This is a genomic window from Pseudoxanthomonas sp. F11 (assembly GCF_037046485.1).
In the GTDB taxonomy this organism is placed as follows: Bacteria; Pseudomonadota; Gammaproteobacteria; order Xanthomonadales; family Xanthomonadaceae; genus Pseudoxanthomonas_A.
Genome location: NZ_JBANLZ010000002.1, coordinates 1 through 113,980, shown reverse-complemented (window position 1 = coordinate 113,980; position 113,980 = coordinate 1). Strand labels below are relative to the sequence as shown.

At 68.8% G+C, this 113,980-nt stretch carries 102 protein-coding genes and 1 tRNA gene (1 of these 103 cut by a window edge); 62 read left to right on the top strand and 41 right to left on the bottom strand.

Annotated features, from left to right (window positions below; genetic code table 11):
• On the top strand, positions 1-106 hold the final stretch of the coding sequence (locus tag V8246_RS06275) for a hypothetical protein (RefSeq protein WP_336188431.1). 143 nt of this gene lie to the left of the window's left edge; the window shows 106 of its 249 coding nt (coding positions 144-249); the start codon falls outside the window, past its left edge; its stop codon occupies positions 104-106.
• Between the two features lie 97 nt (positions 107-203).
• Positions 204-1,193: a porphobilinogen synthase gene (gene hemB / locus V8246_RS06270; RefSeq protein WP_336188430.1), complete on the top strand. Its 990-nt coding sequence runs from the start codon at positions 204-206 to the stop codon at positions 1,191-1,193.
• A gap of 67 nt (positions 1,194-1,260) precedes the next feature.
• On the opposite strand, the gene V8246_RS06265 is transcribed toward hemB, so the two are convergent.
• Positions 1,261-1,992, bottom strand: a complete 732-nt coding sequence (locus V8246_RS06265) for an outer membrane beta-barrel protein (RefSeq protein ID WP_336188429.1) — start codon at positions 1,990-1,992, stop codon at positions 1,261-1,263.
• Positions 1,993-2,349: 357 nt separating this feature from the next.
• On the opposite strand from V8246_RS06265, the gene aroE reads away from it, so the two are divergent.
• From aroE to V8246_RS06245, 4 genes are all read left to right on the top strand, one after another.
• Positions 2,350-3,198 (top strand): shikimate dehydrogenase, encoded by an 849-nt coding sequence (aroE, locus tag V8246_RS06260; RefSeq protein ID WP_336188428.1) that lies wholly within the window; start codon positions 2,350-2,352, stop codon positions 3,196-3,198.
• A complete protein-coding gene (locus tag V8246_RS06255; protein ID WP_336188427.1) occupies positions 3,195-4,082 on the top strand; it encodes a hypothetical protein in 888 nt (295 codons plus the stop codon). The genes aroE and V8246_RS06255 overlap by 4 nt, the downstream gene beginning before the upstream one ends.
• A gap of 46 nt (positions 4,083-4,128) precedes the next feature.
• Positions 4,129-4,482 carry a hypothetical protein gene (locus tag V8246_RS06250; protein ID WP_336188426.1) on the top strand — a complete coding sequence of 118 codons (354 nt, stop codon included), beginning with the start codon at positions 4,129-4,131 and terminating at the stop codon, positions 4,480-4,482.
• A 79-nt stretch (positions 4,483-4,561) separates the two neighbouring features.
• Positions 4,562-5,338, top strand: a complete 777-nt coding sequence (locus V8246_RS06245; protein ID WP_336188425.1) for a ThuA domain-containing protein — start codon at positions 4,562-4,564, stop codon at positions 5,336-5,338.
• A 4-nt stretch (positions 5,339-5,342) separates the two neighbouring features.
• On the opposite strand, the gene V8246_RS06240 is transcribed toward V8246_RS06245, so the two are convergent.
• Genes V8246_RS06240 through V8246_RS06210 form a run of 7 tightly spaced genes read right to left on the bottom strand, consistent with a single transcriptional unit; the run spans position 5,343 to position 13,096 of the window.
• The gene (locus V8246_RS06240; RefSeq protein ID WP_336188424.1) at positions 5,343-6,371 is read right to left on the bottom strand and encodes a DUF4380 domain-containing protein; all 1,029 of its coding nucleotides are present in this window, start codon (positions 6,369-6,371) and stop codon (positions 5,343-5,345) included.
• An 8-nt stretch (positions 6,372-6,379) separates the two neighbouring features.
• Complete coding sequence (locus V8246_RS06235) at positions 6,380-7,678, bottom strand: DUF58 domain-containing protein (RefSeq protein ID WP_336188423.1); 1,299 nt, start codon at positions 7,676-7,678, stop codon at positions 6,380-6,382.
• Positions 7,675-8,676: a MoxR family ATPase gene (locus V8246_RS06230; RefSeq protein WP_271251299.1), complete on the bottom strand. Its 1,002-nt coding sequence runs from the start codon at positions 8,674-8,676 to the stop codon at positions 7,675-7,677. The genes V8246_RS06235 and V8246_RS06230 overlap by 4 nt, the downstream gene beginning before the upstream one ends.
• Positions 8,673-9,872 carry a DUF4350 domain-containing protein gene (locus V8246_RS06225; RefSeq protein WP_336188422.1) on the bottom strand — a complete coding sequence of 400 codons (1,200 nt, stop codon included), beginning with the start codon at positions 9,870-9,872 and terminating at the stop codon, positions 8,673-8,675. The genes V8246_RS06230 and V8246_RS06225 overlap by 4 nt, the downstream gene beginning before the upstream one ends.
• Positions 9,869-11,431, bottom strand: coding sequence for a DUF4129 domain-containing protein (locus tag V8246_RS06220; protein ID WP_336188421.1), 1,563 nt, complete (start codon positions 11,429-11,431; stop codon positions 9,869-9,871). The genes V8246_RS06225 and V8246_RS06220 overlap by 4 nt, the downstream gene beginning before the upstream one ends.
• A complete protein-coding gene (locus V8246_RS06215) occupies positions 11,421-12,419 on the bottom strand; it encodes a stage II sporulation protein M (RefSeq protein ID WP_336188420.1) in 999 nt (332 codons plus the stop codon). The genes V8246_RS06220 and V8246_RS06215 overlap by 11 nt, the downstream gene beginning before the upstream one ends.
• Positions 12,416-13,096, bottom strand: coding sequence for an RDD family protein (locus V8246_RS06210; protein WP_162110928.1), 681 nt, complete (start codon positions 13,094-13,096; stop codon positions 12,416-12,418). The genes V8246_RS06215 and V8246_RS06210 overlap by 4 nt, the downstream gene beginning before the upstream one ends.
• Positions 13,097-13,258: 162 nt before the next feature.
• Between V8246_RS06210 and V8246_RS06205 the strand changes: the two genes are divergently transcribed.
• Positions 13,259-13,525 carry a YkgJ family cysteine cluster protein gene (locus V8246_RS06205; protein WP_187573726.1) on the top strand — a complete coding sequence of 89 codons (267 nt, stop codon included), beginning with the start codon at positions 13,259-13,261 and terminating at the stop codon, positions 13,523-13,525.
• A 13-nt stretch (positions 13,526-13,538) separates the two neighbouring features.
• Here V8246_RS06205 and V8246_RS06200 read toward each other — a convergent pair whose 3' ends face one another.
• Positions 13,539-13,916, bottom strand: a complete 378-nt coding sequence (locus V8246_RS06200) for a VOC family protein (protein WP_336188419.1) — start codon at positions 13,914-13,916, stop codon at positions 13,539-13,541.
• Positions 13,917-13,953: 37 nt separating this feature from the next.
• Entirely contained in the window at positions 13,954-14,502 is a 549-nt protein-coding gene (locus V8246_RS06195; protein WP_162110941.1) for a gamma carbonic anhydrase family protein, read from the bottom strand.
• 61 nt (positions 14,503-14,563) lie between these two features.
• Here V8246_RS06195 and V8246_RS06190 point away from each other — a divergent pair, with 61 nt between their 5' ends.
• The 3 genes from V8246_RS06190 to xth all read left to right on the top strand — a co-directional run bounded on the left by V8246_RS06190 (position 14,564) and on the right by xth (position 18,636).
• Positions 14,564-16,099: a coniferyl aldehyde dehydrogenase gene (locus V8246_RS06190; protein WP_336188418.1), complete on the top strand. Its 1,536-nt coding sequence runs from the start codon at positions 14,564-14,566 to the stop codon at positions 16,097-16,099.
• Positions 16,100-16,286: 187 nt separating this feature from the next.
• Positions 16,287-17,837 (top strand): MFS transporter, encoded by a 1,551-nt coding sequence (locus V8246_RS06185; protein ID WP_336188417.1) that lies wholly within the window; start codon positions 16,287-16,289, stop codon positions 17,835-17,837.
• Between the two features lie 28 nt (positions 17,838-17,865).
• Positions 17,866-18,636, top strand: coding sequence for an exodeoxyribonuclease III (gene xth / locus V8246_RS06180; RefSeq protein ID WP_336188416.1), 771 nt, complete (start codon positions 17,866-17,868; stop codon positions 18,634-18,636).
• 113 nt (positions 18,637-18,749) lie between these two features.
• Here the strand turns inward: xth and V8246_RS06175 are convergent, their stop codons facing one another.
• On the bottom strand, positions 18,750-19,007 hold the full coding sequence (locus V8246_RS06175) for a GlsB/YeaQ/YmgE family stress response membrane protein (RefSeq protein ID WP_185894497.1): 258 nt from the start codon (positions 19,005-19,007) through the stop codon (positions 18,750-18,752).
• A 177-nt stretch (positions 19,008-19,184) separates the two neighbouring features.
• On the opposite strand from V8246_RS06175, the gene V8246_RS06170 reads away from it, so the two are divergent.
• The 13 genes from V8246_RS06170 (at position 19,185) to V8246_RS06110 (ending at position 33,280) form a co-directional block, all read left to right on the top strand.
• A complete protein-coding gene (locus V8246_RS06170) occupies positions 19,185-19,802 on the top strand; it encodes a 4'-phosphopantetheinyl transferase superfamily protein (RefSeq protein ID WP_336188415.1) in 618 nt (205 codons plus the stop codon).
• 7 nt (positions 19,803-19,809) lie between these two features.
• Entirely contained in the window at positions 19,810-20,466 is a 657-nt protein-coding gene (gene rsmG / locus V8246_RS06165; RefSeq protein WP_336188414.1) for a 16S rRNA (guanine(527)-N(7))-methyltransferase RsmG, read from the top strand.
• Between the two features lie 185 nt (positions 20,467-20,651).
• Positions 20,652-21,449, top strand: coding sequence for an AAA family ATPase (locus V8246_RS06160; RefSeq protein ID WP_185894500.1), 798 nt, complete (start codon positions 20,652-20,654; stop codon positions 21,447-21,449).
• Entirely contained in the window at positions 21,449-22,345 is an 897-nt protein-coding gene (locus tag V8246_RS06155) for a ParB/RepB/Spo0J family partition protein (RefSeq protein WP_336188413.1), read from the top strand. The genes V8246_RS06160 and V8246_RS06155 overlap by 1 nt, the downstream gene beginning before the upstream one ends.
• Positions 22,346-22,563: 218 nt before the next feature.
• The gene (locus V8246_RS06150) at positions 22,564-24,336 is read left to right on the top strand and encodes a DUF885 family protein (RefSeq protein WP_336188412.1); all 1,773 of its coding nucleotides are present in this window, start codon (positions 22,564-22,566) and stop codon (positions 24,334-24,336) included.
• Positions 24,337-24,669: 333 nt separating this feature from the next.
• Positions 24,670-24,906, top strand: coding sequence for a 50S ribosomal protein L28 (rpmB, locus tag V8246_RS06145; RefSeq protein ID WP_055939185.1), 237 nt, complete (start codon positions 24,670-24,672; stop codon positions 24,904-24,906).
• A 13-nt stretch (positions 24,907-24,919) separates the two neighbouring features.
• Positions 24,920-25,084: a 50S ribosomal protein L33 gene (gene rpmG / locus V8246_RS06140; protein ID WP_027070918.1), complete on the top strand. Its 165-nt coding sequence runs from the start codon at positions 24,920-24,922 to the stop codon at positions 25,082-25,084.
• Between the two features lie 306 nt (positions 25,085-25,390).
• Positions 25,391-26,800 carry a cardiolipin synthase gene (cls, locus tag V8246_RS06135; RefSeq protein WP_336188411.1) on the top strand — a complete coding sequence of 470 codons (1,410 nt, stop codon included), beginning with the start codon at positions 25,391-25,393 and terminating at the stop codon, positions 26,798-26,800.
• Positions 26,801-26,842: 42 nt separating this feature from the next.
• A complete protein-coding gene (locus V8246_RS06130) occupies positions 26,843-28,243 on the top strand; it encodes an FAD/NAD(P)-binding protein (RefSeq protein ID WP_336188410.1) in 1,401 nt (466 codons plus the stop codon).
• A 63-nt stretch (positions 28,244-28,306) separates the two neighbouring features.
• A complete protein-coding gene (locus V8246_RS06125; RefSeq protein WP_336188409.1) occupies positions 28,307-31,777 on the top strand; it encodes a PAS domain-containing hybrid sensor histidine kinase/response regulator in 3,471 nt (1,156 codons plus the stop codon).
• Between the two features lie 195 nt (positions 31,778-31,972).
• Positions 31,973-32,194: a hypothetical protein gene (locus tag V8246_RS06120; protein WP_336188408.1), complete on the top strand. Its 222-nt coding sequence runs from the start codon at positions 31,973-31,975 to the stop codon at positions 32,192-32,194.
• A gap of 105 nt (positions 32,195-32,299) precedes the next feature.
• Positions 32,300-32,563, top strand: coding sequence for a hypothetical protein (locus V8246_RS06115; protein ID WP_336188407.1), 264 nt, complete (start codon positions 32,300-32,302; stop codon positions 32,561-32,563).
• 432 nt (positions 32,564-32,995) lie between these two features.
• Positions 32,996-33,280 carry a hypothetical protein gene (locus tag V8246_RS06110; protein WP_336188406.1) on the top strand — a complete coding sequence of 95 codons (285 nt, stop codon included), beginning with the start codon at positions 32,996-32,998 and terminating at the stop codon, positions 33,278-33,280.
• Between the two features lie 796 nt (positions 33,281-34,076).
• On the opposite strand, the gene V8246_RS06105 is transcribed toward V8246_RS06110, so the two are convergent.
• Together V8246_RS06105 and acs are read right to left on the bottom strand one after the other, a co-directional pair.
• Positions 34,077-34,745 (bottom strand): response regulator transcription factor, encoded by a 669-nt coding sequence (locus V8246_RS06105; RefSeq protein ID WP_336188405.1) that lies wholly within the window; start codon positions 34,743-34,745, stop codon positions 34,077-34,079.
• A gap of 114 nt (positions 34,746-34,859) precedes the next feature.
• A complete protein-coding gene (gene acs / locus V8246_RS06100) occupies positions 34,860-36,803 on the bottom strand; it encodes an acetate--CoA ligase (protein ID WP_336188404.1) in 1,944 nt (647 codons plus the stop codon).
• Between the two features lie 319 nt (positions 36,804-37,122).
• Between acs and V8246_RS06095 the strand changes: the two genes are divergently transcribed.
• The 3 genes from V8246_RS06095 to V8246_RS06085 all read left to right on the top strand — a co-directional run bounded on the left by V8246_RS06095 (position 37,123) and on the right by V8246_RS06085 (position 40,652).
• Positions 37,123-38,505: a DcaP family trimeric outer membrane transporter gene (locus tag V8246_RS06095; RefSeq protein ID WP_336188403.1), complete on the top strand. Its 1,383-nt coding sequence runs from the start codon at positions 37,123-37,125 to the stop codon at positions 38,503-38,505.
• Between the two features lie 108 nt (positions 38,506-38,613).
• The gene (locus tag V8246_RS06090) at positions 38,614-38,931 is read left to right on the top strand and encodes a DUF485 domain-containing protein (protein WP_271251247.1); all 318 of its coding nucleotides are present in this window, start codon (positions 38,614-38,616) and stop codon (positions 38,929-38,931) included.
• A complete protein-coding gene (locus tag V8246_RS06085; RefSeq protein WP_336188402.1) occupies positions 38,928-40,652 on the top strand; it encodes a cation acetate symporter in 1,725 nt (574 codons plus the stop codon). Before V8246_RS06090 ends, V8246_RS06085 begins: the two co-directional genes overlap by 4 nt.
• A gap of 70 nt (positions 40,653-40,722) precedes the next feature.
• Here the strand turns inward: V8246_RS06085 and V8246_RS06080 are convergent, their stop codons facing one another.
• The 4 genes from V8246_RS06080 to V8246_RS06065 all read right to left on the bottom strand — a co-directional run bounded on the left by V8246_RS06080 (position 40,723) and on the right by V8246_RS06065 (position 44,035).
• On the bottom strand, positions 40,723-41,337 hold the full coding sequence (locus tag V8246_RS06080; RefSeq protein WP_336188401.1) for an exonuclease domain-containing protein: 615 nt from the start codon (positions 41,335-41,337) through the stop codon (positions 40,723-40,725).
• A 2-nt stretch (positions 41,338-41,339) separates the two neighbouring features.
• A complete protein-coding gene (locus V8246_RS06075) occupies positions 41,340-43,148 on the bottom strand; it encodes a putative nucleotidyltransferase substrate binding domain-containing protein (protein WP_336188400.1) in 1,809 nt (602 codons plus the stop codon).
• A 125-nt stretch (positions 43,149-43,273) separates the two neighbouring features.
• Complete coding sequence (locus V8246_RS06070) at positions 43,274-43,696, bottom strand: hypothetical protein (RefSeq protein WP_336188399.1); 423 nt, start codon at positions 43,694-43,696, stop codon at positions 43,274-43,276.
• Between the two features lie 6 nt (positions 43,697-43,702).
• Positions 43,703-44,035: a calcium-dependent protein kinase 21 gene (locus V8246_RS06065; RefSeq protein ID WP_336188398.1), complete on the bottom strand. Its 333-nt coding sequence runs from the start codon at positions 44,033-44,035 to the stop codon at positions 43,703-43,705.
• 84 nt (positions 44,036-44,119) lie between these two features.
• Between V8246_RS06065 and V8246_RS06060 the strand changes: the two genes are divergently transcribed.
• From V8246_RS06060 to V8246_RS06045, 4 genes are all read left to right on the top strand, one after another.
• Positions 44,120-44,953 carry an ATP-binding cassette domain-containing protein gene (locus tag V8246_RS06060; RefSeq protein WP_336188397.1) on the top strand — a complete coding sequence of 278 codons (834 nt, stop codon included), beginning with the start codon at positions 44,120-44,122 and terminating at the stop codon, positions 44,951-44,953.
• A complete protein-coding gene (gene mutM, locus V8246_RS06055; RefSeq protein WP_336188396.1) occupies positions 44,946-45,773 on the top strand; it encodes a bifunctional DNA-formamidopyrimidine glycosylase/DNA-(apurinic or apyrimidinic site) lyase in 828 nt (275 codons plus the stop codon). Before V8246_RS06060 ends, mutM begins: the two co-directional genes overlap by 8 nt.
• An 84-nt stretch (positions 45,774-45,857) precedes the next feature.
• A complete protein-coding gene (locus V8246_RS06050; RefSeq protein WP_185894519.1) occupies positions 45,858-46,424 on the top strand; it encodes an ECF-type sigma factor in 567 nt (188 codons plus the stop codon).
• A gap of 22 nt (positions 46,425-46,446) precedes the next feature.
• On the top strand, positions 46,447-49,251 hold the full coding sequence (locus V8246_RS06045) for a protein kinase (protein WP_336188395.1): 2,805 nt from the start codon (positions 46,447-46,449) through the stop codon (positions 49,249-49,251).
• Positions 49,252-49,257: 6 nt separating this feature from the next.
• Here the strand turns inward: V8246_RS06045 and V8246_RS06040 are convergent, their stop codons facing one another.
• The 4 genes from V8246_RS06040 to V8246_RS06025 form a co-directional block, all read right to left on the bottom strand.
• Positions 49,258-49,881 carry a thymidine kinase gene (locus V8246_RS06040; protein WP_336188394.1) on the bottom strand — a complete coding sequence of 208 codons (624 nt, stop codon included), beginning with the start codon at positions 49,879-49,881 and terminating at the stop codon, positions 49,258-49,260.
• Positions 49,882-49,910: 29 nt separating this feature from the next.
• Positions 49,911-50,084, bottom strand: coding sequence for a hypothetical protein (locus V8246_RS06035; RefSeq protein WP_336188393.1), 174 nt, complete (start codon positions 50,082-50,084; stop codon positions 49,911-49,913).
• Between the two features lie 129 nt (positions 50,085-50,213).
• A complete protein-coding gene (locus V8246_RS06030) occupies positions 50,214-50,645 on the bottom strand; it encodes a hypothetical protein (RefSeq protein WP_336188392.1) in 432 nt (143 codons plus the stop codon).
• 35 nt (positions 50,646-50,680) lie between these two features.
• Positions 50,681-51,430 carry a sel1 repeat family protein gene (locus V8246_RS06025; protein WP_336188391.1) on the bottom strand — a complete coding sequence of 250 codons (750 nt, stop codon included), beginning with the start codon at positions 51,428-51,430 and terminating at the stop codon, positions 50,681-50,683.
• Positions 51,431-51,489: 59 nt separating this feature from the next.
• Here V8246_RS06025 and V8246_RS06020 point away from each other — a divergent pair, with 59 nt between their 5' ends.
• The 4 genes from V8246_RS06020 to V8246_RS06005 are packed head-to-tail and all read left to right on the top strand — an operon-like array spanning position 51,490 to position 54,862.
• Entirely contained in the window at positions 51,490-53,466 is a 1,977-nt protein-coding gene (locus V8246_RS06020; protein ID WP_336188390.1) for a UvrD-helicase domain-containing protein, read from the top strand.
• 58 nt (positions 53,467-53,524) lie between these two features.
• Positions 53,525-53,911 (top strand): hypothetical protein, encoded by a 387-nt coding sequence (locus V8246_RS06015; protein WP_336188389.1) that lies wholly within the window; start codon positions 53,525-53,527, stop codon positions 53,909-53,911.
• A gap of 20 nt (positions 53,912-53,931) precedes the next feature.
• On the top strand, positions 53,932-54,306 hold the full coding sequence (locus tag V8246_RS06010; protein ID WP_336188388.1) for a VOC family protein: 375 nt from the start codon (positions 53,932-53,934) through the stop codon (positions 54,304-54,306).
• A 19-nt stretch (positions 54,307-54,325) separates the two neighbouring features.
• Positions 54,326-54,862, top strand: a complete 537-nt coding sequence (locus V8246_RS06005; protein ID WP_336188387.1) for a DinB family protein — start codon at positions 54,326-54,328, stop codon at positions 54,860-54,862.
• Positions 54,863-54,865: 3 nt separating this feature from the next.
• Here V8246_RS06005 and V8246_RS06000 read toward each other — a convergent pair whose 3' ends face one another.
• The gene (locus tag V8246_RS06000) at positions 54,866-55,519 is read right to left on the bottom strand and encodes a DUF480 domain-containing protein (RefSeq protein WP_336189047.1); all 654 of its coding nucleotides are present in this window, start codon (positions 55,517-55,519) and stop codon (positions 54,866-54,868) included.
• Positions 55,520-55,631: 112 nt separating this feature from the next.
• Between V8246_RS06000 and V8246_RS05995 the strand changes: the two genes are divergently transcribed.
• The 6 genes from V8246_RS05995 (at position 55,632) to plsB (ending at position 61,721) form a co-directional block, all read left to right on the top strand.
• Positions 55,632-56,546, top strand: coding sequence for a 5'-nucleotidase, lipoprotein e(P4) family (locus V8246_RS05995; RefSeq protein ID WP_336188386.1), 915 nt, complete (start codon positions 55,632-55,634; stop codon positions 56,544-56,546).
• Positions 56,546-57,268 carry an orotidine-5'-phosphate decarboxylase gene (pyrF, locus tag V8246_RS05990; protein ID WP_336188385.1) on the top strand — a complete coding sequence of 241 codons (723 nt, stop codon included), beginning with the start codon at positions 56,546-56,548 and terminating at the stop codon, positions 57,266-57,268. The genes V8246_RS05995 and pyrF overlap by 1 nt, the downstream gene beginning before the upstream one ends.
• Positions 57,269-57,606: 338 nt before the next feature.
• Positions 57,607-58,542 (top strand): hypothetical protein, encoded by a 936-nt coding sequence (locus V8246_RS05985; protein ID WP_336188384.1) that lies wholly within the window; start codon positions 57,607-57,609, stop codon positions 58,540-58,542.
• A complete protein-coding gene (locus tag V8246_RS05980; protein ID WP_336188383.1) occupies positions 58,539-58,913 on the top strand; it encodes an excalibur calcium-binding domain-containing protein in 375 nt (124 codons plus the stop codon). Before V8246_RS05985 ends, V8246_RS05980 begins: the two co-directional genes overlap by 4 nt.
• 8 nt (positions 58,914-58,921) lie before the next feature.
• Positions 58,922-59,050, top strand: a complete 129-nt coding sequence (locus V8246_RS05975; protein ID WP_336188382.1) for a hypothetical protein — start codon at positions 58,922-58,924, stop codon at positions 59,048-59,050.
• Positions 59,034-61,721, top strand: coding sequence for a glycerol-3-phosphate 1-O-acyltransferase PlsB (plsB, locus tag V8246_RS05970; protein ID WP_336188381.1), 2,688 nt, complete (start codon positions 59,034-59,036; stop codon positions 61,719-61,721). Before V8246_RS05975 ends, plsB begins: the two co-directional genes overlap by 17 nt.
• Positions 61,722-61,724: 3 nt before the next feature.
• Here plsB and V8246_RS05965 read toward each other — a convergent pair whose 3' ends face one another.
• A complete protein-coding gene (locus V8246_RS05965) occupies positions 61,725-62,414 on the bottom strand; it encodes a GNAT family N-acyltransferase (protein WP_185894530.1) in 690 nt (229 codons plus the stop codon).
• 323 nt (positions 62,415-62,737) lie between these two features.
• Positions 62,738-62,956, bottom strand: a complete 219-nt coding sequence (locus V8246_RS05960) for a YdcH family protein (protein ID WP_336189046.1) — start codon at positions 62,954-62,956, stop codon at positions 62,738-62,740.
• 35 nt (positions 62,957-62,991) lie between these two features.
• On the opposite strand from V8246_RS05960, the gene ttcA reads away from it, so the two are divergent.
• From ttcA to V8246_RS05940, 4 genes are all read left to right on the top strand, one after another.
• Positions 62,992-63,915, top strand: a complete 924-nt coding sequence (gene ttcA / locus V8246_RS05955; RefSeq protein ID WP_336188380.1) for a tRNA 2-thiocytidine(32) synthetase TtcA — start codon at positions 62,992-62,994, stop codon at positions 63,913-63,915.
• Between the two features lie 82 nt (positions 63,916-63,997).
• Entirely contained in the window at positions 63,998-64,900 is a 903-nt protein-coding gene (locus V8246_RS05950; protein WP_336188379.1) for a recombination-associated protein RdgC, read from the top strand.
• 34 nt (positions 64,901-64,934) lie between these two features.
• Entirely contained in the window at positions 64,935-65,723 is a 789-nt protein-coding gene (locus V8246_RS05945) for a SprT family zinc-dependent metalloprotease (protein WP_336188378.1), read from the top strand.
• A 256-nt stretch (positions 65,724-65,979) separates the two neighbouring features.
• Positions 65,980-66,447, top strand: coding sequence for a hypothetical protein (locus tag V8246_RS05940; RefSeq protein ID WP_336188377.1), 468 nt, complete (start codon positions 65,980-65,982; stop codon positions 66,445-66,447).
• Here the strand turns inward: V8246_RS05940 and V8246_RS05935 are convergent, their stop codons facing one another.
• Positions 66,448-67,293, bottom strand: coding sequence for an alpha/beta hydrolase (locus V8246_RS05935; protein ID WP_336188376.1), 846 nt, complete (start codon positions 67,291-67,293; stop codon positions 66,448-66,450). It abuts the gene before it with no gap.
• Positions 67,290-68,255: a ferrochelatase gene (hemH, locus tag V8246_RS05930; RefSeq protein WP_336188375.1), complete on the bottom strand. Its 966-nt coding sequence runs from the start codon at positions 68,253-68,255 to the stop codon at positions 67,290-67,292. Before hemH ends, V8246_RS05935 begins: the two co-directional genes overlap by 4 nt.
• A 147-nt stretch (positions 68,256-68,402) precedes the next feature.
• On the opposite strand from hemH, the gene V8246_RS05925 reads away from it, so the two are divergent.
• The 4 genes from V8246_RS05925 to tatC all read left to right on the top strand — a co-directional run bounded on the left by V8246_RS05925 (position 68,403) and on the right by tatC (position 70,849).
• A complete protein-coding gene (locus V8246_RS05925; RefSeq protein ID WP_336188374.1) occupies positions 68,403-69,260 on the top strand; it encodes a lipid-binding SYLF domain-containing protein in 858 nt (285 codons plus the stop codon).
• Positions 69,261-69,341: 81 nt separating this feature from the next.
• Positions 69,342-69,560: a Sec-independent protein translocase subunit TatA gene (tatA, locus tag V8246_RS05920; RefSeq protein ID WP_162109394.1), complete on the top strand. Its 219-nt coding sequence runs from the start codon at positions 69,342-69,344 to the stop codon at positions 69,558-69,560.
• A gap of 24 nt (positions 69,561-69,584) precedes the next feature.
• Positions 69,585-70,094 (top strand): Sec-independent protein translocase protein TatB, encoded by a 510-nt coding sequence (gene tatB / locus V8246_RS05915; RefSeq protein WP_336188373.1) that lies wholly within the window; start codon positions 69,585-69,587, stop codon positions 70,092-70,094.
• The gene (gene tatC / locus V8246_RS05910) at positions 70,091-70,849 is read left to right on the top strand and encodes a twin-arginine translocase subunit TatC (RefSeq protein ID WP_162109396.1); all 759 of its coding nucleotides are present in this window, start codon (positions 70,091-70,093) and stop codon (positions 70,847-70,849) included. The genes tatB and tatC overlap by 4 nt, the downstream gene beginning before the upstream one ends.
• A 112-nt stretch (positions 70,850-70,961) precedes the next feature.
• Here the strand turns inward: tatC and V8246_RS05905 are convergent, their stop codons facing one another.
• Together V8246_RS05905 and V8246_RS05900 are read right to left on the bottom strand one after the other, a co-directional pair.
• Entirely contained in the window at positions 70,962-71,840 is an 879-nt protein-coding gene (locus V8246_RS05905; RefSeq protein WP_336188372.1) for a BPSS1780 family membrane protein, read from the bottom strand.
• 31 nt (positions 71,841-71,871) lie between these two features.
• Positions 71,872-72,597 (bottom strand): glutamine amidotransferase, encoded by a 726-nt coding sequence (locus tag V8246_RS05900; RefSeq protein WP_284448539.1) that lies wholly within the window; start codon positions 72,595-72,597, stop codon positions 71,872-71,874.
• Between the two features lie 83 nt (positions 72,598-72,680).
• Between V8246_RS05900 and glyQ the strand changes: the two genes are divergently transcribed.
• The 7 genes from glyQ (at position 72,681) to V8246_RS05865 (ending at position 84,857) form a co-directional block, all read left to right on the top strand.
• Complete coding sequence (gene glyQ, locus V8246_RS05895; protein WP_336188371.1) at positions 72,681-73,595, top strand: glycine--tRNA ligase subunit alpha; 915 nt, start codon at positions 72,681-72,683, stop codon at positions 73,593-73,595.
• A gap of 168 nt (positions 73,596-73,763) precedes the next feature.
• Positions 73,764-75,860 carry a glycine--tRNA ligase subunit beta gene (glyS, locus tag V8246_RS05890; RefSeq protein ID WP_336188370.1) on the top strand — a complete coding sequence of 699 codons (2,097 nt, stop codon included), beginning with the start codon at positions 73,764-73,766 and terminating at the stop codon, positions 75,858-75,860.
• Positions 75,861-76,105: 245 nt separating this feature from the next.
• Entirely contained in the window at positions 76,106-77,890 is a 1,785-nt protein-coding gene (locus tag V8246_RS05885) for an autotransporter assembly complex family protein (protein WP_336188369.1), read from the top strand.
• Complete coding sequence (locus V8246_RS05880) at positions 77,887-81,717, top strand: translocation/assembly module TamB domain-containing protein (protein WP_336188368.1); 3,831 nt, start codon at positions 77,887-77,889, stop codon at positions 81,715-81,717. The genes V8246_RS05885 and V8246_RS05880 overlap by 4 nt, the downstream gene beginning before the upstream one ends.
• 34 nt (positions 81,718-81,751) lie before the next feature.
• Positions 81,752-82,465, top strand: a complete 714-nt coding sequence (locus V8246_RS05875; protein WP_336188367.1) for an SIMPL domain-containing protein — start codon at positions 81,752-81,754, stop codon at positions 82,463-82,465.
• An 83-nt stretch (positions 82,466-82,548) separates the two neighbouring features.
• Complete coding sequence (locus tag V8246_RS05870) at positions 82,549-84,690, top strand: S46 family peptidase (RefSeq protein ID WP_336188366.1); 2,142 nt, start codon at positions 82,549-82,551, stop codon at positions 84,688-84,690.
• Positions 84,687-84,857, top strand: coding sequence for an oxidoreductase-like domain-containing protein (locus V8246_RS05865; RefSeq protein WP_336188365.1), 171 nt, complete (start codon positions 84,687-84,689; stop codon positions 84,855-84,857). Before V8246_RS05870 ends, V8246_RS05865 begins: the two co-directional genes overlap by 4 nt.
• A 125-nt stretch (positions 84,858-84,982) precedes the next feature.
• Here the strand turns inward: V8246_RS05865 and mnmG are convergent, their stop codons facing one another.
• Positions 84,983-86,872, bottom strand: a complete 1,890-nt coding sequence (mnmG, locus tag V8246_RS05860; protein ID WP_336188364.1) for a tRNA uridine-5-carboxymethylaminomethyl(34) synthesis enzyme MnmG — start codon at positions 86,870-86,872, stop codon at positions 84,983-84,985.
• 448 nt (positions 86,873-87,320) lie between these two features.
• A complete protein-coding gene (locus V8246_RS05855) occupies positions 87,321-87,923 on the bottom strand; it encodes a hypothetical protein (protein WP_336188363.1) in 603 nt (200 codons plus the stop codon).
• A 148-nt stretch (positions 87,924-88,071) separates the two neighbouring features.
• Here V8246_RS05855 and V8246_RS05850 point away from each other — a divergent pair, with 148 nt between their 5' ends.
• From V8246_RS05850 to V8246_RS05840, 3 genes are read left to right on the top strand one after another with little or no spacing between them, the layout of a single operon-like run.
• Positions 88,072-89,034 (top strand): pyridoxal-phosphate dependent enzyme, encoded by a 963-nt coding sequence (locus tag V8246_RS05850; protein ID WP_336188362.1) that lies wholly within the window; start codon positions 88,072-88,074, stop codon positions 89,032-89,034.
• Complete coding sequence (locus V8246_RS05845; RefSeq protein ID WP_336188361.1) at positions 89,031-89,639, top strand: YdcF family protein; 609 nt, start codon at positions 89,031-89,033, stop codon at positions 89,637-89,639. The genes V8246_RS05850 and V8246_RS05845 overlap by 4 nt, the downstream gene beginning before the upstream one ends.
• A gap of 45 nt (positions 89,640-89,684) precedes the next feature.
• Positions 89,685-90,122, top strand: a complete 438-nt coding sequence (locus tag V8246_RS05840; protein WP_336188360.1) for a ketosteroid isomerase-related protein — start codon at positions 89,685-89,687, stop codon at positions 90,120-90,122.
• Between the two features lie 58 nt (positions 90,123-90,180).
• Here the strand turns inward: V8246_RS05840 and bioC are convergent, their stop codons facing one another.
• The 4 genes from bioC to bioB all read right to left on the bottom strand — a co-directional run bounded on the left by bioC (position 90,181) and on the right by bioB (position 94,303).
• Positions 90,181-91,080, bottom strand: coding sequence for a malonyl-ACP O-methyltransferase BioC (bioC, locus tag V8246_RS05835; RefSeq protein ID WP_336188359.1), 900 nt, complete (start codon positions 91,078-91,080; stop codon positions 90,181-90,183).
• Entirely contained in the window at positions 91,077-91,850 is a 774-nt protein-coding gene (gene bioH / locus V8246_RS05830; protein WP_336188358.1) for a pimeloyl-ACP methyl ester esterase BioH, read from the bottom strand. Before bioH ends, bioC begins: the two co-directional genes overlap by 4 nt.
• Before the next feature lie 53 nt (positions 91,851-91,903).
• Positions 91,904-93,103 (bottom strand): 8-amino-7-oxononanoate synthase, encoded by a 1,200-nt coding sequence (bioF, locus tag V8246_RS05825; RefSeq protein WP_336188357.1) that lies wholly within the window; start codon positions 93,101-93,103, stop codon positions 91,904-91,906.
• A gap of 123 nt (positions 93,104-93,226) precedes the next feature.
• Positions 93,227-94,303 carry a biotin synthase BioB gene (gene bioB / locus V8246_RS05820; protein WP_336188356.1) on the bottom strand — a complete coding sequence of 359 codons (1,077 nt, stop codon included), beginning with the start codon at positions 94,301-94,303 and terminating at the stop codon, positions 93,227-93,229.
• Between the two features lie 61 nt (positions 94,304-94,364).
• On the opposite strand from bioB, the gene V8246_RS05815 reads away from it, so the two are divergent.
• Complete coding sequence (locus V8246_RS05815; RefSeq protein WP_336188355.1) at positions 94,365-95,069, top strand: ComF family protein; 705 nt, start codon at positions 94,365-94,367, stop codon at positions 95,067-95,069.
• Between the two features lie 43 nt (positions 95,070-95,112).
• Here V8246_RS05815 and ubiA read toward each other — a convergent pair whose 3' ends face one another.
• Positions 95,113-96,027: a 4-hydroxybenzoate octaprenyltransferase gene (gene ubiA, locus V8246_RS05810; RefSeq protein ID WP_336188354.1), complete on the bottom strand. Its 915-nt coding sequence runs from the start codon at positions 96,025-96,027 to the stop codon at positions 95,113-95,115.
• A gap of 232 nt (positions 96,028-96,259) precedes the next feature.
• On the opposite strand from ubiA, the gene V8246_RS05805 reads away from it, so the two are divergent.
• Positions 96,260-96,336 (top strand) — tRNA-Arg (locus V8246_RS05805).
• A 79-nt stretch (positions 96,337-96,415) separates the two neighbouring features.
• Positions 96,416-97,036, top strand: a complete 621-nt coding sequence (locus V8246_RS05800) for a plasmid pRiA4b ORF-3 family protein (RefSeq protein WP_336188353.1) — start codon at positions 96,416-96,418, stop codon at positions 97,034-97,036.
• Here V8246_RS05800 and V8246_RS05795 read toward each other — a convergent pair.
• From V8246_RS05795 to V8246_RS05780, 4 genes are all read right to left on the bottom strand, one after another.
• On the bottom strand, positions 97,033-97,794 hold the full coding sequence (locus tag V8246_RS05795) for a hypothetical protein (RefSeq protein WP_336188352.1): 762 nt from the start codon (positions 97,792-97,794) through the stop codon (positions 97,033-97,035). The two genes, V8246_RS05800 and V8246_RS05795, sit on opposite strands and share 4 nt — an antisense overlap.
• Entirely contained in the window at positions 97,788-98,780 is a 993-nt protein-coding gene (locus V8246_RS05790; protein WP_336188351.1) for a winged helix-turn-helix domain-containing protein, read from the bottom strand. Before V8246_RS05790 ends, V8246_RS05795 begins: the two co-directional genes overlap by 7 nt.
• A gap of 741 nt (positions 98,781-99,521) precedes the next feature.
• A complete protein-coding gene (locus tag V8246_RS05785) occupies positions 99,522-101,579 on the bottom strand; it encodes a hypothetical protein (protein WP_336188350.1) in 2,058 nt (685 codons plus the stop codon).
• A 186-nt stretch (positions 101,580-101,765) separates the two neighbouring features.
• Positions 101,766-103,646 (bottom strand): DUF11 domain-containing protein, encoded by a 1,881-nt coding sequence (locus V8246_RS05780; RefSeq protein ID WP_336189045.1) that lies wholly within the window; start codon positions 103,644-103,646, stop codon positions 101,766-101,768.
• Positions 103,647-104,279: 633 nt separating this feature from the next.
• Here V8246_RS05780 and V8246_RS05775 point away from each other — a divergent pair.
• Positions 104,280-106,961: a serine/threonine-protein kinase gene (locus tag V8246_RS05775; RefSeq protein ID WP_336188349.1), complete on the top strand. Its 2,682-nt coding sequence runs from the start codon at positions 104,280-104,282 to the stop codon at positions 106,959-106,961.
• Positions 106,962-106,994: 33 nt separating this feature from the next.
• On the opposite strand, the gene V8246_RS05770 is transcribed toward V8246_RS05775, so the two are convergent.
• Positions 106,995-110,705: a hypothetical protein gene (locus tag V8246_RS05770; RefSeq protein ID WP_336188348.1), complete on the bottom strand. Its 3,711-nt coding sequence runs from the start codon at positions 110,703-110,705 to the stop codon at positions 106,995-106,997.
• A gap of 14 nt (positions 110,706-110,719) precedes the next feature.
• On the bottom strand, positions 110,720-113,980 hold a 3,261-nt coding region (locus V8246_RS05765), incomplete at its 5' end, for an isopeptide-forming domain-containing fimbrial protein (protein ID WP_336188347.1).

The window sequence follows — 113,980 nt, the reverse complement described above, 5'->3', positions numbered from 1 at the left end:
CACCCGCACCGAGCACCGCGGCCGCGCCAAGGCCGGGCTGGTGCTCAACGGCATCGTCATCGTGGTGGGGATCGTCCGCCTGTCGCTGGGGGGCGGAATCGTCTGACACGCCTCCGAACGCAGCGTTCTGCGCTGCGACCGCCTGTCGCAGGCCGGGTCGGGCCGCGCGGGCGTATCATGCGGCGCTCTGCCAGGAGCCCGTGATGGCCTACCCGTATACCCGCCCGCGCCGCATGCGCCGCGACGAATTCTCCCGCCGGCTGATGCGTGAGAACGTCCTGACCACCAACGACCTGATCTATCCCGTGTTCGTGCACGAGGAGAAGGGCCGCGTGCCGGTGGCCTCGATGCCGGGCGTCGAGCGGCTGTCCATCGATGAGCTGCTGCGCGTGGGCGAGGAAGCGCTGGAACTGGGCGTGCCGGTGCTCGACCTGTTCGGCGTGCCCGATCCGGCGACGAAGACCGCCGACGGCCGCATCGCCTGGGACGAGGACGGCATCATCCCGCGTGCGATCCGCGCCCTGAAGGCGCGCTTCCCCGAACTGGGCGTGATGAGCGACCAGGCGCTGGATCCGTACACCACGCACGGCCAGGACGGACTGATCGACGACACCGGCTACATCCTCAACGACGAGACGATCGAGGCGCTGGTGAAACAGTCCCTCGCGCATGCCGCCGCCGGCGTGGACATCCTCTCACCCAGCGACATGATGGATGGCCGCATCGGCGCGATCCGCGAGGCGCTGGAGAAGGCCGGCTTCATCAACACCCGCATCATGTCGTACGCGGCCAAGTACGCCAGCGCGTTCTACGGCCCGTTCCGCAGCGCGGTGGGCAGCGCGGGCAACCTGGGCAAGGGCAACAAGTTCACCTACCAGATGGACCCAGCCAACTCGAACGAAGCCCTGCACGAGATCGCGCTGGACCTGGACGAAGGTGCGGACATGGTGATGGTCAAGCCGGGTCTGCCGTACCTGGACGTGATCCGCCGGGTGAAGGACGAGTTCGGCGTGCCGACGTTCGCGTATCAGGTGAGCGGCGAATACGCGATGATCAAGGCCGCCGCCGCGAACGGCTGGCTGGACGAGAAAGCCTGCGCGCTGGAAGCGCTGACCGCGTTCAAGCGCGCTGGCGCCGACGGCGTGCTGACCTACTTCGCGCTGGATGCGGCGCGCTGGCTGCGCAACGGCTGACGTCGACCGCACGCGAAGCAAATGAAACGGGAGCCTTGCGGCTCCCGTTTTCGTTCCTGTTCCCGCATCAGAACCGCGCTTCGACGCCCAGCGTCACCGTGTCGGCACGGCTGAAGTCGCAGTCGTAGCGGTAGTCGTCATCGCAGTCGCTGTCGTAGTACTCGTCCGCGTAGACGAATCCGGTATACCCCAGCGTGATGTTGAAATGGCGGTTGATGTCCACGCCGACCGCCAGGCCGGCATAGCCGCCGTCGGTGGAGAAGTCGCCACCGTCGGGGATGTCCTGTTCCGCGTCGAAGTAACCGCCGCGCACCATCATGAACCAGGGGCTCTCGCCGAAGTTCATGCGGGCATTGGCGCCCAGCGCTTTGTACGTCGCCTTCGGATAGGGCCAGCCACCATCGGTCGTTTCGTCCAGCCGGCCGCCGGACAGCTCCACGCCCACCTGCGTCCACGGACCGGCCTGCCAGCGGTAGCCCGCGCTGACGGCCACGGCGTCCTGCTCGACGTCTTCGTAGATCCAGCCCTGGCCGGCCTGCACGCCGACGAAGAAGCCGCCGTCGTCCTGCTCGCGTGCAGCGGTGTCGAAGGTGGCGGCATAGGGGGCCGGCGCAGGCGCCGCGACGGGCGCGGGTGCCGGCGGCGCGGCATCGGTCTGCACCGGCGTCGCGGGTTGCGCAGGCGCGGGGGCCGGCGTTTCCTTCTTGCGGAAGGCGTCGTAGGCCGGCGAGAGGGACTGGGCCTGGGCGTGGAAGGCGAAGGCCACCAGGGCCAGCGGCAGGCAACGGAACAGCGTCATCGGATTTCCCCTTTCGGTCATGGTGATGTCCCCGCGTCCTTGCGGTACCGGCGGGGTGGCGTGGGTGCTCGGCTTGCGCCGCAAAGGCCTGCACATGCGGGGGCGTCGCGTGGCCGGTTCGCGGCCCGTGGATGCCCGCCCGGTTCCGGATGCGATGGAGGGTGGCCGGACTCCCCTTCCGGCCCGCCTGTCGCCCTGATCCCTGGCGCCTTTGCAGCGGCGGCACAGTGCCGCCGCACCCACGGCCTGTCAAGCCGCGGGCCGCGCGCGGTAGACTCGGTCGGAGCGGCAGCGACGCCCCCGTTCGCGGCGCGTCCCTGCGGCATCCCATTCCTCCTGTCCGACGGGGTCCGCACCATGTCCAGCCATCGCTATGCCGTCTTCGGCCACCCCGTCGCTCATTCGCTGTCGCCGCGCATCCACGCCGCGTTCGCGCAGCAGGCCGGCATCGCGCTGGAGTACACCGCCATCGATGCGGCCCCGCACGATTTCGTCGCCGCGCTCGACCGCTTCGCCGACGACGGCGGCGCGGGCGCCAACGTCACCCTGCCGCTGAAGGAAGCGGCCTTCGCGATCTGCGCACAGACCACCGACCGCGCGCGCCGCGCCGGTGCCGTCAACACGCTGACCCGCAACGAGGGCCAGTGGCATGGCGACAACACCGACGGCGCCGGGCTGGTGCGCGACCTGACCGGTCGCCACGGCCTGGACCTGCGCGCACGGCGCGCGCTGCTGCTCGGCGCCGGCGGCGCGGCGCGCGGCGTGGCGCCTGCGTTGCTGGACGCGGGCATCAGCGAACTGATCATCGTCAACCGCACGGCCGAACGCGCGGACGCGCTGGCCGATGCACTCGGCGAACCCGACCGCGCGCACTCGCGTTACTGGAAGGACCTGGGCGATCTGGGCGACTTCTCGCTGATCGTCAACGCCACCTCGGCCTCGCGACAGGACCAGGGCGCATTCACCCTGCCCTTCCACCTGGCCACGCCGCGCACGCTGGCCGTGGACCTGAACTACGGCGAAGCCGCCATCCCGTTCCTGGCTTGGGCGCGCGCCGCCGGCTGCCACGATGCGGTGGACGGACTGGGCATGCTGGTGGAACAGGCTGCGGAGGCGTTCGAGCATTGGCACGGCGTGCGCCCGGATACCGACCCGGTCTACGCCGCGCTGCGCGACCGGGACAAGGTGCTGGTGACGGCGGATTGAGCGACGTGATGCGTGCTTGGCTTGCTTTCATGTTTTTGCTCGCTGCACCCTGCCTGGCATCAGGGAAAGAAGAAGCGGGAGCCATTGCCGCGGTGGACGAGTGGCTGGAGATTCCGATACCCGATCAAACACAGCGCGAAGAGCGCCTGGTTTGGGAATATGCGGCCAACTACTCCCCTTTGTCGTGGTATGTATTCCGTCGCGGCCATACCTTGGCTGCATCACCTGAAGCGTCACGCCCCCGATCTCCGCGGCCGCCCTTCCTTCCCGCCGAGGGGAAGCGTGCCGATGGCATCGTCGCGCAACGTATCGACGACGGCTGGCTGGTAGCGTTCAATCACGGGGAGTTCGGTGCCGAACTCTCGTGGTTTAGTGAAGATGGGAAAGAGAATCGGAAAATATCCATCCACCACGTGGTGGAGTTCGTTCGTTGGCAAGGCAAGTGGCATGCCATTGAGGGCCTTGCACACCTGGGCTCGTCTCGTGGCTCACTCATCGAGCTCGATCGTTCACAGGGCGCGTGGCAAACACGGACGGTAACCCAGCTTCCTGCTGCTCCATCCGCGGTGTCAGCTAAAGCGAACGGCAACCTCCTGATCACGCTGAGCGACTCCTTGGTCGAACTCGAACCGGACGGTCGACTCCGTATTTTGCTCGCGGATGCCCCCTGGATGGGCTTGTACGCGACATCCTCGATCTGGGATGAGGAGACGGGAACTTTGTACATCGGCATGCGCCAGTACGTAGCGCGCTACGAGATAGCAACTTCGACGTTGGCGATGCTTATTCCCTCTCGAGCCTTTTTGCATCGTCTCGCGCCTGATCAGGAGCGGGGCGTTCGCCGTCAAGCGACCCTCATGGGGACGCATTTATGGTCCGACTGACGCTGCCTCGACTGCGATAACCCAACCCCCCCGAAAGGAATGATGCATGGACGGCTTCCTCACCCAACTACTGACGATGCTGGGCTACCAGCTGCCCGAACTGCTGGCCTGCGTGGCCGGCATGGCGATGCTGCTGATGTGGGCGCCCGCCGCGCCGGGACGGCCGCTCGCGCTGGCGGGCACGGGACTGATGCTGGCGGCCGCGGTGTTGCGTGGCGCGATGAGCGCCTGGCAGGCGTGGCTGGTCCACAGTGCGGCCGATGGATACGCCTCGATCAGCGGAATGATGTCGCTGTTCGGCGCCGCCGGCATGCTGCTCGGCGTAGTGTCCGCGGCAGGCCTGGTGATGCTGGCCTGGGGCGCCAGCAAGGCGATGCAGGCGGCACGCGCACCCGCCTAGGCGATAACCGCATACCCGCGGCGCGAATCGGAATAGGTCCGCGCGCACGTCGTGCGATGCCGGCCGGTAGCATCGTGGCATGACCCGACGCCTGCTGACCCTGCTCCTGTGCCTGGCAGCCCTGCTGCCCTGCATCGCCCTGGCACAAGACCAGTTCAAGGTGCTGGTGGTGGCCATCCCCAACCGCTACCACCACGACTACACCGTGGTCGCCAAGCCGCAGTTCGAACGCATGGCACAGCGGCATGGCGTCGACCTGACCTGGTCGTGGAACAGCGCCCCTTTCGACGGCGACCTGTCGCCGTATGCCGCCATCGTGCTGCTCAACACGCCGGGCGATGAGTTGAAGGCCGCGCAGCGCACGAACTTCGAGACGTACGTGCGCAAGGGTGGCGGCGTGGTCGCGGTGCATCGCGCCCTGATCTTCAACCCGCCCGGCGAGTGGCCGTGGTTCGAGCGCCTGATCGGCCGCACGTTCCGCATCCACCCGCTGGTGCAGACGGCGACCGTGCGCGTGCAGGATGCGTCGTTCCCCGCCACCTTCGGTCTGCCGGCACGCTGGATCTGGACGGACGAGTGGTACGAATTCAACGCACCGGTCACGCGCGGCCTGCGCACGGTACTGAGCGTGGACGAAACGACCTACGACCCCACCCGCATCTGGCCCGGCCAGACCGCCAAGGGCATGGGCGCACACCATCCCGTGGCGTGGTACCACCGTTACGACGGCGGGCGCGTGTTCGTGACCGCGCTGGGCCACACGCCGGCGCTGTACGACGATCCGCTGTACATGGAACACCTGTACGGCGGGATCTGGTGGGCTGCGACCGGCAAAGGCATCGACGCGGCGCGCTGAGGCTTCAGTCCGCCGTGGAAGCGATGCACAGCTGCAGGCGGCGGCACAGGAAGGCGAGGTGCGCCTGTGGCGTATCCGCGCCGTCATACGGCAACACGGTCCAGCGCTCGCGTGCCTGCATGGCCTCGCCCGGCACCAGCGTGCGGTACGGCGCATGCACCTCCATCTCCAGCAGACCAGCCGCGATGTCCTCGCCATGATCGAGATAGAGCTCGACCTGTCCCTGCTGCGGATGGATGGCGCTGCGCGGCTGATGGTCGAACCGGATGACGAACGCCTGGCCGTGCGCGAAACCGGCCATCCATCCCGCCGCGGGCTGCATCAACACCTTCCCGCGACGGCTGACGCCCGCCGCCGATGGCGGCAGGAAGGAGAACACGCCGGCGTCGATGCGCCACGCGGGCGCCATCGCTTCCGCGGCTTCGATGCGGACCTCGGCGGCAGCGGCGACCGGCACGTACACGCGGGTGGCGGCCGAGGTGCGTGTGTTGAACCACAGATCGCGCGAAACGGGGCGGTCGCGGATGTTGCGCGCCAGCGCGGTGACCTCCAGCGTGGCCGGATCGGCGGGATCGAACGCGAACGATTTCAGCAGGCGTACGCCGGTGACCGGGCTGTCGATGCCTTCCAGCACCAGCCGATCGGGTGCGCGCGCCACCACACGCGTCTGCGCGAAGGCCAGGTAAGGATCCGGCGGCCACACGGCGCGGGCGTCGCGGCGCGCCGCGTTCACCTGCTGATCGGACCACCATCCGCTCTGTGGACCGAGCCATACATCGTGGCCGAGATAGCCGATGTCGTCCGCAGTCGCCGATACCGCCGGGTTCGGCTGCGAGGCCACCGGATCGCCGATCTTGATCAGGCTGGGATGCCCGGCCAGGCCGAAGGCGAGCACGCGCCCGCCCAAGGCGGGCGTGACCTCCAGGACGGCGTCGCGCGACTGCAGGCGGATGCGTTCGACGTCCGCGGCATCGGCTGCGAACACGTGCATCCAGATCGCCGTCGCGAGCAGGAGGACCGCCTTCGTGCGCATGCGAGCCACTACAGCACGCCGTCCCGCTTCACCGCCAGGTAGCGCTCCACCAGCGCCGCCGGCAGTTCGTCGGCGGTGACATCCAGCACCATCACCCGGTGGCTGCGCAGGGCCTCGTGTGCGGCGGTGCGCTGCTCCAGGTAGCGTGCGACGGCACCGGCATGGAGGGCGCCCTGCAGGTCGCGCACCTCTTCGCCGAGCGCCGCGTCCAGCGATTTCTCGCGCAGGCTGGCCACGCAGACCAGGTGGCGCCGCTGCAGCAGCCGCACCGACGCCAGCAGGTCGTCGATGTCCTCGTCGCGCACGTTGGTGACCAGCATCACCAGCGCGCGCCGGCGTTGCCGCAGGCTCAGCTCGGTGGCGGCGGCCAGGTAGTCGGTGGCCACCGGGCGCGGTTGCAGGTCGTAGCTGGCGCGCAGCAGCGTATCGATCGCCGCCATGCCGCGTTGCGGCGCCACCCAGCGACTGTCGCCGCCAGCGGCGAGAAGTCCCACGCCATCGCCCTGCCGCAGCGCCAGGTAGGAGACCACCAACGAGGCATTGAGTACGTGGTCGAAATGGCCCAGCGCGTCCTCGCGCGCCATCATCCGTCGGCCGGTGTCGATCAGCATCACCAGCTGCTGGTTCTTCTCGTCCTGGTACTCGCGCGAGATCAGCTTGCGTGAGCGCGCGGTGGCCTTCCAGTCGACCTGGCGCAGGCTGTCGCCGACGCGGTACTCGCGCATCTGGTGGAAGTCGGTACCCTCGCCGCGCCGGCGCTTCAGGTGCGCGCCCACCAGGCGCGAGGCCTGTTCGGCACTGAACAGCGCGAAACGCGCCAGCGGCGCGAAGTTGGGGTACACGCGCACCCGCTGCCGCACGCCGGCCACGCGCGACTGCCGCCACAGCGCCAGCGTCGAGCGCAACCGCAGCTGCACGCCGTCGAAGCGGGCATCGCCGCGCGCGGTGGGACGCAGGCGGTAGGTGAAACGCGTCGCCGACACCGGCGCCAGCGACAGCCGGCGCGGCAGGCCCGACGATGTCCATCCGCCCGGATGCAGGTCGAACACCTCCAGCCGCTGCCGGACGTGCGTCTCGAAGCACAGCGCCACGTCGCGCTCGATGCCCAGCGGCAGCGCTTCCGGCACTTCGCGCACCACGTCCGGCGTGGGCCGGCTGCGCAGACGCCACGCATCCAGCGCCGCGATCATCAGCATCGCCCCGCCCGCCAACTGCCATTGCCACAGCGGCCAGCCGAGGAACGGCACGGCCAGGCCGGCCAGACCCCAGCCTGCGATCAGGGCGATGAGCAGCGGTGCCGGCCTCATTTCCGGGGCGCGTCCACCTTGGCCAGCAACGCACGCAACGCATCGTCCGGCGACTGGCCTTCGATCTGCAGTTCGGGCGCCAGGGTGATGCGGTGGCGCAGCGCAGGCCGGGCGATGTCGCGCACGTCGTCAGGAGTGACGAAGTCGCGCCCCTGCAGCACCGCCTGCGCACGCGCCGCGCGCACCAGCGCCAGGCTGCCGCGCGGCCCCGCGCCCAGCGCGATGCCGGGCCAGGTGCGCGTGGCGGCGACGATGCGCACGGCATAGTCGATGACTTCCGGATCCACCCGCACGGCCGCGGTGTCGCGCTGCATGGCGACGATGTCGCCCGCGCCCAGCACGCGCCCGACCTGCGACAGGTCGAAGTCGGCGGCGGTGCGTCCGGTGGTGATGGCATCCACCATGCGCTTCTCGTCCTCGATCGCCGGGTAGTCGATCAGCACCTTCAGCAGGAACCGGTCCAGCTGCGCCTCCGGCAGCGGATAGGTGCCTTCCTGCTCCACCGGGTTCTGGGTGGCCAGGGTGATGAAGGGCGGCGCCAGTTCGAACGATTTGCCTTCGATGGTCACCTGGCCTTCCTGCATCACCTCCAGCAGCGCCGACTGGGTTTTGGCCGGTGCGCGGTTGATCTCGTCGGCCAGCAGGATGTGGGTGAACACCGGGCCGCGACGGATCTTGAAGCTCTCGGTCTTCGGGTCGTAGACGGCGTGGCCACTGACGTCGCCGGGCATCAGGTCCGGGGTGAACTGCACGCGTGCGTAGGTCAGTTCCAGCGCCTGCGCCAGCGCGCGCACCAGCAGGGTCTTGCCCAGCCCGGGCACGCCCTCGATCAGCACGTGACCCCCGGCGAGCAGGGCGATGAGGATCTGGTCCAGCACGTCCGGCTGGCCGATGAAGGCCTTGGACACCTCCTCGCGCACGGCATCGACGCGCGCGGACAGCGCGGTGCCGGGCGTTGGGGGAAGCGCGGGCGGGGCGGCGGCGGTCTGGTCGTTCATAGGCGGTTTCTCAGGTGGATCAGCAGGGCGATGCGGTCGCGGAAAGCCTGCCGGTCGTGCGAGGCAGGCGCATGGAGGGCGGTACGGATGCGGTCGGCGGGCAGGCCGGTACGCTCGGCGATGGCGGCGACCTGCGGCTCGCCCGACAGCGCGGCGGCCACCGCATCGCGGCGGCGCAGGCGCGCCAGGAACGCCTGGCGGACCGCGGCGTACAGCATGACGCCGCGACCGTAGCGGTAGAGGTGCTCGCCGCTGGCGCGCACGTGTTCCAGCAGCGAGCGGCGTTCCGCCGCCGGCGCCGGCACGGGCGGGCCGAAGCGCTGCATGCGCATCCACAGCCAGGCCGCCAGCGCGAGCAGCAGCGGCGCCCACACCATCCAGCCGCGCAGGAACACCGTTCGCCACAGCGAGGGCATCTGCGCGGCATAGACCAGGTGCACGGTACCCAGGCCGTAGTTGGGCGCCAGCACCTGACGCGCCAGCGCACGGTGCGGTCCGTCGCGCAGACCGCCTTCGGGCGGCACGTCCATGGCCTGCCGCGCCAGCGGACCCGAGGCCGTGTTGGTCATGAAATCGAAGTCGGCCAGCAGGTCCACGTGTCCGCGCCCGCGCGCCAGCCGCGCGTAGACATACCCGGCCTGCAGGTCGCCCCAGGCGAGTTCGGGCACCACGCCCTCGAAGGCGAATCGGCGGCCGGTGCAGAACTCGACGTGGTGCTCCTCGCCCTCCACCTGGAAATCCACGCAGTTCGGGCTCTCCTCCACCAGCCAGACCGACAGGCGGTCGAGCAGCGGGACCTGCGGCGCGTCCGGGCCCGCCACGTCTTCGCCCGGCGAGTACAGCGGCGTGCGCACCAGCAGGTGGCCGCCCCCTTCCACCCAGTCCAGCAGGCGTTCTGCATCGGGGGGCGAGAGCGTGCGCGGATCGTTGAACAGCAGCAGCGTGTCAGTGGGCGCGAGCGCGTTGTCGTCCAGCAGCAGGCGCTGGCGCGCGTTGACCTTCACGCCATCGGCTTCCAGCGTCTTCGCCAGCGCGTACAGCGGGTTGTAGGCGGCTTCGCCGGTGGGCGGCAGGTAGAGCGTCTTCTCGACCCGGTGGAACGTGTGCCGGAACCACGCCACCAGCAGCACCAGCACCAGGGCGACCACCAGCACGGCCACGCCCACCAGTCGGCCGTTGCGACGCGCCGCGGTCACGACGCCCACCCGTAGCGCTGCTGCAGTTCACCCAGCAGCGCCTCGAATTCGTGGTCGCCCGGCAGCCGCTCCGCGTAGGCCGCGTACTGCCAGATCCTGACCACGTGCGCGAAGGCCTGGCGGTCCGCCGCCTGCGGCATGCGACGCGAGGCGCGCAGGCACTCGGCCTCGGTCGCGCCCGGCGGCAGCACGATGTCGGCACGCTGCACCATGCTGTCCACGCTGGCGCGATAGAGCAGCGCCAGCGCATGCCGCGGACGCCCCTCGCGCCATGCGCGCCGTGCCGCGGTGGCGATGTCGTCCGGCAGGGTCTCCGGCAAGGTGAGCGCTTCGGTCACGGCCGGCTCCTGCGCCACCGCGGGCGGTCGCGCCAGGCCCCGCATCCACGGCCACCAGTGGCGCACCGTCACCAGCAGGGCCAGCACCAGCACGCCCGCGACCAGCCACAGGCCCCATTCGCCGATGAAGGCCACCACGTTGCCGATGCCGCCCAGCAAGGCCTGGTCGCGGACCGCCACCTCCGGTTCCTGTTCCGGCGCGCGCTGGCGTCGTTGCCACGAGGTCTGGGTATGCCGGCGGTCGAGCAGCGGATCGCGGTACGCCTGGTCGGCCGCCTTGCGGAAGGCGCGGTCATCGACGCGCTGGTCGCCGAACACGATCGGCAGGGTCGGCGGCGTGGGCGCATCGCGCGACGGCGCCGGTGCGGTGGATTGTGCCGTGGGACGCTCGCCATGCCGCTCCTGCGCCAGCGCGCCCTCCGTGCCGGTCCACAGCATCACGGCCAGCAACAGCGGCGCAGCAGCCGACAGGCGTGCACGCAGGGTGCGGAACACGATCTCCAGGTCCCAGGCCTCGATCTGCGTGCGCCGGTTGAGGTACAGGCCGAAGCCCGCGCCCACGTAGAACGGCTCCACCACGCTGATCGCCGCCCATGCCAGTGCGTTCCACCCCAGCTTCAGCCATGCCGGCCATTCCGTCGCCAGCATCCCGAACGCCGCCTGCATGCTGTCCGGCAGCAGGTCCTGCGGCAGGTACATCACCACCGCCGCCACGCCGCCCAGCAGCAGCGCGGTTTCGAAGTGCAGGCACACCAGCGTCAGCAGGATGGCCGTGCCGTAGGCCTGCCCGGCCAGTATCCGGCGACGCTGGCGCAGGCGTTCGCCCTGCACGCCCTCCAGCAGGTCGATCGGCAGGTACAGCGAGCGCACCGGCGACAGCCGCCGCCACGTCAGCAGGTGCGGCAGCGTGCGCACGCCCCACGACGCCTGCGCGCGCAGCGTCTCGCGCGTGCCCGGCACGCTGCCGAACACCGCGCGCGAGATGACGTACAGCGGGATGCGGTCGAAGGCCGGCTTCAGCCACCACATGAGCGCGGCCGCCAGCCAGAACTGGTCGATCCACCACGCACCGAGATTCAGCAGCGCGAACACCGGCAGCGTCAGCCACCACCAGGGCTTCCAGATGGCGCCTGCATGCCGGCGCACCAGCGCCATGCCCAGCTCCACGGCCTCCCAGTCCGAACGCGCGCGCAGCCGGACGGTCAGCTGCTCAATCCGCATCGGCCACCCCGCGTCCGCCGAAACCCAGCCACACCGCCACCAGCGTCCACAGCACCCCGGACACGCTGTACTTCACCGCCGCGGGAATGGACTGCGTCGACGACCAGAACGCCTCGATGAAGGCCGCCACCAGCAGCATGAAGGCCACGCCCAGGCACAGCCGTGCGCCTTTGGCGCCGGCATGGGCCAGCGCATCCACGCGCCGCCGTCGCCCGGGCGCGATCAGCCCCAGCCCCAGTCGCAGGCCGGCGCCACCGGCCAGCACGATGGCGGTCAGTTCGAACGGCGCATGCCCGCACACGAACCGCCACAGCGGATCGCCATAGCCGATCTGCTGCAGGTGACCGAACACCGTGCCGATGCCCACGCCGTTGACCACCAGCACGAACAGCGCGCCCACGCCCGCCAGCAGGCCGCCGGCGAAGGTGCGCAGGCCGATGCTGATGTTGTTCCAGATGTACACGCCGAACATCTGCCAGTCGCTGCCGCTCTCGCGCCCCAGCGCATGGCGCGCGTCGCTGGGGTCGTACATGCGCTCGTACATGGCCACCTGCTCGGGCGAGGCCAGGCTGTACACCAGCTCCGGCCGGACCTGCAGCAGCACGAACATCAGCACCAGCGGCACCACGAACACCACCGCGGCCACCGTCATGCAGCCGGCCTCGCTGCGCACCAGCCGCGGGAAATCCGCCAGCAGAAAGCGCACCGCATGCTGCCAGCGCGGCGGCGGCGTGCGGTACAGCACGCCATGGCCCTGCTGCATCAGGGCCTGCAACCGGTCCACCACCACCGGGCTGTAGCCGCGGCGGCGCGCCAGCGCCAGGTGCTGGCAGATGCGCCGGTAGCGTGCGGGCATGTCCTCGTCGGTCAACACACCGTTGTTGCGCTCATGGCGCGCGCGGCGTGCGCTGCCACCGCGCGCCTGCAGCCAGGATTCGAAGGCCACCCATTCGGCCTGGTGGCGGGCGACGAACTGCTCCTGCCTCATCGCCGTCCCAACAGCCAGTTGGCCATGCCGTACAGGCGCTGCACGCCCACCTGTCCGCGCGCGCCGGTGACCGGCTCGGCCAGGTTGGCCAGCTCCTCCTGCCGGGCAGGCGTCAGCCGCGGCGCGCGTTCGCCGAAGGCGACGATGGCGCCCTGTTCTTCCGGCGACAGCCGTGCCGGCGGCACGAACACGGTATTGACCGGCGCCGGCGCGTGTTCGCGCTCGCCGCCGGCATGCACCACCAACGTGCCCGCCACCATGTCGCCCAGCCGGCGCGCGTGCGGATCGGCCAGGCAGGCGACCAGGCCGGCGGCATAGCCGAACGGCAGCATGTCCACCGTGCGCAGCAGGTTGCGCGTGATCGCGGCCAGCCAGCCCACCGGAGCGCCATCGGCCGACACCACCCGCAGGCCGAGCGCCTTCTTGCCCGGCGTCTGCCCGCGCCAGACCGACTCCAGCACGATGGGGTAGGCCCAGAACACCAGGAACAGGCCGATCAGGTACAGGCCTTCGCCCACCTTGCCCAGCATCGCCAGGACCATGCCCATCAGCATCAGCACACCGATCCGGATGGCCAGGTCGATGCCCCACGCCAGCGCGCGCGGCACCGGCCCGGCGGCGGGCAGGTGCAAACCCACGCCTTCGGGCGTGACGACTTCGCGGTAGGTGTCCAGCATCAGGCGCGCACCCGGCGACGTCCCGCCTGCATGGGCAGGGTGGCCGCGCTGCATCCGATGTGGTTGAAGTGGTGTGTTCCGCTGTCCATGCGCCGTCCCCGTGCCCGGCGACTTTAGCCGGCCGCGCCAGACTTGCCCAGCCGCACTAGACTGCGCGTCATCGTGGACACCGTCTTTCACTGCCGCACCGGCTGCGGGGCCTGCTGCACCGCCCCCTCGATCACCTCGCCCATCCCCGGCATGCCGCACGGCAAGCCGGCAGGCGTGCCGTGCGTGCAACTGGATGAGGCGCTGCGCTGCCGGTTGTTCGGACGGCCGGAACGACCGGCGTTCTGCGCCACGCTGAAGCCCGGCCCCGACATGTGCGGGGCCAGCCGGCAGGACGCGATGGCGCTGCTGGCCGCGCTTGAACGCGCGACCGCACCCTGACCTCGCGATTCCGTCATTCCACCTGCGTGGAGATCCACCACGTGGTGCCGCCGGCATCGCGGAAACCGCCGCGGCGGTCGCCGTCGCCCTTTTCCTGCGGCGCCTGCACCGGCGTGGCGCCGGCCGCCAGCGCGCGCGACCACGTGGCGTCGACATCCGGCACGTACAGGTGCACATGGCTGGCGACGGGCGGCCAGCCGTCCATGCCGTCGGCCAGCATCAGCACCGTGTCGTCGATGCGGACTTCGGCATGGCCCAGCCGCTCGCCCATCGGATGGATGCGCAGCGGCTTGGCATCGAATACGAGGGTGAGGAAATCGATCGTGCGCTGCGCGCCGTCGACCACCAGGTACGGGGCCACCGAGGTGTAGCCGTCCGGTTTCCAGGCCATGCGGGTCTCCCAGGCGGCGCGGAGCGCGCCACGCCCATCATGCCGCGGGCGATGTTGGCTGCAGGTAACGGTCCTTCAGCTTGACGTAGTGGCCGGCCGAATAATGCAGGCTCTCGATTTCCTTCTCGGTCAGGGCGCGCGCGAAGCGGGCGGGATTGCCCAGCCACAGCTCGGCCTCGCCGACGACCTTGCCCGGGCCCAGCACCGCACCCGCGCCGAGGAAACCGTACTTCTTCACCGTCGCGCCGTCGAGGATGCAGGCGCCCATGCCGATCAGGCACAGGTCCTCGATGGTGCAGGCATGGATGATGGTGCCGTGGCCGATGGTGACGTCCGCGCCGATCAGCGTGGGATAGCCGGCCTTGTTGTACGGGCTGTGATGGCTGACGTGGACGATGGTGCCGTCCTGCACGTTGGTGCGCGCACCCACGCGGATGACGTTGACGTCGCCGCGCAGGATGGTGCCCGGCCAGATCGAGACGTCCTCGGCCAGCTCGACATCGCCGATCACGGTGGCCGCCGGGTCCACGTAGACCCGCGGGCCCAGGACGGGAAAGCGGCCAAGATAGGGGCGCAGGGCGGTCAGAGTGTCGGTCATGCCCGGATTGTAGTGCGCCCGCTCGCAAGGGAAGGCATACACTCGGGCCATGACGACCTTCCCGCACGCCACCACGACCGCCGCGAACGCCGCCATCACCGCCGCCAGCGCGGCGATCTCGGCCGCCTCCACGACAGCGCCGACCGACGCCGCTTCCCCCGCCTCCGCAGCCGGTGGTCCGCTGCGCGACACGCCCGTGTCCGATCTCGCGCCCACCCTGGACCGGCTGCGCCAGGCCTGGCAGGCACGCAAGCCGGACTACGACCAGCGCCGCGACGACCTGCACCGCCTGCGCGATGCATTGAAGCGGCGACTGCCGGAGATGGCCGACACGGTCGCGGCCGACTTCGGCCACCGCTCGCGGCACGAGTCGCTGATCGCCGACGGCATGACGGTGCTCAACGAGATCGACCACCTGGCCTCGCACCTGCGCCGCTGGATGAAGCCGCGCCGCGTGGGCGTGGGCTGGCGCTTCTGGCCGGCGCGCGCGGAAGTGCGGCAGGCGCCGGTCGGCGTGGTCGGCGTGATCTCGCCATGGAACTATCCGGTCAACCTGGCGCTGATCCCGCTGGCCACCGCCATCGCCGCCGGCAACCACGTCTACCTGAAGCCCTCGGAGCACACGCCGCGTACGACTGCGTTCCTGCGCTCGCTGTTGGCCGAAGTGTTTCCGCTGGAACGGGTCGCCGTGGCCGCCGGTGGCGCCGAGGTGGCGGGCGCCTTCGCCGCGTTGTCCTTCGACCATCTGGTGTTCACCGGCTCGACCGCGGTGGGCCGCAAGGTGATGGCCGCGGCCGCGCCGAACCTGACACCGCTGACCCTGGAGCTGGGCGGCAAGTCGCCGGCCATCGTCTGCGACGACTATCCGGTGGAACAGGCCGCCGCGCGGCTGGCCACGGGCAAGTGGTTCAACGGCGGACAGACCTGCATCGCCCCCGACTATGTGCTGCTGGTGGGCCGCAGCCGGCGCGACGCGCTGGTGCAGGCCCTTCGCGAGCAGGTGGCCGCGCGCTACGGCGACCTGTCCGATGCCGGCGACTACACCCGCATCATCAACGACGGCCAGTTCGCGCGGCTGGAAGGCTACCTGGACGACGCCCGCCAGCGCGGACACGAGGTGGTCCCGCTCGCCGCCCACCACGACCGTGCGCAGCGCCTGTTCGCACCGGCGCTGGTGCTGGAGCCGGGCGACGAAGCGAAGGTGATGCAGGACGAGATCTTCGGCCCCATCCTGCCGATCCGCACCGTCGCATCGCTGGACGAGGCCATCGCCTACATCAATGCACACGACCGTCCGCTGGCGCTGTATCCCTTCAGCCACGACCGCAAGCGGGTGGAGAGGATCCTGCACAGCACGCTGGCCGGCGGCATCACCGTCAACGACACGGTGCTGCACTTCGGCATCAATGCCCTGCCATTCGGCGGCATCGGGCCCAGCGGCATGGGCGCCTACCACGGACGGGCCGGCTTCGACGCGATGAGCAAGGCGCTGCCGGTGCTGTGGCAGCCGCGGCGCGCGGGCAGCGACCTGCTGAAGCCGCCGTACTCGAAGGTCGCGCGGTTCATCGACTTCATCATTCGATAAGGCGCGGCGGCATCCCTGAAGGCGGGTCCGCACGACCCTCACACCCCCTCTCTGCGGGAGGGCATGAGGGCGGACCCGTACCGCCATCCCGCGATCCAAGGACAACATCCGTCCGCAACCTCGTCGAGAATCGCTCTTCCCGTTCGTCGGACGGGAAGCAGCCTCCTGACGGACCACCATGTCGAACGTGAACCCGCCCGCCAAAGCCACCCGCCGCGAATGGATCGGGCTGGCCATCATCGCCCTGCCCTGCATGGTCTATGCGATGGACCTGACCGTGCTGAACCTGGCGCTGCCGGCGATCAGCGCCGAACTGGACCCCAGCGCCAGTCAGCTGCTGTGGATCGTCGACGTCTACGGCTTTCTGGTAGCCGGCTTCCTGATCACCATGGGTACGCTGGGCGACCGGATCGGCCGGCGCAAGCTGCTGCTGATCGGCGCGGCGGCATTCGCGGCCGCCTCGGTGATCGCCGCCTTCGCGCGGAGCGCGGAAATGCTGATCGCGATGCGCGCGTTGCTGGGCGTGGCCGGCGCTACGCTGGCACCGTCGACGATGTCGCTGATCCGCAACATGTTCCATGACGAGCACGAGCGCCAGTTCGCGATCGGCGTGTGGATCGCGGCGTTCTCGGTCGGCGGCGCGATCGGCCCGCTCGTCGGCGGCCTGCTGCTGCAATGGTGGTGGTGGGGCGCGGCCTTCCTCGCGGCGGTGCCGGTGATGGTGCTGCTGCTGGTGCTGGGGCCGAAGCTGCTGCCGGAGTACCGCGATCCGGACGCCGGCGCGCTCGATCCGCTCAGCATGGTGCAGTCGCTGTTCTCGGTGCTGGCGGTGGTCTACGGGCTGAAACGCATCGCGGAGTACGGCACCGATGCGCGCGGCGTCGCGGTGCTGCTGGTCGGCCTCGCGCTGGGCGTGCTGTTCGTGCGCCGGCAGAAGCACTTGGCGTATCCGTTCCTGGACGTGACCCTGTTCCGGCGGCCGGCGTTCTCCGCCGCCATCGTCGCCTACGCGCTGGCGGGCCTGTCGATGATGGGCGTGTACATCTTCATGACCCAGTACCTGCAGCTGGTGCTGGGCCTGACGCCGCTGCAGGCCGGCATCGCGACCGTGCCGTGGTCGCTGTGCTTCACCGTCGGATCGCTGCTGGCACCGCGCTTGGCGCGGCACTGGGGCGCGCGCCGGGTGATGGTGCGCGGCCTGCTGCTCGCGGCGGTCGGCTTCGGCATCACGGCGCTGGTGGTGCCGCCGTACGGGTTGTGGATTCTGATCGCCGGCATGCTGGCGATGAGCCTGGGCATGGCGCCGGTGTTCACGGTGGGCAACGAGCTGATCATCACCACCGCACCACCGGAGCGCGCGGGCGCGGCGTCCGCGTTGGCGGAAACCAGCGCCGAACTGAGCGGCGCGCTCGGCATCGCGGTGCTGGGCAGCCTGGGCATGCTGGCCTACCGCTTGTGGCTGGATCCCGCGCTACCGGCGACGCTGGGCGATGCCGACGCGACGCGCGCGCTGTCGACGCTGGGCGGCGCGGTGACCGTGGCCGGCGAGCTCGGCGGCGCGACCGGCGCGCGCGTCGTCGATACCGCGCGCACCGCGTTCACCGATGCCATGCGCGCCATCGCCGTGTTCGGCATGGCGATGATGCTGCTGGCCGCCTGGATGGCGGCGCGGCTGATGCGCGACGGCGAAGGCGCCGCCCACGGCATGGCCGTGGCCGACGACACCCCGGGCGCGTGAGCGGGTGTCCTCGCTTAGAATCGGCGCCATGAAGATCGCCAGCTGGAACGTCAATTCGCTCAACGTGCGCCTGCCGCACCTCACCCAGTGGCTGGGCGCGTTCGCGCCGGACATCGTGGGCCTGCAGGAAACCAAGCTGGAGGACCACCGCTTCCCCGACACCGCGCTGGCGGAGCTGGGCTACCGCAGCGTGTTCGCCGGGCAGAAGACCTACAACGGCGTGGCGCTGCTGGCGCGCGGGCCCATCGGCGACGTGCAGGTGGGCATTCCCGGCTTCGAGGACGAGCAGAAGCGGGTGATCGCCGCGACCGTGGGCGAGGTGCGCATCGTCAACCTGTACGTGGTCAACGGCCAGGACGTGGGCACCGACAAGTACGCCTACAAGTTGCGCTGGCTGGAGGCGGTGCACGACTGGCTGGCCGCCGAACTGCAGGCGCATCCGAAGCTGGTGGTGATGGGCGACTTCAACATCGCGCCGGACGACCGCGACGTGTTCGATCCCAAGGTGTGGAACGACGACCATATCCTCACCTCCACCGCCGAGCGCGCGGCGCTGCAGCGGCTGTGCGCGCTGGGCCTGCACGACGCGTTCCGCCTGCACAGCGACGAAGCCGGCGTCTACAGCTGGTGGGATTACCGGATGGGCGGCCTGCGCCGCAACCTGGGCCTGCGCATCGACCTGACGCTGGTGTCGGACGCATTGCGCGGGCATGCGGTGGCGTCGGGCATCGACCGCGAACCGCGCACCTGGGAGCGCCCCAGCGACCATGCGCCCGCATGGGTACGACTGGGTGGTTGAACCACGCCTGCTGCGCTGGCGCCGAACGAGCAAAGGCCCGGCTTTCGCCGGGCCTTTGCATTGCCACGGGCCTTGGGTGCGTCTCGAACGCGCACGCGGCCGCAGCGGAACCGTTACCTCGCGCGCCCGCGGGTGAACAGGTTGACGATCAGCAGCAGGACCACCGCGCCGATGAAGGCGGTGATCAGGAAGCCGACCCATCCGCCGCCCAGACCCAGGCCCAGTGTCGGCAGCAGCCAGCCACCGAGGAAGCCGCCGATGATGCCGACCACCACATTCAGGATGATGCCCTGCGACCCATCACGCTTCATCACCAGGCTGGCCAGCCAACCGGCGATACCACCCACGATCAGATAGATGAGAAAATTCATTTCGCTGCTTCCTCCCTTGAATGGACAGAACCCCATGCCGCGGGGCGCGCTTGAATCTTCAACGCACGGCGTGAAACCGCCGTTAACTCACGTGGGGGAAGCGTCCTTGCCCGTGCTACATAACGCCATCGCCGCCGCCTTGCACGCCGTGCCGCACCACGCCGGACGCCTGCGCACGTGAACTGGCGCGACGCCCCCGCAGACTGGCGTCATGACGGCATTGCGATGTGGTTGCTGCCGCATGCCCCGCGGCAGCGGGGCGAACCGCAGGCACGCGAATCACTGGCGCATACGCTGGGCCTGGCACCTGAAACGCTGCCCATCACCCGCGACGCGCAGGGGCGGCCGCACTTCATCGCACCGCTGCACCATCTGGAAACGGGCTGGAGCCACAGTGGCGAGGCACTGCTGCTGGCGCTGGGCGAAGACATCGAGCTGGGCGTCGATATCGAGCGCCTGCGTCCGCGTCCACGTGCGATGGATCTGGCGGAGCGCTTCTACCATCCCGAGGAGAACGCCTGGCTGCGCGGCTTCGACGACGACTGTGCACGCCTGCTCGCCTTCGTCCGCCTGTGGTGCATCAAGGAAGCGGTGCTGAAGGCCCACGGCCAGGGCATCTCGTTCGGCCTGCATCGTTTCCACGTCGTCCTGGACGACGGAACCCCGCGCCTGGCCACGTGCGATCCCGGCCTGGGACGCCCCGACGACTGGCGACTGCACGAATGGGCGCCACGACCGGGCTATCGCGCCGCGCTGGCCTGGCACCCGCGGGGGCGGCGCGAAGGCCTGCGATAATGCGGCGATGAACGACACCGCATTTCCCGCCGACCTGCGCGAGACCCTGCATCGCGGACTGCTTGCGCTCGGCCTGGACGCCGACGCGCTGGCGCCGCGCCTGCTGGCCTACCTGGCCCTGCTCGACCGCTGGAACAAGACCTACAACCTCACCGCGATCCGCGACCCGCGCGAGATGGTCACCCGCCACCTGCTGGACTCGCTGGCGATGCATCCGTTCGTCGACGACCTCGCCGCGCGCGGCGGCGCCCTGGCCGACCTCGGTACCGGTCCGGGCCTGCCCGGCATTCCGCTGGCCATCGCCAAGCCTAGCCTGCGCGTCACCCTGGTCGAGAGCAACGGCAAGAAAGCGCGCTTCCTGCGCGAAGCGGTGCGCACGCTCACGCTGGACAACGCCCGCGTGGCCGAGTCGCGTGCCGAGGCGCTGGACGAACCGCAGGCCTACGACGCGCTGACCGCGCGCGCGCTGGACGTGCTGGCCGGGATCATCGAGGTCGGCGGCCACCTGCTGAAACCCGGCGGCACGCTGCTGGCGATGAAGGGCGTGCGACCTGATGAGGAGATCGCCGCCCTGCCCGCCGGCTGGTCGGTAGCCACCATCCAACCGCTGACCGTGCCCGGCCTGGTCGGCGAGCGCCACATGGTCGTCGTCCGCCGCGACTGAACCGCGCACCCCGTCGGGCGCGCGGTGTAACTCCTTGATATGACTGACCGCGACAGCACTCCGCCGCCCATGCGCGTGCGCGGATGACCGGATATGCCCCTGTTGTCCGTCGGGACGATTTCGCACGCCCGCTCCAGAGCCCGCATAATCCCCCATCCACCCCGTAACCGATAAGGCGCCCTCGCATGGCCCGCATCATTGCCATTGCCAACCAGAAAGGCGGAGTCGGCAAGACCACCACCGCGGTGAACCTGGCGGCTGCGCTGGCGCGGGCGCCGCAGCGGGTGCTGCTGGTCGACCTGGATGCGCAGGGCAACGCGACGATGGGCAGCGGCGTGGACAAGCGCGAGGTCGAGGCCTCGACCTGCGACGTGCTGCTGGGCGAAGTGGAGGCCAGGGCCGCGGTGGTGACCACCGCCGAGGGCTTCGACCTGATGCCGGGCAACATCGACCTGACCGCGGCGGAGATCCAGCTGATGGAATCCGACGGCCGCGAGCAGCGCCTGAAGACCGCGCTGGAAAGCCTGCGCGGCGACTACGACTTCATCATCATCGACTGCCCGCCGGCGCTGTCGCTGCTGACGCTCAATGCGCTGACCGCCGCCGATTCGGTGCTGGTGCCGATGCAGTGCGAGTACTACGCCCTGGAAGGCCTGTCCGCGCTGATGGAAACCATCGAGGCGCTGCGCGCGCGCCTGAATCCCGGCCTGGAGATCGAAGGCGTGCTGCGCACCATGTTCGACATCCGCAACAACCTGGCCAACGCCGTGTCCGGCGAACTGACCACGCATTTCGGCGACAAGGTGTTCCGCACCATCGTGCCGCGCAACGTGCGCGTGGCCGAAGCGCCCAGCCATGGCCAGAGCATCGTCGGCTACGACCGCGCCTCGCGCGGCGGCGTGGCCTACCTGGGCCTGGCCGGCGAGATCCTGCGCCGCGCCGCCGACCGCAAGAAGCAACAGCAGCACATGGAGCACGCGTGATGAGCGCCCCGAAGAAGCGCGGCCTGGGTCGCGGACTGGAAGCCCTGCTCGGCCCGAAGGCCGCCGAGACGCCGCCGCCGGAAGCCCAGCCGGGCGAGGCGCTGCGCACCCTGCCCGTGCAGCAGCTGCAGCCGGGCAAGTACCAGCCGCGCATGCAGATGGATGCCTCCAAGCTCACCGAGTTGGCGGAATCGATCAAGGCGCAGGGCGTGATCCAGCCGATCGTCGTGCGCGAGCTGTCGCCCGGCAAGTTCGAGATCGTCGCCGGCGAGCGTCGCTGGCGCGCCTCGCAGGAAGCCGGCCTGGCCGAAGTGCCGGTGGTCGTGCGCGACCTGGACGACCGCACCGTCATCGCGATGGCGCTGATCGAGAACATCCAGCGCGAGGACCTCAACCCGCTGGAAGAGGCGCAGTCGCTGCAGCGCCTGATCAACGAATTCTCGCTGACCCACGCCGAAGCGGCCGAAGCAGTGGGCCGTTCGCGTGCCGCCGTCTCCAACCTGCTGCGCCTGCTGGAACTGCCGCCGGCGATCCGCGCGCTGCTGGAAGCGCGCCGCCTGGAAATGGGCCACGCCCGCGCCTTGCTGACGCTGTCGCCGGACCTGGCCAGCAAGCTGGCCTCCGACGCCGCCGAGCAGGGCTGGTCGGTGCGCGAGGTCGAACACCGCGCGCAGCAGTTCGCCGCCGGCAAGGTGCCGGTCAACGGCAAGAAGGCCAAGCCCGCCAAGGCCGCGCCGCAGCCGGACATCGCCTCGCTGGAAACCGAGCTGTCCGAAAGCCTGGGCACGCGCGTGACCATCGCCCACGGCCGTGGCGGCAAAGGCAAGCTGATCATCCAGTACACCGACCTGGACACGCTGGATGGGGTGCTGGAGCGGCTGCGCCCGAAGGGCTGAGGCCGGATCCCTGTAGGAGCGACGTCAGTCGCGACCGCACGTCTTCCGTTCCCGCATGCCCGAACGGACCTTGCGGCAAGAGCGCGGCATGTCCTCCTGCATCGCCGCGATCGATCAGGCCATCCCGGACGCCAGGCCCCACGGTCGCGACTGACGTCGCTCCTACAGAAAGCGCGGGCCGCATCCCTGCATTACCATCCGGTTTCCGCTTCCACCGGATGCCTGCCTTGAACCTCCGCATCGCCGCCCTCCTGTTGGCCTGCGCCCCGCTGCACGCGCTCGCCGCCGCGCCGTCCGACGCCGACAAGCGCTTCCAGGCGATCTACGAGAAGGAATGGACCTGGCGGCAGGAGCAGACCGGCCAGGCCGACGAGGACACCGACACCAGCGGCGACAACACCCGCCTGCCCGACGTGGGCGCCCCGGCGCAGCAGGCGCGCCTGAAGGTCTGGGAGCAGGTGCTGAGGGACCTGGGCACGATCGACCCGGCCCAGCTTTCGGCTGAAAACCGCATCAACCTGGCCATCTACCGCCCGCAGGTGGAGAACCTGGCGGCGGAAGTGCGCCTGCGCGCGTACGAGATGCCGTTCAATTCCGATTCCTCGTTCTGGTCGAACCTGTCGTTCATGGCGCGCCGGCAGATGAAGACGGCCGACGACTACCGCGCCTATGCCGCCCGCCTGCGCGACGTACCGCGCCACTTCGACCAGCACATCGCCAACATGCGTGCCGGCCTGGCGCGCGGCTTCAGCGTGCCGCGCGCGGTGCTGGACGGCCGCGACGTGTCGATCGCCGCGGTGGCGGAGCTGAAGGATCCGGAGCAGTCCGCCTTCTATGCGCCTTACAGGAAGATGCCCGCCAGCATTCCCGCGGCGGAGCAGGAAGCGCTGCGGAAGGAGGCGCGCGCGGCGATCAGGGAGCACGTCGTACCCGCGTTCGGCACGCTGCTGACGTTCTTCCGCACCGAATACGTGCCGAAGGCCCGCACCACGCTCGCGGCCGAAGCGATGCCGGGCGGCAAGGACTTCTACGCCCAGCAGATCCGCGAATACACCACGCTGGACCTCAGCGCCGAGCAGATCCACCAGATCGGCCTGGAAGAAGTCGCGCGCATCCGGGCCGAGATGCAGGAGGTGATCAAGCAGACCGGCTTCAAGGGAACGTTCGCCGAGTTCCTGACCTTCCTTCGCACCGATCCGCAGTTCTACGCCAAGACGCCGCAGCAACTGCTCGACCGCGCGGCGTGGATTTCCAAGCGCGTGGACGGCGAGGTCGGCAAGTTCATCGGTACGCTGCCGCGCGGGCGCTTCACCATCGTCGAGGTGCCAGCCGATATCGCGCCGTTCTGGACGGCCGGCCGCGGCGGACTGGGCACGTACTGGCTGAACACCTACGACCTGCCCTCGCGCCCGCTGTACAACCTGCCGGCGCTGACGCTGCACGAATCCTCGCCCGGCCACTCGCTGCAGGCCGCGCTGGCGCAGGAACAGGGCGAACAGCCGGCCTTCCGCCGCGACAACTACATCTCCGCCTATGGCGAAGGCTGGGCGCTGTACACCGAGAAGCTGGGCAAGGAGATGGGCATCTACGAGACGCCCTACGAGGATTTCGGCCGCCTGACCTACGAGATGTGGCGCGCCGCGCGCCTGGTCATCGACACCGGCGTGCACCACAAGGGCTGGAGCCGCGACCAGGCCCTGGCCTACCTGCGCGACCACACCGCACTGTCCGAGCACGAGGTGACCACCGAAGTGGACCGCTACATCTCCTGGCCGGGGCAGGCGCTGAGCTACAAGCTGGGCGAGATCGCCATCGTCCGCCTGCGGGCCGAGGCCGAGCGCGAACTGGGTCCGACGTTCGACATCAAGGCTTTCCACGACGCCGTGCTGAAGCAGGGCTCGGTGACGCTGCCGGTGCTGGAAAGCCAGATCCGCGCCTTCATCGCCGCCAGCAAGGCCGGCCCGGCCAAGGCGGCCGCGGCCGCGCCGTGATCCCATAGGGTGGGCCCCGGCCCGCCGCGCCCGTCCGGCCTTCCAGCCCCCGAGACGCCGGCATGTCGGGCCGAGGCCCGACCTACGCTGGGCAGGCGGGCTTCGGCCCACCGTGCCACCCGCCCTAAGTGCTTGCGGCACAAGGGAAACGCCGGCATAATGCGCGGCTCGCTGTGTCCGGCCTGGCCGGATCTGCGGCCGGAAGCGCGATTCCGGCTTGGGTCAGCAGCGGTTTTCCTGCCGTATCGCGTGGTGTCCGACCTGCCCTGCAGGCCGTCCATCGGGCCGCCGTCCCCCAGGCTATGGGCGACACAATTACTTATCGAGGTGCGTATGTCCCGCGTATGCCAAGTGACCGGCAAGCGTGTGATGACGGGTAACAACGTCAGCCACGCCAACAACAAGACCCGTCGTCGTTTCCTGCCCAACCTGCACGAGCGCCGCTTCTGGGTCGCCAGCGAGAACCGCTGGGTCAAGCTGAAAGTGTCCGCGCACGCGCTGCGCACCATCGACAAGAACGGCATCGACTCCGTTCTGGCCGAGCTGCGTGCGCGCGGCGAGAAGATCTGAGGAGTAATCGAACATGGCATCCAAGCGCGACAAGATCCGTCTGATCTCCTCGGCCAACACCGGCCACTTCTACACGACGGACAAGAACAAGAAGAACACCCCGGGCAAGATGGAAATCAAGAAGTACGACCCGGTCGTGCGCAAGCACGTGATCTACAAGGAAGGCAAGATCAAGTGACGCAACGGCGCATTCGCGTACGCGCGAATGCCTGTGCCGTTGCGTCATCCCGGCGGCTTTCAACAGCCGAAAGGCTGGTCAAGCCGGGATCCAGCGCCTCCCAGGAAACCCCGCTCCGGCGGGGTTTCCTGTTTTCCGGAACTGGTTAACTCAGAAGCTGCCCCTCCTCCGCCCCCGTATCGAGTGCGGGGCAGGCTCTTCGGGCACCTTCTCCCCGCAAGCAGGGAGGAGGATTCGGTGGCGGGTTTTCATTTGCCCGCCCGCCTGCGCAGAATCAGGGCACCCCTCCCCGGACACCCGCACCGCATGGACTGGTCCCTCGGCACCGCGCTGCTGATCGTCGACTGGCTGATCCGGCTGGCGGCGCTGTGGTGGATCCCCAGCCGCACCACCCCGGCCGCGGCGCGCAGCTGGCTGCTGCTGGTGGGCTTCGTGCCGCTGCTCGGCTTGCCGCTGTACCTGTTGCTGGGGCATCCCTGGCTTTCGCGTGAGCGTGTCGCGCGGCAGGCGCGCGCTTCCGATGTGATCCGCGAGGAACAGCGCCCGCTCAGCGCCCTGCGCTGGACGCCGCGCGACGGCGCCGCGGCCGAGATGGCGCCGCTGATCGAACGCCAGGGCGCCTTCATGCCCACGCATGGCAATGCGGTGACGCTGCTGGATGACTACGACACGTCGCTGCGTGCGCTGCTGGACGACATCGGCGCGGCCACCCGGCAGGTGCACCTGCTGTACTACCTGATGTTCGACGACCCGGTGGGCGACGCCGTCACGTCCGCGCTGTGCGCGGCCGCCGCGCGCGGCGTCACCTGCCGCGTGCTGCTGGATGCCGTGGGCGCCAAGCGCGGGCTGCGCGCATACCGCGCCCGCCTGCGCGCAGCCGGCGTGGAGGTGCACGACATGCTGCCGGGCGGCCTGCGCTGGCGGCGCAGTGGCCGGATGGACCTGCGCAACCACCGCAAGGTCGCGGTGATCGACAACCGCATTGGCTACGTGGGGTCGCAGAACCTGGCGGAAGCCACGTTCGTGGCGGGCCATCCGAATCGCGAGCTCGTCGCGCGCGTACAGGGGCCGGTGGTCTCGCACCTGGAAGGCGTGTTCGCCAGCGACTGGTACATCGAGACCGGGGAACGGCTGGACGTGCGTCCCGACCTGTCCGTGCAGCCGCAGGACGTGGCCACGCAGCTGCTGCCCAGCGGACCCGCCTACCCCTTCGAGAACGCGCGCGACACCGTCAACGCGCTGATCCATCTGGCGCGCCACAAGGTGGTGCTGACCACGCCCTACTTCGTGCCCGACGACGCCACGCTCAGCGCACTGCGCATCGCGGCGCTGTCGGGCGTGGACGTGCAGCTGGTGCTGTCGGCCACCAACAACCAGACGCTCACCGCGTGGGCGCAGCAGTCGTACTACGCCGAGCTACTGGCCTGCGGGGTGAAGATCGCGCTGTACCGGCCGCACTTCCTGCATGCCAAGCACCTGACGGTGGACGACGGCATCGCTCTGGTCGGCTCGATCAACCTGGACATCCGCTCGTTCGCGCTGAATGCCGAGATCGGACTGGTCTGCTACGACGCCGGCGTGGTGGCGCGCATCCGCGCGATCGAAGCCGACTATCTGGCGCATGCGGATGTCGTGCAGGCCGACGCCTGGCAGCGACGGCCCGGGTGGCAACGCAGCCGCGAGGGCATCGCACGGCTCGCCGATTCGCTGATGTAGCCCGGCCCCGGGTCGATCCAGCGCATTCGCTACAATGCGCGCATGAGCCAAGACACCCCGACCGCCCCGCTGCCGCCCTGCGACTTGGCGATCATCGGCGGCGGCGCCGGGGGCGTGCTGGTGGCGCTGCAGGCGTTGCGCCAGGCCACGGCGCCGCTGCGCATCGTGATGATCGAGCCACGCAGCGTGCTGGCGCAGGGCGTGGCCTATGCGACGACGCATGGCGAACACCTGCTCAACGTGCCGGCGGCCCGCATGAGCGCGTTCGACGACCGTCCCGAGGACTTCCTGGACTACGTGGTCGCCACCACGCCGCCGGGCGGTCCGGAGCGCGCGTCGCTGGCGCACACCTTCATCGAACGCCGTCGCTATGGCGAGTACCTGCGCACACGCCTGGCCGAGGCCATCGCCGCGAGTCCGGCGCACCTGCAGGTCGTCCACGACCGCGTCGCCGAACTCGAGCCGCGGTCCGACGGCGCGACGCTGCGCCTTGCCCGGCATGGCGACCTGCAGGCCGCCGGCGTGGTGCTCGCGGTAGGCAACACGCCCAAGCCGCTGCCCGCGCGCGGCGCGCCGCAGCTGCCGGAAGGACGCTCGCTGGCGGCGTGGGACTTCGACGCCGTCAAGGCGATCCCGCGGGATGCCGAGCTGTGCATCGTCGGCTCGGGCCTGAGCATGGTCGATACGGTGCTCAGCCTGGCCGAAAACCGCCATGTGGGTACGATCCATGTACTGTCACGGCACGCGCTGCTGCCGCTGCCGCATTGCCATGGCCCGGCCGCCACCTTCGATCCCGTCCCGCTGCAGGCGATGGACCTGCGCGCCCGCATGCGCTTCCTGCGTACCGCGGCGAAAGAGGCCATGGCCGACGGCCTGCCGTGGCAGTCGGTGATGGAGCGCATCCGCCCCCACGTGCAGGCACTGTGGCAGTCGCTGCCGCTGCCCGAGCAGCGGCGGTTCCTGCGCCACGTGGTGCGCCAGTGGGATGTGCACCGCCATCGCATCGCGCCCGAGGTCCACGCCCGCCTGCAGTCGCTCGTCGAACGCGGCCAGCTGCGCCTGCATCGCGGCCGCCTGGACACGGTGATGGCCGAGGGGTCTCGCCTGCGCGTCAGCACGCATGCACGCGACGGGCGCATCGACGAGTTCGATGTCGATTACGTGGTCAACGCCACCGGCGTGGAAATGCGTGCGCAGACCATGCGCAATCCGCTGCTGCACGACCTGCTGGGCAAGGGCCATGCGCAGGCTGGGCCGCATGGGATCGGCCTGAAGGCGGCGCGCGACGGCCGCATGGTCGATGCGCAGGGACGGTCGCAGCCCCGCGTGTTCATCCTGGGCAGCCTGCGCATCGGCTGTGTGTGGGAGAGCATCGCCATCCCGGAACTGCGCAGCCAGGCCGACACCGCCGTGCGCGGCCTGCTGGCCCCGCCCGCCGCCTGACCGCACGCCGCCGGACCGCCCGCACAGTACACTCGGCGACGGGTTGAGCGCCGGGAGAGGGCGTTGGTTTCCAGCTGGATCCTGCTGTTGGTGTCCATCGGCTATGCGGCGCTGCTGTTCGGCGTGGCGTGGTGGGGCGACCGCCGCCCGATGTACCCCGACCGCCCGTGGCTGCGCCCGGTGGTCTACAGCCTGGCGCTGGCGGTGTACTGCTCATCGTGGACGTTCTATGGCGCGGTCGGCAGCGCGGTACGCAACGGTCTGGGCTACCTGCCGATCTACCTGGGGCCGCTGCTGTTGCTGCTGTTCGGCTGGCGCATCATCGAACGGCTGGCGCTGATCGCGCGCAGCGAGAACACCGTTTCCATCGCCGACTTCATCTCCTCGCGCTACGGCCGCTCGCGCCGGCTGGCCGCCCTGGTCACGGTGATCGCCCTGATCGGCGTGGTGCCCTACCTGGCGCTGCAGTACAAGGCGGTGGCGATGAGCCTGAGCGTGCTCAGCGGCGACGGCGGCGACAGTGCGCACGGCTTCTTCAGCGACCCGGCGCTGTACGTTGCGCTGCTGATGGCGCTGTTCGCCGCACTGTTCGGCACCCGCCAGGTGGACGCCACCGAGCACCACCACGGCATGATGCTGGCGATCTCGCTGGAATCGGTGGTCAAGCTGGTGGCGATGATCGCGGTGGGCGTGTTCGCCTACCTGTGGCTGGGCGACAATGCCTTCCGCGTCACCAACTCCGCGCGCACGCTGTTCGAGAATGCGCCACCGGTGGGCTTCATCGCGCAGACGTTGCTGGGCTTCCTGGCCCTGGTATGCCTGCCGCGCCAGTTCCATGTGGCGGTCGTGGAGTGCAGCGACGTGGGCGACATCCGCAAGGCGCGCTGGCTGTTCGGTGGCTACCTGGTGCTGTTCTCGCTGATGGTGGTGCCCATCGCGGCGGCGGGCGCGTCGCTGTTCGGCGGCACCAGCGTAGCGGACGACAGCTACGTGCTGGCGCTGCCGTTGGCCGAAGGGCGCACCGCACTGGCGATCGTCGCCTACGTGGGCGGCTTTTCGGCGGCGACCGGCATGGTGATCGTGGCCAGCATCGCGCTGGCGACGATGGTCAGCAACGACCTGATCATGCCGGTGCTGCTGCGACGCGGCTGGGCCGAGCACCACGCCGAGGCTGACGTCGCCTCGCGCGTGCTGTGGATCCGCCGCGTAGCGATCCTGTTGCTGGCCCTGACCGCCTATTCCTACTACCGCAGCAGCAGCAACGACAGCACGCTGGCCTCGTACGGGTTGATCGCGTTCGCGGCGGTGGCGCAGTTCGCGCCGGGCCTGATCGGCGGCCTGTACTGGCGCGGCGCCAGCCGGCGCGGCGTGGAGGCCGGCATGGTGCTGGGCTTCGCGACGTGGATCTACACCCTGCTGCTGCCGACGATGACGCAGGCCGGCTGGTTCGGCATGGCGTGGCTGCACGACGGCCCCTTCGGCATCCACTGGCTGCGCCCGCAACAGCTGTTCGGCCTGAGCGGCTGGGACACGCTGACCCACGGCACGTTCTGGTCGCTGCTGGTCAACACCGGCACGATGATGATCGTCTCCGCACGCTCGCGCCCCGGCGTGGACGAGCGGCTGCGCGCCGCGCCCTTTCTCGACCCGTATGCGCAGCGCCCCGCGCTGGTGGCCGGCGAATGGCCCGGCAGCGTGCGCGTGGGCGACCTGCGCACCCTGGCCGAACGCGTGGTCGGCGAACGGCATGCGCGCCGCGCCTTCGCCGAGCAGGCGCAATTGCTGGAACGCGAGCTGCAGCCCAACGCGCCCGCCGACCGCGCCTGGGTGCAGTTCACCGAGCGCCTGCTGGCCGCCGCCATCGGCGCCGCCTCCGCCCGCATCGTGCTGACCAGCGTGCTGCGCGGCTCGGGCATGGAACTGGGCGAAGTGGTGGCCGTGCTGGACCAGGCGGGGCAGGAACTGCGCTTCAACCGCGAGATCCTGTCCACCACGCTGGAGAACATCAGCGCCGGCGTCAGCGTGGTGGACCCGGACATGCGGCTGGTGGCCTGGAACCGGCGTTACCAGCAGATGTTCGGATATCCGGACGGCATGCTGTACGTGGGACGCCCGGTTGCGGACCTGATCCGCTACAACGCCGAGCGCGGCGAACTGGGCGAAGGCGACGTGGATGCGCAGATCGACAAGCGCATCCGCTACATGCGCGCGGGCTCCCCGCACATCTTCGAACGCGTGCGCGCGGACGGACAGGTGATCGAGATGCGCGGCCAGCCGCTGCCCGGCGGCGGCTACGTGACCAGCTACAACGACATCACCGACTTCAAGCGCGCCGAAGCGCTGCTGCTGGAAACCAACGAGACGCTGGAACAGCGCGTGGCCGAACGCAGCGAGGCGGCCGAACACGCGCAGCAGTCGCGCACGCGCTTTCTCGCCGCGATCAGCCATGACGTGCTGCAGCCGCTGAATGCGGCGCGCCTGTTCGTCAGCGCACTGCGGGACAGTGAACAGGGCGACGATGCGCAGGCGCAGGAACGCAAGCACCTGAGCGAACGCGTCGATGCGTCGCTGCGGGCGGCCGAGGAACTGCTCGACGGCCTGCTGGACGTGTCGCGCCTGGATGCCGGCGGCCTGCATGCGCAGATCAGCGACTTCGACGTGGGCGAACTGCTGCGCGAACTGGCCGCGCAGTACGCGCCCGTCGCCGCCGGCCGCGGCCTGCAGCTTCGCGTGCACGCACGCGCCGTGCCGGTGCGCAGCGACCGCCGCCTGCTGCGCCGGGTACTGCAGAACTTCCTGGCCAACGCGCTGCGCTACACGCGGGAGGGCCGCATCGTGATCGGCATGCGGGTCCGCGGCGAGCATATCGCGCTGCAGGTCTGGGACACCGGACCCGGCATCCCCGAAAACCACATGCGGCAGATCTACGACGAGTTCCACCGCTACCAGCAGCCCTTCGACTGGGGCGAGCGTGGACTGGGGCTGGGGCTGTCGATCTGCCAGCGCATCTCCCGCCTGCTTCAGCACGAGCTGGATGCCCGCAGTCGGGTGGATCACGGCAGCATGTTCTCCATCGTGGTGCCGCGCGGAAGCCCGCTGGGCGAACGACGCGCGTCGACGCGACGCGGCACCCTGGCCAGCGATTCCCTGGCCGGCCTGCGCGTGCTGTGCGTGGACAACGACCGCGAAATCATCGACGGCATGCAGGCGCTGCTCGGCCGCTGGCAGGTGGACGTGATCACCGCCACCACCGTGGACGAGGCCTTGCGGAAGATCGCCGAGGGGCCCTCCGTGATGCTGGTGGACTACCACCTGCACGACCGACTGGATGGCTTGGCCACGCTGGACGCGCTGCGCGCCGCCAGCCCCGGCCCCATCGCCGGCGCGCTGCTCACCGCCGACGGTCGCGACGAACTGAAGCGCGAAGCCCGCGAACGCGGCTACCGCCTGCTCACCAAGCCCGTGAAGCCGGCCTCGCTACGCGCCTTCCTCGCCGCCCACCACGTCCCCCTCCAACTCCCCGCCCTCGACTGAAGCCTGATATCACCCCCACATGGGGTGATAAACCAATAACAGGTCGCTTTACTCTGATAGATCGGCTCCCGAACTCTCACCACGCAGGAGACGCCGACTCAGTTCATTGATTTACAAAGGAAACGGCATTGACGCACCTCCGCCAACGGCTGAATACTCGGCGCTAGGCTTTACACCAACCCAAAGGGGGACCTCGTGGCAACAAAGAAAACTGCAGCAAAGCGTGTCAACTCGTTCGCACCCAAGAAGTTCGAGGAGCACACCATCGTGGACGCCGACGGAAAGATCGTCGGGCACGTCCGCGTAAAGCCAAGCACCATCCTGTGGTCCCCCAAGAATGGAAAGGACTGGTACGGAGTGTCTTTGAAAGATTTTGGGGACTACGCCGTCAAAAACGGCAAGAAGCAGTCCAAGTAAAGCCTAACAATTCATTCAAGCCGAACCCGCTTCGCGGGTCGGCTTAATTCAGGCGTTGGGCGGCACAAGGGAAGTATTTCGCAGTCCACCACATGGGAGAACAGCATGACCAAGCTTTCCACACGTAAGAGCCAGATCGAAGCCTTCGAGGGATTCGCCATCCAGATCTTCGATGGTCATGGCAATGTCGCAAATCTAGACACACAAGGTCTTCCTGGCTACGGCTACAAGAAAAAGGCGCCGGGAACAATGACGGTCATCGGCTGGAAGAACCGGTTCCACCAAAGCTATCCGGGATATACCTGTGACGTACTTCATAAAGATGGCTCGGTCGCGCATGGCAACACGCAACTCAACAAGGTTCGCTAGCGCCGCCTAACAGTTCATTCATGCCGCACCCGCTTCGCGGGCCGGCTTAGTTCAGGTGTTAACGCTAAGGAGAGCTCACATGGGGACGAGCGCAGTCAGTTCAAGCAAGCTGCGGCACCTACTTCTGCCCTTGGGTCTGGCAGTCTTCGCGTGCATGAGTGTCGGAAAGTTCCCAGGCGCTTCTGGTTGGATAGGTGGCGTCGGCTGGCTGTTGCTTGCAGCGACGCTGCTCGCAAGAAACTCTATTGCCGCCACTGGTCCTGGACTTTCCAAGCCGAAGGCCGGCCTGACAGTTCTTTCGTTGGCGCTTTCGTTGGCTCTTATTGTCAGTAGCGTAGTCATCTGGGCAGGTGCGCGATAACAGATCATTCAAGCCGAACCCGCTTCGCAGGTCGGCTCACCTCAGGCGTTATGGCTCACACGGAAGCGAACATGGGACTGAAAGAATCAGATCAGCGCGGCAGGGTTTTGCCCCTGTTGTTCACCATTTTAGGCGTGTTCAACGTCTTCGGCTTCTTCTACAAGTCCACCCACCAACCGGACGATCTCTTGCAAGGCGTGGGCTTTCTCTTGGTTGTTCCGCTAGCCTATTTCGCTCCCACTACGTTCTTATTTGGCACGCGAGCGAGAAGGCCACATGTACCAACCTGGCTCAACGGCATGGCAATCGCTGGCCTTGCACTTGTGGCCACAGGGTTCGCATTAGGCTGGGGCTAGCTGTGAGCCCTGACAGTTCATTCGATCCGAACGCACTTCGCGGGTCGGCTTAGTTTAGGCGCCAGGTTCCGCATGGAGTTCATCTGCCGCTTCCACCACGTTGAGGAGCTCTCGCGGGTCCGTGCACTGCTAAGATCCAAAGGCATTCCGACGTTCTCACCTGCTGTTGAGAGCCATCGCATGGGCGCACAGTGGGCCCTGTTCGTGTGCATCAACGAGCAAGCTGATGATGCGCGTCGGATAATTCGCGATCCCAGCCATGAGCCTTCCCTTGCGGTGAATGCAGAGGAGTTTGAGGCAGCTCTAGAAACTGCTGATCACAGGCTGATCGCCAGATGGGCCACTGTAACTCTCTTAGCTGTGGCGGCACTGTTTGCTGGTTTCATATACGTTTTCTTTCGGTTGGGTCATTCGGGTGGACCCTAACTATTCAAGTCGGACCCGCTTCGCGGATCGACTTAACTCGGGTGGTAGAGCCCATGTCCAGCCTAACGGGATACATTGAAGAACCATACGGAGCACTCATGCTCGACGAGTTCGAAGAGTATGAGGAGCTCATCGACGCTCTTACTACTTACATCGAGAGCGGCCAATCCGCCGGCGTCGCTGTGCACAGCCGTGCACTTGCCTACTGGGAGATTGGCGATCCGGGGAAAGCTCTGATCGACTTTGATCGGGCCGCTAGCCTTCTTCCCGATAGCCATATGCCCTTTCACCTCAAAGGCATGCTGCTCCATCGCCCGCGGTCGCCGGGCCAGCGTGTTGGCCAGCGCGCAGGCGGCCTTGTGGTGGCGCCCTACTCCGCCTCTTCAGGAGGAAGGACGATGCCATCCGGATCCACCGCCAGGCGACCGGCAGCGAGCACCGCCTGGGTGCGGTTGGTGACGTGCAGCTTGCGCAGGATGGCGGTGACGTGGGCCTTGATGGTGGCTTCTGACACGCCCAGGTCGTAGGCGATCTGCTTGTTGAGGCGGCCGGCGCCCAGCATCTGCAGCACCTTGAACTGCTGCGGGGTGAGATCGCGCAGGCGCTGCGCGGTTTCCTGTTCGTCGCGGCTGGTGGCGGGTGCGTTGTGCGCCTCCTCCGGCACCCAGCGCTCGCCATCGAGCACGGCGCCGATGGCCTGGCCGATGGTGTCCGAATCGGCTGACTTGGGTATGAAACCCAGGGCACCGTGGTCGAGGGCGCGACGCATCACCGCCGGCTCCTCGCGCGCCGAGACGATGACCACCGGCAGCTGCGGATGCAGGGCGCGCAGGTGCACCAGCGCGTTGAAGCCGTGCGCACCCGGCATGTTGAGGTCCATCAGCAGCAGGTCGGCATCGGGGTGGGCATCGACCAGGGTGTACAGCGCATCCACGCTGTCGGCTTCATGCAGCTTCACCCCCGGCATCACGCGCTGCACGGCGCCGCGCAGGGCTTCGCGGAACAGCGGGTGGTCGTCGGCGATCAGCAGGGTAGGCATGGTAGCGAGGAGTGAGTGGGGAGGAGTGAGGAGTGAGAGGTGCGGCTTCAGGATAGTCGAACGAAAGTGCTTCTGCTTTTACTCGCTTCTCACTCCTCTTGTCTCACTCCTGCTTCACCGCACTTTGCGTTCGGCGACCAGCGACTCGACCACCGACGGATCGGCCAGCGTGGAAGTATCGCCCAGCTGCTCCGGCGCGTTCTCGGCGATCTTGCGCAGGATGCGGCGCATGATCTTGCCCGAGCGCGTCTTCGGCAGGCCGGGCGCCCACTGCAGGTGGTCGGGCGTGGCGATGGGGCCGATCTCCTTGCGCACCCAGGCCACCAGTTCCTTCAGCAGCTCGTCGCTCTGCGCCTCGCCCGCCTTCAGGGTGACGTAGGCGTAGATGCCCTGGCCCTTGATGTCGTGCGGGAAGCCCACCACCGCGGCCTCGGCCACCTTCGGATGCGCCACCAGCGCGCTTTCCACTTCGGCCGTGCCGATGCGATGACCGGACACGTTGATCACGTCGTCCACGCGGCCGGTGATCCAGTAGTAGCCATCGGCGTCGCGGCGGCAGCCGTCGCCGGTGAAGTAGGTGCCCGGATAGGTGCGGAAGTAGGTGTCGATGAAGCGCTGATGGTCGCCGTACACCGTGCGCATCTGGCCCGGCCAGGAATCCAGCAGCACCAGGTTGCCTTCGGTGGCGCCTTCCAGCTGCTCGCCGTTGGCATCCACCAGCGCGGGACGCACGCCGAAGAACGGCAGCGTGGCCGATCCGGGCTTGAGGTCGATGGCGCCGGCCAGCGGCGTGATGAGGATGCCGCCGGTCTCGGTCTGCCACCACGTATCGACGATGGGGCAGCGGCCGTCGCCGACCACGTCGTAGTACCAGCGCCAGGCTTCGGGGTTGATCGGCTCGCCCACGCTGCCCAGCAGGCGCAGCGAAGCGCGCGAAGTCTTCTTCACCGGCGCTTCGCCCTCTCGCATCAGCGCGCGGATGGCGGTGGGCGCGGTGTAGAAGATGGTGACCTGGTGCTTGTCGATGACGTCCCAGAAGCGCGACACGCTGGGGTAGTTGGGCACGCCTTCGAACATCACCGAGGTGGCGCCGTTGGCCAGCGGGCCGTAGACGATGTAGCTGTGGCCGGTGACCCAGCCCACGTCGGCCGTGCACCAGTAGATGTCGTCCTCGCGCAGGTCGAACACGGCTTCGTGCGTGTACGCCGCATACAGCAGGTAGCCGCCGGTGGTGTGCAGCACGCCCTTGGGCTTGCCGGTGGAGCCGGAGGTGTAGAGGATGAAGAGCGGGTCCTCGGCGTTCATGCGCTCAGGCTCGCACTCCGCCGGTTGTGCATCGACCACTGCGTCGAACCAGCGGTCGCGCGGCATCTGCATGTCCACCGCACCGCCGGTGTGGCGCACGACCAGGACGGTCTCGACGGAGTTGGTGCCCGGCAGCTTCAGCGCGGCGTCGACGTTCGCCTTCAGCGGCACCTTCCTGCCGCCACGCAGGCCTTCGTCGGCCGTGATGATCAGCTTGCTGCCGCAGTCGGCCACGCGGTCGGCGATGGAGTTGGGCGCGAAGCCGCCGAAGACCACCGAGTGGATGGCGCCGATGCGCGCGCAGGCCAGCATGGCCACGGCGGCATCCGGGATCATCGGCAGGTAGATCGTCACACGGTCGCCCTTCTGCACGCCCAGCGCGCGCAGCGCGTTGGCCAGCCTGCAGGTGCGTTCGTACAGTTCGCGGTAGGTCACGCCGTAGGACGGCGTATCGGGGCCGTCGGGCTCGAACAGCAGCGCCACCTTGTCGCCGCGCTCTGCCAGCTGGCGGTCCAGGCAGTTCACGCTGGCGTTGAGTTCGCCGTCGGCGAACCAGCGGATGCGGAAATCGTCCAGGGCGTAATTGACGTCCTTGATGCGCGTCGGCTTCTTGAACCAGTCGAGCCGTTCGGCGACCCGGCCCCAGAATGCCTCGGGATCGTTGATCGAAGCCTGGTAGTCGCGCGCGTACTGCTCGCGCGTGATGCGGGCCTTGGCCGCGAATTCCGGCTTGACGGGATACAGATCAGTCATGAGGTCCTCCCGGGACGTTCCGTGATGCGTCGATTCTGAAGCATGGATGGTGGCCGGGCGAGGCGCGGCATGGCATCACGCCACGCGGCCGGCGCACCGAGTTTGACGCATCCGATCGTGCGGCATCGCAGCATCCAGCTTAGACAATGGTCGTAAAGCCGCCCTGCGCGGGCTGCGACGGATCGTCGCGACCCTTCTGCGGCAAGGGGTTGTGTCGGGTTCCCGCAGGTTACGACTAATGGCGAATAGGCGGTGCCGAGGCGCAGGCGCAAGTCTCCATCAGCCGCGCTGCGCGGCCATCGACCTTTTGGGAGGGGTTATGACCCGACGTTCCGCACTCATGGCGCGACGGCCACTGGCCGCTGCGCTCTTCGTCGCCCTGATCGCGCCGGGAATGGCGTTCGCGCAGACCGCCAAGGAAAAAGCGCTGGAGGCCCGCGTGGCCGAACTGGAGCGGCAGGTGCAGCTGCTGCTTTCGTCGCAGCAGCAACAGCAGGCCCAGATCGCCACCACCCAGGAGCAGGTCACGCAGGTGCAGGCCGCGCAAGTCGCCAAAGCGGCCGTGCCCGCGGGCAAGCAGCCGATCCAGGGCACCACCATCATGACCGCCGCCAACCCGGGCACGACGTTCTCGTACGGCGGCTTCATCAAGATGGACGCGATGGCCACCGACACCAGCGACGGCCGCATCGCCGACGGTTCTTCCGGCCGCCTGTTCTACGTGCCCAGCACCATTCCGGTGGCCGGCGCGGGCGCCGACGGCGGCGATCCGTATGCCGACTTCCATGCGCAGTTCTCGCGCTTCTGGCTGAGCGCGGACCACGTGACCGACAGCGGCGACAAGTTCAAGGGCTTCGTGGAGATGGACTTCTTCGGCGGCGGCAGCAATGCGCTGGCCGGCAACGAGACCGCCACCAACACCTATGCCGTCACCCTGCGTCATGCCTACGTCAGCTGGAACAACTGGCTGGCCGGCCAGACCTGGTCCAACTTCATGGATGTGGCCGCGCTGCCGGATGCGGTGGACTTCGTCGGCCCGACCGATGGCACGATCTTCGTGCGCCAGGCCCAGCTGCGCTACACCCAGGGCCCGTGGTCGTTCTCGGTGGAGAATCCGCAGACCACCGTCACGCCGTACCGCACCGGCACCCGCTTCAACAGCGGCGACAACGCCCTGCCCGACGTCACCGCGCGCTGGCTCACCAAGGGCGACTGGGGCCACTTCACCGTGGCCGGCATGGTGCGCCAGTTCAAGCTGCTGGACGAAACCGACACCGGCGCCTCGGTCAGCGTGTCGGGCAAGTTCAACCTGGGCAAGAGCGACGACATCCGTTATGCGGTGAACGCCGGCCAGGGCATCGGCCGCTACCTCGCCTTCGGCGTGGGCAGCGACGTGGTGACCGAAGCCGACGGGGACATCAGCGCGTTGGACGGCTACGGCGGCTTCGTCGCCTGGCGCCACGTGTTCAGCCCGAAGGTCCGCACCAACCTGATGTACTCGGCCTCGCACTTCGACAACGACGCCGCCATCACCGGCTTCGGCGTCACCGAGCGCACGCAGTCCATGCACGCCAACGTGATCTATTCGCCGTTCCCGAAACTGGACCTGGGCGCCGAACTGATCTACGGCCAGCGTTCGCTCGAGGATGACCGCGAAGGCGACCTGAAGCGGCTGCACACGAGCGTCAAGTACACCTTCTGACCCTGCTCCTTGCTGCCCGCGCGGGTTTTCGCTCATCCCCTCCGTCCATTGCCATCCTCGCCTTGCCGACCGCGGGCGTCCTACCCCTGAAACACCGGAGAATTCCACATGTCCGACCTCAACGACCCCGTGGTGGCCCGGATCGAGGCCAGCCCGAAATACCAGACACTCAAGCGCCGGCGCAATGCGTTGGGATGGTGGCTGACCCTGCTGATGCTGCTGGTGTACTACGGCTACATCGGCCTGATCGCCTTCGACAAGGAACTGCTGGCCCGCCCCCTGGGCAGCGGCGTGACCACGCTGGGCATCCCGATCGGGATCGGGGTGATCGTGTTCACGGTCTTGATCACCGGGTTCTACGTGCGGCGCGCCAACAGCGAGTACGACCGCCTGACCGCCGAAATCCTGAAGGATGCCAATCCATGAGCCGTTTCTTCCCCTTGTTTGCCGCACTGGCGGCACTGTTGTGCACCGGCGCCGCGTGGGCGGCCGGTGGCGATCTGGGCCAGGCCGACAAGCAGGCCACCAACTGGACCGCCATCAGCATGTTCGCCGTCTTCGTGGCGGCCACGCTGTGGATCACCAAGCGGGCCGCGGCGAAGACGCGCTCGGCGGCGGACTTCTACACGGCCGGCGGCGGCATCACCGGCTTCCAGAATGGCCTGGCGATCGCCGGCGACTACATGTCGGCGGCCTCGTTCCTGGGCATTTCGGCGGCGGTGATGGCCAATGGCTATGACGGCCTGATCTACTCGATCGGGTTCCTGGTCGGCTGGCCGATTATCACCTTCCTGATGGCGGAGAAACTGCGCAACCTGGGCAAGTTCACGTTCGCCGACGTGGCCGCCTACCGTTTCAGGCAGACACCGATCCGCGCCTTTGCGGCCAGCGGAACCCTGGTGGTGGTGGCGTTCTACCTGATCGCGCAGATGGTCGGCGCCGGCCAGTTGATCAAGCTGCTGTTCGGCCTGGACTACGGGTACGCGGTAGTGATCGTGGGCGTACTGATGATGGTGTACGTGCTGTTCGGCGGCATGACGGCCACCACCTGGGTACAGATCATCAAGGCCTGCCTGCTGCTGGCCGGCGCCAGCTTCATGGCGTTCATGGTGCTGTGGCAGTTCGGCTTCAGCCCGGAAGCGCTGTTCGCCAAGGCGGTGGAGATCAAGGTGCAGGCCGCCACGGCCGCGGCGACCACGCCGGAGGAAGTGGCCGGGGCGGCGCAGAAGGGCTTGTCGATCATGGGGCCGGGCACCTTCGTCAAGGATCCGATTTCCGCGATCAGCTTCGGCATGGCGCTGATGTTCGGTACTGCCGGCCTGCCGCACATCCTGATGCGCTTCTTCACCGTGCCCAATGCCAAGGAAGCCCGCAAGTCGGTGTTCTGGGCCACCACGTGGATCGGCTACTTCTACATCCTGACCTTCATCATCGGCTTCGGCGCGATCGTGCTGGTCAGCGCCAACCCGGAGTTCAAGGATGCGGCCGGCGGCCTGCTCGGCGGCAACAACATGGCCGCGGTGCACCTGGCCAAGGCGGTCGGCGGCAACGTGTTCCTCGGCTTCATCTCGGCCGTGGCGTTCGCGACCATCCTGGCGGTGGTGGCCGGCCTGACCCTGTCCGGCGCCTCTGCGGTCTCGCACGACCTGTACGCGATGGTGGTCAAGAAGGGCAAGGCCGACAGCGCCTCGGAGTTGAAGGTCTCGCGCATCACGACGCTGGCGCTGGGCGTGGTCGCGGTGCTGCTGGGTATCGCCTTCGAGAAGCAGAACATCGCCTTCATGGTGTCGCTGGCGTTCGCCATCGCCGCGTCGGCCAACTTCCCGGTGCTGATCCTGTCGCTGTTGTGGAAGGACTGCACCACGCGCGGCGCGGTGATCGGCGGCTTCCTGGGCCTGGTGTCCTCGGTCGTGCTGACGGTGCTGTCGCCCTCGGTGTGGGAGGCCACGCTGGGCAACCCGGAGGGTTCGGCGCTGTTCCCGTACACCTCGCCCGCGCTGTTCTCGATGTCCATCGCCTTCGTCGGCATCTGGCTGTTCTCGATCCTGGACCGCAGCCCGCAGGCGGCCAAGGAACGCGAGGCCTACAAGGCACAGCAGGTGCGTGCGGAGACCGGTCTGGGCGCGGCCAAGCCTTCGGGCCACTGAGCCCCTCGCGCAACCACATGATGTAGCCCGACGCCGGCCGGAAGGCCGGCGTCTTCGTTTCAACGGCCGATCAACCGGTGGGCCAGCCTTTCCGCTGCAGCGCCAGCCAGCACAGGCCCACCGTGGCCGCATCGCCCAGTGCGCTGTGCCGCCCCATCGCCGGTATGCCCAGGGTGGCCGCGATGTGGTCGAAATCGAGCTTGACGGGACTGTCGGGGCGTCGGCGGCGCTGGCGGGCCGCCACTTCGTCGCCCAGATCGACCACCGGATTGGGCAGGTCGAATCCGGTCAGGGCACGTACGTGCGGCGCCAGCATGTCCAGATCGAAGCCAAGGTAATAGCCCAGCAGGCGGCGCCCGCCCAGCCAGTGCAGGAAGTCGCGCACGACATCGGTGATCGGTTCGCCGGTGCTGGCTTCGTCCGGCGTGATGCAGTGATAGCGGATGGACTCGATGCCGAAGCGACGGCCGGTATGCACGCGTCGCTCGAAGCGCTCGGACAGCCAGACTTTGCCATCGTGCACGGGCACGGCCGCCAGGCTGAGGATGTGGTCCCGCGCCGGGTCCATGCCGGTGGTTTCCAGGTCAAGACTGACCCAGGTATCGGCCGGTGCGGCCTGCAGCAACGCAGCCCACTCTCCCGCGCCGTGGCGACGGCGCAACCACCACCGGTTCAAAGGGTGCATGGTCAGTCACTCAGGTGGAACACGCTGCGCACATGCTGGCGGAACGTCTTGACCACGCGCAGCGCGTCGCGCAGCAGTTCGCGGTCCAGCCGGCGCAGCGTGTCCGGGTGCAGCAGGTTGTCGGGCACGCCGCCGGCATCCAGCGCGGCCAACTGCGCATCCAGCCGCAGGCGCTGCAGCACCGCCAGCGCCTGCGCCAGGTCGCGGGCCAGCGGCGCATCCAGGCCGCCGCAGTCCGCCAGTGCCTCGCAGCGCGCGAAACTGCTGCGCTGGGCAATGCCATGCTTGAGCGCCAGGCAGCGCAATCCGTGTACCACGGGAAATATGCCGCCGCGCTTGATGTCCAGCCCGCGCTCATCCTGTCGCAGCTGGCCGAAGAACGACAGGGGGCTCTCGAACTGCAGCACCGCGGACGCCATCGAATGCAGCAGGCGTTCGTCGCCTCCAAGGGCCAGCATCTGTGCTTCCAGCGGCGCGAACAGGGCCGCATTGCCCGCCACCGGCCTGGCATCCAGGGTGATCGACAGGTCCATGGCGGCCTGCGGATCGTACTGGGACCGCCATTCGTCCAGACGCGCGCGCCACTGGGTCGCACTCAGCCGCCAATGCGGACGCGACACCATCACGCCTCCCGCGCACGGCGGGTAGCCGACCTCGGCCAGGGCGGCAGTGAAACGCGCCATGGCATCCTCCAGCCCGGGCCAGTCCAGTCCATCCTCCACCACCAGGGCGTTGTCCTGGTCGGTCTTCAGCAACTGCTCGCGCCGCCCCTCGCTCCCCAGCACCAGCAGGCACAGGCGCGACTGCACCCCCGCGGGCACGAGCAGTTCGAACAGGCGCGCCATGACCCGGCTGTTCAGCGCGCTGACCAGCTCCATGAGGGCCGGCATGCGGGCACCCTGCGCATGCAGGGTGCGCACCAGCCGGTCCATGCCGCGGGCGGCGTCGATCACGTCCTCCAGGCTGCGCGCACGCGCCAGCCTCAGGGTGATCAAGTGCGAATGACTGGCGTAGTGGGATAGCACTTCGGCCATGCCCAGGGTGCCGACGACAGTGTTGCCCTCGCACACCGCCACGCGCTCGATGTGCCGCTCGGCCATCGTCACCAGCGCCTGGAACAGCACGTCGGTGGTCTGCTGGGTCACCAGCGGGCGACTGGCCAAGGGCCCCACCGGTGCCTGCGCCGGTAGGCCGCCGACGGTCAGCGCATCCAGCAGGTCGGTGCGGGTCACCACACCCGGCTGCGGATGGGCGGGATCGTCCACCAGCAGGCAGTCCACCCGTTCCTCACGCAAGCGCGCCGTGGCCTCGACGATGCTGGTCGTGTCGGCCACCCGGATAGCGGGCGCCAACTGCGCGGCACCGACCTGGGCCACCATCAGTTCGGCCAGCTCGATGCCGCGGGCGCGATCGGCCAGCTGGCCCTTCACCGACAACCCTTCCTGGAACCAGGCGGCGAAAGCCGGGTATTGGGCCAGCAGGCTGCGGAAGAGCGCCGCCGGTATCAGGAAGCTCACTACATCGCTGTCGGCGCGATAACTGTGGCGCGCCCGCCCCGCCATCACCGCCCACGCACCCAAGATGTCCCCGGCACCGTAATCGGCGAAGCGCTGCTCGTGCCCGGCCGCATCCAGGTCGAACGCGTGCACCTGGCCCTTGAGGATCACCATCACGTGTGCGGAGGGCTGGCCACGGCCCATGATGACCTCGCCCCGAGCGTGGAACCCCATGTCCACTTCCGCGGCAATGCGCGCATGCGCAGCGGCGTCCAACAGGTCGAAGGGAGGCTGATTCAAATCCAGTCCCGGCATGACCTCCATGCGCGCACTCCGTGCAGGGAATCCTCGCGATTCTGGCAGTCGCAGACGGGGAGAGCCATCCCTCCTTCGTCGCAGCCCGTGACGGCCCTTTCTACCCGGCCCCTGGCCCGGACGGTCTACTCACGCGCCCGAATGGAACGCATGCGCACAGGCGTCCCCTGCATGCGAAGCGCACCGAGCAAACGCGCCTCGTATTCGCCTCCTGCCGGCCGCGTAATGAGGTGACGGCCCAGGTTCACCACGATGACGGGGTCGCCCACCGCCAACTGCGCGCCACCGCATCCCGTCGGAACGACAAGCCGGCGCGGCATGATGCCTTTCAGCGTCGTGGACGCCGTGACGACCCAGACCGCTTGCCCGCGCACGGCCGTGGTGGGGAAATCATGACGGGCGTCGACGCGTCCCAAACTGATGCCGGTGGCCACCGTCGCATCCTCTTCCGGGTTCGCCGGAATGGGAATGCATGCCTTCGCTTTCGCGCTGGCAACCAGCACCATGACGCCGACAATGCGAATCCATCGAGCCAGGGGTGGCGTCATGGCGATTTACCGCGGCGGCGCCGCCAGTTCCCTTGCGTCGAGAAACCCGTCGCGGTCCACGTCCTGGCGGCGGAAGCGCTCGGCCAGCTGGGCCAGGTGCGCCTCGCGGGTGACCGGCTTGCCGCGCCCGCCCGGCAGCTCATCCGCCGACAGCGTGCCGTCGCGGTTGCGGTCCATGCCCTCGAAGGCGTAGCTCATCCAGGCCTGGTATTCGGCCAGGCTGACGCGCCCGTCGCGGTCATTGTCCATCCGCGCCAGGTACTCCCCCGTAGCGGTGACCTGGGCTTGCGCGGCGCACGGCAGGCAGGCGATGGCGAGGACGAGCAGGCGGACGTGCATGGCCGCATTGTAGGGCGATGGCGCGCACGGCGGACGTGCCGCGGATTCGGGTACGCTGCTCCGGCTCGCCCCCGCCCCACTCCGATGAACCTGTCCGCCTCTCCCGCCGCGACGCCGCCACTCGCGCCCCTGTTCGAACTGGACCGCGCCACCGTGGTGCGCGGCGCCACCCGTGTATTGCACGACCTGTCGCTGCGCATCCCGCTGGGCCAGCACACCGCGATCCTCGGCCCCAACGGCTGCGGCAAGTCCACCTTCATCAAGCTGATCAGCCGCGAGCTGTATCCGCTCGCACGCGAAGGCGATGCGCCGGTGAAGGTGTTCGGCCTGCGCCGCTGGAACGTGAACGAGCTTCGCAACCGCCTGGGGCTGGTGACCAGCGACCTGACCCGCGACCTGCAGCAGATGCCTTACCTGCGGGTGGAAGATGCGGTGATCACCGGCTTCTTCTCCAGCTTCGTCGTGCCGCCGTACCGGCAGGTCGACGCCGACATGCGCGCGAAGGCGCGGCGCGCGCTGGAACAGGTGCGCGCAACGCCGTTGGCGGACCGCCAGGTGGCCGAACTGTCCACCGGCGAGATGCGGCGCGTGCTGATCGCGCGCGCACTGGTGCACGAACCGCAGGCCCTGCTGCTGGACGAACCCACCGCCGGCCTGGACCTGGTGGCGCGCCGGCATTTCCTGGGCCTGATGCGCAGCCTGGCGCAGCGCGGGATTACCCTGGTGCTGGTGACCCACCACATCGAGGAGATCATTCCTGAGATCGACCGCGTGCTGTTGCTGCGCGATGGCGCGGTCTGCGCGGACGGCGACCGCGCCGGCACGCTGACCGAAGCCCAGCTGAGCCATGCCTTCGGCGGTCCGGTGCAGGTGCGCCGGGACGGCGAGTACTACGGCGCGGTGCCCGGTCATGCCTGAGCTGCCCGAGGTCGAAACCACCCGCCGAGGACTGGCGCCCCACGTGGAAGGTAGGCGCATCCAGGCGGTGACGCTGCGTCGGCCCGACCTGCGCTGGCCGATCCCGCCGGAAGTGGCGCGCGACCTGCCCGGCCAGCGCATCCAGGCCGTGCGGCGCCGCGCGAAGTACCTGCTGATGGACACCGAGGCCGGCAGCGCGCTGCTGCACCTGGGCATGTCCGGCAGCCTGCGCGTGCTGCCGGCGACCACGCCGGTGACGGCGCATGATCACGTCGACATCGCCCTGGCCGGCGAGCGGGGACATGCAGGGCGCGTCCTGCGCTTCAACGATCCGCGCCGTTTCGGCTGCCTGCTGTGGCAGGCGCCGGGCCAGATCCACCCGCTGCTGCAGGGACTGGGACCAGAGCCGTTGTCGGACGGCTTCGACGGCGACTATCTGTTCGCGATGAGCCGCGGACGCAAGGCGCCGGTGAAGACCTTCCTGATGGACCAGGCGGTGGTGGTGGGCGTAGGCAACATCTATGCCGCGGAGAGCCTGTTCCGTGCGGGCATCTCGCCACTGCGGGCCGCCGGCAAGGTGTCCCGCGAGCGCTACGCGGCGCTGGCCGACGCGGTGAAGGCGATCCTGGCGTACGCCATCACCCGCGGCGGCACCACGTTGCGCGATTTCCTCAGCCCGGATGGGGCGCCTGGCTACTTCGAACAGGAACTCTCGGCCTATGGCCGGGGCGGCGAATCCTGCCCGCGCTGTGGCCGGCCGATGAAGCAGGCCTTGATCGGCCAGCGGACCACCGTATGGTGCGGCCACTGCCAGCGTTGACCCGCCCGCCCGTGTCATGGGGTGGATGTCCGGCAACTGTGAAATAACGTTATATTCGCGCCCTTGGCTCCGCAGGGGAGAGGGATGGCCGACGCACCCGACATCACGCTGTGGCTGGACTCGGCCCGGGGCGGCGACCGCGCCGCGCTGGACCGCGTGCTGGCCACGCTGTACCAGGAACTGCACACCATGGCCCGCCGGCAGCTGTCCGGCCAGCATGGCTACACGCTGGACGCCACCGCGCTGGTGCACGAGTCCTACCTGAAGCTGCTCGGCTCCACCGGCACGGCCAAGTTCGAGGACCGTGCGCATTTCTTCGCCTATGCCGCGTCCTCGATGCGCAGCGTGGTGGTCGACTACGCGCGCAGCCGGCTGGCGCGCAAGCGCGGTGGCGACCTCAAGCGCGTGGCCGACATCCCGGAAGAAGTGGAAGGCAACCTGCGCCTGGACGAGGACATGCTGGCGCTGAACGATGCGCTGGAGAAACTCGCCGCCGCCGACGAGCGCCTGGCCCAGGTGGTGGAGATGCGCTACTTCGCCGGCCTGTCGGAGCTGGAGATCGCCGAACTGCTGCAGCGCTCCGAGCGCAGCATCCGCCGCGACTGGCAGAAGGCGCGCATGTTCCTGCTGTCGGCCATGCAGGACAGCTGAGGCCGGCGCGCAGCGCACCGCGATGGACGCCGAACGCTGGCAACGCCTGTCGCCGCTGCTGGACGTCCTGCTCGAGCTCGATCCGGAGGCGCGCGCGCAACAGCTGGAGATCCTGCGCGCGGACGATCCGGAGACCGCGCGCGAACTGGAAAAACTGCTCGCGCTGGAAGAGGAAGGCGACGACTTCATCGACCAGCCCCTGGTGGACAAGCCCGGCCAGCTGAAGCCCGGCATCCGCATCGGCCCCTACCAGCTGGAATCCATGCTGGGCGAGGGCGGCATGGGCATGGTGTGGCTGGCCTCGCGGGCGGACGGCCTGTACCAGCGCCGCGTCGCCCTGAAACTGCTGCGCCCCGGCCTGGCCGATCCCAACCTGCGCCTGCGCTTCACCCGCGAACGCGAGATCCTGGCGCGACTGGAGCACCCCAACATCGCGCGCCTGCTGGATGCCGGCATCGGCAGCGAAGGCCAGCCGTACCTGGCGCTGGAGTACGTCGAGGGCGTCTCGATCACCGACTACTGCCAGGCCCACAACATCGGCCTGGAGGAACGGCTGCGGCTGTTCCTGCAGATCTGCGAGGCGGTCAGTCACGCGCACGCCAACCTGATCGTCCATCGCGATCTGAAGCCGTCCAACATCCTGGTGACGCCCTCGGGCGAGGTGCGCCTGCTGGACTTCGGCATCGCCAAGCTGCTGGACGATCCGGAGCCGGTACCCGTGCATCCGCGCACCGAGGTGCGTGCCTTCACGCTGCACTACGCCGCACCGGAACAGGTGCGGGGCGAACTGGTCACCACCATGACCGACGTCTACTCGCTGGGCGTAGTGCTGTACGAACTGATCGCCGACACCAAACCCTACCGCCTGCGCCGGCAGACCGATGCGGAGTGGGAACAGGCCATCCTCGCGGTGGAGCCGCTCAAGCCCTCGGTGGCCACGCTGCGTACCACGGACGGCAGCCGCAGCCGCTGTCCGGATGCGCGACGCAACGCCCGCCGCCTGGCCGGCGACCTGGACAACATCGCCCTGAAGGCCCTGCGCAAGGCGCCCGAGCAGCGTTATCCCTCGGTGGAGGCGCTGTCGCGCGACCTGCAGCGCCATCTGGAGGGCCGGCCCGTGCTGGCGCGTCCGCAGAGCCTCGGCTACCGATTGCAGAAGTACCTGCTGCGGCAGCGCTGGACGCTGGCCATCGGCGGTCTGGCGACCGCGTTGCTGGTGGCAGCGCTGGCGGCCAGCCTGTGGCAGGGCCGGCAGGCCATGCGCGAAGCCGCGCGTGCACAGGCGATGCAGGACTTCGTGATCGGCCTGTTCGACAACGCCAGTGCCTCCCAGCAGGGCAACACCTTCGACGCCCGCGAACTGCTGGCCGCAGGCGAGCGTCGTGGCATGCGCGAGCTCGCCAGCCAGCCGCTGGCGCAGGCCGAACTGCTGGGCGTGATCGCGCGCCTGCGGCTGGGCCTGGGCGACTACCGCGAATCCCTGGCGCTGCTGGAGAAGCAGGCGCGCGTGCTGGACACCACGCCCGATGCCCCGGACAGTCTGCGCCTGCAGGCCGCCGCCCAGCACGGGCGCGTGCTGCGCCTGCTGGGCCGGTCCCGCCAGTGCGTGCAGGCGATGGAGCAGATGGAGGCGCGGTTGCCGGGCCTGTCGTCGCGCCTGCCCTTGCCGGTGGCCGAATTCCAGTCGCAGAACGGCCGCTGCCGGGCCGATGCGGGCGAGAAGCAGGTGGCGCGGCAGATGTTCGAGCGCTCGCTGGATACCCGCCGTTCGTTGAAGGACGAGGCCGGGGTCGCGGAGAACCTGCGCGACCTCGCCCAACTGGACGTGGAACTGGGCAATGCGGAGGCGGGCGTGCGCGGCTACCGCGCTGCCTTGGCCCACCTGCAGGCGCATGGCCATGCGCGGCATCCGCTGGTCATCGAGATCCAGCGCAGCCTGGCCCTGCTGTACCGCAACCGCGGCGACACCGACGCGGCGCTGGCCTCGTTCCAGCGCGCACGCGAACTGTCCGAGGAGATACATGGACCGCGCCACCCGCTCACCCAGGCCTTGCGGCGGCACATCGCGGCCGTGCATGTCGACCAGGGCCGGCTGCGCCAGGCGGACGAGGAACTGCGACTGCTGCATGCGATGACGCTGGAGACCTTGGGGCCGCGCCATCGTGACGCCGCCTCGAGCTGGAACTCGATGGGCATCATTGCGTGGGAACGCGGCGATGACGCCACCGCGGTGCGCGACGTCGCCCGGGCCATCGCCATCTGGCGCGAGAACGAGAGCCTGCAGATCCTGCCGGGCGGCCTGTTCAACTACGGCATGGTCCTGCACAGCGCCGGTCGCTACGACGAGGCGCTGGCCGCTCTGGAGGAGTCCCGGCGCATGCGCGTGAGCACGATCGGCGCGAGCCATGCGCTGATCGGGGAAACCGACCGCATGATCGGCGAGGTGCTGGCCGCCAAAGGCGACCTGGACGGCGCCAGCGAGCGCTTCGACCGCGCCGTACGGCTCACCCGGGTAGGCTTCGGACCGGAACACCCGCGTACCTGGTTCGCGGAACTGTCGCTGGCACGGCACCAGACGCGGCTGGGACGTCCGCAGCAGGCCCTCGCGTCCCTGCAGGCGCTCGCCCGCCATGAAGGGGGCGGCAGCGAGGCGCCCAAGCTGCGCTGGCTGGCGCGCGGCTACCTGGCCGAAGCGCGGTGCCGGATGGGCGAACGCGAACGCGCGCAACGCGACCTCGACGCCCTGGCCGCCGAACTCCGCAGTGCGCAGCCCGACGGCGGCGTCATCCCGCGCGAGATCGCCGCGCTGCGCGCGGCCTGCCGCTGAGGCGGCTCACTCGAGGGGCAGCCCGGGCTGCAGGGGGTCGATGCGTCCCTCGCCGCGGGCGATCTTCTTGAACTCGGCGCGGCTGACCGACACATAGCGCTCGTTGCCGCCGATCTCCACCTGCGGCCCATCCTGTACCGCCAGGCCCTGCTCGTTGACCCGCACGGTCATGGTGGCCTTCTTGCCGGTGTGGCAGATGGTCTTGATCTCGCTCATCTCGTCGGCCCAGGCCAGCAGGTACTGACTGCCCTCGAAGAGCTCACCGCGGAAATCGGTACGCAGGCCATAGCAGAGTACCGGGATGCGCAAGGCATCCACCACCTCGCTGAGCTGCCAGACCTGCGCACGGGTCAGGAACTGCGCCTCGTCCACCAGCACGCAGTCGAGCTTGCCGTGGGTGGCGATGTCGTCGCGTATCCAGCGCTCCAGGTCGTCGTCCCGTTCGAAGGCGACCGCCTCCGAACGCAGGCCGATCCGTGACGCCACCACCCCGGCGCCGGCGCGGTCGTCCAGCCGCGGCGTGAGGATCGCCACCCGCATCCCGCGCTCGCGGTAGTTGTGCGCGGACTGCAGCAACGTGGTGGTCTTCCCGGCGTTCATCGCCGAGTAGTAGAAGTAGAGCTTGGCCATGGCGCCATTGTAAGGGGCCGACCCATCCGCTACTCGGCTTCGGGCGGCCTGACCTGCTCGACCTCGCCCACCTCCACGCTGCCTTCCGGGGGCGCTCGCCATTGAGCATCCTGCCAGGCCTGGTATTGGGCCGGCTCCCAGAAAGTGGGCGAGAAGAAGCGGCTTCCATCGATCCGCGTGGGAACGCCGTGATGGTCGTACACGGTTACTGTTCTTGGAGGCGCCACCGTTCTCGACGACCATTGGATGTCGCGCAGGTGCCGACGCAGATGCTGCTCCAACCGGCCACGGGCGACACCATCGCCATACTCGGCCAGGCGCGCCGGACCGTTCTACGCCACGCGGGCCTTTTCGGCACTATCCAGCGCGCGCCAGTAGCGTTCACGCACCCCGACGAACACGGCATAGCCGCGCTCGGCCGCGATATCCGCCCACGTGTATGCAGACGCGCGATCTACGGCCGCGCCCTCGCCCTTCCAGTCCATCTCCGCCAGCATCGCTTGCGACGGCTTGTCGCCGTACCAGGCGGCCTTCAGGAATTGGGCGCGCGCCAGCGCGAAATCCCCCTCGGCATAGGCATCCCATCCCTGCTTGCGGTGCTTCATGTCCGGGTGCGCGTTCAGGAACACCGCACTGCTCAAGGTGGCCTGCTGCTTCCGCGAGATCGGCTTGGTCACCTCCTGTGCCGCCAACGCCTGCACGGCCGCCAGACAGGCCAAGACAATGGCCCAAACCAACCCACGCCCATTGCTGTTCACGCCCATGCATGCCCTCTGTGGTACGCCGGCACCTGCGGATCCTAGGGCTTACCGGACGCCGCCTTGGACTCCACCGACTCCAGTTCGCCCACGCGCACGCGCCCTTTCAGCGGCGCCTTCCACAACGCATCCTGCAATTGCCAGTACTTCTCGGGTTGCCAGTAATGCGGAGCATAGTATTCATCGCCGCGCAATGTCATGCCCGTCCCCGCCAGCGGGCCCGTGTTGGGAATGATGGTGAGGTTGCCCACGAATCCTACCCGGCTTCCCGTAACACGCCGCATCTCGCGCTTGAGGATCTTCTCCAACCGCGGCTTGGCGACATCATCCCCATACTCGGACAGCACGGCCTGTCCGCGCTCCAGCGCATCACGACGCTGCGCTTCGTCCAGCGCCCGCCAGTATCCTTCCCGGCGCACGAGGAAGTCGTGATAGAGGCGCTCGGCAGCGACGTCCATCCATGCGTACGCGAGCGCGCGGTCCGCCGGCACCCCGATGCCGCCCCAGTACATCTCGGCGATGATCGCCTGTGCGGGCTTGTCGCCATAGTAGGCGGCACGCTTAAGCTCGGTCAGCGCGGACGCGTAATCCTTGCGCTCATAGGAGCGCACGCCCTCGGCACGCCAGCGCAGATCCGGATGGGCTGCCAGGAAGCCCTCCGTCAGTACTGCCGGATCGATCCTCGCCTCCTGGGCGACAGCGGGCGCCGAAAAAAGCACCCAGGCAAGAACAAGCAGACAGCATCCGGAAATGCGCATACAGGTGACCTCCATGTGAGCCAGCCCGGCCATCCTATAGGGACTCTGGCGGGGTTGTCTGTAAACTGACGACCTACGCAGAAGTACGCCCCATGCACGGTCTCAATCCCCCCCAACGCGCCGCCGTCCTTCACAGCAAGGGCCCCCTGCTGGTGCTTGCGGGCGCCGGCAGCGGCAAGACGCGGGTGATCGTGGAGAAGATCGCGCACCTGATCGCCGGCAACCATTTCCCCGCGCGCCGGATCGCGGCGATCACCTTCACCAACAAGTCCGCCAAGGAAATGCGCGAACGCGTATCCAAGCGCATCAAGGGCGACGCGGCCGAAGGCCTGACGATCTGCACCTTCCACGCGCTCGGGCTGAAGTTCCTGCAGATCGAACACGCCGCCGTGGGCCTGAAACGCGGCTTCTCCATCTTCGACGCCGACGACGCCAGCGCACAGGTCAAGGACCTGATGTACGGCGCCAAGCCCGACGAGGTGGAGATGGCGAAGAATCTGATCTCGCGCGCGAAGAACGCCGGCCTCTCGCCGGAGGAAGCGCTGGCCGCCGCACGCACCAACCGCGAGAAGGAGGCCGCGCTGCTCTACCAGCGCTACCAGGACCGGCTGACCACGTTCAACGCCGTCGACTTCGACGACCTGATCCGGCTGCCGGTGCAGGTGCTGGAAAGCAATCCGGAGATCACCGCCGCCTGGCGCGAGCGCATCGGCTACCTGCTGGTCGACGAATGCCAGGACACCAACGACGCGCAGTACCGCCTACTGAAGGCGATCGCCGGCGAGCGCGGCGACTTCACCTGCGTGGGCGACGACGACCAGAGCATCTACGCGTGGCGCGGCGCGAACCCCGACAACCTGATGCAGATGGCGAAGGATTATCCGGCCCTGCAGATCATCAAGCTGGAGCAGAACTATCGCTGCAGCAACCGCGTGCTGCGCGCCGCCAATGCGCTGATCGCCAACAACCCCCACGAACACCCGAAGAAGCTGTGGAGCGACCAGGCCGACGGCGAGCGCATCCGCGTGTGGGAATGCCGCGACAGTGAACACGAGGCCGAGAAGGTCGCGGCCGAGATCTCCTTCGTGCATGCGTCCAAGAGCGCAGCCTGGAGCGATTTCTGCATCCTGTTCCGCGGCAACCACCAGTCGCGCGCGCTGGAAAAGGCGCTGCAGCTGCTGCGCATTCCCTATCACCTGACCGGCGGCACCGCCTTTCTGGAGCGCCAGGAAGTGAAGGACGCGCTGTCCTGGCTGCGCCTGCTGGTGAATCCCGACGACGACGCCGCCTTCCTGCGCGCGGTGCAGTCGCCCAAGCGCGAAGTCGGCGCGACATCGCTCGCGAAACTCGCCGAGTTGGCGCAGCACGCGCACCTGCCGCTGTCGCGCGCCGCCGAATCGATGGGCGCGCTGAAGGCGCTGCCGCCGCGCGCGGCCAACGGCCTGAGCGCGTTCGTCGACATCCTGCGCGACCTGCGCCGGCATGCCGAGGAACTTCCGCCGGCCGACCTGGTGCGGCGCCTCAGCGAACGGTCCGGCCTGCTGGCCGACCTGCGGTCGCAATGCAAGGACGAAGCCTCGTTCCAGCGCCGCCGCGCCAACCTGGACGAACTGGCGGACTGGTTCGAGGGCGGCCCGCGCGGCAGTTCGGCCGGCGATCTGGCCGCCCAGCTCTCGCTGCTGTCGCGCAACGACAAGGACGACGGTGGCAACCAGGTGCGCCTGATGAGCCTGCACGCCGCCAAGGGACTGGAGTTTCCGTACGTGTTCATCGTCGGCTGCGAGGACGGCACGCTGCCGCACGAGACCAGCGTGGAGGAAGGCAATCTGCAGGAAGAACGGCGCCTGATGTACGTGGGCATCACCCGCGCCAAGGTCCAGCTGTGGCTCAGCCACAGTCGCGAGACGCGCCGCTTCGGTGAACGCCTGCGCCTGCAGCCCAGCCGCTTCATCGACGAGTTGCCCGCGGACGAACTGCAGCGCGACGGCGCGGACCCGGTGGCGGATGCGGAGCGCAAGAAGGAACGCGCCAGCGCCGGCCTGGCCGCGATCCAGGCGATGTTCGACTGACGCGCAGCGACGACGGTTGCGCTACGCTGCGCGGCATCGCACACGTACGGAGCGGGGCATGACGCGCGACAGCAGGGCTTGGCGGTGGATCGGCTTCGTGATCGCCCTGGTCGGCGTGGGCTTTCCTTACTGGCAGCTGGCGCCGGAGCAGGCCGGCCTGCCGCGCGCCCTGTATGGTCCCGGGCTGGTGGCCGTGGGCGTGATCGCCATGCTGCTACGTGCGTTCGGCACGGGCCGCTTCCTGACACTGTGGCTGCTGATCGCGGCGGCCGTGCCGGTCGCTGTGCTGGTGCGGATTGCGATGAATGCAGCGCGCGGCGTCGCCGGCACCGGCCCGGCGGTGGCGGACGTGGTGGTCGGCTTCGGCCTGGGCCTGGGCGCGTCTCTGGTCGGCATGCTGGTGGGAAGCCTGTTCCTGCTGCGCAGCAGCCGGCGGCCGACGTGATGCCGGAAGCAGGCACCGCGATGGAACCCCGCCTTTCCGGTATCCGCCAGATCGCCATCACCGTGAGCGACGTCGATGCGGCGCTGGCGTTCTACCGCGATGTGCTCGGCCTGGCGTTCCTGTTCCAGCCCGCGCCCACGCTCGCATTCCTGGACGCCGACGGCATCCGCCTGATGCTGACCACGCCGCAGGGCGCCGGCACGGTGGGCGCCAACTCGATTCTCTACTTCAAGGTGCAGGACATCGTCCCCACCCAGGCGGCGTTGGTGGCGCGCGGTGCGACGGAGGAACGGCCACCGCAGTTGGCCGCACGCATGCCGGACCACGAATTGTGGACCGGCTTCCTGCGCGATCCGGACGGCAACCTGGTCGGATTGGTGGAAGAGAAGCGCTGACGGGAAACGGGAGCCGGACGTGACCGCTGATGTACGCATGACGCTGCTGGCGTCCTACAACCAATGGATGAACCGGCGCCTCTACGATGCGGCCGCGACCTTGCCGGATGAAGCGCTGGCCGAGGATCGTGGCGCGTTCTTCGGTTCGGTGATCGGCACGCTGAATCATCTGGTCGTGGCCGACACGATCTGGCTCAAGCGATTCGCATCGGCCGCCGATGCCTCATCCGTGCTTGCCGCGCTGGACGACACGCCGATGCCGACCGCACTGGACGCGGTGCCGTACCCGACGCTTCCCGCACTGCGTGCGCGGCGCGAATGGCTGGATGCGTTGATCCTGCGCTGGGTGGACACGCTCACGCCGGCGCAGGTGGCATCCCGGCTGACGTACACCAGCACGAAGGGCATCACGTTCACGCGCCGTGTCGAGGGCCTGCTCACACACCTGTTCAATCACCAGACCCATCATCGCGGGCAGGTCACCACCCTGCTGTCGCAGGTGGGCGTGGACGTGGGCGTGACCGACCTGCTGGCGCTGCTGCCGGACGAAGCCTGAGGCTCAGTCGTCGCCCTTGGCGAGCAGCCGGGATACCTGTTCGCGCAATGCGGCCACTTCGCCTTCCAGCGCCGCGATGCGCGCTTCCAGTTCCGCATGCGCCGGCTCGGCGGCGGGCGGGCCGGACGGCAGGCGTGCCGCGATCGCGGCCACATCCACCGGGCCACCCAGCAGGTGCATGTAGCGGTCTTCCCGCTGCCCGGGCCCGCGCGGGATCTGCACGACCAGGGCAGGTTCGCGCTGCATCAGGCGGTCGAGATGGTGGCGCACGTCCTCGGCGTCGGCGAACTTGAACAGGCGTTCGCTGCGCGCGAGCAGTTCGTGCGCTGTCTGCGCGCCGCGCAGCATCAGCAGCCCCAGCAGCACGGCCTGCTGCTGCGGAATGCCGAAGAACGCCGCGGTGCGGTGCTCGTAGCGCTCGGCGCGCGAAGAGAACACCTGCTTCGCCAGGCCCTTCTGCTCCAGCTGTCGCAGCGCATGGTTCACCGCACCGGGATCCAGCGCCATCACCGGCTCGCGCGCCGTCTTCTGGTTGGCCGCGGCCTGCGCGGCGTTCACCGTCAGCGGGTAGGTTTCCGGCGTGGTGGCTTCCTTCTCGATCAGGCAGCCCAGCAGGCGGGCCTCGGCGGCATTCAGGACGGGCGCGGTGTCTTCCATGGGCGGTGCGGTCGGGACGAGGGGCGGCAGCATAACCCGCACATCGCGGCGGCGAACGACGGGTGTCATACCGGTCGGCTAGAATTTCCGTACTCTGAAGACCGGATCCCACATGCGCGTTTCCCTGCTCGCCGCCGGCCTGGCGGCTTCGTTGCTGACCCTGTCCGCGTGCAAGCGCACCGAACCCGCGGCCGCGCCGGCGCAACCCGCCGCACCCACTGCCACTGCCGCCGCGACCCAGGCCAAACCCACCGGCACGCACGACAATCTCAATGCCGTGGCCTGGGTGCAGACCTCGGTGGAATACCGCGCGATCACCACCCAGACCTTCCGTGCCGCCGCCGACCACCTGGATGCCGCGCTGAAGGAAGAGCACTGGGATGCGCTGGTCCCCGACGAGCGCGGCAACGCCGCCACCGGTCTGAAGCCTGCCGTGGTGATGGACGTGGACGAGACGGTACTGGACAACTCGCCGTACCAGGCCCGCCTGATCCGCGATGGCAAGGAGTACGACGAAATCAGCTGGGACCAGTGGGTGGCCGAGAAGAAGGCCAAGCCGCTACCCGGCGTGGTGGATTTCGCCAAGGCCGCGGCCGAGAAGGGCGTGACCATCCTGTACATCTCCAACCGCGCCGTGCACCTGAAGGAAGCCACGCTGGCCAACCTGCGCGAAGCGGGCCTGCCGGTGGCCGACGACAGCGTGTTCCTCGGCCTGGGCACGGTGCTGGAAGGCTGCGAGCAGAACGGCAGCGAGAAGAACTGCCGCCGCCGTCTGGCCGGGCAGAAGTACCGCGTGCTGATGCAGTTCGGCGACCAGATCGGCGACTTCGTCCAGGTGGAAGCCAACACCCGCGAGGGCCGCCAGGCCCTGTTCGACGAATACGACGACTGGTTAGGCGAGCGCTGGTGGATGCTGCCCAACCCGACCTACGGCTCGTGGGAACCCGCCCTGTTCAACAATGCCTGGGACCAGCCGGCCGCTGCCCGCACCCAGGCCAAGCGCGACGCGCTGGACTACGCCCCGTGATGGCGCGCGGCCCCGTCGCGCTGACTCCGCGCGAGCGCCTGATCTTCGCGCTGGACGCCCCCTCCGGCGCAGATGCGCTGGCGTGGGTCGACCGGCTGGGCGATGCGGTGCAGTTCTACAAGATCGGCATGGAGCTGTTGGCCAGCGGCGACTACTTCAGCGTGCTGGACGAACTCGCCCGGCGCGACAAGCGCGTGTTCGTCGACCTGAAGTTCTTCGACATCCCCGCCACCGTCGCCGGCGTGATCCGCGGCCTGTCCCGCTGGCCGGTGACCTACACCACCCTCCACGGCTGGCATGCCGGGATGATGGAAGCGGCCGCGGCGGCCCGCAGCGGCGACCTGCGGCTGCTGGCGGTGACCGTGCTGACCTCGATGGACGGCAGCGATCTGCGGGCAATGGGCATCAACAGCGGCGAACCGGCTGACATCGTCGTTCAGCGCGCGCTGGCTGCGCAGACGTCCGGCATCGACGGCGTGATCTGCTCGGGGCAGGAAGCCGGCATGATCCGCGCCGCCACCGGCCGGGGCTTTTCCATCGTCTGTCCCGGCATCCGCCCGGGCGGTCCGGCGGGCGACGACCAGAAGCGCACGGTGGGCGTGGCCGAGGCCTTCGCCCTGGGCGCCGATGCCATCGTGGTGGGCCGGCCGATCAGCAAGGCAACCGATCCGAAGGCCGCTGCCGAGGCCATCCAGGCAGAGATCGCGGCAGCGATCAAATAAAATCAATGACTTATATAGAGTTATTTCAGGTGTTGCCTTAGCATTTGGGCGCAGGTAGTCTGTGCGCGTCCGGCCTTTGGGCTGGAGATGTGCCACAACACTTCGTCCTCCGGCTTCGGCCGGATTTCAGGGGACCCGCGGCGTCGCAAGACACCGGGTCCCCTTTTTTATTCCGGCGGGGAACGGGGCGCGATCTTTCCCCGGCGTGGCAGCGTCCAGGGGCTTCCGCCATGTTTCATCCCCACCCCCCTTCCCGCCGTCGCTTCCCAACTGCGACGTCCATGCTTGCCGCTCCCCGCGCGGACCGCGAATATGCGGGGCGACTGGGGAGTCACTGGATGAAGCCGAAGCCCTCCGCGTCCGTCGTGCGTGCGCTGGCCGCCCTCATGCTGCCGCTCGCACTGCTGGGCGCCTGCAAGAAGCGCGTGCCCGAGGAACTCGCTGGCGCCGCCAGCGAGCCGGCGGCGGCCGTGCGCCAGCTGGCCGCCCACCTGCAGCGCAACGACCTGGAAGGCTTCGCCCGCGACGCCGTACCGCCCGCCACGCATGCGCGGCTGGACGCGGCCTGGCGCGCCGGACAGAGCCGCTGGCCGCTGACCGAGCTGCCGCTGGACGACAAGCTGGTGCCGATGCTCGCCGCGCTGGCCGCCCCGAATGCGGAAAAGACCCTGCAACGCAGCTTCGACCGCCAGTTCGCGCGGCAGGACCGCGACCTGAAGGAAGCCGCGCGCACGCTGGGCCTGTTCGGCGTGCAGTACGTGAAGAACGAAGGCGACTACACCCGCGAAGAACGCGACCACTATGCACAGGTGATCGCGGCACTGGGCGAGTGGGCGCAGCAGGCGCCGCTTGGCGACCCCGCCCTGGCACGCACCACGCTGTCGCGGCTGGCGCCCGCCGCGCGCCGCAGCGGGCTGACCACCGAGCAGGCACTGAGCGAGGCCGGCATGGCGGGCAGCCTGCGCCGGCTGACGCCGTTCTTCATCGAGGCGAAAGCGACGTTCGCGCGCTATGGCCTGCCCCTGGACACCACGTTCGCCGACCTGCGCACGGGCCTGGTGGACCAGAAGGGTGACGCCGCCACCGTGCGCATCCACTATCCGCTGGGCGAGCGCGAGATCGACACCGTGGTCAGCCTGACCCGGCGCGAGGGCCGGTGGTACCTCAGCGACTATCTCCGGCACGCCGATGAGGTGCTGGCCGCCGCGGCAGCCGTCCCCGAGCCCCCGCTGTCACCGCCGCCCCCCGGACCCGACACCCCACCCCCGCCATGAGGAGCCCGGCGCAGGCGGCGATGGCGTCCCTCGCGCTCGCGGGACTGCTCGCCGGCGCGGCGACTGCGAACGCGCACCCGGGTGGCTTGGACAGGCACGGCTGCCACACCAACCGGAAAACGGGCCAGTACCACTGCCATCGGAGCGCGACCCCGGCCAGCGCCGCCCCTGTCGCGCCCCTGCCCCCGTCTGGAGGCACCCCCGCCACGCCGGCGCACCTGCATGAGACGGCGCCCGCCCGGGCCTTCCGCAACTGCAGCGAAGCCCGCGCCTTGGGTGCGGCCCCGGTAAGACGCGGCGATCCGGGCTACGGACCGCACCTGGACCGCGACGGCGACGGCGTGGGCTGCGAACCCTACCGGCGGCGCTGAATCCCTGCATGTCTGTCACGCGCAATGCCCGCGCCCCGGCGCTGGAGACGTGGGGAGCGGACAGGCGGCTGACGCTGCGCGCGGTCGCCGCTTTCCAGCCGGTCGCAGGCGTGCGCCATAATGCGGCCGATGCCTGAACAGAATTCCCTGCCGTTCCCGGACGCCCCGAAACCCCCGACGCCGGCGCAGAAGCCCGCGACGACGGATGCGCCCGCGCCCGACGCGGCGGCGCCCCCGGCGGCCGACCACGACCCTGCCGCGCCGACTGCCGGCGTCCCGATGGCCCCGCCATCGCCCATCCGCCAGGCCAAGCGGCCGCTGTGGGCGCGCCTGCTCGGCCGCGTCGCCGATCCGTGGCTGGCGCTGAACATCGAACCCGAGGCGCCGGGCGGACTGCTGGATGGCCGTCCGGTCTGCTACGTGCTGGAAGACTACGGCCTGTCCAACGCCCTGATCCTCGACCGCGCCTGCCGCGATGTCGGACTGCCCTCACCGCTGGTGCCCCTGCCGGTGGGCGGCAATCCGCTGGGCCGCAAGCGCGCCTACGTGGCGCTGTCGCGCCGCAACGCCAGCACGCTGATTCCCGACCAGGTCAGCGCCAAGACCCATTCCGGTTCCCTGGCCCGGCTGCTGCAGGCGCACCGCGGCAATCCGGCGCTGGACGTGCAGCTGGTACCGGTATCGATCTTCGTCGGTCGCGCGCCGGACAAGCAGAGCGGCTGGTTCTCGGTGCTGTTCTCGGAGAACTGGGCCATCGTCGGCCGGTTCCGCCGCCTGCTGGCCATCCTGCTCAACGGCCGCGGCACCATCGTGCGCTTCGCGCCGCCGGTCTCGCTGCGCGACACGGTCGATGAAGGGCTGGAACCCGAACGCACCGTCCGCAAGCTGTCGCGCGTGCTGCGCACGCACTTCCACCGCATCCGCGAGGCCGTCATCGGCCCCGACCTGTCCACGCGCCGCCTGCTGGTGGACCAGGTGCTGGCCGCCGAGCCGGTGAAGGAAGCCATCGCCGAGCAGGCCCGGCGCGACAAGTCCAAGCCCGAGGACGCCTGGAAGAAGGCCCACGCCTACGCCTGGGAGATCGCCGCCGACTACTCCAACCCCGTGGTGCGTTCGGCCAGCTTCCTGCTGAGCCACGTGTGGAACCAGATCTACGACGGCGTGCTGGTCCACCACCTGGACAAGTTCAAGGACGCCGCGCCCGGCCACGAAGTGGTCTACGTGCCCTGCCACCGCAGCCACATGGACTACCTGCTGCTGTCGTACCTGCTGTACGAACGCGGCATCGTGCCGCCGCACATCGCCGCCGGCATCAACCTCAACCTGCCGGTGGTGGGCACGCTGCTGCGCAAGGGCGGTGCGTTCTTCATGCGTCGCAGCTTCCGCGGCAACCCGCTGTATTCGGCGGTGTTCACCGAATACGTGGCGCAGCTGGTGTCCGGCGGCTACTCGCTGGAGTACTTCATCGAGGGCGGACGCTCGCGCACCGGCCGGCTGCTGCCGCCCAAGGGCGGCATGATCTCGATGACCGTGCGCGCCTTCCTGCGCCAGCCGCGCAAGCCCGTGCTGTTCCAGCCCGTCTACATCGGCTACGAAAAGCTGCTGGAAGGCACCAGTTACCTGGACGAACTCAGCGGCCGCCCGAAGGAGAAGGAATCCATCTGGGCCGTGCTGTGGGGCATCCCCAAGGTGCTGCGGCAGAACTACGGCCAGGTGGTGGTGAACTTCGGCGAGCCGATCCCGCTGAACGACGCGCTGGCCAAACACGCGCCGGAATGGGATGGCGCGCCGGTCGGCGAAGAGGAGAAGCCCGCATGGCTCTCCGATATCGTCGATGCGCTGGCCCAGCAGATCCAGGTCAACATCAACCGCGCCGCCGACGTGAACCCGATCAACCTGCTGGCGCTGGCGCTGCTGTCCACGCCCAAGCACGCGATGGGCGAAGCCGACCTGGTCGCGCAGATCGAGCTGTCCAAGACGCTGCTGGCGGAACTGCCGTACTCCGACCGCGTGACCGTCACCCCGCACTCGCCCGACCGCATCATCTCCCACGCCGAGGAGATCAACATGCTGCAGCGGATCAAGCATCCGCTGGGCGATGTGCTGAGCGTGGACGACGACACCGCGGTCCTGCTGAGCTACTACCGCAACAACGTGCTGCACCTGTTCACGGCGTCGTCGTGGATCGCCTGCTGCTTCCAGAACAACCGCCGCATGAGCCGTGCCGGCGTGCTGCGGCTGGGGCGCACGCTGTATCCCTTCCTGCAGGCCGAGCTGTTCCTGCCGTGGAGCGAGGACGAATTCGCCGAGCGCATGGAGCGCACCATCGAGGTGTTCGTCCGCGAAGGCCTGTTGCAGCAGGTCAACGAGGACGACGGCGGCATCCTGGCGCGCAGCGCGGGGCAGACCGACGAAGTGTTCCGCCTGCGCGCGATCGGCCATTCGCTGCAGCAGGCCTTCGAGCGCTATTACATCGCCATCTCGGTACTGGTGAAGAACGGCCCGGGTACGCTGGGCGCGGCCGAACTGGAGAGCCTGTGCCAGCAGGCCGCACAGCGCCTCAGCCTGCTGTACGCGCCGGCCGCGCCGGAATTCTTCGACAAGACGCTGTTCCGCGGCTTCATCCAGAAGCTGCGCGAACTGAAGCTGGTCTGGCCGGACGAGAACAGCAAGCTGGTGTTCGACGAACGCCTGGACGCCTGGGCGCGCGACGCCAAGGCCATCCTGGGGCGCGAACTGCGCCACACCATCGAGAAAGTCAGCCCGGAGGCCGCGCGCCCGGCGGAACTGCCGCCCGCGCAGGACTGAGCCTCAGCCGGCCACGTTGAAGCTGCGTGTCAGCCACGCCTTGGCGGGCATCGCGCGCACCGGGTCGCGGACCAGGTGCAGCAGTGGCGAACCGCACTCGGACAGGTGCGGCTCGTCGTCCAGCACCAGCACCATGCGAAGCAGGTCCACGCCGCCCGGCAGGATCGCAGGCGGCAGGTACTCGCGGAAGCCGTAGTGCTCGAACACGCCGTGCAGGAACGGCTCGCAGGCCAGCAGACAGAACTGGATCCGCGACTCCTGCGCCCAGCGATAGGCTTCTTCCATCAGCCGATCGACGACCGGTTTGCTGCGCTGGTCGGCCTGCACCGCGAACCGCGTGCCCACCGCCACCTGGGCCAACGGCCAGGTCCGCGCGAAGGCGTCGATCTGGAACAGGCTGCCGTACTCCACCTGCACCGCCAGCGGCGAAAAGTCGTGCAGGCGCAGCGTGGCGACCGCCTGCGCGCCCTTCTCCACCGCCAGCGTGGTGCCGCAGGCATCCAGGCCGTCGGTGACACGCTTGCTGCGGTCACCGAACTGGCCCTGCTCGTGGAAGTACACCTCACGGCGCAGGCGCGGCACGTCGCCCAGCGGGTCGCCGGGCGCGATGCGCCGCATGCGCAGCCCCATGCCCGCCGTCGCTTGGTCTGCAGAGCCCGCAGCCGCCAGCGCATCGCGCAGGCGCGGTTCCATGCGGGGATTGAAGGGTGTGTCCTGCTGCATGCCGCTCCCTCGCCACGGCGCACAGCGCGCATGGCTCGTCGTTGGGGACCGCGGCGCCGGCAGGACGGCATGCGGTCGGGTCGTCGGGGAAACCCCCACACCCGGGACTGAAGCAAGCATCGGGCCAACTCGGCGAAACCAGGGCAGGGCGCAAGCAGGCGCCGCTCGCCCCGCATGTTTCAGGGAGTTGGCTCCCTCGTCGTCGGGAAGGGGCCGGGGCTGCGCCGACTGAGGTGACGCCCCGCGTCAGATTCGGCCGACCGTGGCGCGGCACCGTGATCCCGGGGAACCGGTCAGGCGGGCTCGTCCGGGATCAGCGCGCTTTCCAGCCGCGCGATGCAGTCCTTCAGCCACAGCTTGCGCTTCTTCAGGCGCTTGACCGCCAGTTCGTCGGCCTCGGTGTCGCCGGCCAGGCGCGCGATGGTCGCATCCAGATCGCGGTGCTCCAGCCGCAGCGCGGCGATCTTCTCGGCGATGTCGGCAGGGTCGGCGTCCACCCGGCGAGCGTACACCGCCCGCGGCAAGGCCGTCACCGCACCCCGGTACAATGACGGCCATGAGTACCGTCCTGCCCCTGCCCGACCCCGTCCTGCGCCGTCCGGCCGCCGATCCGCGCCGCAGCGCGCACGAGCAGGGCAAGCTGGCCAAGCGCCTGCGCCGGCAAGTGGGCCAGGCGATCGCCGACTTCGGCATGATCGAGGAAGGCGACAAGGTGATGGTGTGCCTGTCCGGCGGCAAGGACAGCTACACGATGCTGGACATCCTGCTGCAGCTGCAGAAGAAGGCGCCGGTCCGCTTCGATCTGGTGGCGGTGAACCTGGATCAGAAGCAGCCGGATTTCCCCGAACACGTGCTGCCGGAATACCTGGCCCGCGTCGGCGTGCCGTTCCACATCATCGAGCAGGACACCTATTCGGTGGTCAGCCGGGTCATTCCGGAAGGCAAGACCATGTGCTCGCTGTGCTCGCGCCTGCGCCGCGGTGCGTTGTACAGCTACGCCGAGGAGAACGGCTTCACCAAGATCGCGTTGGGCCACCACCGCGACGACCTCGTGGCCACGTTCTTCCTGAACATGTTCTTCCACGCCAAGCTCTCCGGCATGCCGCCCAAGCTGCTGTCCGACAACGGCAAGCATGTGGTGATCCGCCCGCTGGCCTATGTGCGCGAGGACGACATCGCGCAGTACGCGGAAGCGAAGGCGTTCCCGATCATTCCCTGCAACCTGTGCGGCAGCCAGGAGAACCTGCAGCGCAAGCAGGTCAAGAAGATGATGGACGCCTGGGAGCGCGAGTCTCCCGGCCGCATCGAGACCATCGCGCGCGCGCTGGGCGACATCCGCCCCTCGCAGCTGTCCGACCCGAAGCTGTTCGATTTCCTCTCGCTCGGCCATCGCGAGGGCGCGGCGCTTCCCGACGCGCATGCGTGGCTGGCAGGTGGGGAATCGGGACTGGAGAACGGGGAATCGTCGTAGCCGACGCGCTTCGTTCCCTCGCCACGCCTTTGCTCCTGCCGCTTCGATTCCCCACTCTCCATTCCCCACTTCCGGCTCTTCAATGTTCTTTCGCAATCTCACGCTGTTCCGCTTCCCCACCTCCCTCGATTTTTCCCAGCTCGATGAACTCCTCCCCGAGGCCGCGCTCAAGCCCGTCGGCCCGCTGGAGCTGTCTTCGCGCGGCTTCATTTCGCCGTTCGGCCGTGGCGAACAGGCGCTGTCCCATCGCATCAACGATGCGATCTGGTTGAGCGTGGGCGGCGAGGACAAGATCCTGCCCGGCGCCGTGGTCAACGACCTGCTGCAGAAGAAGCTGCAGGAGATCGAGGAGAAGGAAGGCCGCAAGCCCGGCGGCAAGACCCGCAAGCGGCTGAAGGACGACCTGCTGCACGAGCTGCTGCCGCGCGCGTTCGTGAAGCCCTCGCGTACCGATGCACTGATCGACCTGGAGCACGGCTTCATCGCCGTCGATGCGTCCTCGCGCAAGACCGGCGAGAACGTGGTCTCGGAAGTGCGCCGCGCGCTGGGCAGCTTCCCTGCGCTGCCGCTCAATGCCGAAGTCGCGCCGCGCAGCGTGCTGACCGGCTGGATCGCCGGCGAACCGCTGCCCGAAGGCCTGTCGCTGGGCGAGGAATGCGAGCTGAAGGACGCGATGGAAGGCGGTGCGGTGGTCAAATGCCAGAACCAGGAACTGCAGAGCGACGAGATCGCCAAGCACCTGGAGGCCGGCAAGCAGGTCACCAAGCTCGCGCTGGTGCTGGACGACCACGTGTCGTTCGTCCTCGGCGAGGACCTGATCGTGCGCAAGCTGAAGTTCCTCGACGGCGCGGTCGACCAGCTGGAGAACACCGAGCACGACGACCTGCGCGCCGAACTCGACGCCCGCTTCGCCCTGATGGCCGGCGAACTGAAGCGACTGTTCCTGGTGCTGGAGCACGCGCTGAAGCTCAGCAAGGCCGATTGAGTCACCCGCCGGGTGCCGCGGCTATGATGCGCGCATGCCGTCCGTGTTCCATCGCCTGATCGCCCGCGCGCCCCGCAGCGTCGAACGGGACACCGTGGCGCTGGAACTGGACGATGGCCGCCGGCTGGAGGTGCAGCGCGTCCGCGACCCGCGCGCCAAGCGGCTGAAGCTGAGCGTCGACGAGCGCGGCGCGCGACTCACGCTGCCCTGGCGCGCCAGCCTGGTCGCTGGGGATCGTTTCCTGCACCAGCACCGCGACTGGCTGACCCAACAGCTCGCGCGTCATGCGCCGGACGAGGACATCGTGGCGCTCGTTCCGGGCGTGGCCACGCACCTGCCGCTGCGTGGCGAGCACCTCCCGCTGCACTGGCACGAAGGCCGCTTCGCCCGCATCGCGCGGCAGGACGACGGCATCCACATCGACCTGCCCGCACGCGCGAGCGCTGCATCGCTGCGACGGACACTGCGCGCGTTCTACGAAGCCGAGGCACGTACCGACATCGGCCGTTGGCTGCCCGGCTATCTCGCGGGGCTGCCCCGCGCGCCACGCCAGATCCGGCTGAAAGTGATGTCCTCCCAATGGGGCTCGCTGGCGCCGGATGGCACGCTGACCCTGGACCTCGCGCTGGTCCTGGGCCGGTCTTCGGCGTTCGAGTACGTGCTGGTCCACGAGCTGTGCCATCTGCTGCAGGCCAACCACTCGCCGGCGTTCTGGCATGAAGTCGAGGCCCGCTTCCCGGCCTGGCGCGACGAGCGCGCCTGGTTCCACGCCGAAGGACGCCGGCTGAAAGCCCGCCTGCGCGGCCTGCTGGCCGAGGACTGACCGGGCCTCTCCCCGCATCGTCCGGCCCTGTCCGGAATGAGACGAACATCACGATTTCTCCTGGCAAGCCCCAGGGCGCGCCAGTAGGGATCGCAGGCGCGGCCTGGGGTCTCTTTCACCGATCGACGCCGCCATGCCCCCTTCCCTGCGCGCCCGCGCTCCGTCAGCCCCTTTGCCCGCCGCTTCGGCCCCGTCCGTCGTCCGCTCGCTGAAAGCGTTCTCCCTGTATGCGTCGCCCCACGAGGAAACGGCGGCCATGGTCGCCGCGCGTCGCGCGCTGATGAGCCGCAAGGGCCTGTCCGTGGAGGAGGCCAATGAGCGGGCGCGGGAGCGCCGACGGGCGGCCAGCCAGATCCAGCGGTTCGACCGGCCCGCACGGTGGCTGGCATTGGCCCTGTTCGCCGCCGGCGCCCTGGCGTGGTCCGGCAGCACGCAGGGCTCCATTGCCATCCTCGCCGCCGGATACGCTCTGCTGGCCGTGACCATGGTGGCCCTGCTGGCACGGGTCACCCGCACGCCCGTGGCCGCGCGGATGCCGCTGGATCACTACCATCTACCCGACGAACAGCTCGCCAGCGCTGAGGACATCGCCCTGCTGCGGCGCCTGGCGCAGCAGGACAGCGAGCTGGATGCCGCCACCACGGCCTGGTGGCGCAGTACCGCCCCCATCCGCAAGGGCGACATTCGCCTGGCGCTGGATTTCCACCACGCCCGGCAGGACTGATCAGGCCCGCAGGAACGGGCCTATCAACATCGCGACGCGGGCCGGGTCCTCCATGTGGAGGTGGTGGGTGCCGGCGACGACGTGCAGCCGACCGTCCGGCAGCAGACTCGCCCGCCGGCTGCGCAGCGGCTCCGGAAAATACGGCTGCGGCGGATCGGCGTAGACCACGGTCGTCGGGCAGCCGATGCCGGCCACCAGGGCCGCCAGCTGCGCCTCGTCCAGGCGCTGCGGCGTGGGCAGGGTCAGGCGCGGGTCGCTGCTCCACACGAAGCCGCCCTCGACCGGCCGCACGCCCCGCTCGACCAGCAGCCGTGCAGCTGCTTCGCTCAACTGGTTGGCCTGCATGCGCGCCCGCACCGGCGCGGCCAGATCGGCGAACACCCGCAACCGTTTGCCCGGCAGCGCGCGCGCCGCGGCGATGGCTTCGCGCCACCGGTCCGCCGTGCGTTCGACCGTTTCGGCCAGCCCGCCCAGCGCCTCGATCACGACCAGCCGCTGCACGCGGTGCGGCACGGCGGCCGCCATCAGGCTGGCGATGCCGGCCCCCATCGAATGACCGAGCAGGGAGAAGGTCTCCCAGCCCAGCGCATCGGCGATGTCCAGCACCGCGTTCACCGCTACGCCGCTGGTGTATTCGGCGCCCGGCGCCAGATGCGCGCTGCGGCCATGACCCGGCAGGTCTGGGGCGACCAGCTGGATACCCGCAAGATGGTCGGCCAACGGTACGAAGCTGGCCGCATTGTCCAACCAGCCGTGCAGCGCCAGCACGCGCGGACCGTCGTGGCCCGCGCGCAGGCCGGTGATGCGCCCGAGCGGGATATCGACCTCGAATTCGCGCAACGTCATGCCGCTTCGTCTGCGACCCGGCGCGCCAGCGCAGCCAGCGCGTCGGCATGCGCGGGCGCGTCGTTGAGGCATGGGATGTAGCGCAGCGCCTCACCGCCGGCGGCATGGAACAGCTCGGCGTTCTGCATCGCGATCTCTTCCAGCGTCTCCAGGCAATCGACCGCGAAGCCGGGGCAGACCACGTCGACCCGCCGCACGCCGCGCGCGGCCATGGCCTGCAGCGTGGCGTCCGTGGCGGGTTCCAGCCAGCGTTCCTTGCCGAAGCGCGACTGGTAGGTCAGCGTCCACTCGCCATCGCGCAGACCCAACGCCTGCACGATGGCCCGCGTGCTGGCTTCGCAGCGCTGCGGGTAGGGGTCGCCGTTGCGCGCCAGCCGCTGCGGCAGCCCGTGGTAGGAGAACAACAGGTGCTCACCCGCTCCGTGTTCCGCACGCCAGGAGCGAATCGATTCGACCACCGCCGCGACCCAGCCGGGATCGACCGGATAGTCCTCGATGAACCGCACGTCCAGGCCGCGGGCCTCGCGCGTCACCACATCGCGCACCGACTCGGTGGTCGTGGTCGAGTACTGCGGATAGAGCGGCAGCACCACCACCTTACGCACGCCTTCGGCCCGCCAGGCCTGCAGGCGCGCGCCGATGGAAGGCTGGCCGTAGCGCATGGCGTCCTGCACGCGCCATCCGGGCAGGCGGGCCTGCACCGCCCCGGCCAGCCGCCGCGTGTAGACCGCCAGCGGCGAACCTTCCGGCATCCAGATGCTGGCGTACTTGGCGGCGGCCTTCGGGCCACGCAGCGGCAGGATGATGAAGTGCAGCAGCGGGCACCACAGCCAGCGCGTCAGCTGCACTACGCGGTGGTCGTGCAGGAATTCGGCCAGATAACGCCTGACCGCGCGTGGCGTCGGCGCTTCGGGCGTTCCCAGATTGACGATCAGCAGGGCGGTGGAGGATGTGTCGGTCATCCGCGTATTGTGGCAGAGCGGACCGACCGCACGACCTGAAGACCTCCCTCGTCGCGACACCCGCTGGCGTCAGCACTGATTCATCCGTGCCCGCCTACTTTCAATCGCTTGCAGCGTGTTGCTGCCATATCGCTTACGGAGCCCGCCATGAACCGCACCTCCCGCCGCCTGCTGACGCCCACTGCGCTCGCGCTGGCCGCCGCCCTGTTCGCCGGCCAGGCCATCGCGGGGCCGAAGGAGGACGCGCGCGCCACCAACGCGGTACGCGTGCTCAACGAGATCCAGCGCATCCCCGAGAACGGCATCCCCGACAAACTGCTGGACGAAGGCAAGGCGATCATCGTCATCCCCGACACCCTGAAGGCCGGGCTGGTGATCGGCGGTCGCCGCGGCCACGGCCTGATGTCGGTGAAGAACCCCGACGGCAGCTGGTCGCAGCCGGTCTTCGTCAAACTCACCGGTGGCAGCATCGGCTTCCAGGCCGGCGTGCAGTCCTCGGACGTGGTGCTGGTGTTCCGCAACGACCGGTCGCTGGATTCCATCGTCAACGGCAAGGTCACCCTGGGTGCCGACGCCGGCGTGGCCGCGGGGCCGGTGGGCCGCAACGCCAGCGCGGCCACCGACGGCCAGCTGAAGGCCGAGATCTGGTCGTGGTCGCGTGCGCGCGGCCTGTTCGCGGGCGTGGCCCTGGACGGCGCTGTGCTGCAGATCGATGACGAGGCCAACACGGCCGTCTACGGCAGCGCGGCCACCCCGCGCGCCATCTTCGAGAGCCGCGCCGGCCAACCGTCCGATGCCGTGGTCGGCTTCCGGGACCAGCTGGAGGAAGTCACCGAGCTGGCCCGCGGCAACCGCGGCACCGGCGGCGGCGCACCGTCCGCCACCACGCAGGCACCGGCACCCGCGGTGGCGCCGGTGGTGGTGGAGGCGCCCGCGCAGACGCAGGGCTTCGAGCCGGTGCAGGACGGCGAAGTACGCACCGAGCCGCTGGACGGCACGCCATAACGGAAGTCATGGGGCGCGGGCGTCATCCTCACCCCCCGCCTGCGCTATCCTGAGCGCCCTAACTTTTCCTGCGAGCACACCATGGGCGGTTTGAGCATCTGGCATTGGATCATCGTGCTGGTGGTCGTGCTGCTGGTCTTCGGCACCAAGCGCCTGCGCAGCGCCGGCAAGGATCTCGGCGAGGCCGTGAAGGGCTTCAAGGAAGGCATGCGCGACGACAAGCCGGCCGGCCAGCTGGACGACCAGTCCCGCAGCGACGAAACCAGCGCCTCCAAAGAGCGCGACCGCGACGCCCGCTGATCCGGCGGGGCTCCCGCCGCGACCATGTTCGACATCGGTTTCAGTGAACTGCTGGTCATCGCGGTCGTCGCGTTGATCGTGCTGGGCCCCGAACGCCTGCCCAAGGCGGCGCGGTTCGCCGGGCTGTGGGTGCGACGCGCGCGCGCGCAGTGGTACTCGGTCAAGGACGAACTGGAACGCGAGCTCGCTTCCGAAGAACTCAAGCGCAACCTCAAGGACGCCCAGGACGCCCTGCGCGACACCGAGCAGCGCATCCGCGACAGTGCGCGCGAGACCGAACGCCAGTTCGAGGACGTGCGCCAGGCGGTGCGCGACGATGCCAAGGCCCTGCGCGAGGACGTCGAGTCCGCGATCACGCCGCCCGCGCTCGCCAGGCCGCCGGTCGCCTCGCCCGATCCGGCGCCGGCGATCGAAGAGGAAGGCCGCCCGGCGTCGACGACCACCGACGCGCACGATGAGGCAACGACGGATGACGCGCACGCGTCCGATGTCGGCACGACCGCGGACCTGTTCCCGCCGAAGGAGCCGCGATGAACCGCGAGGCGCCGGGGCAGGATGCCGAAAGCAGCCTGATGGAGCACCTGCTGGAGCTGCGCACGCGGCTGGTCCGCGGACTGGCGGGCACCGGGCTGATCCTGCTGGCGCTGTTGCCGTTCGTGCGCCAGTTATACGACCACCTCGCCCGACCGCTGATCTCCCAGCTGCCTGCGGGCCAGGCCACCCAGATGATCGCCAGCGACCCGACCTCGGGCTTCTTCGCGCCGATCAAGCTGGCGTTCTTCCTCGCCCTTTTCCTGTCGTCGCCCTGGCTGCTGTTCCAGGCCTGGAGCTTCGTCGCGCCCGGCCTGTACAGGCACGAGAAGCGGCTGGCCATGCCGCTGCTGGTCTCGGCGATCGTGCTGTTCTACGCCGGCTGCGCGTTCGCCTACTTCCTGGTGCTGCCCAGCGTGTTCCATGCGCTGACCGTGTTCACGCCGGACATCGTGACGCTGGCGCCGGACCCGGCGAAGTACCTGGACTTCGTGATGGTGATCTTCCTGGCCTTCGGCGTCAGCTTCGAGCTGCCGGTGGCGCTGGTGATCATGGTGTTGCTGGGCTGGGTGACCCCGCAGCAGCTGCGCGAAGGCCGCGGCTACGCCATCGTCGGCGTGTTCGTGGTGGCCGCACTGATCACGCCGCCGGACGTGGTCTCGCAACTGATGCTCGCCATCCCGATGTGTCTGCTGTACGAGTTGGGTATCGTGGCGGCGGGATGGTTGAAGCCGCGCCCGCGCCCCGACAGCGCCTGAGCGCACAGGACGCTGCGCACGCGGCAGCGCGCTCCCGCAGCGGGAACTACCGCTTGATTCCCTGTCGGTTCCGCAAGCGGACCGTGGCCCGCCCTATCGCGATACAGACGGCTCAGACTTCAATGCGGGTCGGCGCCGCCGATGCACCCGACACCGGGCTTCCACCCAGCATCTGCCGCCACGCCGCGTAAGCCGCGCCAGCCAGTACCGGCATGACGACCGCCATCAGCACGAACTGCCACAGCCCCATCGCAAGCGTCGGCCCCAGCACCAGCGCCAGCAGCGACGCCACCAGCAGCGATCCCATGCCGACGGCGAAGATCGCGATGCCCGCCAGCAGGTAGAACACCAGCATCGCGGTCCAGTTGTGGGCGCACGCGCGCAGGCTGTTGCGCATGGCATGGACCACGTGCGTGTTCGAGAACAGGATCTGCGGCGAGGCGATGAAGGTCATCCACTTCACCGCCACGAACACCACCGCCACCAGCAACAGCCACAGCAGCAGGCGTCCGGCCGGCAGGCCTTCCACCAGCGAAGGGTCCGGCTGTCCGCCGGCCGCCGCGATGGCCTGCATCTGCTGGTAGACATCCGCCAGGCGCTGCAGCTGTTCGGTGCCCACCATGACGAACAGCAGCGCGCCCATCACCAGGGCCGCCAGCAGCTGCGGCAGCAGCGTGGCCAGCAGCGCAGGCGCATGGCCGTCGCGCACGGGTTGCAGCAGGTTGGACGGCGTCGCGGGGCGACCCTCATCGACCTCGCGGACCGCCCACAGCATACCGGCGAAGAACAACGGCCCCGCCAGCACCAGCAGGAACTGCATGGCCAACGTCATGGCAGGCAGCGTCACCGCGACCAGCATCACGCCCATGGAGAGCAATCCCCACAGCACGGACAGCGTGGCCAGCGGCACCGGCGCGCGCTTCAGCAGGGCGAAGCCCGCCAGCAGCCATTCCGCGCCGGCACTGGCCGGCACCTTGTTGATCGTCGACATCGGGATTCTCTGGGGAGGGTGCAGCGGTGGATCAGCGCGCGTGCAGTCCACGCGCGTGGCGGACGAACCGCCGCAATAGTTTGCGGGCTTGCGGCGCCGCCGTCACGTTGCGGGCGATGGTGCCGGGGCAGTGCCCCTCGCTGCGCAGGTGCTCGGCGCGGGCATGCACGTAGCCGCGCATGTGATGGGTGGCGAATTCGGGGTGGAACTGCACGCCCCAGGCGCGGTCGCGCCAGCGGAAGGCATGGCAGTCGTCCTGCGCCGAGCGCGCCAGCACCGTGGCACCCTCCGGCGGCCGGGCCACCGTCTGCACGTGGGTGGCGTGGGCGGTGAACTTCAGCGGCAGCGCCGAGAACAGGGGGTCGTCCTGGGCGGGCGGGTGCAGGTCGATGTGGACGGTGCCCGATTCGCGCCCGGCCGGGTTGTACGCCACCTCGCCCCCCAGCGCATGCGCCAGCAACTGGTGGCCGTAGCAGATGCCCAGCAGCGGCAGGCCCTCGTGGGCCGCCTCGCGCAGCCATTCGGCGCTGCGCTCGCTCCAGTCCGCGCGGTCGGTGACCATCGCGGCTGAGCCGCTGACGATGACGCCGGCGAACCCCTCGCGTCCCGGCAGCGCATCGCCGCGCTCCACGTTCGCCACCACCGTCTCGCCGGCCTCCAGGCCGGCCGCCACGCGGATCCAGTGGGGGAAGCCACCATAGCGCCGCATCGAGCGCACCGGCTGGCCGGTTTCGACGATGAGGAACGGGGCTTTCACGCGGGCATCCACGGCGGCAAACATCGGCGGAATAAGGGCTTGCCCGTATACTAGCCCGCTTTTCCGCAGTGCACGATAACGCCATGGCCGGACACACAATTTCACCGGTAACCTTCCAGGGTCTGATCCAGACGCTGAACCAGTACTGGGCCGATCAGGGCTGCGTCCTGATCCAGCCGCTGGACCTGGAAGTGGGTGCCGGCACGTTCCATCCGGCCACCTTCCTGCGCGCGCTGGGTCCGGAGCCGTGGAATGCCGCTTACGTGCAACCCAGCCGCCGCCCCACCGACGGCCGCTACGGCGAAAATCCCAACCGCCTGCAGCGGTACTACCAGTACCAGGTGGTGATGAAGCCCAACCCCGACAACATCCAGGAACTGTACCTGGGGTCGCTGAAGGCGCTGGGCATCGACCCGCGCGTGCACGACCTGCGCTTCGTCGAGGACAACTGGGAATCGCCGACCCTCGGCGCCTGGGGCCTGGGCTGGGAGGTCTGGCTCAACGGCATGGAAGTCACCCAGTTCACCTATTTCCAGCAGGCCGGTGGCCTGGAGTGCCGTCCCGTGCTGGGCGAAATCACCTACGGCCTGGAACGCCTCTGCATGTACCTGCAGAACGTCGACAACGTCTATGACCTGGTCTGGACCGTCGGCCCGCAGGGCGTGGTGAAGTACGGCGACGTGTACCACCAGAACGAGGTGGAACAGAGCACGTACAACTTCGAGCATGCCGACGTGGAGGAACTGTTCCACCGCTTCGACGCCTGCGAGAAGGAAGCATTGAAGCTGGTCGACGTCGGCCTGCCGCTGCCCGCCTACGAGCAGGTCTGCAAGGCCAGCCACAGCTTCAACCTGCTGGACGCGCGCCGCGCGATCTCCGTGACCGAACGCCAGCGCTACATCCTGCGCGTGCGCAAGCTGGCGCAGGCGGTGGCCGAGGCGTACTACGCGCAGCGCGAGAAGCTGGGCTTCCCGGGATTGAAGAAAGACAACGCATAGAGCCCCTCTCCCCTCGGCGACCGCAGGAAGTCCCTGTGGGAGAGAGGGGTTGAGGAGAGGGGCGATGGAGTTCCGATGGTTTGACCGTCATGACTCCGTTCGCCCCTCATCCGCCCTTCGGGCACCTTCTCCCGAAGGGAGAAGGGAACAACTCAAGGTTGCATGCACATGAGCGAACAAAAATCCCTGCTGGTCGAACTCGGCACTGAAGAACTGCCGGTCAAGGCATTGCCCGGCCTGGCGCAGGCCTTCTTCGATGGCGTGATCACCGCATTGGAGAAGCGCGGCATCGGCTTCGAGCGTGGCGATGCCAAACCGCTGTACACGCCGCGCCGCCTGGCGGTGCTGCTGCCGGCCGTGGATGTGGAGCAGCCGGAACAGAAGTCCGAAGTGCTGGGGCCGTACCTCAACATCGCGCTGGACGCGAACGGCGCGCCGACCAAGGCGCTGGAAGGCTTCGCTGCGAAAGCGGGGATCGACTGGACGGCGCTGGAACGCACCACCGACGGGAAGGGCGAGCGCTTCGTCCACCGTGCGGTGAAGCCGGGCGCCAAGACCGCCGACCTGCTGGCCGACATCGTGCGCGAGGCGCTGGCCGGCATGCCGATCCCCAAGCCGATGCGCTGGGGTGCGCACGAGTATGCGTTCGCGCGCCCCGTGCACTGGCTGGTGCTGCTGCTGGGCAAGGACGTGGTGCCGGCCCAGGTGCTGGGCGTGACGTCCGACCGCATGAGCCGCGGCCATCGCTTCGAACACGACAAGCCGGTGTGGATCAACGACCCAGGCGATTACGTGATGGCCCTGCAGGGCGCGAAGGTACTGGTCGATCCCGACGCCCGCCGCGCGCGCATCGTCGCCGAAGTCGAGAAAGCGGCCGCACAGGCCGGTGGCAGCGCGCGCATCACCGACGACAATCTGGAGCAGGTGGTCTGTCTGACCGAGTGGCCGGCGGCGGTGCTGTGCAGTTTCGAATCCGCCTTCCTGGCCGTGCCGCAGGAAGCGCTGATCGAGACGATGGAGATCAACCAGAAGTTCTTCCCGGTGCTCAGCGATGGCGGCAAGCTAACCGAGCATTTCGTCGGCATCGCCAACATCGAGTCGCAGAACGTCGATGAAGTGCGCAAGGGCTACGAGCGCGTGATCCGTCCGCGCTTCTCCGACGCCAAGTTCTTCTTCGACGAGGACCTGAAGCAGGGCTTGGTGTCGATGGGCGACGGTCTGAAGACCGTCACCTACCAGGCCAAGCTGGGCAGCGTCGCCGACAAGGTCGCGCGCGTGGCCGCGCTGGCAGAAGCCATTGCCGCACAGGTCGGCGCCGATCCCGCCCAGGCACGCCGGGCCGCCGAGCTGGCGAAGAACGACCTGCAGTCGCGCATGGTCAACGAGTTCCCCGAACTGCAGGGCATCGCCGGGCGCCATTACGCCCTCGCCGCAGGCGAGCCGAAGGAGATCGCGCTGGCCATCGACGAGGCCTACCAGCCGCGCTTCGCCGGCGACGACATCGCGCTGTCGCCGCTGGGCAAGGTGCTCGCCATCGCCGAGCGACTGGATACGCTCGCTGGCGGTTTCGCCGCGGGCCTGAAGCCGACGGGCAACAAGGACCCGTTCGCGCTGCGGCGTAATGCGCTGGGATTGGCGAGGACGGTGATCGAGAGTGGGTTCAATCTCGATGTACGGCAGTTGATCTACAAAGCCATCGAGCTGCTTCCGGGTGCCGTACAGCCTCATGCGGACCGCAACACGGAAACCATGGGTCTGGATCTCTACGACTTCATCCTCGACCGCCTGCGCGGCTACTACGCCGACAAGGGCGTGCCTGCCGCGCACTTCAACGCGGTCGCCGAACTGAAGCCAGCCTCGCTGTACGACTTCGACACGCGCCTGGATGCCATCGGCACGTTCGCCACGTTGCAGGAGGCCGAGGCGCTGGCCGCGGCGAACAAGCGCATCGGCAACATCCTGAAGAAGGCCGACATCGCCATTCCGCATGCCGTGGACCGCGCGCTGCTCAGCGACCCGGCCGAAAGCGCGCTGGCCGAAGCGGTGGAAGCCGTGCTCGGCGAGACCGACGAAGCCCTGCACCACCACGACTACGTCACCGTACTGAACCACCTCGCCCGCCTGCGACCGCAGGTGGACGCGTTCTTCGACAGCGTGATGGTCAACGCCGACGATCCGGCCGTGCGCGCCAACCGCCTGGCCCTGCTCAAGCGCCTGGCCGACCGCTTCCGCGCGGTGGCGGCCATCGAGCATCTGTCCACCTGAGTCCAGCGCCGCACGTCCCGCCATCGTCCCGGCGCAGGCCGGGACCCATTGGCTCTGGAAGGGCCGATTCGGATGCGACGGAGGGAAGTCGCGGGGTCCCGACTTTCGCCGGGATGACGGGCGTCGGCACGCAGGGCGACGTGCCATTTCACATTTGGCGTATGCCCGCGTTTCGCGTGAACGATGTTGCACAGGATCGCGGCTGACCTTCACCGCGTTTAACCCGCACCCGGTATCCTGCCCGCATGCGTCGACTCCCCCGCCTCGCCACCTTCGCCGTCCTGCTTGCCACCACGGCGCCTGCCTGGGCGGCGGCCATCGTCGACAAGGTGAGCATCGAAGGCCTGGACGACGAACTGATGGTCGAGAACGTCAACGCCGCGCTCTCCCTCAACGACTCGCTGGGCAAGCGGCTGGGCGAGTCGCGCCTGGAGTACCTGCTCGACGAAGCGGCCGCCGAAACACGCGAGGCGCTGGAGCCGTTCGGCTACTACTCGCCCACAATCACCGTCGAGGCGCCACGCACCGAAGCCGCCGACGACGAACGCCTGACGGTCACCGTGCGGGTGCAGCTGGGCGAACCGGTGCGCGTGCGCCGGCGCGACCTGTCCATCGAAGGCGAAGGCGGCGAAGACCGCTACCTGAAGGAGGACCTGGAGGCCTTCGCGCCCAAGGTCGGCGAGGTGTTCGACCACACCACCTACGAAGCCAGCAAGCTGGCCATCGTGCGCCGCCTGGCCGACCGCGGCTACTTCGACGCCGACTTCACCCACCGCCGCGTGGAGGTCACCCGCGCGGACCGCGCTGCCGACATCGCCCTGGGCTGGGTCAGCGGCATCCGCTACGACATGGGCCCCACCACCTTCTTGCAGGACAAGTTCGATCCGGGCCTGCTGGACAAGCTGGTGTACTGGGAAGAAGGCAGCTACTTCCACCAGGGCAAGCTCGACCGCCTGCGCGAATCGCTGGTGGGGCTGGACTACTTTTCCAGCATCGACATCCAGGCCAACCCGGACAAGGCCGAGGACGGCCGCGTGCCGATCGACGTCAAGCTGGAGCTGGCCAAGCGCGACATCTACACCGCCGGCGTCAGCTATGGCACCGAGAGCGGCCCCGGTGTCCGCCTGGGGCTGGACCGGCGGTACGTCAATTCGCGCGGGCACAAACTGTCCACGCACCTTGACTATGCGCAGAAGCGCAAGACGCTGCTGACCCAGTACCGCATCCCCGCCTTCAAATGGCTGGACGGCTGGTACGCCGTCGGCCTGCAGGCCAGCGACGAACAAACCGACTACATCGACCTGCGCCATGTCGAGTTCACGGGCAGCCGCAGCGGGCAGGTCAGCGAGGACTGGACGGCGGTCGCCTCGATCCACGCGCTGCGCGAGCGCTGGCGCTATATCGAGAACGATCCGCTTACCGGCCTGCCCGACACCGCCGTGCAATACGCCACGTTCACCTATCCCTCGCTGCGCGCGGACTACACCAACTCGCCGGTGGGCTCGAACCGGCCCGACCAGCTGGCCGGCTCCATCCTCCTGCGCGGCGGCGTGGACGGCGCGGGTTCGGACGCCAACTTCCTGCAGTTCCACATGCGTGCGCGCTGGTCGCAGCAGTACAAGACCAACAGCGCGCTGATCGTGCGCGGCGAGTACGGCCATACCTTCACCAGCTCGCTGGTGGCCATGCCCCCGTCGCTGCGCTTCTTCGCCGGTGGCGACCGCAGCATCCGCGGCTACGCCTGGCGCGAAGTCGGACCGCGCCGCGGGGACTATGCGCTGGGCGCGAAGAACGTGCTCACGGGCAGCGTCGAGTACGAGTTCTATCCCAAGGGCGGCCCGTACGGCGGTGCGGTGTTCGTGGACACCGGCAGCGCCTTCGACGGTACGCGCCCGCAGCTGAGTACCGGCATCGGCGTCGGCCTGCGCTGGCGTTCACCGGTGGGACCGGTGCGGCTGGACATCGCGCATGGACTGGATGATCCGGACTCCAGCTTCCAGCTCTATCTCAACATCGGGACCGACCTGTGAAGCGACGCGCGCCCGACAACCTGACGCCCGAGGAGCGCGAAGCCCGCATCGCCGAACTGCGCGCGCGCCGCCGTGCGCGCATGCGCACGCTGGCGATCCGCAGCGCGATCGGCACCGGCGTGCTGGTGGTGTTGCTGAGCATCGGCCTGTACTGGCTGCTGCAGACCGTCGCCGGCCGCGACGTGCTGCTGGCCCAGATCCAGGCGCGACTGCCCGCGGATGCTTCGCTGACGTACCGGTCGGTCGAGGGTCCCATCGCTGGCCCGCTGACCCTGCGCGGCGTGGATTTCCGCTGGGACGCCATCCGCTTCACCGCCGACGAAGTCTATCTGGAACCGGACCTGCGGCCGCTGCTGGGCAAACGCCTGCGCCTGGACGTGCTGAAGCTGCACGGTGCGATGCTCGACGTGCCCGAGAGCGATGAACCGTTCGAGCTGCCGCGCTGGCCCGACCTGCTGCCGCAGATCGAGATGCCGCTGGCGATCCAGGCCGACCGCCTGGAGATCGACCGGTTCCTGATCCGGCAGAACGGCCAGCCCGTCATCGACATCGCGCGCGCTACGGGTGGTCTGGACATCGGCAACGGCTACGTGCACGCGGAGAAGCTGGCCATCGCCAGCGACCGCGGCGCGTTCGGCGTGCAGGGCGATTACGCGCCGCGCGACAATTACGAAACGGACCTGACGGCGACCGGCGTGTTCCCCGCCACGATGGGCCGCACCCCGGCCCGCCTCGGCCTGGTGGCGCGCGGCAATCGCACGCGGATGAACGTCGGCCTGGCCGGCGCCGCACCGGCGCCGCTGCGCGCGACGCTGACGTTGCGCGGCGAGACGAAGCCCACATGGAACTTCGCCGCGAAAACCGAAGCGCTGGACCTGTCGCTGTTGGGCGTGATGGAGGACAGCACGCCGGTGGCGTTCGATCTGGTGGCCAAGGGCGCCGGAGGTGCGGCGGACCTGCAGGGCTCGGTGCAGCAGGGCGATATCGCCGTGGTGATCGAGCCCTCGCATGCGCGCATCGACGGTGAAGTGCTGACCGTGGAACCGCTGGCCATCCGTGCGTTCGACGGCTACGCCTCCCTGCGCGGCCGCGCGGATTTCACGGCGCCGGAGAATCCCGAGTTCCGGTTTGCGGTGAATGCCCGCGGCCTGCGCTGGGGCACGGAAGCGGACAGCATGATCGGCGCCGAAGGCGACTTCGGCCTGGCCGGCAAGCGGGAAGCCTGGGCCGCCATCGGCAAGGCCACGCTGACGCGCGGCGAGGACAGCGCGCTGCTGGAGTTCGACGGCCGCGGCAACGCCGAGCGCGTGCGACTGCAGACGCTGCGCGCCAGCATGCCGACCGGCACGCTGGAGGCGACCGGGACCGTCGGCTGGTCGCCGGTGCTGGACTGGGATATCGCCGCGACGCTGGCCGGTTTCGATCCCGGCTATTTCGCCGCGGGATGGAACGGCAACCTCTCCGGCAACCTCACATCGAAGGGACGCCAGCGCGAGGACGGCCTGTTCCAGGGCACGCTGGACGTACCGAAGCTCGCCGGGCGCCTGCGCGACCGACCGCTGGACGCGCGCGGCACGTTCGCGCTGGATGGCCGAGACGGCCAGGGCGATCTTGCGCTCTCGCTGGGTGGCAGCCGGGTTACCGCCAAGGGCAAGGTCGGCGACACGCTGGACGTGGTCGCGGATCTCCGTCCGTTGAATCTGGCCGACCTGGCACCGGGCGCCAGCGGCACGCTGGCGGGCTCGCTCGCGCTGACCGGCGCACGCACCGCACCCAACATCGAGGCCGATCTCGGGGGCGAAAACCTGCGCTGGAACGACTGGAGCGCCGGCGCACTCAGCCTGCGCGGCCGCCTGCCCTGGCGCAGCGGCAATGGCGAACTCGCCCTGCAGGGCCGCAGCGTAGACATCGGTACGGTACTGGACAGCGTGCAACTCGATGCGCGGGGTGCGGTGGAAGACCTGCGCTTCGACGCCGATGCGCGCAACGCCATGGGCGCGGTCGCGCTGTCGGGCGCTGCGCGGAAGCGCGGTGCCGACTGGCAGGGTACGCTCGACGCGCTGCGCATCGCCCCCTCGAAGGGGAACCCGTGGACCTTGCGGCAGCCGGCGCGCTTGGCGCAGAACGGCGCCAACTGGACGCTGTCGGAAAGCTGCCTGGCCTCGGACATCGGCGGCGCGCTGTGCGCCAGCGCCGACTGGCCGCGACGCGGCTTGCAGGTGCGTGGCGATGCCTTGTCGCTGGCGCTGGTCCAGCCCTGGCTGCCGCCCAGCAACGGTCGCCCGCTGACGCTGCGCGGCGAGTTCACCCTCGATGCGACGCTCCGCCCCGCCGGCAATGCGTGGCAAGGCCAAGTGCGCCTGGCCTCGCTGGATGGCGGCCTGAAGATGGGCACCACGGCGCGCGGCGAGATCATCCGGTACGACAACTTCACTCTCGATGTCGATTTCACCCCGCAGCGCATCCAGGGCCGCCTGGGCACCGGCTTCAAGGGCGACGGCTACGTCGATGCCACCTTCAACACCGGCTGGGATGCATTCGCGCCGTTGAAGGGCGACCTGTACTTCCACAACTCGCGCCTGTTCTGGATGGAACTGTTCTCGCCGGATCTCGTGCGCCCGCGCGGCAAGCTGGCCGGGCATATCGGCGTGGCGGGCACCCGCGGGCGCCCGCTGCTCAGCGGCGAGGCGACCCTGACCGAGTTCACCGGCGAACTGCCCGCGCTGGGCGTGTCGCTGGTGGACGGCGGCGCCGAACTGGTCGCGCTGTCCGACGGCAGCGCGCGCATCGACGGCAGCATGAAGACGGTGTCCTCCACCGGCGGCACCGGCACCGGCGGCGTGCTCAACGTGGCCGGCACCCTGGGCTGGAACAACGACACCACGCCACTGCAGTTCCAGGTGCGCGGCGACAACGTCCTCGTGGCCGACACCACCGACCTGCGTGCGGTGGCCTCGCCCAATCTGCAGGTGGGCTTCGCCGACAACACCATCCAGGTCCGCGGCGAGGTGGGCATACCTTCGGCGACCATCGACGTGGAGAAGCTGGACGACGGCGTGTCCGCCTCGGAGGACGTGGTGGTGCTGGACCCGGCCGATCCCGAGCGTGCGCCCAGTTCGCGACTGGACCTGGACCTGTCGCTGAAGGTGGGCGACGAGGTCAGGCTGAAAGGCTACGGCCTGGAGGGCACGCTGGCCGGCACGCTGCACGTGCGTTCGCAGCCAGGCCGCGAGATGCTGGCCACGGGCCGGCTGGACGTGGACGGTCGTTACGAGGCCTACGGGCAAAAGCTGCGCATCACCCGCGGCGAGCTGACGTGGAGCAACAACGCCGTGTCCGATCCACGCATCAACATCCGCGCCGAACGCGAGGTGGTCAGCGCCAGCGTCACCGCCGGTATCGACGTGACCGGGCGCGCCAGCCAGCCGCGCGCACGCGTGTGGTCCAACCCGGCCATGTCCGAATCCGAAGCACTCGCCTACCTGGTGCTGGGCCGCTCGCTGAACACCGCCAGCAGCGACGAAAGCCAGCGCATCAACGCCGCATCGTCGGCACTGGGCGCGGGTGCGGGCCTGCTGGCATCGCAGCTGGGCGCGAAGATCGGCCTGGACGATGCCGGCGTGCTGGAATCGCGCACGCTGGGCGGCTCGGTGTTCGGCGTGGGCAAGTACCTCTCGCCGAAGCTGTACGTCAGCTACGGCGTGTCGATGATCGGGTCCGGTTCGGCGGTGACGCTGAAGTACCTGCTGCGCAAGGGCTTCGACGTGGAGATCGAATCCAGCACCATCGAAACGCGCGGCTCGATCAACTGGCGCAAGGAGAAGTGATTACACTGCGGGCTCCTTCAAGCGGGAGACCCGTATGCGCAGCACGCACTGCCTCTTGCTCTTGCTGACCCTGCTGCCGTTTCCTCTGGTGGCCGGTACACCGCTCCCTGATGCGCCGCATATCGTGGTGACAGGCGAGGGAAAGACGGGCGCTCGCCCCGACAGTGCCAGCATTACGCTCGACTTCAGCCAGCGCGCCACGCAGCCGTTGCCGGCCAAGCAAGCCGTCGACCAGCAGGTCAACGCACTGCTTGAGGCCACCGCACGCTTCGATGTCGCCGCGGACGGTGTCCGCGCATCGGATTTGCGCACCGAGGAAGACGTCGACTACGACGACAAGGGACGCCGCATCTCCAATGGGTACGTCGCGGAACGCTCCGTCGTCGTCGTGCTGAAGGACGTGGAACGTCTGAACGCGTTCCTTGATGCGGCGCTGGCTGCGGGCGCCGACGACGTTTCGGATGTCGTCCTGGCTTCCACCCAGGCAGACTCGCTGCGCGCTTCAGCAAAACAGCAAGCGGTGGAGAACGCGCGACAGAAGGCCACCGAGATGGCGGGCGCCTTCGGTGTCGCGCTTGGCGGGGTTTACAGTATCGACAGCATCAATTCCAGATATGCGAACGCATGGAGCGGCGCGACCCTGGATCGGGTACAGGTCACCGGTTCGCGAAGCGAAGGGGGCCGGTACCTGCAGCCCAGGGTGGAGTATTCGGAAAGCGTCAGTGTGGTCTTCGAACTGAAGCGCTGATCGCCACGCGCGGCGACATACCGACGTTTGCCGCCGCTGCAGGATGCCGCTATCGTCTTGGCTCAATGTTCCGAGTCGAGACGATGCGCCGCCAACTGACTGCTTCCGCCCTCGCACTGGGTCTTGCCCTCGCCCTGCCCGTCCACGCCGACGAAGGCATGTGGATGCCCTCGCAGCTGCCGCAACTGGCCAAGCCGCTGCGCCACGCTGGTTTCAAGGGCGACCCGAAGACACTGGCCGAGGTCACCGCCGCACCGCTGAGCGCCGTCGTGCGCGCCGGCGGCGGCACCGGCGCCTTCGTCTCGCCGGACGGGCTGGTGCTCACCAACCATCACGTGGCGTATGGCGTCATCCAGTACAACAGCAAGGCGGATCGGAACCTGATCGACCACGGCTTCATTGCCGGCGATCTTGCCGCCGAGCTGCCCGCCAATCCGGATTTCCGCGTGCTGGTCACGGTGGGCTACGACAAGGTGACCGACGCCGTGCTGAAGGATGCGGCCGGCAAGACCGGACGGGCCTACTTCGACGCCGTAGACCGCGCCAGCAAAGCTATCGTTGCCGAGTGCGAGCAGGAAGCCGGTGTGCGCTGCAGCGTGGCGAACATGTACTACGGCACCGACTTCTACCGCATCAAACAGCTGGAACTGCGCGACATCCGGCTGGTCTACGCACCGCCCCGCGCGATCGGCAACTACGGCGACGAGATCGACAATTTCATGTGGCCGCGCCACACCGGCGATTTCACCCTGCTACGCGCCTACGTGGGCAGGGACGGCAAGCCGGCCGCCTACAGCCCGGACAACGTGCCTTATCGCGCGCCCGCGCACCTGTCGCTGGCGAAGGACGGACCGAAGGCCGGCGACTACGCGATGCTGGCCGGTTACCCGGGCACGACATACCGGCACCGCACCGCCGCCGAGTTCCACGAGCAAGTCAACTGGGCGCTGCCGGCGCGCGTGGCCGTGTTCGACCAGTTGATCGAGGTGATCGAGGCGGCCGGCAAGCAGGATGCCGACGCGAAGACGCGCTATGCCGCACAGTTGCAGTCGCTGAAGAACAACCGCAAGCGCGCCGCCGGCGAACTGGAAGGCCTGCGTCGCAGCGATGCCGTGCGCGTCCGCGCGGAGGACGAGCGCGGCATGCTGGCGACCGACGCGGCAGCGAAGGAGCGGGCGGACATCGACGCGCTTGCCGCCTCGATCGCCGGCGACTCGGCGATGCGCGAGCGGGAACTGTTGCTGTCGCTGTTCGGCTCGCAGTCCCAATTGATGCGCAGCGCGATCACACTGGAACGGCTGCGCGTGGAATCGGCCAAACCGGACGCCGAGCGCGAGGGCGGCTACCAGGCGCGCGACCACGCCCTGATCGAAGGCGTCCTGAAGCAGGTACAGCGCCGCTATGCGCCGGAGGTGGAGAAAGCCCTGCTGACGGCCTTGCTGACGCGCTACCAGCAGTTGCCGGACGCACAGCGCCTGCCCGGTTTCGATGCCGCCTTCGGCCGCACGCCCGCCGTACTGAAGCAGGCACTGGATGCGCTGTACGCGAACACGAAGCTGGGCGATGAGGCCGAACGCCTGTCGCGCTTCGCGGCCGCGCGCGAAGGCCGGCCGATGGCGGCCGACCCGCTGATCGACCTGGCGGCGACGCTGGTGCCGGTGCAACTGGCGCTGGAGCAGGAGCGCAAGACCCGCGCGGGCGAGCAGCTTCGTCTTCGCCCGGCGTACATGCGTGCGCTGTTCGCCTGGCGCCAGCAGCAGGGGCGCGCGCTGTACCCGGATGCTAACGGTACGCTGCGCGTGAGCTTCGGCAGGGTGGACGGATTCTCGCCACGCGACGGCGTGCAGTACACGCCGGTGACCACGGTGGCCGGGATCGTCGAAAAGAACACCGGCGAGGTGCCGTTCGACGCGCCGAAACCATTGCTGGATGCGATCGCCAAAGGCGATTTCGCCGGCACCGAAGATCCGGCGCTGAAGACGCAGACGGTCAACTTCCTCACCAACCTGGACACGACCGGCGGCAATTCGGGCTCGCCGGTGCTCAACGCACGTGGCGAACTGATCGGCCTGAACTTCGACAGCAACTGGGAATCCGTCAGCGCCAGCTGGATGTTCGACCCGCGCTACAAGCGCGCGGTGCATGTGGACATGCGTTACCTGCGCTGGTTGATGGGCAAGGTCTATCCCGCGCCGCATCTGCTGAAGGAAATGGGCGCCCAGTGACGCCCGACGACGACCCACGTCCCCTCGAACCCGAGCCGCCGCTGCCCAGCGACTGCTGCAACAGCGGCTGCCCGATCTGCGTGCATGACCTGTATGCGGAGCAGCTGCAGCACTATCGCGAGCAGCTGGCGGCGTGGAAGCAGCGGCATCCCGAAGAACCTCTGTAGGAGCGACGTAAATCGCGACCGCACGCTTTCCCGCGTGCAAGGCTTGCTCTCCTGCATGGATGGTGCGTCGTCGCTGAAGATCCACGGTCGCGACTTACGTCGCTCCTACAACAGCCGAGCGGCGCTTACGCCACCCGCGTACGCCGTGCGCGCTCCAGGTGCACCAGCAGCAGCGAGATGGCGGCCGGCGTCATGCCGGGGATGCGCTGGGCCTGGCCGATGGTTTCCGGTTGCACGCGTTCCAGCTTCTGTTGCACTTCGGCCGACAGGCCGCGCACGCTGGCGAAATCGAAGCCCGCCGGGATCGGCGTGGATTCGTTGCGCTGCTGGCGTTCGATCTCGTCCCGCTGGCGGTCCAGGTAGCCGGCGTACTTCACGCCGATCTCCACCTGTTCGGCGACCTGCGCATCGTCCACGGCGGGACCGATGGACGGCACCGCCATCAGCTTCGCGTAGTCCAGCTCCGGACGCTTGATGAGGTCGAGTACGTTGGTCTCGCGGCTGACCTGCACGCCCAGCGTGTCGGCCACTTCGCGCCCCAGGGCGTTCGCGGGCGTGGCCCACAGCGCACGCAGGCGGCCCGTCTCGCGGGCGATGGCCTCGCGCTTGGCTTCGAAGCGCTGCCAGCGCGCGTCATCGACCAGGCCCAGCGCGCGGCCGGTTTCGGTGAGACGCAGATCGGCATTGTCCTCGCGCAGCTGCAACCGGTACTCGGCGCGGCTGGTGAACATGCGGTACGGCTCCTTGGTGCCGTGCGTGATCAGGTCGTCGACCAACACGCCGAGATAGGCCTCGTCGCGGCGCGGCGACCACGCCTCTTTCTGCTGCGCGAAGCGCGCAGCATTGAGGCCGGCGAGCAGGCCCTGCGCCGCCGCCTCTTCGTAGCCGGTGGTGCCGTTGATCTGGCCGGCGAAGAACAGGCCGGCGACCGCCTTGGTTTCCAGCGATGCCTTGAGCCCGCGTGGATCGAAGAAGTCGTACTCGATGGCGTAGCCCGGACGCGTGATGTGCGCGTGCTCCATGCCGCGGATGCTGCGTACCAGCGCCAGCTGCACATCGAACGGTAGCGAGGTGGAGATGCCGTTGGGATAGATCTCCGCGACATCGAGGCCTTCGGGCTCGACGAAGATCTGGTGGCTGGCCTTCTCGGCGAAGCGCACCACCTTGTCCTCGATGGATGGGCAGTAGCGCGGGCCGATGCCTTCGATCTGCCCGGAATACATCGGCGAACGGTGCAGCGCGCCGCGGATGATCTCGTGCGTCTGTTCGCTGGTGTGGGTGATCCAGCACGACACCTGGCGTGGATGGTCGGCGGCGCTGCCCATGAACGACATCGCCGGGCGCGGATCGTCGCCCGGCTGCTCCTCCATCACCGAATAGTCGAGCGAACGTCCGTCGATGCGCGGCGGCGTCCCCGTCTTCAGCCGATCGACCACGAACGCGCCTTCGCGCAGGCGCTGCGCCAGGGCGGTGGCCGGCGGATCACCGGCGCGCCCGCCGGCGTACTGCGTTTCGCCGACATGGATCTTGCCGGCGAGGAAGGTGCCGGCCGTCAGCACGACCGCCGGCGCATGGAAGGTCAGTCCCGTCTGGGTGACCGCGGCCCGGACGGTGCCGTTCTCGATGACAAGGTCATCGACGGCGGCCTGGAACAGCGTCAGGTTCGGCTGCGCTTCCACCGCGCGCCGGACCGCGCTGCGGTACAGCGCACGGTCGGCCTGGCAGCGCGTGGCGCGCACGGCCGGGCCTTTGGAGGCATTGAGCGTGCGCCACTGGATGCCGGCGCGGTCCGCCGCCCACGCCATCACGCCGCCCAAGGCATCGATCTCCTTGACCAGATGCCCCTTGCCGATGCCGCCGATGGCCGGGTTGCAGCTCATCGCGCCCACGGTTTCCACGTTGTGGGTCAGCAGCAGCGTGCGCGCCCCGGCGCGTGCGGACGCCAACGCGGCCTCGGTGCCGGCATGGCCGCCGCCGATGATGATGACGTCGTAGTGGTGGAAGCTCGGGATCATGAGGCGGTCGGTGGCGGAGGCCGGTGGGCGATCGGATGGGGAGGGCGGCGTTCTGCATCAAGGCAGGTCAAGTTGGCACGCTTCCTGCTGTATTCCCGTGCACCCGTCGTGGCAAGCGACCAGGGGCGCCGGGCTGGTAATTGGAACAGGGGCCAGCCATGCGCACGCCGGGGATGCCGGGGGGCCGGTAGTCGGGGGACTGCCGGCCCCTTTTTTCTGCGCGCAGGATACCAGAGCAAGAAAAAAGCCCGGCAAAGCCGGGCTTTCTGTTAGGCGCCGACGTCCGGCAGGGCCGGAACAGGGGGGATCCAGATTTCCCCACCGGACGTCGACATTGAACCTTTATTGCCGCTTACGTCAGAAAGCGACGCAACCGGTCAAGTCATGTTCGCAGCCTGCGACGACGGCAGGGGGAAAGCAACGGCTCGGACCGCTCCGGAGCCCCGGATCAGGGTTCGCGCTGACGGATGGTGTTGTCCGAACGACCGGATGGACGCGGCGGCGGGGCCGGACGCTCGATCCGGGCAGGTGCCTGCCGCTCCATCCGCTGCGGGCGTTCGGTCGCACGGGGCGCCGAGGGCGCCGGCATCACCCGCGGTGGCCGGTAGCCGCCTTCGCCCACGCGCGGCTGGCTCGGCGACGGCAATGCCTGGATGCTGCGGTTGGGCACCATCGGCTGGGAGCCGCCCTCACGCCAGCGACCGGTCGGGTCACGCCACGGGGGCGGACGGTTGCCGCCACCCGGCGGCTTGTCGCTGTCGCCCGGACGCGGCGGGCGCGGGTGATGATGGGGCGGGTAATAGGGATAGTACGGGCCGTAGTACCCGTAATAGGGGTAATAGCCGCGATAGCCGTAGGGGCTGCCGTAGCCGTAGCTGCCATAGACGCCGCCCCCGCCGTAATAGCCGCCGCCGTAAGGGTCGTAGTACTGCGTGCTCGGCCGGCCATGGTAGTAGCCGCCCGGGGCGGTGTCGCCGACGTAGTCGTACGTCGCACAGCCGCCCAGGGACAGGCTGGCGACGGCAAGGGCGTACAAGGATGAGCGCTTCATGTCGGGACCCCCCGGGGATTCTGTAGGCAGCATCGGCCCGATGCATTGAATCCGTGCTTAACCCGTCCGGACAGTGGCCGTTCGCGTCCTGCCCGTGCGGGCCCGCTTCAGCCGGCGGCGAACCGCGACGATGCGTTAACCTTTCGGCATGTCGATGCCCCTGCCCACCTACGACGACGTCCTTGCCGCCGCCGCCCGTATCGCACCCCATGCGCACGCCACGCCCGTCCTGCGCTCGCGCGCACTGGATGCGCTGGCCGGCTGCGAGCTGCATTTCAAGGCCGAGCCGCTGCAGCGGACGGGCGCCTTCAAGTTCCGCGGCGCGTGCAACGCCGTATGGGCGCTGGACGAAGCGACGGCGGCCCGCGGCGTGGTCACGCATTCGTCCGGCAACCATGGCGCCGCGTTGGCCCTGGCCGCGCGTACGCGGGGCATCCCGTGCCACGTGGTGGTGCCGGAAGGCGCCAACGCCGCCAAACGGGCCAACATCGCGCGTCAGGGCGCCACCCTGCACACCTGCGCGGCCACCATCGCCGCCCGCGAGGCGACGGCGGCGATGGTGCAGGCCGACACCGGCGCCCGCCTGGTGCATCCCTACACCGATCCGCATGTCATTGCCGGCCAGGGCACCGCCGCGCTTGAACTGATCAACGCCGAAGGCCCGCTGGACGTCCTCGTCGCACCGGTGGGCGGTGGCGGCCTACTGTCGGGCACGGCGATCGTCGCGGCCGCCACGGCGCCCGGCTGCCGCGTGCTGGGTGCCGAACCGGTCGGCGCCGCCGATACCGCCGACTCCCTGGCCGCCGGGGAACTGCGCCTGGACTTCACCCCCGACACCCTGTGCGACGGACTGCGCGGCACGCTGGGCGCCCCCAACTTCGCCCTGTTGCGCGCGCACCGGGTGGACGTGGTGACCGTGCCCGATGCCGAAACGCTCGTCGCGATGCGGCTACTGTGGGAATGCCTGAAACTGCTGGTGGAGCCCTCCTCCGCCATCGCGCTGGCGGCCATCCTTCGCCGCCGCGAACGCGTGGCCGGACAACGGGTCGGCGTGATCCTGTCCGGCGGCAATGTCGATCTGGACGCCCTGCCCTGGAAGGCCGCGGCATGAACGCGCGCCGCAGGAAGCCCCGGCGCGGGGTGTTCGGCTGGACCTGGCGGCTGCTGCTGCTGGTTCTGCTCTGGCTGGCCGGCGTGGCGGCCTACATCACCTGGGTCGGCCAGCGCGACGACGCCCGGCCCGCAGACGCCATCATCGTGCTGGGCGCGGCCGCCTACGACGCCAAGCCCTCGCCGGTGTTCGAAGAGCGCATCCGCCACGGCATCGCCCTCTACAAGCGCGGGCTTGCGCCCAAACTGATCTTCACCGGCGGCTACGGCGGCGTCGGCGCGCGCTTCTCCGAATCCCAGGTCGCGCGCCGCTATGCCTTGCGCCAGGGCGTGCCGGAGAAGGCGATCCTGATCGAATCGCTGTCGCGCAACACCCACGACAACCTGCGCCAGGCGTCGCTGCTGATGCAGCAGCACCAGCTGCACGATGTCATCGTGGTCAGCGACCCGCTGCATATGGCGCGCGCGCTGCGCATCAGCCAGGAGCTCGGCATCCGTGCGGTCGGCTCGCCCACGCCGACCAGCCGCTTCCGCACCTTCGCCACGCGCTGGCGGTTCCTGCTGCAGGAAGTGTATTTCTTCCACCGCGACCGCCTGCCGCGCTGAAGGCGTGGCGTATCATCGGCAGCCCGCCCACCTCCCGGACTCCCCATGAAGATCGACGGCACGCGCCGGCAGGACCGCGCCACCGAACTCGTCCTCAGCTACTACGCCGCCTTCAACCGCGGCGACTGGGAGGGCATGTTGGCGATGCTGAGCGATGACGTGGTGCACGACCTCAACCAGGGCGCGCGCGAAGTGGGGCGCGAAGCGTTCGCCGCCTTCCTGGGACGCATGAACGCCAGTTACCGCGAGCAACTGCGCGACATCGTGGTGCTGGTCACCCAGGACGGCCAGCGCGCGGCCGCCGAGTACGTGGTGCACGGCGAGTACCTGCATACCGACGAGGGCCTGCCACCGGCCGATGGCCAGACCTATACGCTGCCGGGCGGCGCCTTCTTCGACATCCGCGACGACCGCATCGCCCGCGTCACCAACTACTACAACCTGCAGGACTGGATCCGGCAGGTGCGCCGCGACAATCCCTGAGGCCGGCGCGACGCATGGCGAGTCGTAGCGAGTCCGTGCGGCGAACCCCGCGCCGACGCTACTCGCCGCGTCGCCGGATCGGGATCTTCGCCAGCGGCACCGTCGCGATGTCCTCCCCCTGCCCCCGTATCGGCGCGCCCGGCGGCGGCGCCCAGGCATGGGCGTAGATGACATCCCAGGTGCTGGGCAGCCTGCCATCCGCGCGACGCAAGGGCTCGTAGGCCGCCGCCGCGGCCGCGAAGCGTGCGCGACCGGTCAGCGTATGCCGGCGCTGGCGCAAGGCATTGGTCGCGCCCATCGCGCGCAGTTCGCGCATCAGCGCCGGCAGATCGTCGTAGGTGAGGGTGAAACGGTCGCGGTCGAGGACCGGATCGCGGAAGCCGGCCAGCATCAGCGCATCGCCGAACTGCGCGATGGCAGGGAACGGGCTGACATGCGGCGCATCGTCGGCCTGCGCGAACGCATCGCGCAGTTCCTGCAGCGTTTCCGGCCCGAACGTCGAGCACACCAGCAAGCCGCCGGGTTTCAGCACCCGGCGGAAGCCGGCGAACGCGGCCGGCAGGTCGTCCACCCACTGCAGGCTCAGGTTGCAGAACAGCACGTCGACGCTGGCTTCCGCCAGCGGCAATGCGCGCAGGTCGGCACAGACGCGCTGGAACGGTTTCCACCAGCCGGCCTGCTTCTTCGCCTCGCGCAACATGGGCAACGCCAGGTCCAGCGCGATCACCTGCGCCTTCGGCCAGCGCTTGCGCATGGTGGCGGCCGCGTGCGCGGGACCGCAGCCCACGTCCAGCACCACCTTCGGGTCGGCCGCATCCTGGCCCTGCCGCAGGGCGAAGTAGTCCAGCGACTCCAGCAGGCGCTTCTCGACTTCGTGCTGAAGCGCCGCCGCCGCATCGTAGCCGGCAGCCGAGCGCGAGAACGCGCGGCGGATGTGGCGTTGGTCGAACGTGCTCATGCGGCGGCCTCCGGCAGCGCCTGCATGAAGCGCTCCACCTCGGCCGCCACAAGGTCGGCGTGTCCCAGGAACGGTGCGTGGCCACCGCCGGCGATCTCGACGAAAGTGGCTTGCGGCGTGGCGGCGGCAGAAGCCCGCATCGCTTTCGACGGCACCAGCAGGTCGCGGCGCCCCGCCAGCCACAAGGTGGGGGCGGACAGTGCCGGCAGCGTCGCGCGCAGGTCGGACTGCTCGAGCAGCTTCAGGCCAGTCTGCAAGGCGGCAGGCGAAGGTTCGCCGCGTGCGTAGAGATCGAGCTTCAACGTACGCAACTCGCTGCGGGCATGTTCCGAGCCCATCGTGTCCAGCGCGAGGAACCGTTCCAGCGTGCCGGCATAGTCGTTGCGCAGGTCGTCGCCGAACTGTGCGAACACGCGGCCTTCCACGGCATGCGGCCAGTCGCCGTCCCGCACGAAGCGCGGCGTCGCCGCGATCATGGCCAGCCCACGCACCTGCGGCGACGATGCCGCCGCATGCAGCGCGAACAGACCGCCCAGCGACCATGCCAGCCAGGCGGCCGGCGGCGTGCGGGCGAGAACGGCGGCGACCGTCGCGTCCAGCGTCAGCGGAACCTCGCTGTCACGGCTGAAGCCGTGCCCGGGCAGGTCGACCAGATGCAGCGTGTAGCGGTCGGAGAGCCGCTGCACCAGCGGGGCGAACACGCCGCCATGCAGCGCCCAGCCATGCAGCAGCACCAGAGAGGGGCCGCTGCCGAGGGTTTCGATATGCATGCGCGTATTGTCGCCTATCCCGCGCCGTGCGGGATCGCGACAGGCCGCTTGCCTCAGGCCACGGCGCCGTGCACGCGCTGCACCGCTTCCCACGAGCGCGCCAGGGTGTCCACCAGACCGTCCACGTCCTGCGGCGAGTGCAGGGCCGACAGGGTCACCCGCAGCCTCGCCTTGCCGTCCGGCACGGTTGGCGGCCGGATCGCCGGCACCAGGTAGCCTGCACTGTCCAGCGCCGCCGCCAACGCGAGTGCGTTGCCATCGCTGCCGCACAGCACCGGCTGGATGGGCGAATCCGACGCCATCAGCTGCAGTCCGGCGCGCTGCGCGCCACTGCGGAAGCGGTCCACCAGCGACCGCAGCTTCTCGCGCCGCCACTGGTCGCGGCGCGCGTGCTTTACCGCCACGCGGGTGGCGGCCGCCAGCGCCGGAGGCAGTGCGGTGGTGTAGATGTAGGGGCGCGCGGTCTCGGCCAGATGCTGGATCAGCGTCTCTTCGCCCACGACGACGGCGCCGTAGCCACCCAGCGCCTTGCCCAGGGTGACCAGCTGCAGTGGCACGTCGGCCACGCCCATGCGCGCTTCGGCCACGCTGCCGCGACCTTCGGGCCCGCGCACGCCGACGCCGTGCGCATCGTCCACGAAGAACAGCGCCTGCTGCATGCGCGCCACCAGGCTCAGCGCACGCAACGGCGCGGTGTCGCCGTCCATGCTGAAGACACCATCGGTCGCCAGCATGGCCGCGCCATCCGGCTGCAGCTTCAGCTGGCGCAGGGCGCCTTCGGGATCCAGGTGCGGATAGCGTCGCAGCTTCGCGCCGGCCAGACGCGTGGCGTCGAGCAGGCTGGCGTGGTTGAGACGGTCCTGCACGCACACGTCGCCGTCCTCCAGCAGGGCCTGCTGCACGGCCAGGTTGGCGAGGAATCCGCTGCCGAACAGCAGCGCACGGGGATAGCCCAGCCAGTCCGCGATGTCCCGCTCCAGCCCCTCATGCGCCGCATGGTGGCCGCTGACCAGATGCGACGCACCGGCACCGGTGCCCTCGCGTGCGGCGGCGTCCTGCAGGGCGCTGGTGACTTCGAACTGCTGCGCCAGACCCAGATAGTCGTTGCTGCTGAATTCGGTCAGCCAGCGGCCGTCGACCTCCACGCGCACGCCATCGCGACGGCTGATGGTGCGGCGCGTGCGCTGGCGCGCCAGGGCCACGCGCTGCTGGCGCTGGGCGAGGATGCGGTCGTGCAGGTCGGGGCGTGTCATGGGTTCGGCACCGGGTACGGGAGCGCGCATCGGCGGCGGCCGGGACACGAAGACACCGACGCGCCGGGACGCGATGCCCGCGCCGGCGTGATGGCCCTCGTCATGTCCCCTGTGTTCCCCCGACTACGCCGCCTGGCCGCAGCACGGCGCAGGATGAGTGATGTCGGCGTGCACCGTACCGCTGCCGGCGCCTTCCATTCTGTGATGGTCGTGCACGTTTTCCATCTGCACCTGCATGGGTCGCAGCCCCAGGCGCGCGAACAGGGCCTGGTCGCGCTCGGTATCCGGGTTGCCCGTGGTCAGCAGCTTTTCGCCGTAGAAGATCGAATTGGCTCCGGCCAGGAAGCACAGCGCCTGCAGTTCGTCGCTCATGGCCTCGCGGCCGGCCGACAGGCGCACCATCGAGGCCGGCATCACGATGCGGGCAACGGCGATCGTGCGGACGAACTCGAACGGGTCCAGTTCGGTGGTGCCGTGCAGCGGCGTGCCGGCCACCTGTACCAGGCGGTTGATCGGCACCGAATCCGGATGCGCCGGCAGGTTCGCCAGCGCCTGCAGCAGGCCGGCGCGCTGGTCGCGCGATTCGCCCATGCCGACGATGCCGCCGCAGCAGGTCTTCATGCCGGCATCGCGGACATGCGCCAGCGTGTCCAGACGGTCCTGGTACTGGCGGGTGTGGATGATGTCGCCGTAGAAGTCGGGTGCGGTGTCGAGGTTGTGGTTGTAGTAGTCCAGGCCGGCGTCCTTCAACGCCTGCGCCTGCGCGCCGCTCAGCATCCCCAGCGTGGCGCAGGTCTCCAGGCCCAGCGCCTTCACCCCGCGGATCATCTCGGCGACCTTGGGGATGTCGCGGTCCTTCGGCGACCGCCAGGCCGCGCCCATGCAGAAGCGCGACGCCCCGGCGGCTTTGGCCTGCGCCGCCTTCGCCAGCACCTGCTCGGCGTCCATCAGCTTCTGCGCCTCCACACCGGTGTCGTAGCGCTGCGCCTGCGGGCAGTAGGCGCAATCCTCCGGACAGCCGCCGGTCTTCACCGACAGCAGGGTGGAGACCTGGACTTCCGCCGGATCGAAATGCGCGCGATGCACGGTCGCGGCCCGGTGCAGCAGGTCCGGGAACGGCAGATCGAACAGCGCCAGCAGCTCCTCCCGTTGCCAGTCATGGCGCAGCAGGGGGGTATCGCTGGAAATGTGAGCGGACATCGCAGCCTCGGCGGATTACAGTCGCGGAAGTCTGGAAACCGGGTCCCGCCCTGTCAACCGCATGGATGCTCCGAAAGTTGACGACTGGTGGCGCCGGGCCAGCCGGTCGCTGCTCACGCCCCGCTGCCTTATCTGTCGCGAACGCGGCTGCAACGGGCGCGATCTGTGCGCCTCATGCGCCGATCGGCTTCCCTGGAACCGGATCGCATGCCTGCAATGCGGGCTTCCGATGTCCGCACCCGGAGTCTGCGGTGACTGTCTGCGGGATCCGCCCTTGCTGGCGGAGACACGGGCGGTGTTCGTATACGGTTTTCCGCTGGACCGGCTGGTGCCGCGCTTCAAGTTCCATCGCGACCTGGCGGCCGGACGCCTGATGGCCGATCTGATGGCCGGCGCCCTGGTGTCTGCGCCGCGTCCGGATGCCCTGGTGCCGGTGCCGCTGCACGCCCGCCGCATCCGACAACGTGGCTACGACCAGGCGCTGGAACTGGCGCGCCCGCTGGCCGCCGCGCTGGCCCTGCCGCTGCGCGCAGACCTGCTGCAGCGCATCCGCGCCACGGCAGCGCAGTCCGAACTCGATGCGGACCAGCGCCGGCGCAACCTGGCCCGCGCGTTCGCCGTGGCGGACCAGGCCGCCCTGCCGGCGCATGTGGCGCTGGTCGACGACGTGATGACCACGGGCGCCACGCTGGCGGCGGCGGCCCATGCGCTGCGGGCCGTGGGCGTCGAGCGGGTGGATGCCTGGGTGTGCGCGCGGGTGCCATGAGGCCGCCGTCGCCCTGTGACGGACAGCTGCCTGTGCGCCCTGGTCAGAAGGGCCAGACCGCCAGACCGGACAGGTCCAGCGCCAGACCGGCGAATACCGCCGCGCCCACCCAGTTGTTGTGCAGGAAGGCGCGGAAGCAGGCCTCGCGCTCGCGGTGGCGCGCCAGCACGAACTCCCAGGCGATCAGCAGCGCGGCCACGCCCAGCGCCAGCAGGTGGTAATACAGCCCCAGCCCCGCCTGCCGGCCGACCAGATACAGCGCCACCAGCATCAACGCGTACAGCACGCCCTGAATCACCAGGTCCAGATCGCCGAACAGGATCGCCGTGGACTTGGATCCGGCACGGATGTCGTCCTCGCGATCCACCATCGCATACCAGGTGTCGTACGCCGTGGCCCACAGGATATTGGCGCCGTACAGCACCCAGGCCACCGGCGGCACCTCGCCCTGCACGGCGGCGAACGCCATCGGGATGCCCCAGCCGAAGGCCAGGCCCAGATAGACCTGCGGCAGATAGGTATAGCGCTTCAGATACGGATAGCTGGCCGCCAGGAACAGGCCGGCCAAGCTCAGCCAGACGGTCAGGCGGTTCAACGTGAGCACCAGCCCGAACGCCACCAGCATCAGCACGGCGAACACGGCCAGGGCTTCGCGCCCGGAGACCGCGCCGGTCGCGAGCGGACGCCCGCGCGTGCGTTCCACCTGCGGGTCCAGCCAACGGTCGGCGTAATCGTTGATCACGCATCCCGCGGAACGGGTCAGCCACACGCCGGCCGTGAACACGAACAGGGTCCACGCCGGCGGCACGCCGTCGGCCGCCAGCCACAGGGCCCACCAGGTGGGCCACAGCAGCAGCAGCACCCCGATGGGGCGATCGCCGCGCACCAGCTTCCAGTACTGGCCCAGCCGCTCGCGCCAGCGCGGCATGGCGTCGGTTTCGAAACGCTCGTATCCCATGCGCGAAAGGGTAGCAGGCGCGCCCCGTCGCCCGGACCCCGGCAGCGCCTTTTCGGCGAAGTGGGCCACACTGCCGGTTTGCGGCTAGAATGCCCGTCCCGTGCGCCCGTAGCTCAGCCGGATAGAGTAGTGGCTTCCGAAGCTCCTACTCATCCGTTAAAGGCGCCGGGTAAAGTGTCACAGGGCCTGAACCCGGTTTCAGGCCGGTTTGAAGAAAAAGTCCTTTAAAAACGCGCCCGTAGCTCAGCCGGATAGAGTAGTGGCTTCCGAAGCCATTGGTCGGGGGTTCGAATCCCTCCGGGCGCGCCAAGAACCCTGTGACAAATCTGGGACAGATCTGGGACAAAACCTGATCGGGTCCCCTACCCGGATTGATTAAAGGCGCGCCATGCCCCAACCCATCCTCCAGATCCGGGTCGAGCTCCAGGAGATCGAACCGCTGATCTGGCGCCGCCTGCAGGTGCCGGGCGACTGCACCTTCTGGGACCTGCACGTCGCCATTCAGAGCGCCTTCGCCTGGACCGACACCCACCTGCATGAGTTCCGACCCTGGGGCCAGCGCGATGGCCATCCGCGCTTCGGCATGCCGCTGGACGACTTCGACGACAACCCGCCCCTGCCCGGCTGGGAACACCGAGTGGCCGACGTCCTGACCCGTGCCAATCCCCGAATCGAGTACGAATACGACTTCGGCGAAGGCTGGGAGCATACGGTCGTGCTCGAGGAGATCCTCGAGGCGGCGCCGGGCAAGAAGTACCCGCGCTGCACCGCCGGCGAGCGCTCGGCGCCGCCCGACGACTGCGGCGGCCCGGGCGGCTACGAAAGCCTGCTCGAAACCCTGGCGGACCCCGAGGACCCGGAACACAAGTCGTCCCACGTCTGGGCCAGCAGCCAGAAGGGCCAGCGCGGCAAGTTCGACCCCGAGGCCTTCGACGAGCAGCAGGTGAAGTTCGCCAACCCGGCGCCGCGGCTCAAGCGGCTGCTGGCGTACATTGCTTCCCAGCGTTAGCCGCCGAAGTTCTTACGCAGTTGCGCGAGCAAGGCGTCCGGTGGCTCCTGTACGCCAAGCTGGGCCAGCAGTTCCTTCGTGACGTCCGGTTCCGCATCCCGGCAGAACCGATCCACGTCCTCCCGGATGGCGTCTGGCAAATCGATGCGATCCGCTTCGGACAGGAGTTGCGAGAGGCGCAGCACATCGTTGCAGTGCTTGCGGATGTGTCGGCTGTCCACGGCGTCCGGCTCGCGCGCTTTGCGCGCCACGAGATCGAGCCAGGCCCTTGCCTTCAGAGGGATCAAGGCTTTTTCGGTGACAACGTGGACGCCACCCAGCATGCGCGTGTTCGCGTACAGGAAGGCGTAGTAGTCGTTGTCTAGGAGAATGGCGGACAAGCTCTGCACTTGCTGTTCGAAGGGCACGGGCGTGAGGTGTGCGCCGTCGGCCAGAGGGGTGTGCCCGGGTTCGCGGGCGAAGAACTCCAGCATGTGCGGGTACGAGGCGTCCTTGGGTTTGATGAACCGGTAGAAACAAGGCTCGCCCTCTCTTCGCTGCCGCTCCTCGTAGCCGCCCGCTTCGACGAAAGACCAGAGCTTGCCGCCGAAGGCAGGATCCAATGCTTCCACGCAAAGAACGATGTCCAGGTCCTTCGTGGCCCGGGCTTGCAGGCCGGCATCCTCCAGCACCAGTTGTGAGGCAACGCCACCGATGAGCACGTAGCGCGCTTCATCTCCGCCGAAGAACGCGGCAAACGTGTCCAGTCCCTTTACCACGCAATCCTCTCCATCAACTCGTCGATGGCGAGCTGGAGGCGTTCATCCTTGGAATTTCCGAGGCTTAGCGCCAGGGACAGGGGATCGACGCACCCCCGTTCCGACATCGGGTCTGGCGAGTATCGCCAAAGCTCGACGATGCAGGTCCCCATATCCGGCGTGGGAATGTTCCTGGGAGCGCTTGTCTTCGGCCACTGCCCACTCGCAACCGCGTACGCAGGCTCCGCCGGATCGGCCAGTTCGGTCAATGCCGCCAGCGCACTCTCGCCGGCGCGCAGCGTGATTCCAGCCGGAAGCTCCGACGCAGGAACCCGCAGTCGCTGCCTTACCGGGCTTCTCAGGTACGACCTTGCGCGGCTCCAAACGACGACTGGCTCTTCCGCCAAGCCAATGAACCGCTCGCGACCCTTCATCTCGCTGGTGATCAGCCCGCTTGCCTCCAGCTCCTTGACAGCCTGGCTTACGCTGGCCGCCGTGCGCCCCAGTGCCCCGGCGGCCGAGCTGATGGTCACCGGTGGCAGAAGGCGCCGGAGCAGCAGCGAAATCAGCAACTGCTGCGCAATGGGTCCCAACGTCTGTACCGACCTGGGGCGCGAACGTTTCGGTCGCTGCGTCGTTTCAGCGCTGCCGATCGCAGGCCAGAACAGCTGGCGCCCCGGAACGACGAATGGCTGCCCCAATTCCACCAAGCGTCGGCGCAGGTAGGGCGCCAGATGCTCTGCGACCAGACAGACGCCCGCAGGACCTGGTTTCGCCAGGCCGGCCAGCAGCTGCCCCAGTTGCTTCAAGAGCTGGAGCGGCGGGACTGGATCTGCCTGACGCAGGTACGCGACCACCCATACCTTGCCAGCGAGCCTGACGAGATGCGGCTCGTAGCTTTGTTTGAGGTACCTGGGAAGCGCAGGGCCATTCCACGGCAGCGCCACCGGCTCGAGGCCGGTGGTTTGCTGGATATAGGCGTGGAACGGGGCGGTCAAAGCATGCATGGCCGTAGCCTAACACTTAACAACACTAAAATAAATATATTTAGTGTTGTTGAACTTAGCGCCCCAAACAACGCGCGCACCAGTTTCCAGCGGACTGGGCAGTTGACCTTTACTCCCTTCAATGTGCCGACAAAAGCATTTAACTTCGGTGCGAAGCGACCCTAAACGATCTTCGGGAGCGTCGGCCTGAATGCCCGGAACCGCCAGCGGAGTGCGCGAGGCCTCTGGAGGCTGCTCGCAATCCATTGCCACCGTTGATCTTTCACGGCTTCCGAAGCCATTGGTCGGGGGTTCGAATCCCTCCGGGCGCGCCATCTCTCTTCCGCACCGACCGGGCCGCCGGCCCTGGTACGGAGTGCCTTCCGCCCTCCCCTTCCAGCGCCCGCGGCACCACCCCGCGTCCCGCGCACTTCCGTCCGCTACGGCGAGGGCGGCACCGACATCGAAGCATGCTCCTTTCCTGGCGTCATGGGAAAGCCAGGTAGGCGGCATCGTGCCCGACCGCCGAAGCGCCATCGCGATCGGTGGCGGGAGATCCGCCGCGGCACGTTCTCACGCCGCAGGGTCGTCAACTTCGTAGCGCCCCACACCTGAGTGCAGCGCGATTCCGTCGCGCCCCCTCAACATCCCCAAGGGCCATCGACATCGCAGCCCGTGCGGCGGATGCGACCGGACGCGATGATGCGCTTCCTGCCGGCACCGGGCATCCCCGGTGCCGGCAGGCGCGTCACATGTCCGCCTTCAGTTCCCGGTCGCCGTCACGGTGCACTGGAACGACACGGTGACCTGACCGCCCACGGGCAGCGCCGGCAGAACGATGCCGCCGCCCAACAGGCTGCTGGTGGTCACGGTCGGCGAGGGGCAGCTGGCACCTCCCGTGGCCGTGCACGTGGCCGAGCCGCCCGGCGGCGTGGTGCAGTCCAGCCCACTGCCGGGAACGTCCGTCAGCACCACATTGGTCGCGTTCGCCGGCCCGTTGTTGGTCGCGACCAGGGTGTAGGTGATCGTATCGCCGGTCAGCACCGGATCCGGCGATGCGGACTTCACCACCTGCAGGTCGGCGCCGCACTGGGGCGACAGGGCGAGCGAGGCGGTGTTGTTGCCGGTACCGCCCGGCGGCGTGGGCGATGCGAAGCCGGACTGCACCGTGGTGCCCTCGCTCATCCCCGCAGGCGTGGCGATGGTGGAGACGTTGGTGGTCGTGGCGCACGCCGAGGCGCCGGTCGCGACCGCCGTGACCGTGTAGGTCAGCGTGCCCCCGGCACTGCCGTTCCCCGCCGGCAGGAACGCATTGCCGGTGATGGCGCCGGAACCCGACACCGCGGGGCATACCGCCCCATTGCTCGCCACACAGGTCCACCCGGTGAACGTGATCCCGGCCGGCGCCGGGTCGCTGATGGCGGCCGTCGCATCGTGCGATGTCGTGGGGCCGGTCAGGGTACGGGCCGTGTTGTTGGCATAGGTGACGGTGTAGGTGAAGGGCACGCCGATCACCGGGGCGGCCACGCTGGCGGTCTTGGTCGTCAGCAGATCGATGTCGTTGTCGACGATGATCAGGCTGGCCGCATTGATGGCCGTCGCGCAGGCCGCGCTGTTGCCGGCAATCTGGCTGACCAGCGGCGACAGGCTCCCGGCGTGGGCGATGGTGCCGGTGGTGTAGCCCAGGGTCTCATTGTCCTCGATGACGGTCAGGTCGTTGATCGTCAGTGGAATGCGGATGCGTCCGCCGCCGTTCGGCTGGGCGCTGGCCAGCACGTTGGGGTCGTACGTGCCGGTCGGCAGCGTGAGCAGGATGTCGCCATTGGCATCCACCGTCAGCGAACCGCGGGTGGGGGCGCCCACGGTGAAATCGCTGGCAGGCTGCGCGGTGCCGGACCGCACCAGGCGTATGGTCGCGCTGCCGCCCTGGATGACGCCGTTGACCAGGATGTCCAGGTACACCACCGGGGCGCCGAACTCCGTCGCGGTGGAAATGGCGGTTCCGGCACCATCCACGAAACCCCGCAGGTCGAACAGCGGCGAGAGCCTGATATCGATGTCGTCGACGAAGTTGCCGGCCGAACTCGACGGGCCGGTCACGTACTCGAAATTGAACAGATGGGCGCCGCTCTGCGACGCGACGGGGAACACGCCGGTGTGATTGACCCAGGACGCCGTGGTGGCGCTCAGGATGGGGGACGTGAAGAGGGACGTGCCGTTGGGCGAGAACAGGCGAACCCGCATGGTATCCGTGCGGGCCAGCCCGTCGAGCGTCCTCGCCCGATGCCACACCGACCAGGCAGGCGTCTCGCCGGCCACGACGCACAGCGACTGGCCGATGGGTTCGCTCGTGGAATTGGAGGCGATCTCCGCATACTGGTTGCCGCTATGCGGCACCCAGAAGTAGTTGAACGCGACCAGCTGGTTGGCGCCCGTGGTGTTGCGCCACACCTCCACCGTGCCCGCCCCGGGATACGTGGGGCCATTCGCGCGCCAGCCGAAGGTAGCCAGCAGCGGTTCGGTCGTGATCTGGGTGTTGCTGTAGCGGCGCTCGCAGACCCCTCCGCTGCAGCCCCCCGGAGCCGTGAATCCGGCCACCGGCGTGACCGCATCGTTGCTGATCTGGAAGTTCTCGAAATCGCCGTTGATGATGGCGCGGGTGGGAATGGTCTGCGCCAGCGCGGCGGGCGACAGCGCCACCAGAACCCCCATCAGGATCGCCAGCGGCAAGGACGAGAACGACCGCGCGCGCCCGCCCGCGGGCTGTTCGCACCCTGTCGAGGGGTTGCGGGCGATGGAAACGGGGGAGATGCAGCTCATGCTCGGGTTCCGTGACTCTGATCACAGAACACTCGGCATCATGTCTCAGAACCGGACAGACATGCGGGGCGGCAGGCGCAGGCGCCCGCGCGGTCGGGCCTTGCGCCTCGCCGCCGCACGGGCTGCGCCCCCACGGCCCCGCTCGACGACGGATCGCGCCGGCACCCCGGCGCCCCGTCACGGGACCTACAGTCCGTTGGCCGTCACCTGGCACTGCAGCTGGACGGTCACCTGGCCACCCACCGGCAGGCTGGGCAGGACGATCCCGCTGCCCAGCAGGTCGGCCACCGGCACCGTCGGCGAGGGACACGTCGCTCCGCCGGTGGCCGTGCAGGTCGCGGTGGTGCTGGGTGCCGTGCAGTCCTGTCCCGGCCCCGCCACGTCGCTGAGGATGACGTTGTTCGCGTCCAGCGGCCCGTTGTTGCTGACCACGATCTGGTACGTCACCACATCGCCGGTCACCACCGGATCGGGCGATGCCGTCTTGACCACCTGCAGGTCGGTCTGCTGCAGCGTGTTGGTGAAGGTGCACACGATGGCACTGCCACCCGCCGTCGCGGCCGCATCCAGCGTGACGGTGCGGTTGACCAGGTCCGGCGTGGCCGTCCCGCCCGCTCCCAGACCGGTACAGGCGATATCCGTCACCCGATATGTCGCCGGCAGGCCGCTCTCGGTCACCGTGGTGGCGGTTCCGGCAGCGCTCAGCGTCTGCGGAGCGCCCGTCACCGCGGTGCCCGCCGTGGCGGTCGTCAGGGTCTGCGCGGTCAGGCCGTTGCTGCCGGTGAAGTCGAAGCTCCCCACGCCGCCCACGCTGATCTTGCGCAGGGTGAGCGTGGGGCGCGCCTGGTCCGTATCGGTGGCGGTGTTGTTGGACGGCGTGAGGTCGTTGACCGAGGAGGGCGGGACGACGGTCGCCGTGTTGCTCAGCGGACCGGTGAAGCCCGCGGGTACCGTCACGGTGAAGGTGTAGGTCAGCGAGCTGTTGGGGGGAAGATCGGCGCCGGTGTCGTTGAGAGCGCCGGTTCCGCTGGCCGCGCCGCACCTGGCGCCGCCGGTGGGCGTGCCGCAGGTCCAGCTGGCCGTGGTGATGCCGGTCGGCAGCGGATCGGAAACCGTCACATTCTCCGCGCCGAACGGCCCGGTGTTCCGCACCACGATGGTGTAGGTGACATTGGTACCTGGCAGATAGGTGTCGTTGGCCTGGTCCACGTTGTTGTTGACGCCCGGCGTGTTGGTCTTGGTCAACGACAGGTCCGCGTCCAGCACGAAGGTGGCCAGCGTGCAGTTGGCGCCGTCGCCACTGAACGACGCTGGTGCCGCACTCAGAAGCGTGGCGGCGCCGGTCACCGGATCGATCGCATAGATGTTGGGTGAAGAATAGGCGAGCAGGGCGTTGGCGAAGCCCCACATGGCGATCGACCCGGTCAGCGGCGTGGTGGAGGCCGCAGCGGTGATGGTGGTGGCCCCAGTGACCGGGTCGATCCGTGCCAGGCCCCCGCCGTTGACGATGGCGTAAAGCGCGCCGTCGTGCCACGCAAGATCCTGCACGGCGAACGACTGGCTGAGGGTGATCGTCGTGGCGGTGAGGGTGGCGATGTCGACGCGATAAAGGATGTTGCTGACGCTGCCTTCGCGGATGTACAGCTGGCCGGTGGGCGAGATCGCGCCGGAGGTGTAGTTGCCCACGGGCAGGCCGGCCACCGTGCCCACCACCGTGCTGCTGCCGTTGGACGCCACGCGGATCAGTTCGTTGCCGGCGGCGCCGTCCCACTCGATGCCGTAGATGTAGTTGTCCACCGGGTTGTAGCCGATGGCGTTGCGGGCAAGGCCGCTGCCGAGGGCGGTATAGGTGAACGGAGAGGTGGCGTAGTTGACCAGGGACAGGGTCGACTGGTCGGGAATGGGAGTGCTGTTCACCTGGTCGAAGAACATCCGCGCATCGCAGGTACCGAAGCTGGACTGCGCCTGGGCCGGAGCGGGCAGCAGGGCCAGCAGACCCATGACCACCGCGCCCGAGGCCAGTACCCGCCGGCTGACCGCCGCCAGGCGCACGCTCCAGTGCCGCATGTTGTTCACCCCTGTTTCCACGCCGTACTCCCTTGCATACCTTCGATAACGCCGCGCCCTGGCGCCGCAGTACTCCGCACCCGGCCCCGCCCGAGGGCGAAAGCCCGTCTGTGAGGCTCATCCCGTTGCGCGCCCGAATCAGGCCACGTTCCCTCTCGGGTCCTCCGGCGGCCGGGCCGAAGCCCGTTCCCCCTGCGGCATCGGTTCGGTGTTGTCGTCCTTGCGCGCAACACGAGTTGTTTTCGGCAGCGTGTCGCCCGACAGGACGCCTGCTGCGAAGGCAGTTCAGCCATCATGCGGCGAAACAGCGGCACCGAGACGGCTTTCGATGACGAACGGTACGACGGTTACGTTCCCTGACCGTGATCTGACACGGCCGCTGTAAGGTCGCCCCGCCTCCCTTCGGCGGATGGCTCACACGCTCCCGCCGCGCAGGCGCGTCAGCGACGGCTTGCTCGTGTCACTCATTGCGTCTCCGTCGTTTCATCCGCCTCTCCAGCGCGACGCTCGCATGCACCCTGCCGCCATCGGATCCGGCCGACGCAGCGTATTGCGCGCGAAGCGGCAACGGGCGGGCACGGACCTTCACGGCGCGATAGTCTGTGGCAAGACGAATCGACATGTTGGTCACCGATGTCCGACCCTGAGGCCCGTGCGCTTGCCCTGTTCGACGAGTTCGCCGAACTGGCACCGCGGCGGCGCGCCGCCGCGCTGGCAGCGCTTCGGGCGAAGGACCCTCTTCTGCATGACGCCTTGCACAAGCTGCTGGTCGCCGACGCCGCTTCGTACGCACTGGACCACGGCGGCGCACTGGATGTGTTGTCCATCACGGCGTCGGATCAGGACGCCCCTGCCGTCGATGCGTCCTCGCTCGAGCGCATCGGCACCTTGCTGGGACCGTGGCGCATCGACCGCGTGCTGGCACAGGGCGGCATGGGCACGGTCTACGAAGCCAGCCGCGCCGACGGGCAGTACGAGAAGACGGTCGCGCTGAAGTGCATCCGTGCGGAGATGTCGTCTCACGTCCTGGTCGACGCCTTCATGCGGGAACGCAATCACCTGGCGAAACTCGACCACCCCAACATCGCACCCCTGCTGGACGGTGGGGTGGAGGCCGATGGAAGCCCCTGGTTCGCGATGCGCCTGGTCCGGGGCATCTCGATCGACGAGTGGGCCGACCAGCAGCGCCTGGATCTGGCTTCGCGCGTCGTCCTGCTCCTCCAGGCCTGCCGCGCGCTGCAGTACGCGCACGCCCATGGCGTGCTGCATCAGGACATCAAACCGGGCAACCTGCTGGTGTCGGCCGATGGCGTGGTCCACCTGGTCGACTTCGGCCTGTCCACGCTGATGAGCGGACGGGAAGGCGACGCGTCAACGCCCATCGCGATGTCCAACGGCTACGCGGCACCCGAACTGCTGACCGGCGGCGCGGCCTCGGTCGCGGCGGACGTGCACGCGATGGGCGTGGTCCTGTACCAGCTGCTGGTGGCCACATGGCCCCGCCCGCTGCAGCCGCTGCACGCGCAGCTGGCCGGCCTCGGCGCTCCTTCCGCACACCCGCCTTCGCACCTGGCCGCCACGGTCCTTCCGCAGGTCGCCCATCTTCGGCGGTGTCGCGATACCCGCATGCTGCGCAGGAAACTCCTGGGAGACCTGGATGCCATCGCCCTGAAGTGCGTGGCGCTGGCACCAGGCGACCGTTATGCCAGCGTCGGCGCCCTCATCGACGATCTGGAACATTGGCGGGCGCGGCGTCCGGTGGGGGCACGCGGCGCGGGTCGCGGGTACGTCCTTGGCCGCTTCCTGCAGCGGAACGCGCTCGCCGCGCTGCTCGCGGGCACCGTCATGCTGACCGGCATGGCCGCGGCGGGGGTATTCGCATGGTTCCACTGGCGCAGCCAGCAGGAAGCCCGCGACATGCAGCTGGTGTCCACGATGTTCGAGCAGACCCTGGGTGCGGCCACGCTCTCCGGCCTGGCCGAAGCGCGCCCGTCCTCGCGCCAGCTGCTCGAGAAGACGGAAGCGCATCTGCGCGCCCTGCCCCCGCAGTCGAGCCCGGTGATCCGGGCGCGCGCGCTGACATCCCTGGCACGCAGCTATGCCGTACTGGGCGACTACGCACACGCGCTTTCGCTGGCCTCCCAGGCCAATCGGCTGCTGGCGGACCGCCCCACACACCAGTCCGAGACACAGGCCACCCTGGCCACCCTGCTCAATCTCCAGGCACGCCATGCCGAGGCACGCGACGTCGCCGCACAGAGCCTCCGCCAGTCGACCGCCGACCAACCCACCGCGGATATCACCACGCTCAACCTGCTGACGGAACTGGCGCGCGCCCACTGGGGGCTGTCGGAGCACGCGGCCGCATTCGACGCCCTGGGCTTCGCGCAGAAGGTGGCGGCAGGCCTGCAGTCGCAGGCGGCGCTCGAGACGCAGATCGAACTGCTGATCCTGCGCACCCAGTGGCATCTGCAACTGCTGGATCTTGCCGATGCCGGGCGCGAGCTCGATGCCGCCACCGCCTTGGCCCGTGGGGCTTCTCCATCGCTGGCCGACAACGTCAGCGAAGCGCGGCTGGCGTTGCTGCTGCTGGAGGACAAGCACGCGCAGGCCAGACAGGTAGCCGATGCGCTGCTTGCCTCGCGCCGGCAGCGGCTGGGCCCGGAGCATCCCGACACCGCACGCAGCCGCCGCTTGAGACTGGAGGTGCTGGAACGGCAGGGGCAGGCCACCGATATTCCCCCCGCCGCCGTGCGGGAGGCGCATGCGGCCATCGTCGCCGCGTACGGGACCGCGCATCCGGAGTACGCGCGCCAGCTGCTGCTGGAGGCGCGCCTGCAGCGCGGGCACGACGTGTCGCACAGCGTCGATCTGGCGGGCGAGGCGGCGCAGCTGCTGGAACGCAGCCTGGGCCCCCGCCATCCCACCACGCTCGCCGCGAAGGAAGAACAGGCGCAGGCCCTGGTCCAACTCGCGTCCGCCCAGTCCGGCCCGCCCCAGGAGGCGTCGTTGACGCATGCCATCAGCATGCTGCAGGAAGTGGTCCACGCCACCCGGCAACGCCAGCAGCCTTCGCCCACGGCCAAGTATCTGCTGGCACAGGCCCTGTTGCTGCGCGCGGCGAACGGCACACCGGATGCCATAACGGACCGGCGGCGTGCCGAGGCCCTGCTGCAGGACGCACTGGTGGAAGCCAGCCGCCAGTTGGGCCCGCGCCATGCCGTGACGGTGCGGATCCGGGACACCCTGGTCGGGAGCTTTCTTCCCGCCTCCGGCAATGCCCGGGGCGGCGAGTCCATCCCGGTGCGGCAATGACGCGGGAGGCCGGGGTGCCGGCCCGCGGTGGGATCAGTAGGTGCCGACCAGGTTGAGGAACCAGCCCTTGTGGTCGTAGTCGAAGTCGGTCAGATCGTCGCTGAAGTCGGTGAAGTTGTAGCCCACGCCGATACGGAAATTCTTGTTCAGGTCGCGATCGACCCCCACCAGGAAGCCCTGCTTGGTACCCCCGTCCCTGACATCGAGCCAGCGGTATTCGGCCAGCGCATGCCATTGGGTACGCAGGTCGTAGCGCACCTGCGCCGCGGCGAAGGTGGTGGCCGAATCCAGCCACACGCCGGTCCCGCGGCCCATCCGAACTTCACCTTCGCGACGGGCCAGCTTGCCGGCGAATTCCCAGTGCTGGTCGAGCTTGTACACGCCCTCGAACGAGAGGATCTGCGACTTCTGGTCGTACTGCGCCCCGCCCAGCTGACCCAGCGTGGCCAGGTCGTACAGGTAGGTGTAGCGGCCGAACACGCCCCACCGCTGGTTGTCCCAGGGCCGGTAGGCGAAGCCGACGTTGCCCTCGATGAACTTCGCGCTCGCCAGCGGGTCGAGCTGGTCGTCCGTGTCGGCGTAGTTCAGCCGGGCGGCGATGCGCCAGCTCTCGTTGATCTTGTGCGTCAACCGATTGGTGCTGACCCACTGCTCGCGCTGCTCGGCACCGCGGTCCTGGCGCCACTCCAGCTTGCTCTGCCAGTCAGTGTCGGGTGAGGTGCGTCCACCGGACACGCTGATCGCGCGGCGATCGACGTTGCCGCCGGCCGTATTCGTCAGTTCGCCGTTGGACAGCGTGAAGCCCAGGTTCCAGCCCTGCGCCGGATAGAAGTCCATACCGAAGGTGTGCGCCAGCCCGGACTGGTTGGGCTCCTTCAGGAACTGGCTTTCGTTGTACAGGTTGACCCGATTGGACAGGCGCCAGCGCTGGCCCAGCGTCCAGCCGTTCTGGGCGTTGCGCGTGAACAGCGAGTCGTAGGCCGTGGTGTCGGTGGAGTACGTATAGGCGCCATACACCGAGTGCTGGGGCGTCAGGCGGTGCTCGGCGTTGAGGCTGGCGGCCTGGCCACGGTCGCCCGTGGTCACCTCGGCCCCGACCGAGGAGTTGTCCCCGTACAGGTACTTGCCGCCCAGCGTCAGTGCGTCGTTGTCGGCGTACTGGCCGCCGTCGTCGTCGAGGGTGAGCTGGGCCAGACCGTACAGTTCCAGCGTACTGCCGAAGCGCTGCAGGTACTTCACCGCGCCCAGCGTGCCCGCCGCATCGATCGTGGCGCCTTCGGTATCCACGCGCCGGACTTCGGCGCTGAGCGTGCGGGTATCGTCCAGGCGCCATTCCAGCGTGGCCTGGGCCTGCGTCAGCGACTCGGCGCCGCTCTCGGCACGGGTGTAGCGCGCATACAGGCCAAGGCTGGGCGTGAACTGGCCCTGCACCTCGGCACCGTACTCGGTAATGGCCCGGCCGGTGTCGTAGCGCGAGATCGAGTAGCCGGCACTGGTGTTGCGCCACCAGGCGCCCATGCTCCAGTCCAGCGCGGTCCAGCCCAGTTCCTTGAAATTGGCGCGCGCCTCCAGCGACTTGGCTTCGCCTTCGCGGCGCAGGCCGGTGTCGTTCTGCTGGACGAAGCTCAGGCCGCCGTTGTCCGAGAAGAACACCGGCGCACCGAAGGATTCGGTCTGGGCGTATTCGGCCTTCAGGTAGGTGCCCTTGCCGGCCTGCAGGGTCAGATCGCCCGCCGCGAGGGTGTAGTCCTCGCCGGCCCGGTTCTCCTGCACGTAGGTGGCGCCCACGCCCACGTGGTTGCCGAACCAGTGCTTGCCGCGGAAGCCGGCACTGACATCATCGGCGTCGAAGCCGGACGGCACCCACTCGTAGTCCACCAACAGGCGCTGCTCGAAACCGTCCAGTGGCGCGTCGCGGGTGAGGGTGGGGATGTTCTCGCGGGTGACCTGCGCCAGCGGGCGGGTCAGCAGGATGCGGCCCTGCAACTCGTCGATCTCGTAGTCCGCGCCCCGCTGCAGCACCACGCGGTTCTCCACGCGGCCCGTGGTCAGGTCGCGGATCTCCAGGGTCACGACGTCCGAACCCGGCAGCAGGTCGGTATGCCGCAGGTAGTACAGGCTGCCGCCGGTACCGATGAACTCGTTGTGGCCCGGCGCGGTCTCGGCCTGCGAACCGAAGATGCGCAACTCGGTGCCCGGATCGCCCCAGCGGTTGGTGGCCAGCGAACGCCAGTTCAATGCCGCGCCGTACAGCGACCGCTGGTACTGCGCGAACTCGGTCCCGACGATGCGGGTGCTGTAGTTGCCCCACAGCGCCTGGTTCTTGTCCCAGTCCACCCGCAGGTAGAACCGGCCCATCGTGTCCACATCGCGATAGGTGGTGGAGTCGTCGCCGTAGACGGGGTAGTACAGATCCGGATCCAGGCGGCGGAACACATCCTGCGGATCGGCCTGGGTGAAGCCGTTGAACAGCCGGTCCAGGTCGCGTTCGGTCGTGTCGGCCTGGGCGGTGACGAGGTACTTGCCGCGCAGTTTGGCCTTGCCGTAGAACGCCAGCCGGCCGTCGCTGATCACGTCGTCCTGATAGCGCGTGTCGTTGGCGAAGGCCGCGCCCGAACCACTGGTCCTGTTCTGCGCGATGGTCACATCGGCCAGGCCCACACCGAAAAAGTAGCGCCCGGTGACGTCGACATCCAGCGTGTGCGACACCGGGGCCTGGCCATCGGCCGACCCGAGGCCCACCTGGAACTGATGGCGGCCCACCGGCACCAGGTACTCGGCCACGAACTTGCGTTCCTGGTCCAGCGGGTAGTTCTCGCCGTTGATGGTCAGCGACGCCGCGGCGGGAATGTTGCGTCCCTGGATGCGGATGCGCGATCCGTACATCGGGATGTTCTGCTGGCGCAGCCCGTTGCCGGAGAACACGCTCTCCACCAGGCTCTGCGTCTGGGCCTGCTCGGCGCTCAGCGCGGCGCCCTGCGCCCGCTCGATAGTGGTGCGCAGCTGGTTGATGCCGCGTTCGGCGTCCTCGGGCGACACCAGTTGCAGCGTGCGCGGATGGGTCTCGTCGAAGGCCCCGTCCTTGCCGTAGGCACGCAGCACGTAGACCAGCTCGTCGCCCTTGCGGAACCGATAACGGTCCGGCAGCGCGCCATCCCATGACGTGCTCGACACCGCCGCCACGTCGATCGGCGCGGAGGCGATCGGTTCGATCAGGTCGCCATCGCTGCTGCGGTACAGCGTGATCTCCATCCGCTGGATGAAGGCCGGATAGTTGCCGCGCACGTAGAACTGCACCGGGCGGACGATACGCTGCCCGTCGAACGGCACGATCGAAGGCGCCGAAACGGACAGTTCGGCCTGGCCCAAGGTGGGGTCCTCGGTGGCCCAGATGACGCCACCACCGGGCAGGTCGATGGAGAACTTACCCATCGCCGTGGCCTTGCCCGGCTGTTCCATCGCCACAGTGACGCGACGGTCCGGCTGCAGGACCTCGGAACTCGAGGCACGGTCGGTCCCGCGCGTCACCGGCTTGTCGTAGCTGCGGGTACGCAGCCGGAACAGCAGGCCTTCTTCACCCGTGCACTGTTCGCCATCGCAGTCCACGGCCGTGGCCGTGCCGTCCACGCGATCCTGCTGTGCCTGCGACGGCGCAGCCGTCTGTGCAACGGCCAGCGGCGTCGCACCGGCCAGCAGGCTGATCAGCGTGCAGTCCAGCAGTTTCATCTTCATACGCTTCTTCATGACCCGGCCCCCCTTCACTTCCGTACCCCGACAGGGGCTGTCGGGTCGTTGCTGGCTTCGACGCGGACGTTGGCACGCACCTCCGGACTCAGGCGTTTGGCGAGCGCTTCATAGACCGCCTTGGCACGACGCATGCCCAGGGCGACGTTGTAGGCGTGCGAGGCCCGCACGTCGGTGTGGCCGACGATCGCGATGCTGCCGCCCCCCATCCTTTCCAGGGCCGCCGCCACCTTGTCCAGCAACGGCTCGAACTCGGGCCGGATCGCCGATTTGTCGGTATCGAACAGCACCGTCCCCAACAGCGCGCCGCCCTCGTCCACACCCACGATCATCGAAGACGGATCGTCGACGGTGCCGCGGGCGCTGACCACCAGGCCCTTGATGGACGCGGCATCCAGCTTGTCGAGCAGTGCCGCCTTGACCGCATTCGCCCGCTCGAAGGCCAGCCCTTCGCTGTCGCCGTTGGCCTGGATGACCACTTCGCCGCCCTGGTACTGGCGCACCTTGGCCGCCATCGCCTCGATCACCGGCAGGTACTTGGCACGCACTTCCGCGCTGCCGGGGGCGAAGAACACCTCGCCCATCTCCAGTTCCACCTGCTGGGTGCCGCCCTCGATCACCTGCTCCGGCAGGGTGACGCCCCAGTCGAAGCGGACCGGCAGGCCGGGGGTGATTCGGCGCAGCAGCGGATTGTCGGTGGTGAACTTCGCACCGGCCGGCAGCGTGGACGGATCGACCTTGAGGATGAAGTTACGACCGCGCTCCCACGGACCGCCGGACACGCCCGCCAGGTGGTACCGCCCGTACTGGTCGGTCTCGATCAGCAGACCTTCCACCGAGGCGATGCGCACGCCCGGGATGCCGCGTTCGTCGATGCCGGCGTTGCGGATGACGTAATCCACCACATAGCCGCCCTCGGACTGGGCCACCCGGCGTTCGACCGTGGGCGCTGCCGCAGTCAGACCCTTGGCCGCTTCACCGGATTGCTCGACACGGGTATTGCCTGCCGCATCCATGCGCACCGTGACCCCCTGGTTGCTGGTCAGCACGAAGTCGTCCGTGAAGCTCAGCTCGTTCAGACGCTGGCGGATCACCACCTCATGGTCCTCGACCGGATCGGCGACCGACTGACGCCCGCTGATCGCGCCCACGGCGATGCCGTGCAGCAGCGGCGAACTCGCGTCGGGCTCCGGCTGGGGACCGGCACCGCGATCGACCGTGGTGGAGTTGGCAATGTAGGCCGCGGGGGCGAAGCCACCCTGCACCTTCACCCCGCTGAGCGCGGCGCTGTCCTGCCAGCCGTCCCCGTCACGGTCGTTGAACACCGTGCCGAACACCAGGCTGTCATCCAGCAACGGATCGGCGGTCAGCACGACCTCGGCCGTGGCCACGTTGGACACCGGATCGTCGGTGGCCGAGCGCACCTGGGCCTGGTTGACGTGCGTGCCCGGGCGCACGCCGGCGCCCACGCGCATCACGTACACCAGGGTCGCGGTCTGGCCCGCCGCCACGTCCACCCCGCTGAAGCGGAGCGGGCTGCCACCGGACACCGTCGCCATGGCGTCGGCATCGTTGGCCAACAGGGAGCCTTCCACGTAGCTGAAGCCCGCCGCCGGCGTGTCCACCACGCTGCCGTCGACCAGGTCCACGCTGCCCACGTTCTCCACCGTCAGGGTGTAGCGCACCAGATCCCCGATGCGGACCTCGCGGCTGCCTGCGGTCTTGCTCAGGCGGATCTGCGGTGCCTGCAACTCATGCTCCGTGCTGCAGGTGGTGCAGGCCGGCGGCTCGCCACCGCCACCCGATGCGGTCACCTGGTTGCCCACCACCGGGCCGGCGTTCTGGTTCACGACGGTCTCGTAGGTCAGCGCATGCACGCCGGCAGGCGTACCGGCCGGCAGGCGGCAGGTCAGCTGAGTCCCGTCGAAGGCGCAACCGGCGGGCAACGCGCCCAGGGTCAGGCCGCGGTCCGGGGTATCGACCAGGACCAGCGCTTCGCGCAGGGCCGATGCACCGATGTCCACCGTGAGCGTGTAGCGCACCGTCTGGCCCACCTGCACCTGGGCCCCGGTCCCCGGGTCGGACGACTTGGACACCACGACGCGGGGCGCCGCGACCGGCGTCTGCGTCGTGCACGTGCCGGCACAGGTCGGAGCATCGTCGCCCGTGCCGACGACGGCGTTGTCCACCGTGCCCACGGCCTGGTCATTCACCGCCGCCGTGTAGGTCACCGTGTAGGTGCCCGGCGCCGTGCCCGCCGGCAGCGTGCACACCAGCGGGTTGGTGCTGTTGCAGGTGTACGCACCGGCATTGGTCACCGTACCGAAGGTCAGGCCCGTGCCCAGCGTGTCGGTCAGCACCAGAGCATTGGAGGTGACCGCGTTGACCACGGTAGCCGTCAGCGTGTAGGCGATCGTGTCGCCCACGCGGACCTCTGTCCGGCCTGCCGGCAGCGTTGCGCTCTTGGCGTACGTCACCAGGGGCGCCAACGGTTCCGTCACAGGCGTTTCGGTGGTGCACGTGCCGGCACAGGTCGGGGCGTCGTCGCCCGTGCCGACCACGGCGTTGTTCACCGTGCCTGTAGCCTGCTCGTTGACCGTGGCGGTGTAGGTCAGTGTGTAGGTGCCCGGCGCGGTGCCCGCAGGCAGGGTGCAGACCAGCGGGTTGGTGGTCCCACACGTGAAGTTGCCAGCCGAGACGTTCGCCAGCGTCAGGCCCACCCCGAGGGTATCGGTCAGCGTCAGCGGCGCGGTGGTGCTCGAACGGGCGATCATGGCGGTCAACGTGTAGGTCAGTGTGTCGCCCGTGGAGACCTCGGTTTGTCCACCGGGCAGTATGACGGCCTTGCTGTAGCTCACCGCAGGCGCCGTCACCGGCGTGCTGGTGCCGCAGTTCGTCGTGCAGGTCGCGTTGGTGCCGACCACGGCGTTGTCCACCGTGCCCACGGCCTGGGCATTCACCCTCGCCGTGTAGGTCACCGGGTAGCTGCCCGGCGCCGTGCCCACCGGCAGCGTGCACACCAGCGGGTTGGTGCTGTTGCAGGTGTACGCACCGGCATTGGTCACCGCCACGAAGTCCAGGCCCGTGCCCAGCGTGTCGGCCAGCGTCGTCACCGACGTGGTCTGCGAGTTCGCCACCACCGTCGTCAGCGTGTAGGTGATCACGTCACCCACCGCCACCGGGCCGGCCGTGCTCGCCGACTTGCTGTAGCTCACCGCAGGCGCCGTCACCGGCGTGCTGGTGCCGCAGTTCGTCGTGCAGGTCGCGTTGGTGCC

Excerpts from the sequence above, each read along its gene's own strand:
- V8246_RS06050 (WP_185894519.1), top strand. The coding sequence starts at position 45,858 with ATGGCCGACGCACCCGACATCACGCTGTGGCTGGACTCGGCCCGGGGC.
- V8246_RS06105 (WP_336188405.1), bottom strand. The coding sequence starts at position 34,745 with ATGCCTACCCTGCTGATCGCCGACGACCACCCGCTGTTCCGCGAAGCC.
- V8246_RS06060 (WP_336188397.1), top strand. The coding sequence starts at position 44,120 with ATGAACCTGTCCGCCTCTCCCGCCGCGACGCCGCCACTCGCGCCCCTG.
- glyQ (WP_336188371.1), top strand. The coding sequence starts at position 72,681 with ATGGCCGGACACACAATTTCACCGGTAACCTTCCAGGGTCTGATCCAG.
- V8246_RS05770 (WP_336188348.1), bottom strand. The coding sequence starts at position 110,705 with ATGAAGAAGCGTATGAAGATGAAACTGCTGGACTGCACGCTGATCAGC.
- V8246_RS06095 (WP_336188403.1), top strand. The coding sequence starts at position 37,123 with ATGACCCGACGTTCCGCACTCATGGCGCGACGGCCACTGGCCGCTGCG.
- V8246_RS06020 (WP_336188390.1), top strand. The coding sequence starts at position 51,490 with ATGCACGGTCTCAATCCCCCCCAACGCGCCGCCGTCCTTCACAGCAAG.
- V8246_RS06265 (WP_336188429.1), bottom strand. The coding sequence starts at position 1,992 with ATGACGCTGTTCCGTTGCCTGCCGCTGGCCCTGGTGGCCTTCGCCTTC.
- V8246_RS06065 (WP_336188398.1), bottom strand. The coding sequence starts at position 44,035 with ATGCACGTCCGCCTGCTCGTCCTCGCCATCGCCTGCCTGCCGTGCGCC.
- V8246_RS05945 (WP_336188378.1), top strand. The coding sequence starts at position 64,935 with ATGCCGTCCGTGTTCCATCGCCTGATCGCCCGCGCGCCCCGCAGCGTC.
- plsB (WP_336188381.1), top strand. The coding sequence starts at position 59,034 with ATGCGGCCGATGCCTGAACAGAATTCCCTGCCGTTCCCGGACGCCCCG.
- V8246_RS05905 (WP_336188372.1), bottom strand. The coding sequence starts at position 71,840 with ATGTCGACGATCAACAAGGTGCCGGCCAGTGCCGGCGCGGAATGGCTG.
- cls (WP_336188411.1), top strand. The coding sequence starts at position 25,391 with ATGGACTGGTCCCTCGGCACCGCGCTGCTGATCGTCGACTGGCTGATC.
- V8246_RS06025 (WP_336188391.1), bottom strand. The coding sequence starts at position 51,430 with ATGGCCGGGCTGGCTCACATGGAGGTCACCTGTATGCGCATTTCCGGA.
- rpmB (WP_055939185.1), top strand. The coding sequence starts at position 24,670 with ATGTCCCGCGTATGCCAAGTGACCGGCAAGCGTGTGATGACGGGTAAC.
- V8246_RS05775 (WP_336188349.1), top strand. The coding sequence starts at position 104,280 with ATGTCCGACCCTGAGGCCCGTGCGCTTGCCCTGTTCGACGAGTTCGCC.
- V8246_RS05815 (WP_336188355.1), top strand. The coding sequence starts at position 94,365 with ATGGATGCTCCGAAAGTTGACGACTGGTGGCGCCGGGCCAGCCGGTCG.
- V8246_RS06090 (WP_271251247.1), top strand. The coding sequence starts at position 38,614 with ATGTCCGACCTCAACGACCCCGTGGTGGCCCGGATCGAGGCCAGCCCG.
- bioC (WP_336188359.1), bottom strand. The coding sequence starts at position 91,080 with ATGAGCACGTTCGACCAACGCCACATCCGCCGCGCGTTCTCGCGCTCG.
- V8246_RS05840 (WP_336188360.1), top strand. The coding sequence starts at position 89,685 with ATGAAGATCGACGGCACGCGCCGGCAGGACCGCGCCACCGAACTCGTC.
- hemB (WP_336188430.1), top strand. The coding sequence starts at position 204 with ATGGCCTACCCGTATACCCGCCCGCGCCGCATGCGCCGCGACGAATTC.
- tatB (WP_336188373.1), top strand. The coding sequence starts at position 69,585 with ATGTTCGACATCGGTTTCAGTGAACTGCTGGTCATCGCGGTCGTCGCG.
- V8246_RS06070 (WP_336188399.1), bottom strand. The coding sequence starts at position 43,696 with ATGACGCCACCCCTGGCTCGATGGATTCGCATTGTCGGCGTCATGGTG.
- ubiA (WP_336188354.1), bottom strand. The coding sequence starts at position 96,027 with ATGGGATACGAGCGTTTCGAAACCGACGCCATGCCGCGCTGGCGCGAG.
- V8246_RS05875 (WP_336188367.1), top strand. The coding sequence starts at position 81,752 with ATGCGCAGCACGCACTGCCTCTTGCTCTTGCTGACCCTGCTGCCGTTT.
- V8246_RS05800 (WP_336188353.1), top strand. The coding sequence starts at position 96,416 with ATGCCCCAACCCATCCTCCAGATCCGGGTCGAGCTCCAGGAGATCGAA.
- V8246_RS05780 (WP_336189045.1), bottom strand. The coding sequence starts at position 103,646 with ATGCGGCACTGGAGCGTGCGCCTGGCGGCGGTCAGCCGGCGGGTACTG.
- V8246_RS06200 (WP_336188419.1), bottom strand. The coding sequence starts at position 13,916 with ATGGCCTGGAAACCGGACGGCTACACCTCGGTGGCCCCGTACCTGGTG.
- V8246_RS05870 (WP_336188366.1), top strand. The coding sequence starts at position 82,549 with ATGCGCCGCCAACTGACTGCTTCCGCCCTCGCACTGGGTCTTGCCCTC.
- V8246_RS06040 (WP_336188394.1), bottom strand. The coding sequence starts at position 49,881 with ATGGCCAAGCTCTACTTCTACTACTCGGCGATGAACGCCGGGAAGACC.
- V8246_RS06150 (WP_336188412.1), top strand. The coding sequence starts at position 22,564 with ATGCCTGCCTTGAACCTCCGCATCGCCGCCCTCCTGTTGGCCTGCGCC.
- V8246_RS05845 (WP_336188361.1), top strand. The coding sequence starts at position 89,031 with ATGAACGCGCGCCGCAGGAAGCCCCGGCGCGGGGTGTTCGGCTGGACC.
- V8246_RS06010 (WP_336188388.1), top strand. The coding sequence starts at position 53,932 with ATGGAACCCCGCCTTTCCGGTATCCGCCAGATCGCCATCACCGTGAGC.
- V8246_RS05980 (WP_336188383.1), top strand. The coding sequence starts at position 58,539 with ATGAGGAGCCCGGCGCAGGCGGCGATGGCGTCCCTCGCGCTCGCGGGA.
- aroE (WP_336188428.1), top strand. The coding sequence starts at position 2,350 with ATGTCCAGCCATCGCTATGCCGTCTTCGGCCACCCCGTCGCTCATTCG.
- V8246_RS06115 (WP_336188407.1), top strand. The coding sequence starts at position 32,300 with ATGACCAAGCTTTCCACACGTAAGAGCCAGATCGAAGCCTTCGAGGGA.
- ttcA (WP_336188380.1), top strand. The coding sequence starts at position 62,992 with ATGACGGCCATGAGTACCGTCCTGCCCCTGCCCGACCCCGTCCTGCGC.
- V8246_RS06220 (WP_336188421.1), bottom strand. The coding sequence starts at position 11,431 with ATGCGGATTGAGCAGCTGACCGTCCGGCTGCGCGCGCGTTCGGACTGG.
- V8246_RS05940 (WP_336188377.1), top strand. The coding sequence starts at position 65,980 with ATGGTCGCCGCGCGTCGCGCGCTGATGAGCCGCAAGGGCCTGTCCGTG.
- V8246_RS06240 (WP_336188424.1), bottom strand. The coding sequence starts at position 6,371 with ATGCGCACGAAGGCGGTCCTCCTGCTCGCGACGGCGATCTGGATGCAC.
- V8246_RS06160 (WP_185894500.1), top strand. The coding sequence starts at position 20,652 with ATGGCCCGCATCATTGCCATTGCCAACCAGAAAGGCGGAGTCGGCAAG.
- V8246_RS05985 (WP_336188384.1), top strand. The coding sequence starts at position 57,607 with ATGAAGCCGAAGCCCTCCGCGTCCGTCGTGCGTGCGCTGGCCGCCCTC.
- V8246_RS06245 (WP_336188425.1), top strand. The coding sequence starts at position 4,562 with ATGACCCGACGCCTGCTGACCCTGCTCCTGTGCCTGGCAGCCCTGCTG.
- hemH (WP_336188375.1), bottom strand. The coding sequence starts at position 68,255 with ATGACCGACACATCCTCCACCGCCCTGCTGATCGTCAATCTGGGAACG.
- V8246_RS06155 (WP_336188413.1), top strand. The coding sequence starts at position 21,449 with ATGAGCGCCCCGAAGAAGCGCGGCCTGGGTCGCGGACTGGAAGCCCTG.
- bioF (WP_336188357.1), bottom strand. The coding sequence starts at position 93,103 with ATGACACGCCCCGACCTGCACGACCGCATCCTCGCCCAGCGCCAGCAG.
- V8246_RS05995 (WP_336188386.1), top strand. The coding sequence starts at position 55,632 with ATGCGCGTTTCCCTGCTCGCCGCCGGCCTGGCGGCTTCGTTGCTGACC.
- xth (WP_336188416.1), top strand. The coding sequence starts at position 17,866 with ATGAAGATCGCCAGCTGGAACGTCAATTCGCTCAACGTGCGCCTGCCG.
- V8246_RS05785 (WP_336188350.1), bottom strand. The coding sequence starts at position 101,579 with ATGAGCTGCATCTCCCCCGTTTCCATCGCCCGCAACCCCTCGACAGGG.
- V8246_RS06230 (WP_271251299.1), bottom strand. The coding sequence starts at position 8,676 with ATGAACGACCAGACCGCCGCCGCCCCGCCCGCGCTTCCCCCAACGCCC.
- rsmG (WP_336188414.1), top strand. The coding sequence starts at position 19,810 with ATGAACGACACCGCATTTCCCGCCGACCTGCGCGAGACCCTGCATCGC.
- V8246_RS05885 (WP_336188369.1), top strand. The coding sequence starts at position 76,106 with ATGCGTCGACTCCCCCGCCTCGCCACCTTCGCCGTCCTGCTTGCCACC.
- V8246_RS06190 (WP_336188418.1), top strand. The coding sequence starts at position 14,564 with ATGACGACCTTCCCGCACGCCACCACGACCGCCGCGAACGCCGCCATC.
- V8246_RS05950 (WP_336188379.1), top strand. The coding sequence starts at position 63,998 with ATGTTCTTTCGCAATCTCACGCTGTTCCGCTTCCCCACCTCCCTCGAT.
- rpmG (WP_027070918.1), top strand. The coding sequence starts at position 24,920 with ATGGCATCCAAGCGCGACAAGATCCGTCTGATCTCCTCGGCCAACACC.
- acs (WP_336188404.1), bottom strand. The coding sequence starts at position 36,803 with ATGACTGATCTGTATCCCGTCAAGCCGGAATTCGCGGCCAAGGCCCGC.
- tatA (WP_162109394.1), top strand. The coding sequence starts at position 69,342 with ATGGGCGGTTTGAGCATCTGGCATTGGATCATCGTGCTGGTGGTCGTG.
- V8246_RS06110 (WP_336188406.1), top strand. The coding sequence starts at position 32,996 with ATGGGACTGAAAGAATCAGATCAGCGCGGCAGGGTTTTGCCCCTGTTG.
- mnmG (WP_336188364.1), bottom strand. The coding sequence starts at position 86,872 with ATGATCCCGAGCTTCCACCACTACGACGTCATCATCATCGGCGGCGGC.
- V8246_RS06235 (WP_336188423.1), bottom strand. The coding sequence starts at position 7,678 with ATGAGGCCGGCACCGCTGCTCATCGCCCTGATCGCAGGCTGGGGTCTG.
- bioH (WP_336188358.1), bottom strand. The coding sequence starts at position 91,850 with ATGCATATCGAAACCCTCGGCAGCGGCCCCTCTCTGGTGCTGCTGCAT.
- V8246_RS05790 (WP_336188351.1), bottom strand. The coding sequence starts at position 98,780 with ATGCATGCTTTGACCGCCCCGTTCCACGCCTATATCCAGCAAACCACC.
- V8246_RS05925 (WP_336188374.1), top strand. The coding sequence starts at position 68,403 with ATGAACCGCACCTCCCGCCGCCTGCTGACGCCCACTGCGCTCGCGCTG.
- V8246_RS05965 (WP_185894530.1), bottom strand. The coding sequence starts at position 62,414 with ATGGAACCGCGCCTGCGCGATGCGCTGGCGGCTGCGGGCTCTGCAGAC.
- V8246_RS06130 (WP_336188410.1), top strand. The coding sequence starts at position 26,843 with ATGAGCCAAGACACCCCGACCGCCCCGCTGCCGCCCTGCGACTTGGCG.
- V8246_RS06000 (WP_336189047.1), bottom strand. The coding sequence starts at position 55,519 with ATGGAAGACACCGCGCCCGTCCTGAATGCCGCCGAGGCCCGCCTGCTG.
- V8246_RS06080 (WP_336188401.1), bottom strand. The coding sequence starts at position 41,337 with ATGCACCCTTTGAACCGGTGGTGGTTGCGCCGTCGCCACGGCGCGGGA.
- V8246_RS06210 (WP_162110928.1), bottom strand. The coding sequence starts at position 13,096 with ATGCTGGACACCTACCGCGAAGTCGTCACGCCCGAAGGCGTGGGTTTG.
- V8246_RS06075 (WP_336188400.1), bottom strand. The coding sequence starts at position 43,148 with ATGCCGGGACTGGATTTGAATCAGCCTCCCTTCGACCTGTTGGACGCC.
- V8246_RS05975 (WP_336188382.1), top strand. The coding sequence starts at position 58,922 with ATGTCTGTCACGCGCAATGCCCGCGCCCCGGCGCTGGAGACGTGGGGA.
- bioB (WP_336188356.1), bottom strand. The coding sequence starts at position 94,303 with ATGTCCGCTCACATTTCCAGCGATACCCCCCTGCTGCGCCATGACTGG.
- V8246_RS06015 (WP_336188389.1), top strand. The coding sequence starts at position 53,525 with ATGACGCGCGACAGCAGGGCTTGGCGGTGGATCGGCTTCGTGATCGCC.
- V8246_RS05935 (WP_336188376.1), bottom strand. The coding sequence starts at position 67,293 with ATGACGTTGCGCGAATTCGAGGTCGATATCCCGCTCGGGCGCATCACC.
- mutM (WP_336188396.1), top strand. The coding sequence starts at position 44,946 with ATGCCTGAGCTGCCCGAGGTCGAAACCACCCGCCGAGGACTGGCGCCC.
- tatC (WP_162109396.1), top strand. The coding sequence starts at position 70,091 with ATGAACCGCGAGGCGCCGGGGCAGGATGCCGAAAGCAGCCTGATGGAG.
- V8246_RS06085 (WP_336188402.1), top strand. The coding sequence starts at position 38,928 with ATGAGCCGTTTCTTCCCCTTGTTTGCCGCACTGGCGGCACTGTTGTGC.
- V8246_RS06250 (WP_336188426.1), top strand. The coding sequence starts at position 4,129 with ATGGACGGCTTCCTCACCCAACTACTGACGATGCTGGGCTACCAGCTG.
- glyS (WP_336188370.1), top strand. The coding sequence starts at position 73,764 with ATGAGCGAACAAAAATCCCTGCTGGTCGAACTCGGCACTGAAGAACTG.
- pyrF (WP_336188385.1), top strand. The coding sequence starts at position 56,546 with ATGGCGCGCGGCCCCGTCGCGCTGACTCCGCGCGAGCGCCTGATCTTC.
- V8246_RS06045 (WP_336188395.1), top strand. The coding sequence starts at position 46,447 with ATGGACGCCGAACGCTGGCAACGCCTGTCGCCGCTGCTGGACGTCCTG.
- V8246_RS06215 (WP_336188420.1), bottom strand. The coding sequence starts at position 12,419 with ATGAGGCAGGAGCAGTTCGTCGCCCGCCACCAGGCCGAATGGGTGGCC.
- V8246_RS05855 (WP_336188363.1), bottom strand. The coding sequence starts at position 87,923 with ATGAAGCGCTCATCCTTGTACGCCCTTGCCGTCGCCAGCCTGTCCCTG.
- V8246_RS06175 (WP_185894497.1), bottom strand. The coding sequence starts at position 19,007 with ATGAATTTTCTCATCTATCTGATCGTGGGTGGTATCGCCGGTTGGCTG.
- V8246_RS06030 (WP_336188392.1), bottom strand. The coding sequence starts at position 50,645 with ATGGGCGTGAACAGCAATGGGCGTGGGTTGGTTTGGGCCATTGTCTTG.
- V8246_RS05850 (WP_336188362.1), top strand. The coding sequence starts at position 88,072 with ATGTCGATGCCCCTGCCCACCTACGACGACGTCCTTGCCGCCGCCGCC.